Below are 111808 nucleotides of genomic sequence, written 5' to 3'. Positions count from 1 at the left end.
GCTCCAGCGGGAACGTCTCGCTGACGTGGACGGAGACGGCGCCCTGTTCGGCGAGCGCGGCGAGCCGGGTCAGGTCCTCGGCGTCGGGGCGTACGAAGTGGTAGCGGCCGCCGTAGCCGCTCACGTCCGGGTCGGCGACCGACGCCAGGCGGCCCTCGGGCGCCAGCAGGTTGGCGGAGACCTTCAGGGTGTCGCCGCCGATGGTGTCGAAGGCCGCGTCGACGCCCTCGGGGGCGAGTCCGCGCACCCGCTCGGCCAGGCCCTCGCCGTAGGTGACGGGCTCGCCGCCGAGGCCGCGGACGAAGTCGTGGTTGCGCTCGCTCGCCGTGCCGATCACCCGGGCGCCCAGGTGGGCGGCGATCTGGACGGCGAGGGAGCCGACGCCGCCGGCGGCCGCGTGCACCAGGACCGTCTCGCCGCGCCCGACCTGGAGCACCTTGACGATGACCTGGTAGGCGGTGAGCCCGGCCAGCGGCAGCCCGGCGGCCTCCTCGAAGCCCAGGTTGCGCGGCTTGCGGGCGAGGGTGCGCACCGGGGCGGCGACGTACTCGGCGAAGGTGCCCCGGGAGAGGACGTCCTCGCGGACGTAGCCGATGACCTCGTCGCCGGCGGAGAACTCCGTCACGGCCGCTCCCGGCCGTACCACCACCCCGCTGACGTCCCAGCCCGGGATCACCGGGAAGACGGGGTCCAGGACGCCGTCCAGGTGGCCCTCGCGGCACTTCCAGTCGACGGGGTTGACGGCGGCCGCCCGCACCTCGAGCAGCACCGCGTCGGGACCGACCTTGGGGTCGCGGACCTCACCGTACTCCAGTACCTCGGGTCCGCCGTACCGGCTGTAACTGATGCCCTTCATGCCACCGACCCTCCGGGGTGGTCGGGCGCCACGCAAGCGGGATGTCCCGATATGCGGTGTTCGCGTGGCAACCTGTGCGTCGTCAGCGGCGTGCGCGTCCCCCGCGACGCCGGCGCCGCCCTCACCCGTACCCCCGAAGGTGACCACCATGACCGCGCTGCACCAGGAACACGACGCGCACGGCACCCACAGCCACGGCCCCGGCTGCGGGCACACCGCCGTGCCGCACGGCGACCACCTCGACTACGCGCACGACGGCCATCTGCACCGCGAGCACGGCGGCCACTGGGACGAGTGCGAGCCGGCCGGGCACCTCGCGCACGACGGCCACGACCACCGGCACGGCGAGGGCTGCGGGCACCCGCGTGTGGTCCACGGCGACCACGTGGACTACCTGCACGACGGACACCGGCACGCCGAGCACGAGGGCCACTGGGACGACCACTGAGCCATCCCGGCGCACCCGACGGCTCCCCGGGAGGTCTTCCGGGGAGCCGTCGGCCTAGGGTGGCTCCGATCACGTTTGCGTCAGCCACTGGACGGCATACCGACCGGTCGGCATCATGAGTCGCATCCTTTCCACCGTACGGAGGAGCGACGCATGAGCCCCGACCACCCGCCCGGACTCGATCTCGACCGGCTGCGCGGCCTGCTCGACCGGGAGCGGCCCGGTCTGGTGAGCGGCCCGCTGACGGGGCGGCTGATCGAGGGCGGACGGTCGAACCTCACCTACGCGGTCGGCGACGGCGCCTCGAAGTGGGTCGTGCGGCGCCCCCCGCTGGGCCACGTCCTGGCCACCGCGCACGACATGAAGCGCGAGCACCGCGTGATCAGCGCCCTGCACCCGACGGACGTCCCCGTGCCCCGCCCGGTGCTGCTGTGCGAGGACACGGAGGTGCTCGGGGCGCCCTTCTACGTGATGGAGTTCGTCGAGGGCACCCCGTACCGCACCGCGGACCAGCTGGCGCCGCTGGGGCCCGAGCGCACCCGGAACGTGGTGCTGGGCCTGGTGGACACGCTCGTGGGGCTGCACGCGGTGGACCCGGCCGCGGTGGGCCTGGCCGACTTCGGCCGGCCGGAGGGCTTCCTGGACCGCCAGCTGCGCCGCTGGGGCAAGCAGCTGGACGCCTCCCGCAACCGCGACCTGCCCGGCATCGACGAGCTGCACGCGACGCTCGGGCGGCGGCTGCCGCACTCCGGAACGCCCGCGGTGGTGCACGGCGACTACCGCCTCGACAACGTCCTGATCGGCCCGGCGGGCGACCCCGCCGGGACCGGCGGCACCGACGCGGGCGGTGACACGATCCGGGCGATCCTCGACTGGGAGATGTCCACGCTCGGCGACCCGCTGACCGACCTCGGTCTGCTGGTGATGTACAGCCGGCCGCTGGGCATGCCCGGCTCGCCCGTCTCCACCACCGCCGAGGCGCCCGGGCACCCCTCGCCGCAGGAGCTGGTCGAGCGGTACGCGGCGCGCTCGGGGCGGGACGTGTCGGCGGTGTCCTGGTACACGGCGTTCGCCTGGTTCAAGCTCGCCGTGATCCTGGAGGGCATCCACTACCGCTACACGCTCGGCCAGACGGTCGGGCGGGGCTTCGACCGCATCGGCGACCTCGTCCCGGTCTTCATCGACCACGGACTGACCACTCTTCAGGAAGGCTGAGCCACCATGGACTTCGCGTTCGACGCGCGCACCGAGGAGCTGCGCGGCAAGCTGCTCGCCTTCATGGACGAGCACGTCTACCCGGCCGAGGCGGTCGCCGAGGAGCAGCGGGCCGCGCTGGCCTCGCCGTGGGACACCCCGGCGGTGGTGGAGGAGCTGAAGGCCGAGGCGCGCCGGCAGGGCCTGTGGAACCTGTTCCTGCCGGACGCCGCGTACGGGGCCGGGCTGACGAACCTCCAGTACGCCCCGCTCGCCGAGATCACCGGCCGCTCCCCGCAGCTGGCGCCCACCGCGCTGAACTGCGCCGCGCCGGACACCGGCAACATGGAGGTGCTGGCGCAGTTCGGCAGCGAGGAGCAGCGCAAGCAGTGGCTGGAGCCGCTGCTGGCCGGGGAGATCCGCTCGGCGTTCGCGATGACCGAGCCGGAGGTGGCCTCCTCGGACGCCACCAACATCACCACCCTGATCGAGCGCGACGGCGACGAGTACGTCGTCACGGGCCGCAAGTGGTACATCTCCGGGGCGATGAACCCGGACTGCTCGATCTTCATCGTGATGGGCAAGACCGACCCCGACGGGCCGGACATCCGCCGCCAGCAGTCGATGGTGCTGGTCCCCCGGGACACGCCCGGCGTCCGGGTGGAGCGCGCGATGCGGGTCTTCGGCTACGAGGACCACTACCACGGCGGTCACGCCGAGGTGGTCTTCGACCACGCGCGCGTGCCGGTGTCGAACCTGATCGGGGAGGAGGGCGGCGGCTTCGCCATCGCCCAGGCCCGTCTCGGTCCGGGCCGCATCCACCACTGCATGCGGCTGATCGGCATGGCCGAGCGGGCGATCGAGCTGATGTGCCGGCGGGCCGTGTCCCGCACCGCCTTCGGCAAGGCGCTCGCCCAGCAGGGCGTGGTGCACAACTGGATCGCGGACGCCCGGGTGACGGTGGAGCAGCTGCGGCTGCTGGTGCTGAAGACGGCCTGGCTGATGGACACCGTGGGCAACCGGGGCGCCCACACCGAGATCCAGTCCATCAAGATCGCCACGCCCCGGGCGGTCGTCGGCATCCTGGACCGGGCCATCCAGCTGCACGGGGCGGGCGGCGTCAGCCAGGACTTCCCGCTGGCCGAGCTGTACGCGGGCGCCCGCACGCTGATGCTGGCCGACGGTCCGGACGAGGTGCACCAGCGGTCGCTGGCCCGGCGGGAGCTGAAGAAGTACCGGTGAGCACGCGCGCGAGGGGGCGGGCGCCGCGGCGCCCGCCCCCTCGCGCGTGTCCGGCGTGCGTCAGGGCCGCAGTGCCCGCAGCAGCAGGTCGGCGAGGTGGGCGGCGAGTTCCTGGGGCGCCAGGGGGCCGTCCGGGCGGTACCAGGTGGACAGGTGGTGGACGGAGCCGAAGTGGTAGTCCACCACCAGGTCGGCGGGGGTCGCCGTGGAGAAGACGCCCTCGCGCTGGCCCTCCTCGACGAGCGCGCGGAAGCGCTCGTGGTAGCGGCGGCGCTCGGCGCGCACCTGCTTGTTCTTCTCCGGGCTCAGGTGGTGCATGGAGCGGAAGAAGATCGACGCGTCGTCGAGGTTGTCGATGGTCGTGACGACGACGTCGGCCGCCGCCGCGCGCAGCCGCTTCTCGACCGGTTCGTCGGCGTCGGCGAAGGCGTCGAGGCGCTCCTGCTGGACCCGCAGCACGCGCGCGTAGATCTCGTGCAGCAGGTCGTCCTTGGAGCCGAAGTAGTGGTAGAGGGCTCCCTTGGTGACCCCGGCCGCCTCGACGATCTCCTGCACGGAGGTGCGGTCGTAGCCCTGCTCGGCGAAGAGCCTGGTGGCGGCGGCCAGCAGCCGCTGCGGGACGGGCACAGCGTCCCCGTCGGTCGTCCTGGGCACTGCCGCCACCTGCCTTTCCGTAAAGCTTCACTGACCGTCGCGCACGCGGGAACGCAGCTCCCGACGGAGGATCTTGCCACTGGCCGTCTTGGGCAGGTCGGGCAGGATCTCCACCTGGCGCGGATACTTGTAGGCGGCCAGTCTCTCCTTGCAGTAGGCGGCGAGCGTACCGGGGTCCGCGTCGGCGCCGGGACGCAGGCTGATGTAGGCCTTCACGCTCTCCCCGCGGTACCCGTCGGGAATGCCGACGACGGCCGCCTCGCGCACCGCCGGGTGGGTGTACAGGACGTCCTCGACCTCGCGCGGCCAGACCTTGAAGCCGGAGGCGTTGATCATGTCCTTCTTGCGGTCGACGACGTAGAGCCAGCCCTGCTCGTCCATGAAGCCGATGTCACCGGTGCGCAGTTCGCCGCCGGGGAAGGCCTCGGCGGTGGCGTCGGGGCGGCGCCAGTAGCCGGGGACGACCTGGGGGCCGCTGACGACGATCTCGCCCTGGGTGCCGAAGGGGACCTCCGCGCCCTGCTCGTCCAGGATGCGGACGACCGTCTCGGCGCCGGGCACGCCCACGGCGAGGGTCCCGGAGACCGGGTCTACGGGTGCCTCCAGACCCGGCGGGACGGAGGCGCAGGGGGCGGTGCACTCGGTCAGGCCGTAGCCGTTGCGGATGTAGGGCCCGAAGCGCTCGCGGAACCGCTCCACCAGGGCCGGGGGCAGCGGCGCCCCGCCCGAGGAGAGGTGCGCGAAGGAGGAGAAGTGGTCGCGGCCGGCGTCCGGGTGGGCGGCCAGCGCCATGAACGCCGTGGACGGGCCCACCGTGTAGTGCGGGCGGTGCTCGGCGAACGCCTCCAGCACCACCCCCGGCTCGAAGCGGTACGTCAGCACCAGCGTGCCCGCGCTGTCGAGGCAGGCGGCGAGCTGGCAGACCATCCCGGTGATGTGGAACAGCGGGGCCAGCGCGTGGTAGACGGGCGGGTCGGGCAGGTTCAGCCCGGTCCGCTGCCGCTCGGCGTTGTGCATGATGTTGCCGTGCGTGTTGGTGGCGCCCTTGGGGGTGCCGCTGGTGCCCGAGGTGTAGCTGATCAGGGCGATGTCGGCGGGGCCGGGGTCGCGGCCCCGGGGCGCCGCGCCGCCCTCGCGGGCCACGCTCACCAGGTCCTCGGCGTCGGGTGCCTGCGGGAGCCGCCGGAAGGCGAGCACGCGCGGATCGTCGCGGGTCTGGAAGTGCAGCTCGCACGCCGTGAGCACGGTCCGCACCGGCGAGCCGGCGGCGGTCTCCCGCAGATACGCCTCCCAGGCCCGGTCGGAGCAGATCAGCGCGGCGGCCTCGGCGTCCTTCAGGACGTGAGCGACCTCGGCCGACTTGTACATGGGGTTGACGGGCACCACGGTGGCGCCCGCCTTCCAGGCGCCGAGGACGGCGATCACGAAGTGCGGGGAGTTCTGCAGCAGGACGGCGACCCGGTCGCCGCGGGCCAGTCCGCGGGCGGCGAGGCGGGCGGCGACGGAGTCGCTCAGCCCGTCGGTCTCGCGGTAGCTCAGCCGGCCGTCGAAGTAGGCCAGGAAGGTGCGCTCGGGGGTCTCGGCGGCGGCGCGGCGCAGGGCGTGCACCAGGGAGCCGACCGGGTGCACGGGGGCGCGCTGGGCCTCGTTCAGCAGGGCGAGCCAGGGGCGGGCGGCGTAGTGGGACTCGGTCATCAGGCCTCTTCCCACTTCTGCTGGATGTGGTTCATGGTACCCAGCCAGCGCTCGGGGTCGGCGGCCCGGGCGGCGTAGTACCCGGCGACCTCGGGGTGCGGCAGGATCAAGAAGCGGTCCTCCTCGATGCCCGTGAACAGGGCGTCCGCCACGTCCTCGGGGTCGATGGCGGTCGGCCGGAGCACCAGGTCGCCCGCGCTGCCGGTGCCGGCCAGCATGTCGGTGCGCACGCCCTGGGGGCAGATCGCGTGGACCTTCAGGCCGCGGTGGCGGTAGGTCAGCGACAGCCACTCGGCGAAGGCGTAGGCGCCGTGCTTGGTGACGCTGTAGGGGGCGGCGCCGATCATGGTGAGCAGGCCGGCGGCGGAGACCGTGGAGACGAAACGGCCGTGGCCGCGCTCCAGCCAGCCCGGCAGCAGCTGCTCGGCGGCGCGGACGTGGGCCATGACGTTGACGTCCCAGGCGCGCGCCCAGACCGCCTCGCCGGCCGCCTCGGAGCCGCCGGAGGCGACGCCGGCGTTGGCGCACCAGACGTCGACCGTGCCGCCGAGCGCCTCGCGGGCCTCGGCGACGACGGCGGAGGCGTCGCCGGGGACGGCGAGGCCGCCGATCTCCGCGGCGACGGCCTTGGCCTTGCCCTCGTCCAGGTCGTTCACGACGACCCGGGCTCCTTCGGCGGCGAACCGGCGGGCCAGCGCGGCCCCGATCCCACCGCCCGCTCCGGTGACGACCACTCCGGCATCCTGCACGGCTTCCACCATCGGTCTCCTTCGACACGGCCGGGTACGGCTCGGCACCGGGTCGCCCCCGGCGCCACCCGGGCCCAGACTAACCAGTCGGTATGTGTAAGGGGAAGGGCCGTTGCCGCACACCTATGAGGCACGGGCCGCACCGGCGGGCGACCGCACCGCACGGACGCGGCCGCCTCCGCACCGCCCGCACGCCCCGACTCACGGAAGGTCCCGCCCCATGCCCCTGTCCAGACGAGCAGTGCTCGCGTCGGCACCCGCCGCGATGCCCCTCACGTCCACCGCGGCCGCTCCCGCGCCCCGGGGACACCTCCGCACGGGCTTCGAACGCCTGGCCGCCGGCGGCTACGCCCAGCTCGACGGGCAGCGCGTCGGCGTCGTCACCAACCCCACCGGGATCACCCGGGACGCGCGGCACCTCGTCGACGTCATGCACGCCGACCCGCGGGTGCGGCTGACCGCCGTCTTCGGGCCCGAGCACGGCTTCCGGGGCACTGCCCAGGCCGGCGGCTCCGAGGGCCGCCACGACGACCCGGCGACCGGGCTGCCGGTCTACGACACCTACCTCAAGAGCGGCGCGCCCCTCGCGGACGTCTTCACCGCCTCCGGCGTGGACACGGTCGTGTTCGACATCCAGGACGTCGGTGCGCGCTTCTACACCTACATCTGGACCCTGTACGACTGCATGGAGGCGGCCCGGCTCGCGGGCAAGCGGTTCGTCGTCCTGGACCGGCCCAACCCGGTGACCGGGCGGGCGGCCCAGGGGCCGGTGCTGCACCGGGAGTTCGCCACCTTCGTGGGGCGCGAGCCGATCGCCCAGGCGCACGGGATGACGGTGGCGGAGCTGGCGCGGTTGTTCAACGGCGAGTTCCTGGCCGCCCCGGTGGAGCTGGAGACGGTCACCATGACGGGCTGGCGGCGCTCGTGGTTCTACGACGCCTGCGGGCTGCCGTGGGTGCCGCCCAGCCCCAACATGCCGACCCCGGACACCGCCCTGGTGTACCCGGGGACCTGTCTGTTCGAGGGCACCAACCTGTCGGAGGGGCGCGGCACCACCCGGCCCTTCGAACTGCTCGGCGCGGACGGCGTCGACGGGCGCTGGGCGCGCGCCGCGAACGCCCTGGAGCTGCCCGGCGTCCGGTTCCGGGAGGCGTACTTCGCGCCGACGTTCTCCAAGTTCCAGGGCACGACGATCGGCGGTGTGCAGCTCCATGTGCACGACCGGGCGGCCTTCGACCCGGTACGGACCGGCATCGCGCTGCTGGTGACGGCCAAGCGGGTGTGGAGCGGCTTCGCCTGGCGCCCGGACCACTGGATCGACAAGCTCACCGGGTCCGCCGCGGTGCGCACCGCGATCGACGCCGGGGCGGACCCGGACGAGGTGGTGGCCGCCTGGCAGGAGGAACTGGCCGCGTTCCGTGCCGTACGGAAGAAGTATCTGCTCTACAGGTGAGCCGCGCGGTATGGCCAACCTTGCCCCACAGCGGGACGATGCGCCCACATCGCACCGGTTCGGGGGACGAGGGAGCCTGTCATGGCGGACTCTGGAATGAGCGTGACTCCCTACTGGGAGCTGACCTTCGACGCGGACGGCGACGTGGCCGGGCCCGAACGGGACCGGCTGCTGGCGCAGGTCACGCACCGCGGCGTGCGTGACCTGGTCGTCTTCGCGCACGGCTGGAACAACGACCGCACGGGCGCGACCGCGCTGTACCGCCGCTTCTTCGCCCCCTTCCCCGCGCTCGCCCCCCGGGCGCGGATCGGGTACGTGGGGGTGATCTGGCCGTCGATGCGGTTCTGCGACGAGCCGATCCCCGACTTCCCGAGGTCGGCGGTGGCCGCGGAGGCCGAGGCGGTGCCGCGGCCGGCGCTGGACAAGGACACCCGGCGCGCCCTGCTGGAGGTTTTCCCCGGCCGGGCCACCGTGCTCGACCGGCTCGCCCGGCTGCTGGAGGCACAGCCGGGCGGGGCGGCCGGGCTCACGGAGTTCGCGGGTCTGGTGCGGGTGCTGGTGGAGGTGGCACCGGACAGCCCGCAGGCCCGCTGCGCGGCGGACACCGAGGGGGACGGCGGACCGGCCCGGGAACCGGCGCTGCTCACCGGGGACCCGGTGGAGGTGTGCGACACCTTCGCGCGGGCCCTGGCGGAGCTGCGCTGCCCGGGCGGGGCCGCCGGCTTCACACTGCCGAACCCGTGGGAGGGCGCCAAGGAGCTGCTGCGGCAGGCCGCCTACCACGCCATGAAGCGGCGGGCGGGCGTGGTCGGCGAGCGCGGGCTCGGGCCGGTGCTGGGACAGCTGGCCGGGGCGGCGCCGGGGGTGCGGGTGCATCTGGTGGGGCACAGCTTCGGCGGCCGGCTGGTGTCGTTCGCGCTGCGCGGGCTGCCCGCGGGGGTGCGCACGGTCGGCTCGGTGACGCTGCTCCAGGGCGCCTTCTCGCACTACGCGTTCGCGGCCGGGCTGCCGCACGACGCACGGGCCGCGGGGGCGCTGCGGGGGCGGCAGGGGCGGGTGGCCGGCCCGCTGGTGTGCTGCCACTCGCACTTCGACTCGGCGCTCGGCACGCTGTACCCGCTGGCCTCGCGGCTGGCCGGCGACGACCGGTCCGTCGCGGACCTCGGCATCGGGCGGGCGCTGGGCGCCGAGTGGGGAGCGCTGGGCTACGACGGGGTGTGCGCGGTGCCGGGCACCCCCCGCCTCGACCTGGCGGCGGCCCTGCGCGGGCCGCTGCCCGCGTCGGGCTGCGTCAACGTCGACGTGTCCGCCGTGGTCAGACGCGGAGGGCCGCCCGGCGGTGCGCACAGCGACATCGTGCACCCCGAGCTGGCGCGGCTGGTGCTGGCGGCGGGCCGTGTCGCCTGACCCGCCGCCGGCCGTGCGTCAGCGGTGTGCGGTGAACTCCACGACCTGCTGGTAGGTCGGGCGGTTCTGCCAGCTGATGGCGCCGTGCTTGATGCCGCCCAGGGTGCGCTGGACGATCGAGTCGGCGCACCACTGGTCACCGGCCGCGCAACTGTCGTCGCCCGGGTAGACCTGGGCGGCGGTGGCCCCGGCCGCCTGCTTCAGGCTCGCGGTGAGCACGTCCCGGCAGGCGGCGAGGCTGCCGCCGCCGCAGTAGGTGCGGTCCAGGCCGCCGCGGACCGGCTCACCGAGGACCGCCCGGATGTCCTTGTCGACATAGCTCCACCAGCCGTACTGGAAGGAGCTGCCGGCGTGGGAGCCGGTCGGGCCGTGACCGGCGGACGGGGCCTCGTCGACGGGCAGGTTGCCAGTGAAGGCGGTGTACAGGTCGCTGCCCAGGCCGGGTTCGAACTCGGCCTTCACCAGCAGCGGCCACCAGGCGTCCAGGATGCGGATCGCGTCGGCGTCGGCGTACTTCTTCGACCCGGCCGAGGTCTCGGTCCGCCGGGCACCGGCCGTCACCCAGGCCTGGAGCTTGCTCACGGCCGCGGCGGTCGTGGCGTCGGTGACCGGGGCGGAGGTCACCACCTTCAGCAGCCTCGGCAGCACGTCCTCGGCCCGCAGGTCGGCCAGGGCCGCGTCGGCCATCGCCTTGACCAGCGCCGTCCGGGTCACCCCGCCGGCGGCGACCAGCTTCTTCACCCGGTCGTCCAGCAGGTTGCCGCGGTGCACCGAGCCGTCGCCCCAGGAGGCGGCGCCGTAGTCCTGGGCCTGCTTGTTGTTCCAGGAGATGTAGTAGTCCTGGTCGACGGAGTTGGGGTGGGCGGAGGCCGGGGTGTAGTCGGCCCGGTTGACCGCCGGGTCCCAGTTGCGCCACTCGTACGCCGGCCGGCCCCACACGGGGAAGTCGGCGTCGACACCGGGGGCGCGCACGGGGTTGTCGCCGCTGTTGTAGTACGCGGTGTGCCGGGAGTCGGCGTAGAACCAGTTGAAGGTGTAGTTGATGTGCTGCGCCGCGCTCTGGAAGGTCTCGGGACCGGTGACGTAATCGGGGTCGTTGAGCATCTGGAAGCCGATGATCGAGTCGGCCTCGTGCAGATAGGACGAGCGCAGGGTGGCGTAGGCGACCTTCTTGCCGCCGACGGTGGCCCGGTACGCCACCGGCCCGTACTCGGTGCGCCACACCCGCATGGTGTACGAGCCGGCCGCGGTGCCGTCGGCGGTCGTCGGGGTCCAGGCGTTCTTCTGCTCGACCTTCTCCATGGCCGTGCAGGTGCCGTGGTACAGGTAGTGGTAGTCGTCCTGGCACAGTTCGACGGCGTAGCTGTCGATGATGTCCTGCCCGGACGTCGTCGCGCTCCAGGAGTAGTCCCGGCCGCGGCCGAGTTCGACGTACATGCTCAGGCCCGCGAAGGAGGCGCCGCGGGCGCTGAGGCCGGGGCCCTGGATCTCCTGGAGCATGAGCAGCTGCGGGGCGAAGTAGCCGGTCTGCGGCCCGAAGACGGCTATCGGGTGGCCGCCGGCGGTGTACTTGCCGCTGACCACGAGGGCGTTGGACATGCCGCGCCGGGCGGAGCCGAGGGCCGTCGTGGCGGCGGCGGCCGAGGCGCGGGTCGCCGCGGCGGCGGAGGCGCTGCCGGTGCGGTCGTAGACCAGGGGTTCGCGGGTCACCGAGCCGGCGTCGGGCAGCGCCCGGCCCTGTGCGGCGGCCGGTTCGCCGGCATAGGGGAAGCTCTCGCCGTCGTGCAGGGTGAGGACGGCCTCGGGGTCGTTGCGTTCGCGGAACGCCTCCCACACCTTGGTGCCCTGCTCCACGCCGAACTTGGACTGGGCGGCCACCAGGGACAGCGCGTTGCTGACCTCGCCGCCGCCGCCGGCGCCGAACAGCGAGCCGACCACCGAGGCGAGCGCCACCAGGTCGGTGACCTTGAAGTGGTCGATGGTGCCGGCGTTGGTGATGGCGTCCTTGTGCCCGGTCAGGACGTACTCGCCGGGGAAGTAGCGGCCGCCGTCCGAGGCGTCGATGTAGGCGTTGATGCCCTCGAGGTAGGCGTTGACGTCGGCGAGGGCCTGCCGGCCGCGGTCGCCGCTGCCGGCGACGGCGGAGTCGATCTGTGCCTGGAGGTCGGCCTCGGTGTAGGGCGCGTTGCGGTAGAACTCCTGCTCCAGGCCCTGGTTGGCGGGCGCGCCGCCCGCGAACGAGGTGAGCTTGCCGCGGCCGACGTGGCGGAAGACGTCCATCAGCCACAGCCGGTCCTCGGCGGCGGCGTATCCGGCGCCGAACTCGGTGCCGTACCGGGTGGTGCCTGTGATGTGCGGCACACCGGTCTTCTTGTCGCGGACGATGGTGACGTCGCCGCGGCCGGCCGGCTTCTCGGTGGACGCTACCTGGTCGGCGGGGACCCCGAACGACGCGTCGTCGAAGAAGGTGTTGATCTTGTCCTCGGTCAGCGCGGAATAGCCCTTGGCGAGGCCGGCATAGGGGCCGAGCTGGTCCTCGGCGTGCGCCGGCTGGGTGCCGAAGGCCTGGTTGAGCAGGATCTGGGCGAGGGTGGCGTTGCCGTTCTCGCCGGGCGGCAGGATGTCCGAACACCGGCCGCCGCAGTAGTCGTCGGAGGCCGCCGCGGTCGTGGCGGTGGTCGCGGCGGCGGCCGTCTGGGCCAGCGGGGACACAAGTGACGCGATCAGGACGCATACGGACGCCGTCTTCAGGAACCCGGAGAACCTGCGGGGAGTTCTCCGTCTGACGGACAACGCGCGGTGTGGGGTGCGCCGTGGCATGGCAGCTCCTCGCGAAGGGGGTGAGCGGACGTTACCGCCGGTATCCCCGGGAGTGAAGATGAACATGCGTCAGTTTTCGCGGCCGCTGCCGCAATCACCGCGGACGGCACCGCGGACGGCACCGCCGCGAGCAGTGCCGAAGGAGCGCGGCGGCCTGCCAGGGGGCGGGTCAACCCGGGACGCCTTATGGGAGGGCATCGGAAATCGGATGGAGCCGATCGGGGCGGGCGTACGTCTGACCGGCATGTCGCGCGACATCCCTACGACGACGCCGAAGTGACCGAAGTTCAGATGCGGATGTGACGGAGGTGCAGGGCGATGGCCGGATTCCGGAGTCTGGCGAGACAGGTGCGTGATCCGCGCTGTGATCTGGCGCTGCGGCGCTACTCGCTGCGCAAGTGCCTGGAGCGGTTCGCTCCCTACGGGCACCGGGCGACCTGGGACCATCTGTGCTCCCGGGCCGGGTTCGGACCCGAGGACCGCTCCCCCGAACCGGCGCGGCTCGTGGCCGCGCTGGAGGAGCTGGAGGAGGCGCGGGCGGTCTGGCTGGCCTACGAGGTGGAGTTCGCCGAGCGCCGCCGGAAGGAGAAGCACGACGGGCTGCGCCGTCCGGGCAGCGTGGACGACTGGCACCGGCTGACCTGGGGCGGCTTCGGGGTCGCCTGGTGCGACGACCCGCGGGTCCACCCCGGCGGGCGGCTGGCCGAGGTGCTGCGGCGGCTGATCGCGGCCCTGGAGCGCGAACCGGGCGCGTCCTGCCCGGTGTGCGACGGGGAGCGCCTCGTCTGGAAGTACGGCCTGGACCACGAACCCTCGTCCGGTCCCGTCTGCGCGGACTGCGGGATCCTCGTACCCCGGCCCGTGCTGACGCCGGAGGCGCTGGCCGGCGCCCGGCGCGGGCGGCTGCTGATGTCGGCCTGAGCACCGGGGGGTGCGCCGGGGATGCCGCACCCCCTGCCGCGGGCGGGCCGCACGCGCCGGCGCTGTCCGGGCCGGGTGGCACCATCGGGGCATGGTGCAGGTGTGTCTGAACGGGCGCCGCGAGAGCGGTGACGGCGTGTGCGTGCCGCTGTCGCCGGAGGCGATGGCGCGCTCCGCGGCCGGTGCGGTGGCGGCGGGCGCCACGGAGATCCATGTCCATCCCAAGTCGCCGTGCGGGCAGGACAGTCTGGCCCCGCGGGCGGTCGCGGCGGCGCTCGGGGCGATCCGGGCGGCGGTGTCGGTGCCGGTCGGGGTGACGACCGGCGCGTGGACGGAGCCCGGCTGGGCGCAGCGCGCGGCGCGGGTGCGCGCGTGGCCGGTGCTGCCCGACGTCGCCTCGGTCAACTGGCACGAGCCGGGCGCCGAGGCGGTCGCCGCCGAACTGCTCGCCCGGGGCGTGGCGGTGGAGGCGGGCATCTGGTCCGGCACGGACGCGGCCGACCGGTTCGCGGCCTCCCCGCTCGGGCCTCGGGTGCTGCGGGTGCTGGCGGAGGTGACCGACCCCGGCCCGGCGACCGCCGAGGCGTCGGCCACGGCCCTGCTGGCCGCGCTGGGCGCGGCACACGGCCGTCCCGTGCTGCTGCACGGCGAGGAGGGCGGCACGTGGCCGGTGCTGCGGCTGGCCGGACGGCTGGGCCTGGCCACCCGCATCGGCCTGGAGGACACCCTGGTCCTGCCCGACGGCAGCCCGGCGGCGTCCAACGCCGGGCTGGTCGCCGAGGGGTTGCGGCAGTACCGGCTCGCCCGGCGCTCCGGGCGGGACGGTAGCAGCCGGTAATCCGGTCGCTCCAGGGATTTCGCGCCGCCGACAGTGGGGGTGACGAGACACCCCTGAGGACCCGAGGAGTCCCGCGATGTCGACGCTGCGCGTCACCGCCGAAGTACTCACCGTCCACCCGCATCCCGACGCCGACGCGCTCGAACTGGCCCAGGTGGGCCTGTACCGGGCCGTCGTCGCCAAGGGCGCCTACCGCACCGGCGAGGCCGCCGTGTACATCCCGGAGCAGTCCGTGCTCCCGGCCGCCCTGGTCGAGGAGCTGGGGCTGACCGGGCGGCTGGCGGGCCCCGGCGCCGACCGGGTGAAGGCGGTGCGGCTGCGCGGGCAGCTGTCCCAGGGCATCGTGTGCCGGCCCCGGGCGCTGGCCGGCGTGGACCTGGCCCGGGCCGCCGCCGAGGGCACCGACTTCGCCGGGCGGCTCGGCATCACCAAGTGGGTGCCGCCGGTGCCGCCGACCATGAGCGGTGACGTCGAGGCGGCGCCCGCGCTGCTGCCCTGGACCGACATCGAGAACATCCGGCGCTACCCCGGCATCTTCGCCTCGGGCGAGCCGGTGGTCCTCACCGAGAAGCTGCACGGCTCGGCGTGCCTGCTGGCCTACGCCGCCGACGAGGAGCGCGCGTACGTCTCCTCCAAGGGGTTCGGGGCGAAGTCGCTGGCCCTGAAGGAGAGTCCGCGCAACCTGTACTGGCGGGCGGTGCGCGGGCACGGGGTGGCCGAGGCCGCCGCGCGCCTCGCCGAGCGACTCGGGGCCCGGCGGGTCGGTGTCTTCGGGGAGGTGTACGGGGCGGGCGTGCAGGACCTGACGTACGGGGCCGACGGGCGGCGGGACACCCTCGGTTACGCGGTGTTCGACGTCTCCGCGGAGATCGGCGGGACGGTGCGCTGGCTGGACCCGGCGCCGCTGCTGGAGGGTGAACTGCCGCTGGTGCCGCGCCTGTACACCGGTCCGTACGACACCGAGCGGGTGCTGGGGTTCGCCACCGGCCGGGAGACGGTGTCGGGGCGGGAGCTGCACCTGCGGGAGGGGGTGGTGATCCGCTCCGCCGTGGAGCGCCACTCCCCGGTGACCGGCGGGCGGGCCATCGCCAAGGCGGTCAGCCCGGCCTATCTGACCCGCAAGGGCGGCACCGAGTACGAGTGAGCGGCCCCGGTGCCCGCGGTCGTGTCCGGCCGCGGGCACCGGCCTCCCGGGTCAGTCCTGTTCCGCCAGGAGCCGGGAGCCGGAGCGGCGCTCGCCGAAGGCGTCGTCGGGGTTGGACAGCACGCAGGTGGCCAGGGACAGGCAGCCGCAGCCGATGCAGTCGGTGAGGTGGTCGCGCAGCCGGTTCAGCTGCTTGATGCGCTCGTCCAGTTCCGCGCGCCAGGCCTGCGACAGCCGCGCCCAGTCCGCGCGGGTGGGGGTGCGCTCCTCGGGCAGTTCGGCCAGCGCCTCGCGGATCGTGGCCAGCGGGATGCCGACCCGCTGGGCGGCGCGGACGAAGGCGACGCGGCGCAGCGTGTCGCGGCTGTAGCGGCGCTGGTTGCCGGCCGTGCGGCGGCTGCTGATGAGGCCCTTGGCCTCGTAGAAGTGCAGGGCCGAGACCGCGGCTCCGCTGCGCGCGGACAGCTGGCCGACGGTCAGCTCGTGGATCTTCTCAGGAATCTGCGGCACTCCGCAGACCCTACCCAGCCGTATCGGCCGTGGTCCGTTGACATCGGTTCCGCACCCGACCATGCTAAGCAGTTGCTTAGAGACGCGAGCGAGAGGCCGGGAACATGGCAGAACCGAGGACCTTCACCTCCCCCGACGAGCTGCGGGGGGCCGTGGGCGAGCAGCTGGGGTACACCGACTGGCTGGAGGTCGACCAGAAGCGGATCGACCTGTTCGCGGAGGCCACCGGCGACCACCAGTGGATCCACGTCGACCCGGAGAAGGCGGCCGCGGGCCCGTTCGGCACGACCATCGCGCACGGCTACCTGACCCTGTCGCTGCTGCCGCTGTTCGGCCCGCAGCTGATCCGGGTCGAGGGCGTGCGGATGGGCGTCAACTACGGCACCGAGAAGGTCCGCTTCCCCGCCCCCGTCCCGGTCGGCTCCCGGCTGCGCGCCACCGCGCGCATCACCGGGGTCCAGGACGTCACCGGCGGTGTGCAGGTGAGCGTCGCCTTCACGGTGGAGCGGGAGGGCGGCGACAAGCCGGTCTGCGTCGCGGAGTCGGTGTCCCGCTACTACCTCTGACCGTCCCCGGCCGGCCGCCCGGCCCCCACCATCCGCAGCACGAGGTCGGCGTAGAGGGCGCCGACCTCGTCGGGGGTGCGGGGCCCGTCGACGTTGAACCAGCGGGCCACGTCGATGCACAGCGACAGCACGGCGAGGGTGGTGCCGTGGACGTCCGGGACGTCGAACTCCCCGGCCGCCACGCCCTCCTCGATGATCGTGCGCACCTCGGCGTCCACCTGCCGGCGCAGGCCGAGGATCTCGGCGCGGGCGTCGGGGCCGAGGGCGTCGAGTTCGTACTGCACGACCCGGGCGGTGGTGCGCCGGCCGGCGTGCCAGCGGACGAAGGAGCCGACCGCGTCGGCGAGCCGCTCGGCCGCACTGCCCTCGCGCCGGGCCGCCGTGCGCAGGATGTCCAGCGCCCGGTCGTGCCCGATCCGGCTGATCCGGTGGAGCAGCTCTTCCTTGGTCTTGTAGTGGATGTAGAGCGCGGCCGGGCTCATGCCGGCGCGGCCCGCGATGTCCCGGGTCGTCGTGGCGTGGTAGCCGCGCTCGGCGAAGGCCTCCACGGCGGCGACCAGCAGTCGCCGGGCCGCGTCAGGGGTCACCTCGTCCCACGGCTCGGCCTCGCCGCCGGCCGTCTCCTGCGCCGTACTCATCGCTCACTCGCCCCTCTCGGTGACAGGAGACACCACCATACCGCCGAAGCTGAGCGGCCGCTTAGTGCGCCCGCGCGGCGGATCGCGGCCGGTCAGCGCGGCCGGAGCCGGCCGGGCCCGGTTCAGCGCTCCTGGAAGGGGTCGTGCTCGGCGAGCAGTTTCTCCAGCCGGGCCTGGTCGACCCGGCTGACGATCTGCCCGGCCTCCTGGCGGTCGCGGATCACCTTGGCGAGGGTGAAGGCGGAGGTGACGAGGTAGAGGACGGCGATGCCGAGGAAGCCGCGCACCCAGGCGTCGGCGTGCAGCCGGACGATGCCGGCCGCGGTGGCCGCCAGGGCGACGGCGAAGGAGGCCACGGCCTGGCCGTAGAAGGCGGCGGTGCTCTGCTGCTTGACGGGTGTGTCACTCATGGGAGGAGCATCGCCGCACCGGGCCGGCGGCGGCATCCGCCGTCGTACTCAGAGAGGTACTCAGAACGCCGAGACGCCGGTCAGGGCCCGCCCGATGAGCAGCTTCTGGATCTGGCTGGTGCCCTCGTAGAGGGTCATCACGCGGGCGTCGCGCAGCAGTTTGCCGACCGGGTACTCGTCGATGTAGCCGTATCCGCCGAACACCTGGAGGGCGTTGTTGGCGGCGCGGACGGCCGCCTCGGAGGCGTAGAGCTTGGCCTTGGAGGACTCCACGGCGAACGGCCGGCCGCGGTCGATCAGGTCGGCCACCCGCCAGGTCAGCAGCCGGGCCGCGTCCACGTCCACCGCGATGTCGCTGATCAGCTCCTGCACCAGCTGGTGCCGGGCGATGGGCTTGCCGAACTGCTCGCGCTCCCCGGCGTACCCGACGGCGGCGTCCAGCGCGGCCTGGGCGATGCCGACGCAGCCCGCGGCCACCGACATCCGGCCCTTGGCCAGCGCCGACATGGCGACCGAGAAGCCCTTGCCCTCCTCGCCCAGCATCGCCGAGGCGGGGACGCGGACGCCCTCCAGCACCAGTTCGGCGGTGGCCTGGCCGCGCAGGCCGAGCTTGCCGTGGACGGCGCGGCGGCTCAGGCCGGGGGTGTCGGTGGGCACCAGGAAGGCGGAGACGCCCTTGTGTCCGGGGGCGTCGGTGGAGCGCGCGAAGAGCAGGACGACGTCGGCCCAGGTGCCGTTGGTGATGAACATCTTGGTGCCGTCGATGACGTAGTCGCCGCCGTCGCGCACGGCCCGCGTGGTGAGGTTGCCCGCGTCGGAGCCGGTGCCGGGCTCGGTGAGGCCGAAGCAGCCGACGTACGCGCCGGAGGTCAGCCCCGGCAGCCACCGGCGCTTCTGCTCCTCGCTCCCCCAGGCGGCGACGGTCTTGGCGACGAGCCCGAGCGAGACGGAGACGATGCCGCGCACGGACGAGTCGCCGCGCCCCAGCTCCTCCGTGACCAGGCAGTAGGCGAGGTGGTCGCCGCCGGACCCGCCGTACTCCTCGTCGACGGTGAGACCGAGGAAGCCCACCTCGCCGAGCTTCTTCACGATCGCGCGGTCGACCTCCTCGGCCCGGTCCCAGGCGATGACGTGCGGGGCGATCTCGCGCTCCACGAAGTCCCGCGCGAGCTGCCGGACGGCCGACTGCTCCTCGCTGAGTCCCAGGTTCACCACGAGATCACCCCATACCGAACGGATACGCCGATGGATCATGCGGCCGCTTGAAAGCCGTACATTTAAATTAGCACTGCTAGTTTCTGGCCGCAGCCCTACTATGTGCGCCATGGCCCGACCGCGCAAGCCCCTCCTCAGCACCGACCGGATCGTCGCGACGGCACGGGAACTCGTGGACGCGGAGGGCCTCGCGGCCGTCTCCACCCGGCGCCTCGCCGCCGAGCTGGGGGTGAGCGGGCCCTCGCTGTACAACCACTTCCGCACCAAGGACGAGATCCTGGAGGCGGTCGCGGACTCGGTGAGCGCGCTGGTCGACCTGTCGATGTTCGAGGACGGGCGGGACTGGCGGACCGCGCTGCACGACTGGGCGGTCTCCTACCGGGCCGCGCTGCGCGACCACCCGAACATCGTCCCCGTCCTCGCCCGCGGCCCCGGCCGCCGCCCGGCGGCCCTGCGCCTCGCGGACGCGGTCTACGGCGCGATGGTCGCGGCCGGCTGGCCGCCCGCGCAGGCCACGTCCGTCGGCGCGCTGATGCGGTACTTCATCATGGGCTCCGCGCTCGGCTCCTTCGCCGGCGGCTTCGTGGACGACCAGAGCGCCTACGACCCGGCCGACTACCCGCATCTCGGCCAGGCCCACCTGCTCGCCGAGCAGCAGGAGAAGATCGACGAGCGGGCCTTCGAGGCGGGGCTGTCGGCCCTGCTGGACGGGCTGGCGCAGCAGTACGACGAGGTGCGGCGGACCGGGTGAGGACATGTCGGCGCCCGCCGAAGAGTCGGTGGCGCATCCTGGGCACATGAGCACCAAGGACTCCCGGGCGGCGGGCCTGGCCGCGCTGGCCTCGCTGGTCGCCGACGAGACGCGCGCCGCGTGCCTGCTGGCGCTGCTGGACGGGCGGGCCTGGACCGCCGGGGAGCTGGCCCGGCACGCCGGGGTGGCCCCGTCCACCGTGAGCGAGCACCTGGGCAGGCTGGTCGCCGGCGGGCTGCTCGACGAGGAGCGGCAGGGCCGGCACCGCTACGTCCGGCTGGCCGGCCCCCGGGTCGCGCAGCTCGTCGAGGACCTCACCGCGCAGGTGGCCCCGGACCCGGCGGGCGGGCGCCCGCGGACCTTGCGGGAGTCCGGCGCCGGGGCGGCGATGGCCCGCGGCCGCACCTGCTACGACCACCTGGCGGGGCGGCTCGGGACCGCGGTCACGGACGCGCTGACCGGGCGGGGCCTGCTGCGCCAGGACACCGGGTTCGCGCTCACCGACGCGGGGCTCGCCTGGTTCGGCTCGGCGGGCATCGCGCTGGAGCGCGGCGGCCGCCGCCCGCTCGCCCGGGCCTGCCTCGACTGGACCGAGCGGCGCCCGCACCTCGCGGGCACGGCGGGCGCGGCGCTGTGCCGGCACGCGCTGGACGCGGGCTGGTGCGTGCGCATCGGCTCCGCCCGCGCGGTGCGGGTGACGGAAGCCGGCCGGCGGGCGCTGGCGGACCTGCTCGGCGTCGACGCCGCCGCGCTGCACTGACCCCCTCCCGCCGCGCCCCGCACCGGGGCCGGCGGCACCGGACGTAACGAATCCGGCCGGCCACGCGGCCGGTCACCGAGAGCGAGGAGCCTGATGATGACCGGCCGGACCGTCCTCCCGCACCGCGAGCGGTTGCCGGCCGCCTGCGCGGCCGGGGTCACCGTGGTGCTGTGGGCCTCCGCCTTCGTGTCGATCCGCAGCGCGGGTGCCGTGTACTCGCCGGGGGCGCTGGCCCTCGGGCGGCTGCTCGCCGGAGCCGTCACGCTGGCCGTCATCTGGGCCGTACGGCGCGAGGGGTGGCCGCCGCGGGCTGCCTGGCGCGGGATCGCGCTGTCCGGGCTGCTGTGGTTCGGGTTCTACATGGTGGCCCTCAACTGGGGCGAGCAGCAGGTGGACGCGGGCACGGCGGCGCTGGTGGTGAACACCGGCCCGCTGCTGATCGCGCTGCTCGGGGCCCGGCTGCTCGGCGATCCGATGCCGCCCCGGCTGCTGGCGGGGATGGCGGTGTCGTTCGCGGGCGCGGTGACGGTGGGGCTGTCGATGTCGGGCGGGGGCGGCTCGTCGGTGCTGGGCGTGGCGCTGTGCCTGCTCGCGGCGGTCGGATACGCCTGCGGCGTGGTCGCGCAGAAGCCGGCGCTCGGCCGGGCGAGCGCGTTGCAGGCGACCACGTTCGGCTGCCTGACCGGTGCCGTGGCCTGTCTGCCGTTCGCCGGGCAGCTGGTGCGGGAGGCGGCGCACGCGCCGGCGCCGGCCACCCTGAACATGGTGTACCTCGGCGTCTTCCCGACCGCGCTGGCGTTCACGACGTGGGCGTACGCGCTGGCGCGCACCACCGCCAGCCGGATGGGCGCGACCACCTACGCGGTGCCCGCGCTGGTGGTGCTGATGTCCTGGCTGCTGCTGGGCGAGGTGCCGGGCCCGCTGACGCTGGCGGGCGGGGCGCTGTGCCTGGCGGGCGTGGCGGTGTCCCGCTCGCGGGCCCGGGCCGCCGCGCCCGGCGCCCCGGGCCGAAGGCCGCGCTCCGAGCGCGTTCCCTGAGCGCGTTCCCTGAAGGCCCCCGCGGGGTTCCCGCGGGGGCGTCCGGGACCCGGCGCGCGTTCGCCGGGTCAGAACACCACGAGCGCCCGGCCGCCCCGGCCCGCGAGCATGTTCTCGAACGCCGCCGGGATGCCCTCCAGCGGGATCCGCTCCGTCACCAGCATCGAGAGGTCCAGCCGGCCCTCCCGTACGTGCTCGGCGAGCACCGGCAGGTCCCGGGCCGGATCGCAGTTGCCGTAGACGCAGCCCGCGAGGGTGCGGCCCCAGTGGAAGATCTCCAGGGCGTTGAAGGTGACCTGCTGGTCCTTGCCGCCGATGCCGACGACGGTGGTGCGGCCGCCGCGGCGGGTGGACTCCCAGGCGGCCCGGATGGTGACCGCGCGGCCCACGCACTCCACGGAGACGTCCACGCCCTGTTTCCCGGTGAGGGCGCGGACGGCGCGCGGGGTGGTGTCGGAGGCGAGGAGGTAGTCGGTGGCGCCGGCCGCGCGGGCCAGCTCCTCCTTCTCGGGGGAGACGTCGACCGCGATGATCCGGGACGCGCCCGCGATCCGGGCCGCCTGCAGCGTGGCCAGGCCCACTCCCCCGACGCCGAACACCGCGACCGTCTCGCCGGGGCGGACGCGTGCGGCGTGGTGGACGGCGCCGTAGCCGGTCAGCACGGCGCAGCCGAGCAGGGCCGCGTCGGTGAGCGGGATGCCCTTCGGTAGGGGCAGCACGCAGGCCGCGGGGACCACGGTCTCCTCGGCGAACGCGGCCACGTTCAGCCCCGGATGCAGCTCCGTGCCGTCGGCGGCGCGGGCGTGCACCCGGGCGGCGCCGCTGAGCGCGTCGGCGCACAGCCAGACCTCGCCGAGCGAGCAGGCGTGGCAGCTGCCGCAGGCGGGAGCCCAGTTGAGGACCACCTCGGCGCCGGGCGCCAGGTGGGTGACGCCCGCTCCGGCGGCGACGACCGTGCCGGCGCCCTCGTGGCCGAGGACGGCCGGGACGGGCAGGCGCATGGTGCCGTCGCACAGGGACAGGTCGGAGTGGCAGACCCCGGCGGCGGCGAGGCGGACCCGGACCTGCCCGGGGCCCGGGTCGGGCAGCTCGATGCCGGTGATCTCCAGGGGGGCGCCGATGGCGGGCAGGACGGCGGCTCGTACGGCCATGACGGGAGGATCTCCTCTAGAACTGGAGGGACTTGGTCTGGAGGTACTCGGCGAGTCCGGGGGCGCCGAGTTCGCGGCCGACGCCGGACTGCTTGTAGCCGCCGAAGGGGGCCCGGGGGTTGAAGCGGCCGCCGTTGATGTCGACCTGCCCGGTGTCCATGCGCCGGGCGAAGGCCACCGCCTCGGCCTCGTCGGCCGCCCAGACCGCGCCGGCCAGGCCGTAGACGGTGCCGTTGGCGATGCGCAGGGCGTCCTCCTCGTCCACGTAGCGCAGGACGCTGAGGACCGGGCCGAAGATCTCCTCCTGGGCGATGGTCATCTCCGGGGTGACGTCCGCGAACACGGTGGGGCTGACGTAGTAGCCCTTCTCGCGCGGGGAGCCGGTTCCGCCGGCGACCAGGCGGGCGCCCTCGGCGACGCCCTTGTCGATGTAGCCGCGCACCCGGTCCCGCTGCGCGGCGTTGACGAGCGGGCCGATGCGGTCGGCGTACTTGGCGGCGGCGGCCGCGGCCAGCTCCACGGCCTCCTCGTAGCGGTCGGTGTGCACCAGCATCCGGGTCCAGGCGCTGCACGTCTGGCCGGAGTTGGACATCACGTTGGCGACGCCGACGTTGACCGCCCTGGCGAGGTCGGCGCCGGGCAGGATCACGTTGGCGGACTTGCCGCCGAGTTCCAGGGCGACCCGCTTCACGGCCGCCCCGGCCACCGCGCCGATCCGCCGGCCGACCGCGGTGGAGCCGGTGAAGGAGACCAGGTCGACGCCCGGGTGCTCGGCGAGCGCCTGGCCGGCGACCGGGCCGAGCCCGGTGACCAGGTTGAACACCCCGGCCGGGAAGCCGGCCTCGTGCACGGCCTCGGCGAACAGCTGCGCGGTGAGCGGGGTGTCCTCGGCGGGCTTGAGGACCAGGGTGCAGCCCGCGGCCAGCGCGGGGGCGGCCTTGGCGACGATCTGGTGCAGCGGGTAGTTCCACGGGGTGATCGCGCCGACCACGCCCACCGGCTCGTGCAGGACGGTGGAGTTGCCGACCTTCTCCTCGAAGGCGTACGTGGCCGCCAGCTCGGCGTAGGAGCCCGCGACCGCGATCGGCACGCCCGCGTGGACGGCCTGCGCGAGGGCGGGCGGGGAGCCCAGCTCGGCCGTGACCGTCTCGGCGATCTCGTCCTTGCGGGCCACCAGGACGTCCCGCAGCGCGGCGAGCCGGGCGGCCCGCTCGGCCGGGGGCGTGGCGGCCCAGTCCGGGAGGGCGGCGCGGGCGGCGCGCACGGCGCTGTCGACGTCGAGGGCGCCGCCCGCCGGGACCCGGGCGATCACCTGCTCGTCGGCCGGGTTCACGACCTCGATCACGTCCCGGCCCGCGGCGGGGCGCCAGGCGCCGTCTATGTACAGGCCGTCATGTGCCTTCATGGTGGTTCCTCCCGGCGGGGCTGCGTCGTCCGGCTCCCAAACTAGCGGCTCACAAACTAGCGGCGCTAGTTTTTCGGCGCACGATGTCCGGCACCCCACACCGGGCGGCTCACTCCTCCAGGTCGGGCAGGCGCGACGGGGAGGGGCAGATCCGCTCGCCGTTCTGGTCGAAGACGAAGAGGTGCGCGAGGTCGACCAGGAGCGGGACCTGCATGCCGTGCCGCAGCTGGATGTCGGGCGTGGTGCGCACCACCAGGTCGCCGGGGAGCCGGCCCTCCGGCGGCACCGGGTCGGGATCCAGGGGCCAGCCCTGCTCCCGCTCCTCCTCCAGGACCACGACCGGCCCGGCCCGCAGCGACCCGGCCCGCTCCCGCAGCCGGTCCAGCACGTTGGGCCCCTCCCGGCGCCGGCGCCGCGCCGCCCGGGACGCCGGCCGGGGCGCCTCCAGCTCCGGTACGACGGCGGGGCTGGAGCCGGTGTTGAAGTGGACGAGCACCTCGTGCCCCTGGAACTCGACGTGCTCCACCAGCCCGGTCAGCGGCACCTCGCCGGGCCGCGCGGCGCTGTGCTTGGCGATGCGCACCGCCTCCGAGCGCAGCCCGACGATCACCTCGCGGCCCTGCTGCACCCTGAGCAGCTGGTGGTCCAGGGACAGCGGCTCGGGCAGCCGCAGGTACTGCTTGCCCAGGCTGATGGTCATGGCCCCGTCCAGCGGGGCGCGGACCAGGCCGCGCAGCAGGTTGATGCGCGGGATGCCGATGAAGGCGGCGACGAAGACGTTGCGCGGCAGCGCGTACACCTCGCGCGGGCTGCCGACCTGCTGGAGCACCCCGCCGCGCAGCACGGCCACCCGGTCGCCGAGCGACATCGCCTCGCTCTGGTCGTGGGTGACGTACACCGTGGTCACGCCCAGCTTCTGGGTCAGCTGGGAGATCTCGGCGCGCAGGTGGTTGCGGAGCTTGGCGTCGAGGTTGGACAGCGGCTCGTCCATCAGGAAGGCGGAGGGGTGGCGGGCGATGGCCCGGCCCATGGCGACGCGCTGGCGCTCGCCGCCGGAGAGCTGGCTGGGGAAGCGGTCCAGGAGGTCCTCGATGCCCAGCATGCGGGCGGTGGCGTCCACGCGCGGGCGCGGGTCGGCGTTGGGGTCCTCGATGCGCAGCGGGAAGCCGATGTTGCCGCGGCTGGTCATGCTCGGGTACAGGGCGAAGTTCTGGAACACCATCGCGATGTCCCGTTCGGACGGTGTCAGGTCGTTGGCGTGGGTGCCGTCGAGGAGCAACTGGCCCTCGTCGATCTCCTCCAGGCCGGCGATCATCCTGAGGACGGTGGACTTGCCGCAGCCGGAGGGTCCGAGCAGGACCAGGAACTCGCCGGGCGAGATGTCCAGCGAGAGCCGGTCCACCACGCGGACGCCGCGCGTGTAGGACTTGCTCACGTCGTGCAGAGAGATGGCGCGTGTCATGACTGCTGCCCCCGGGGGCTGTCGGAGCGCCGGTGCTCCGTGGCCGGAAGGCCTCGTGCGGGTCGTACGGGCCTGTGGGTCACGGAAGTTAACGGAATGTGGCCACCGGGGGGAAGACATGGCACGGTACCGGACGCTTTGGCGCAGGCAGCGGCGAAAACGGATGAGGTGCTTCAGCTGAGTACGGGCCTCCTGGCCGGGCGGCGCGGGAACGGCCCGCACCGCCCGGTCACCGGGTCGCGGTCAGGTGGGCGAAGACCACCACGTTGCTGGTGTAGCCCGTGCGGCGGCTGAAGAGACCGCCGCAGGTGATCACCCGCAGCTCCGGGCGACCGGCCCGGCCGTAGACCTCCTTGTCCGGGAAGCCGGCCTTGTCGTACACCTTCACCCGGTCCACGGTGTAGACGGCCGTGCGGCCGTCCGCCCGGCCGGCCTCGATGCGCCTGCCGGGCTTGACCTGGGCGAGGCCGGCGAAGACGGCGGGGCCGGAGCGGGTGTCGCGGTGGCCCACGGCGATCGCGGTCCCGGCCTCGCCCGGGGTGGCGCCGCCCTCGTACCAGCCCACCAGCTTCGGCTTGTCGACCGGCGGCGTCTCCAACTGCCGGTCCCCGTCGAGCGCGAGGCCGGTGACCGGCGCGTCGACACCCAGGGACGGGATGCGCAGCGTCGTCGGGCGGGACCGGGGCAGCGGGCGGGGTGGGGGCCCGGACGGGACGGGGCCGGACTCCTCGCCGCTCGTGCCACGCCCGTCGGCGTGGGCGGCGCCCGGGCCGCCGGCCGCCACCGGGTCGGGCCCCGGCTCGTCGTCCGACCCGCAGCGCACCACCGTCACCAGCAGGAGCGCCAGCACGGCCGTCCTGGCGAGGCGGTAGCCGCGCGTGCGGTACCAGGGTCTGCGTCTGCACACGGGGGCTGCCGCGTAGGCCCCGTCGTCCGCGCGGCGAGCGGCGGGACCTTCGCGCCCGGCCCTACCGGACACCATGGGGGCGGCGGCGGATCAGCCGGACGTAGACGGCGCCGCTGACCGCGACCAGGCCCACGGCCGCCGCGGCGGCCACCGGCGAGTAGGCGGCGGCGGTGTCGACGAGACCGCCGCCGCCCGCGTGCACGCCGCCCTTGGGGCCGCCCTGCTCGTTCTGGCCCCAGGAGCCGTCGTTGTTCTGCTGGTGGTCCTGCTGGTGGTCCTCGATCTGCCCACCGGGACCCGGGGCCCCCTCCTGCTGGTGGCCGTCGTGGTCGTCACGGCAGTTGACGCGGAAGATCTTCTCCTTCGGCACGCCCGCCACGATCCAGGTGAGCTTGTACTGGCCGTCCGCGAGCCCCAGCGGGTCGGTGTGCCCGGCGCCCCCGGCGAGCGGCAGGGTGCCGGTGACGGTGGCGGCGGTGGGCAGCGGGGGCTGCGCCTGGATCGTGTAGGCGATCGCGGGCAGGATGTCGAAGTTCACGGCGTCGAGATAGAACCTGCAGACCACCGGGTCGTCCTTCGACACGCCGAAGGGTACGCCCACCCGGTGGATCCTGATGTCGCCGTTCTCCCCCTGGGCCATCGCGACGGGTGCGGCCACCCATGACGCGCCCGCGGCGGCGAGGGCGGTGAGGATGACCGTGGCTCCCGCGCGGGAGCCGTGCGTACGTGGAACTGTCAGGGTCGGCATGCGGGATCCTCCCGAATCAGACGATTTTCATACAAATCGCTCTTTCGCCTGAACTCTCGGTCATGGACCCCGTCGCCGGCGGCACCGGCGCCCGGCGCGCCGTCAGATATCGCTCGTCCGGCGCAATCCCCGCGGCCGATCGGGCGGCCGGTCGGGCGGGCGGCCGGTCGGACAGGCGGCCGGTCGGTCAGACGGTGCCGAACAGGACGCCCGCGCCGAGCACCACCAGCGAGGTGAGGGCGGCCCACTTCACGACGAACCTGGTGTGGTCGCCGAACTCCACCCCGGCCATGCCGACCAGCACGTACACGGCCGGGACGAGCGGGCTGGACATGTGCAGCGGCTGGCCGGCGATCGAGGCGCGGGCGATCTCCAGCGAGGTGACGCCGTGGGCGTGGCCGGCCTCGGCGAGCACCGGCAGGATGCCGAAGTAGAAGCCGTCGTTGGACATGAAGTACGTGAGCGGGATGCTCAGGACGCCGGTGACCAGGGCCATGTGCGGGCCCATGGCGTCGGGGACGTTGCCGACCAGCCAGGCGGCCATCCGGTCGACCATGCCGGTGCCCTGGAGGACGCCGGTGAAGACGGCGGCGGCGAAGACCATGCCGGAGACGTTGAGGACGTTCTCGGCCTGGGCCCCCAGGCGGGCCTTCTGGTCGGGCATGTGCGGGAAGTTCACGGTGAGCGCCAGGGCGGCGCCGAGCAGGAAGAGGACCGGGATCGGCAGCCACTCCATGATCATGGCGGTGAGCAGGACGACCGTGAGCAGCGCGTTGAACCAGTACAGCCTCGGGCGCAGGGTGGGGCGGTCCGGGTCGAGGCCCTGGACGCCGTCGGCCGCGGCGGGGCGCGGGAGCGGGGCGGCTTCGCCGTCGCCGGCACCCCTGCCGGTGGCGGTGCCCCTGCCGGTGCCGGCTCCCGCGCCGGCGCCGGCCCCGACGAGCACCGTCCCGCTCTCCACGACGCTCTCTCCCGCCGGAGCCCGGTCCAGGCTCAGCACGCCCAGCCGCGCACGCTCGCGGCGCCCGAGGACACAGGCGAGGACGAGGACGGCCAGCAGGCCCACCGCGAGCGCCGGGATCATCGGGACGAAGACGTCGCTCGCGTCGACCTTCAGCGCGGTGGCGGCTCGGGCGGTGGGGCCGCCCCAGGGCAGCGTGTTCATCACGCCGTTGGCCAGGGCGGCCACGCCGGTCAGCACGACCCGGCTCATCCCCAGCCGCTTGTACAGCGGGTACATCGCCGAGACGGTGATCATGAAGGTGGTGGAACCGTCGCCGTCCAGCGAGACGACGGCCGCGAGGACGGCCGTGCCGACCACGATCCGCAGCGGGTCGGCCCGGCAGAACCGGAGGATGCCCCGCACGACCGGGTCGAACAGGCCGACGTCGATCATCACGCCGAAGTACACGATCGCGAACATCAGCATCGCCGCGGTGGGCGCGAGCGCGGTGACGCCGTCGAGGACGTAGTCACCGAGGTGGGCGCCCTTGCCGACGGCGACGCAGAACAGCGCCGGGACGAGCACGAGCGCCGCGATCGGCGACATCTTCTTCAGCATGATCAGGGCCAGGAAGGTCGCGATCATGGCGAAGCCGAGGATGGTCAGCATGGAGGGACACCTAACGTTCGCCCGTGAACATCCCGCCGGGCGGGCGGGCGGTGCGACGACGTTAGGTCGGTGCGATCGGCGTCAGCAAGACGTCGGCGTGCGAGCAATACGAGCAGAAGTCCAGGTCAGGGCGTTGGGGTGAGCGCCGTCAGCTCGACGGGCACGCCGTTGAGGACCGCGTTGCCGGACAGCGGGTCGAGCAGGCTGCCGTCCAGGAGCTGGTTGACGTTGACGCCGGGATCGATCGCGGCGTGGCCGAGGCGGGTGCCGGGGCGGTCGTGGCCCCAGCCGTGCGGGAGGCTCACCACGCCCGGGCGGACGGCGTCGGTCACCTCGGCCGGCGCGGTGACCTCTCCCCCGGCGCCCCGGACGCGTACGGCCGCCCCGTCCCGCACGCCCAGGCGCTCGGCGTCGGCGGGGTGGATCTGCAGGGTGCAGCGGTTGGTGCCGCCGGTGAGGGCGGGCACGTTGTGCATCCAGCTGTTGTTGGAGCGCAGGTGGCGGCGGCCCACCAGGACCAGCCCGGCGGGGCGCTCGTCCAGGGCCCGCCGCAGCCGGGGCAGGTCGGCGGCGATGGGCCCGGGCAGCAGCTCCACCTTGCCGCTGCGGGTCTTCAGCGGCTGCGGCAGCCGGGGGCGCAGCGGGCCGAGGTCGATGCCGTGCGGGTGCTCCAGCAGGCGGGCCAGGGTCAGCCCGTCGGGGCGGGCGCCGAAGCCGTCGCCGTAGGGACCGAGGCGGAGCATCATGTCCAGGCGCCGCTCGGGGCCGTCCTCGCCGGTCAGCTGGGCGGCCAGCGCCCCGGGGTCGCGGCCGTGCACCGGGGAGTGCGGGTCCTGGACGGCCTTGCCGAGAGTCTGCTCGACGACGAACGTGTCGACGGACGCCGGGTCGGCGCCGTGCATGCCGGTGGCCGCCAGGATGAGCCGGGCGAGGATCTCCGACTCCGCCATCCTGCCGGGTTCCAGGGGGACGGCGGGGCGGGTGTAGCGGACCTGGTGGCGCACGGCGAGGGTGTTGAAGGCGAAGTCGTGGTGGGGGCTGCGGGAGGGCGGGGGCGGGGGCAGGACGACGTGGGCGTGGCGGGAGGTCTCGTTGAGGTAGGGGTCGACGCTGACCATGAAGTCCAGCGACGCCAGTGCCTTGTCGAGCCGGTCGCCGTCCGGGGCGGACAGCACGGGGTTGGCGGCGACGGCGATGAGGGCGCGGACCGGCTCGCCCTCCTCGGTGGCGGTGTCGATCTCCTCGGCGAGCGCGGCGAGCGGCAGTTCGCCCTTGGCCTCCGGGTGCCGGCCGACGCGTGAGTGCCAGCGGCCGAGGGCGAAGCCGTGTCCGGGTCCGGCGGGGCGGGGGGTCCGGTCGGTGGCGGCCTGCGGGAAGAGGGCGCCGCCGGGATGGTCGAGGTTGCCGGTGAGGATGTTGAGGACGTCGACGAGCCAGCTGGCGAGCGTGCCGTGCGGGACGGTGCAGCTGCCGATGCGGGCGTAGACGGCAGCGCTGGGGGCGGCGGCGAGTTCGCGGGCGAGGGCGCGGGTGGTGTCCGCCTCGACGTCGCAGGCCGGTGCCACCGCCTCCGGCGTGAAGCCCCGTACGGCCTCGCGCAGTTCGGCCAGGCCCTGGACGTGCGGCGCGAGGTCCCCGAGCGCCACGAGGTCCTCCTCGAACAGGACGTGGGCCAGCGCGGCGAGCAGCAGGGCGTCGGTGCCGGGCCGTATCGCGAGGTGCCGGTCGGCGAGTTTGGCGGTGCGGGTGCGGCGCGGGTCGACGACGGTCAGGGTGCCGCCGCGGGCCTTGAGCGCCTTGAGCCGGCCGGGGAAGTCGGGGGCGGTGCACAGACTGCCGTTGGACTCCAGCGGGTTGGCCCCGATGAGGAGCAGGTGGCCGGTGCGGTCCAGGTCCGGCACCGGGATGGCGTTGGCGTCACCGAACAGCAGGCCGCTGGAGACGTGCTTGGGCATCTGGTCGAGGGTGGAGGCGGTGAACAGGCTGCGGGTGCGCAGGGCGGCGAGCAGGACGGGCGGGTAGAGGGCGCCGGCCATGGTGTGCACGTTGGGGTTGCCGAGCACCACGCCGACGGCGTCGGGGCCGTACCGCTCGACGACCGGGCGCAGGCCCGCGGCCACCGCGTCGAAGGCCTCCTCCCAGGTGGCCTCGCGCAGTTCGCCGTCCCTGCGCACGAGAGGGCCGGCGAGCCGGTCGGGGTCGCTGTCGACGGCGCCGAAGGAGGCGCCCTTGGGGCAGATGAAGCCCTTGCTGAAGACGTCGTCGCGGTCACCGCGGGCAGCCGTGACCCGCGTGCCCTCCACGGTGAGCGTCAGCCCGCAGGTGGCCTCGCAGAGGGGGCAGATGCGCAGGGCGGTGCGGGGCACGGGTCCTCCTGGGGGCAGTGGCGCCGGTCGCGGTGAGCATACCGACCGGTATGCACGACGGGGAGCCCCCGGACCCGGATGGCCGGAAATCCGCGGGGTCCGGCCGCCGGCCGGACCGCGGCCGGCTCAGTCCAGGACGCGGCCGAGGTAGGCCCGCAGCAGCGCGCGGATCTCGGCGATGACCGCCTCGTCGCCCTCGGGGTCGATCCGGAAGGCGAGCTGCACGAGGGTGTCCGCGGTCTCGACGGCGATCAGGAAGGCGCGGCGCAGGTCGTCGTCCGGGGTGCGGCCGAGGTAGCCGGAGAGCAGCTCGGTGAGGCGGTCGGCGACGCGGTGGTTGGGCTCGGCGTGGCGGGCGCCGACGGGGATCTGGTTGCCGAAGTCGACCAGGGAGAAGCCGGGCGCGGTGCGCTTCATGGCCAGGTACTCGTCGAGCACGGCGTCCATCGCCGCCCGCCAGTCGCCGGGGCCCGCCTCCCGCAGCCGCCGGGTGACGCGTTCGGCGTAGCGCTCCAGGTTGCGCTGGGCGAGGGCGTCGGCCATCGCGCGTTTGTTGCCGAAGAAACGGTAGACCGAGCCGATGGGCACGCCGGCCTTCAGGGCGACGGCGCGGGTGCTCAGGGCGTCGTAGCCGACCTCGTCGAGGAGGTCGGCGCAGGCGTCGAGGATCCGGGTCAGCCGCTCGGCGCTGCGGCGCTGCACGGGAGCGCGGCGGAGCGATGTCGCGTGGGGCACGGGCTTCATGATGCCTCTCCACCGGGGTCGGGTGAACCTCACCCCCTGGGTACGCGGCCGGCCGGCCCGTGCGCTCAGCGCCGGAGGCGGGTCCGGGGCCCGGTACCCCTTGCACCGGCGGCAGGTGAATCCTACGGTGATGCAGAGGAATCAGGTGCGCGAGGGAGAGCGAACATGAGCGGTGGCAACGGGGACGCGCGGAAGACCGCCGAAGGGCTGTCCTATCTGTCCGGGTTCGGCAATGAACACGTATCGGAGGCGGTGCCCGGCGCCCTGCCCGAGGGCCGCAACTCCCCGCAGCGCGCGCCGCTCGGGTTGTACGCGGAGCAGCTGAGCGGGACGGCGTTCACCGAGCCCCGGGCGCACAACCGGCGCTCCTGGCTCTACCGCATCCGCCCCTCGGCCGCGCACCCGGCGTTCACCCGGACCGGCAACGGCGCGATCCGTACCGCGCCCTTCACCGAGACCGTGCCCGACCCCAACCGGCTGCGCTGGAACCCCCTGCCCGAGCCGCCCGCCGGGACGGACTTCGTCGCGGGCCTGTGGACCCTGGGCGGCAACGGCGACGCCACCCAGCGCGCCGGCATGGCCGTGCACCTCTACCACGCCACCGCCTCCATGGACCGGGTCTTCTCCGACGCCGACGGGGAGCTGCTGATCGTGCCGGAGCGCGGCGGGCTGCTGCTGCGCACGGAGTTCGGGCTGCTGCACGCGGAGCCCGGGCACGTCGCGCTGATCCCCCGCGGGGTCCGCTTCCGGGTGGAGCTGCTGGACGGCGCCGCCCGCGGCTATGTGTGCGAGAACTACGGGACGCCCTTCCAGCTGCCCGACCTCGGCCCGATCGGCGCCAACGGCCTGGCCAACCCAAGGGACTTCCGGGCGCCGGTCGCCGCGTACGAGGACGTTCAGGGGCCGGTGGAGGTGGTCAACAAGTTCTGCGGCAACCTCTGGACGGCCACCTACGGCCACTCCCCCCTCGACGTCGTCGCCTGGCACGGCAACCACGTGCCCTACGTCTACGACCTGCGCCGGTTCAACGTGATCGGCAGCATCTCCTACGACCACCCCGACCCCTCCATCTTCACCGTGCTGACCTCGCCGTCGGACACGCCGGGCCTGGCCGGGGTGGACTTCGTGGTGTTCGCGCCGCGCTGGCTGGTGGGCGAGGACACCTTCCGGCCGCCGTACTTCCACCGCAACGTGATGAGCGAGTACATGGGGCTCGTCGAGGGCGCCTACGACGCCAAGGCGGCAGGGTTCGTGCCCGGCGGCGGCTCGCTGCACAACATGATGTCGGCGCACGGCCCGGACCGGGAGACGTTCGACCGGGCCGGCGCGGCCGAGCTGAAGCCGCAGAAGATCGACGACGGGCTGGCGTTCATGTTCGAGACCCGCTGGCCGCTGACGCTCACCGCGCACGCGGCCGGCGCCGAGCACCTCCAGCAGGGCTACGACGACGTGTGGCAGGGCCTGGAACGCCACTTCCGGCCGTTGCGCTGAGCCGCCGCGAAAGGTACGGATAGGCCCGTGACCTCCTTCGCTCCGGATTCCCTCGTCCTCAACCGCAAGCTGCCGCTGTGGTACCAGGTGTCGCAGTCGCTGCGCGCCTCCATACTCGGCCGCTCGCCCCGGGACCCGCTGCGCCTGCCCACCGAGGAGCAGCTGGCGGAGCACTACGGCGTGAGCGTGCTGACGATGCGTCAGGCGCTGAAGGAGCTGGAGGACGAGGGGCTGATCAGCAGGCACCGGCGGCGCGGCACGTTCATCGAGCCGGACGTCCGGCGCGGCGCCCCGGTCCGGCTGCTCGGCTCGGTGGACGCGATCGTGGCCCAGCAGTCGGGGATGACGACCGAGCTGCTGGACCACGGCCGGGGGCCGGTCCCGGCCCCGCTCGCCGAGCACTTCCCGGACCTCGCGGAGGTGGCGACGTACCACCGGCTGCGCAGCGACGAGGCGACCGGCGAGCCGACCAACCACGCCGTCAACCACGTCCGGCCCGAACTCGCCGCGCGCATCGACCTGGACGACCTGGTGCGCTGGCCGATGACCAAGGTGCTGCGGGACGTGGTCGGGGCGGACATCAGCCGGATCACGGACACCGTGGAGGCCCGGCTGGCCGACCCGGCCACCGCCCGCCTGCTGCGCGTGCCGCTGCTCAGCCCGATCCTGCACTACACGGGCGTCACCTACGACGCCGCCGGCCGGGTGCTGGACGTGGCCGTCATCCACTACCGGGGCGACCGCTTCTCGTTCACGGTCACCCTGGACGCCACCTGATCCCGGCCTCGTCCAGGTCGTACGATGCCCACCGTGACGCACGACGACGCTCCGCTGCTCGCGGACCTCATGCCGTGGTCCGTCGCACCGCTGCGGCCCGGCCGCGCCTGGCCGACGGCACCCGACCCGGCCGCCCTGAAGGCCCGCTGGGACGCGCTGCTGAGGGCGGCGGGCCCCGAGCGCGCGGCCCTGTTCGAGCCGACCCGCTCGCGCACCCTCCACTCGGCGGTGGGGCAGCTGCCCGGCCGCTCCGGCGGCACCGAGCGGCTGGCCCGCGCCACCGGCCCCTGCCCGGAGCCGGTGCGGGTGCTGGCGGCGCCCTTCGACGAGCAGTGGCTCATCCCCGACCACCGGCTGCTCGACGTGGCCCGGCCCGAGTTGTGGCGGGTGGCGGACGCCCGGCAGGTGTTCGCCGTGGAGACGGCCGGGGACAGCCCGGACCTGCTCTCCCCGCTGCTGGCGACCTCGCTGATGCCGCTGCTGCGCCCCGGCCGCGTCCGCCCGCTGTACCGCCGTCCCGGCGGGGCGGAACCCAACCTGGCGCCGGGTCTGACGGACCTGCTGGGCGAGCGTCTGGGCCTGTCCGTGGCGCCCCTGGACCTGCTCGCCTGGTTCCTCGCCACGACCCGCGCCGACCTCACCGTGCCGCTCACCGCGGACGCCGGGCTCTGGTCCCGGGGGGTGGAGCTGGGCCGTCGGACGCTGTGGCTGATGCGCCGGGACGGCGACCGTCCCCGCCTGCCCGGCGGGCGCCGCCCCTACGTCCGCGCGCCGCTGCCCGCCCGCCCGCAGACCCTGCGCTACGACCCCGAGGAGGAGGCGCTGTACCTCGACGAGGGCCGCGTCTCCCCCGTGCCGCCGGGGGCCTGGGAGTTCCAGGTGGCCGGGGTCCGGGTGCTGGAGCAGTGGTTCGCCGCGCGCACCGCGCCCGCCGGTCCGGGCACCCTCGCCGCGATCCGCCCGGCCGGCTGGCCCCAGTCCTGGACGTCGGAACTCCTCGAACTCGTCACCGTGCTGGCCCTGCTGTCCGAACTGCGCCGCGAGCAGCAGGAGTTGGCGGTGACCGCGCCCGTCACGGCCACCGAGCTGCGGCGGGCGGGCGTCCTGCCGGTGCCGGACGCCGCCCGCCGTCCCGCCTCGGTGCTGGACCACCACGAGGAGGGCCCGGAGGGGCAGTTCGCGCTGCTGTGAGGCCCGCGCGGCGGCCCGGCTGCTGACAGGGCCGCCGCTCAGGGGCATGATCCACCCCATGGACCGACTCCCCCTGCCCCTGGAGGGCATCACCGTCGTCGCCGTCGAACAGGCCGTGGCCGCGCCCTTCGCGACCCGGCAGCTCGCCGATCTGGGCGCCCGGGTCATCAAGGTGGAGCGGATCGACGGCGGCGACTTCGCGCGCGGCTACGACACCGCGGCCGCCGGGCTGGCCTCGCACTTCGTGTGGTGCAACCGCGGCAAGGAGTCGCTCGCCCTGGACCTGAAGGACCCGCGCGCACTGGACGTCGTACGGCGGCTGGTGGCGGACGCGGACGTGTTCGTGCAGAACCTCGCCCACGGGGCCGCGGCCCGGCTCGGGCTCGACGCGGCCACGCTGTGCGCCGGGAACCCGCGGCTGATCGCCGTGGACATCTCGGGGTACGGGTCGTGGGGGCCGTACGCCGGCAAGCGGGCCTACGACATGCTCGTGCAGTGCGAGGCCGGGCTGGTGTCGGTGACCGGGACGCCCGGGCAGCCGGTGAAGGCGGGCATTCCGGCGGCCGACATCGCGGCGGCCATGTACGCCTTCTCCGGCGTGCTGGCCGCGCTGGTGCGGCGCGGCACGACCGGGCGCGGCGGGCCGGTGGAGGTGTCGATGCTGGAGGCGCTCGCCGAGTGGATGGGCCACCCCCTGCACCACACGATGCACGGCGGCACGGCCCCGGCGCGCACCGGGCTCGCGCACGCCGTCATCGCCCCGTACGACGCCTATCCGACGGCGGACGGCGGGCGGGTGCTGCTGTCGGTGCAGAACGACCGGGAGTGGCGGCGGCTGGCCGAACAGGTCATCGGGGAGCCGGGGCTGGGCACCGACCCGGCCTTCGCGACCAACGCGGCGCGGGTGGCCGGCCGGGAGCGCACCGACGAGCTGGTCGCCGGGGCGCTGGCCGTCCTGGACACCGACGAGGCGCTGGCGCGGCTGGAGGGGGCGGGGATCGCCTGCGCCCGCCTGCGGGACCTGCACGAGCTGGCGGAGCATCCGCAGCTGGCGGCCCGGGAGCGGTGGCGTGCGGTGGGCTCGCCGGTGGGACCGCTGCGGGCGCTGCTGCCGCCCATCACGCTGCCGGGCGGGGACGAGCCGCGGATGGGGGACGTGCCCGCACTGGGGCAGCACACCGAGGCGCTGCTGCGCGCCGTGGGAATGACGGACGGCGAGATCGCAGCGCTGCGCCGGGACGGTGTGGCGGCCTGAGCGCGGGCCTGGCGGACGAGGCTCCTAGGACGTCGGTGTGCTCAGCGGTCGCCGAACAGGGAACGGCGCAGCCGGCGCAGCGGGGCGAACAGGGAGACCCGGCTGACCCGCGTGCCCCGGTCGCTGCGCTCGTGCGCGCGGTCACGTGCCGTCAGCTCGCGCATCAGCGAGGTCGCTTCGATCGTCTCCCGCTGCGGTATGGCGGGACCCGCCAGCACCGCGAGATGGCGGTCGAGACGCGAACTCGTCGCGCCGCTCCCGCAGGTGATCGCAGGGACCCTCGCCCTGCTGCGCACTGTTATCTGCTCCATGTCACTCCCCACCCGTACGAGTCCACCCGGCCCGGGCAGGGTAACCCTATCGCCCCGGTGGAGCATGCGTGTATCGCGGTCACGTGATTCACCTTCCCCGTAAGGGTGTTGACGACCCCTCGGCGATCACTCTCCGAATCCGACCGATTTCAGGGCGAGTTGGACAATGGGCTGGCTGGTGGGCTGCGCTGAGCCGCCGCCCGGCTCCACGGTCACGGCCAGTGACGTCGAGGACGGATCGAGGCCGGCCGCCACCAGGGGCGTGTCGGCCGCCAGGAGGCCCAGGGAGCGCGGTCGCGCACGGGGGCGCATGAGCCACAGCTGGTGCACGCGGCCGCCGGACGGGGTGCCGTACCCGCTGAGCGTGACGACGGCCTCCCGGGCGGAGGCGGAAGCGATCACTCCGATACTGCGGCCCCGCGCGTCCCGTCCGGCGGCGGCGCGGGCGTCGGGAGCGGCCAGAACGTGGGCGATCTCACGTGCCTGGCTCCGCTCGGCCTCGAGCCGGTCCCGGTCGGTGTGCGCCTGCACCGCGAAGAGCGAGGCGACGACCAGCGCCGCGGCGGCGGTGGCCGTGGCGAAGGGCGCGAACAGCGGCCGCGGCCGGCGCTGGCGGCCGCGCGCGGGCGGGGCCTGCGCCCCCCAGACGTGCGGCGGCAGCCGGGGGGCGCGCACACGGGCCGCCGCGCGCTCCCGCGGCGCCGGACGCTCCTGCGGTGTCGTGCGGACGGCGGCCAGCACCCGGTCGCGCAGCGCGGCCGGCGGCGGGGCGGCCGCGGACCAGGCCAGCCGCACCGCGTCCTCGGACAGGCCGCGCACCTCGGCGGCGCACCGGTCGCAGGAGCGCAGATGTTTCTCGAAGCGGCGCCGCTCGCCCGGTTCGAGGGCGTCCAGCGCGTAGGGCGCGGCCAGCGAGTGCGGGTCCTCGCGGCGCAGCAGACGACCGAGGACACTCATGCCGCACCTCCCAGGCACTCGCGCAGCCGGGTGAGCCCGTCACGCATCCGCGTCTTGACCGTGCCCAGCGGCAGCGAGAGCCGCTCGGCCACCTCACGGTAGGTGTAGCCGTCGTAGTAGGCGAGGGTGACGGACTGGCGTTGCAGCGCGGTCAGCCGGTCCAGGCAGCGGCGCACCCACTCGCGCTCCAGACCGGCCTCGACCTCCTCGGCGACGTGGTCGAAGGCGGGCTCCCCGGCGCGCAGGGCCTCGCGCTGCTCCCGCTCGCCGGCCGCGCGGGCGCTGCGCACCCGGTCGACGGCGCGGCGGTGGGCGAGGGTGAGGACCCAGGACAGGGCGCTGCCCCGGCGCGGGTCGAACCGGGCGGCGCAGCGCCACAGTTCGAGCAGCACCTCCTGGGCCACCTCCTCGGACTGCGCGGGATCGCGCACCACCCGGCGGACGAGGCCGTACAGCGGCCGGCAGACCAGTGCGTACAACTCCTCGAACGCCCGCTGGTCGCCGTCCGCCACGAGCAGCAGCAACTCGTCCGCGTCCACCCGAGCCCCCCTTCCGTGACCGCAGCCGGACCTGCCCCGCACCCCATGCATCCGCACGAACGCACACCTCCGGCAGGTGATACGGATCAGCGGGCCGAAAAAGCGGGTCCGGACGCGGCGAAGAAAAATCGCTCGGGCGGCCAATCCGCTCCGCCGCCGCCTCCGAATGTCCCGGCGTCAGGCAAGTTGGCACTGAGGACGGACGGCATGACACCTCTACTCTCCAGGAGCGGTGCGGGACGCACGGGTCTGCTCACGCTCATCTGCGGGGCACTGGCCGCCGGCGGGCTCGCGGCCGCCGGCGTCGCGACGCTGCAGCCGGGGGCGGCCTCCGCCTCCTCCCACCGGGAGGCCCCGCTGATCTCGGGCACCCCGCAGTACGACAACACGGACCTGTACGCGTTCGTCAGCCCGGACAAGCCCGACACCACGACGATCGTGGCGAACTGGATCCCCTTCGAGGAACCGGCCGGCGGGCCGAACTTCTACACCTTCGCGGACGACGCCCAGTACGACATCCACGTCGACAGCAACGGCGACGCGCAGGGCGAGCTGCTGTTCCGGTACACCTTCCGGACGCACACGAAGAACGGCGACACGTTCCTCTACAACACCGGCCCGGTCACCAGCCTCGACGACCCGGACCTCAACATCACGCAGACCTACGACATCGACCTGATCCGGCAGCACGGCGGGCACACGGTGTCGACGACGAAGGTCGCCGACGACGTGCCGGTGGCGCCGTCGGACGTCGGCAGGGCGTCGATGCCCGACTACGCCAAGTTGCGGGCGCAGGCGGTGTACAAGACGGCGGGCGGGGCGGCCACCTTCGCCGGCCAGGCCGACGACCCGTTCTTCGCGGACCTGCGGGTCTTCGACCTGCTCTACGGCGGCGACCTCAGCGAGGTCGGCCGGGACACGCTCAAGGGCTACAACGTCAACACCATCGCCCTCCAGGTGCCCAACGAGCTGATCCGCCAGTCGTCCCACCAGCCGGTCGTCGGCATCTGGTCCACCACCCAGCGCCGCACCGCGCAGGGCTCCTACGCGCAGGTCTCGCGGCTGGGCAACCCGCTGGTCAACGAGGTCGTCAACCCGCAGAAGGACAAGGACCGCTTCAACGCCTCCCAGCCCGGCTACGACGGGCAGTTCCTGAAGAACGTCACCAACCCCGAGCTGCCCCGGCTGATCGAGGGCATCTACAAGATCAAGGCGCCCGCGGAGCCGCGCAACGACCTGGTCGACGTCTTCCTCAAGGGGGTCAAGGGGCTCAACCAGCCGCCGTACGTGAAGGCGGCGGAGGAGCTGCGGCTCAACACCTCCGTCCCGCCGAGCGCGCACCCCAAGCGGCTCGGCGTGCTGGACGGCGACAACGCCGGCTTCCCCAACGGCCGCCGGCTCACCGACGACGTGATCGACGAGGCGCTCCAGGTGGTCGAGGGCGAACTGGTCGGCGCGAAGAACGACCTGGGCGACGCGGTGGACGCCAACGACAAGAAGTTCGAGAAGTACTTCCCGTACGTCGCCGAGCCGACCGCCGGCTCGCGCGGGGCGCGCGCCAAGGGCACGACCGGAGGTGCCGACGTGCGCAGCCAGCTCGGTGACGCCCTGCGGCCCGCGGAAGCGTCCGCGGCGGGCTCCGGCGACACGGTCATGATCGCCGCGTCGGCGGCCTCCGGCGCGGCGGCCGTCCTGCTGATCGGCACCGCCCTCGCCTGGTGGCGGCGGCGGGTGCGGCGCGCCTACTGAGGCGCGCGACCGAGACCGGCGCGGCCCGCGCCCCCACGGCGGGCCGCGCCGCCCCACCCCTACAGGCGATCGAGGAGAGGCATGTCCGCGCGCGAGGACGACGACGAGCCCACCGGGCAGACCACGGTGAGTACCGCCACGGACGCGGGAGACGGTCCGCCCGCCCCGCCGTCCCCGGCCACCGGGCCCGGTGAGCGTCTCGCGGCGCTGCGCCGGGTGGCGGCCGCGGGGCGGCGCGGGCGGGCCGCGGGGCTCGCCGGCTGCGCGGTCCTGCTGGCCGTCGCGCTGACCGGCGCGGCGATCGCGGCCGGCGCCGCACGGGACGGCGCGGCCGGCGGCACGGCGACCGGTGGCACGGCGGCCGTGTCGAGCGCCGTGGCCCCCGGGCTGCTCGCCGACGGGGACCTGGACGCGGGCATCACCGCCCTGCAACGGCACCTGCGCACCCAGCCCAAGGACCACGGCGGCTGGGCCACCCTCGGCCTGGCCTACGTCGAGCAGGCCCGCACCCAGGGCGACCCCTCCCGCTACCCGCAGGCCGAGCGGGCCCTGCACCGCTCGCTGCGCCTGGCCCCCGGCGACGACCAGGCCCTCGCCGGACTCGCCGCCCTGGCCGCCGCCCGGCACGACTTCCACGGAGCGCTCCGCCACGCCGACCGGGCGCTGCGGCAGAACCCGTACAGCGAACGCGCCCTGTGCTCGCGCATCGACGCCCTGGTCGAACTCGGCCGGTACGACGCGGCCTCGCGGGCCGCCGTGACCGCCGACAGCCGCAGGCCGGGCGTGCCGGTCTTCACGCGGTACGCCTACGTGCACGAGCTGCGCGGTGACGTGGCGACGGCGCGGCGCGTGCTGGCGCGGGCCCTGGACGCGGCGTCCTCGCCGGGTGACGTGGCGTACGTCGCCGGCCAGCTGGGCCAGCTCGCCTTCGCCGAGGGCGACTTCGAGGGCGCCCTGCGCCACTACGCCCGCGCCCTGGCCGCCGACGACACCTACCTCCCCGCCTTGGAGGGCCGGGCGCGCGCCCAGGCCGCCACCGGTGAGCGGGAGGCGGCGATCACCGGCATGGAGGCCGTCGTCTCCCGCGCGCCGCTGCCCGGCCCGCTGGTGGCCCTGGGCGAGCTGTACGAGGCCCGCGGCGGCGCGGGCGACCGGGCCCGGGCCCGCGAGCAGTACGCCCTGGTCGACGCCTGGAGCGCGCTGGCCCGCGCCAACGGCGTGGACGTCGACCTCGACACCGCGCTCGCCGCCGCCGACCACGGCGACCGGGCCGCCGCCCTGCGGGCCGCCCGCGCCGAGTGGGCCCGCCGCCACACCGTGCACACGGCGGACGCCCTCGCCTGGGCCCTGCACGTCACCGGCCACGACGCCGAGGCCCTGCCGTACGCCCGCCGGGCCACCGCCACCGGCTACCGCAACGCCTCCTTCCTCTACCACCGCGGCGTCGTGCAGCTCGCCACCGGTCACGCCACCGACGGCCGCGCCTCCCTGCGGGCGGCCCTGCGGCTCAACCCCGGCTTCTCCCCGACGGGCGCGGCCGCGGCCCGCAGGGCGCTGGCGGGCACCGCCGGTACGGCGGCGGGAGCCGCGCGATGACGGCCCGGCGCCGGCCGCTCGCCTCGGCCGCCGCGGTCCTCACCGCCGCCTGCGCGCTGGTGCTCCTGCCGGCCGGCTCCGCCGGCGCCCATCCGCTGGGCAACTTCACCGTCAACCGCTACGACGGCCTGGTCGCCGCCCCCGGGCAGCTCCGCGTCGACCACGTCGAGGACCTGGCCGAGATCCCGGCGACCCAGGCAGGCCCCGACGTCGAGCGGCTGGGGCTGGCCGGGTGGGCGGCGCGGCGGTGCGCCGGGGCCGCCGCGGGCAGCGGCCTCACCGTGGACGGCCGGGCCGCCGCGCTGGCCGTCGAAGCCGCGCGGGCCCACCGGCGCCCGGGGCAGGCCGGGCTGGACACCCTGCGCGTCGAGTGCCGCCTCACCGCCGCGCTGCCCGCGCACGGCACCGTCGCCGTCCGTTTCCGCGGCGCGGGCACCACCGGCGGGCCGGGCTGGCGGGAGATCACCGCGCGCGGCGACCGGACGACGCTCACCTCGTCGGACGTGCCGGCCACGTCCGTCTCGCACGAACTGACCACCTATCCGGCCCGGTTGCTTTCCTCCCCGGCCCACACCGGCACCGCCTCGCTGCGGGTGCGCCCGGGCGGCCCGGCGCTCGACGCGCAGCGGCGCGACGCCCCCGGCGCCGCCGTACTGCCGCGCGGCGCCGACCGGTTCACCCGCGCCCTGGACGACCTCGTCGCCCGCCGCGACCTCACTCCCGGCTTCGCCGCGCTCGCCGTGCTGATCGCGGCCGTGCTCGGGGCGCTGCACGCGTTGGCGCCGGGCCACGGCAAAACTCTGATGGCGACGGCTGCGGCGGCCCGCGGCGGCCGGGCCCGGCCGCGCGACGTGCTGCCGCTGGCCGCCTCGGTCACCGTCACCCACACCCTCGGCGTCGTCGCCCTGGGCCTGCTGGTCACGGCCGGGTCCGCGGCGACGCCGTCGGTGATCGCCTGGCTGGGCCTGGCCGGCGGGGCCCTGGTGACCGCGGCGGGCGCACGCCTCGTCCGCCGGGCCTGGCCCGACCGCCCCGCAACCGCACCCGGGCACGGGCACGAACACGCGCGGGACGACGGCCGGGACGACGGCCATGACCACGCCCACGCACACCCGCACGCCCACGAACACCCGCATGCCCACGACGGCCACCACGGTCACGGTCACGGTCACGGTCACGGTCACGGGCACGGTCACGGGCACGGGCACGGGCACGGGCACGGGCACGGTCACGGTCACGGGCACGGACACGGTCACGAAGGTGCGGCGGACCACGCCCTGACGCACACGCACGGCGGCTTCACCCACACGCACCCCACCGCGCCCACCCTGCGCGGCACGATCCTGCTCGGGTTCGCGGGCGGGCTGGTGCCGAGCCCGTCCGCCGTGGTCGTGCTGGTCGGCGCGGCGGCGCTGGGGCAGGCCTGGTTCGGGCTGCTGCTCGTCGTCGCGTACGGGGCCGGGCTGGCGCTGACGCTCACCGCGGCCGGGTTCGCCGTGGTGCGGCTGGGCGCGGGAGTGGCCCGGGCGCTGGAGCGCCGGCCCCGCTGGACCGTCCACCCGGTGGCCGCGCTCGTGCGCCGGTCCGTACCGCTGGTGTCGGCGCTGACCGTCGTGGTCCTGGGCGCCGGGATGCTGCTCAAGGGGGTGGCCACCGCGCTGGGCTGAGCCGGTGCGTCCCCGGAGCGCGCACACCGGGTGCCGCGCGCTCCGGGTTCACCCCCGCGGTTACGCCACGTTGGTGAAGACGGGCAGGTAACCGCCGGACTGGCCGGTCGCCGTCGGGTGGTACGACGTGCCGATGTCGAGCCAGTTGACGCTGTGCAGCCAGGAGTCGCCGGAGCAGATCTCGTGGCCGGCGAAGGTCGTGCGGATGTCGCCGAAGGTGAAGCCGTGGTCGAGGGCGCGCTTCTGGACGGTGAGGTTCAGCAGGTCGGCCGCGTCGTTGATGGCGGCGCGCTTGGTGTCGGACAGGCCGATGCAGGTCGCCCCGAGCTTGTAGAAGCGCGGGTAGCCGAGCACGACCACGTGGGCGGAGGGTGCCTTGGCGCTGATCGCGGAGTAGACGCTGTCGAGCTTGCCGGGCAGGGTCGTCTCGACGTACGTCCGGGCGGTGTTGATCCGGGCGATGCAGGTGCTGTCGGAGCTTGTCACACAGGTCGTCATGACGTCGGAGAAACCGGCGTCGTTGCCGCCGATGGTGATCGACACGAGGCCCGTGGCGGAGTTGAGCGAGCCCAGCTGGCCCGAGAGGACGTCGCCCGTCTTCGCGCCGGAGCAGGCGGCGAAGGAGAACGAGGACGGGGCGTGGGCGGCGTTCCACAGGTACGGATACGCCTTGGTGCTGCGGTCACAGCTGCCGCTGGAGCTGATGTAGCTGCCGGCTCCCACGCCGGAGGAGTAGGAGTCACCGAGCGCCACGTAGCCACCGGTCGCCGCGAGGGGGGACGCCTGCGCCGAGGCCGCGCCCGTGAGGGCGAGACCGGTGGCGAGGAGGAGCGAGGTCACGTATGCCGTAAACCGGGAACGTCTCATGGAACCTCCCTTTAGCAGGATCTCTGCCTCAACGTTGGTAGCAGCTACGCGTGTTGACAGGAAGTGTTCATGCCAAAAAAATTCGGTCTTGAACGAGACCGACCGCGCTCGTGCACCTCCCGTTCGACCAGGCGTTCGCCAACGCTCCGGCGCCTGACCCTTGACTTGCCGTCAAGTGGGCTGCGGGTGGCTGCCGTACCGCCCGGCGCCGCAATCGGCACGGAGCGGAAAAAGGGTGCGCGGGGCGCCTGTGTGCCGGATCATGGCGGCATGTCTGCCAACCCGCACGACGCACTGCCGATCCGGCTCAACGTCGATGACTCCGACTCGCCCTCCGACGTCGTCGACGCGCTGTTCCTCGGCCGCTTCGCGACGGGCGAGCAGCCGTACTCGCACGCGGCGAACATCGACCGCGTGCGCTCCGGCGCGACCCTGCTGCCGCACGGCGCCCGGGTGTTGCGCATCGCCCGCGACGACGACCGCAGCGCGACCCTCGCGGAGGGCGACGGCTGGACGCTGCTGGTCTCCCGGTGGAACCGGGGCGCGGACGTCACCGTCACCGCGACCACCGCCGAACTGGCCAAGAAGATCCTCGACCAGGCCACCGACGGCGCGGCGGACGAGCCGGAGCCGCAGCCCGAGAACGTCACCATGGGGTTCTGGTACGCCTCGCAGCGGCGGGGTCCGCACCGCACCACCCGGCAGATCTCCGCGGGCACCTGGGACGAGGTGCGGGCCAACTACACCGAACCGGTGGCCGAGGCGATGGACCGGCTGATGAAGACCGGGCCGCAGGACGTCACCGGCCGGCTGCTGCTCCTGCACGGCCCGCCCGGCACCGGCAAGACCTCCGCGCTGCGCACGCTGGCCCGTTCCTGGCGGGAGTGGTGCCAGGTGGACTGTGTGCTGGACCCGGAGCGGCTGTTCACGGACGTCGGCTACCTGATGGACATCGCGATCGGCGAGGAGGAGCCGGCGGGCAAGGGCCGCTGGCGGCTGCTGCTGCTGGAGGACTGCGACGAACTGATCCGGGGCGAGGCCAAGCACACCGCGGGCCAGGCGCTGTCACGGCTGCTGAACCTGACCGACGGTCTGCTCGGCCAGGGGCGCAACGTCCTGGTCGGGGTCACCACCAACGAGGACCTGGAGCGGCTGCACCCGGCCGTGGTCCGCCCCGGCCGCTGTCTGGCCCGTATCGAGGTGGGCCCGCTGACCCGCCGGGAGGCGGTGGCGTGGCTGGGCACCGAGGAGGGCGTGGGCCGCGAGGGGGCGACCCTGGCGGAGCTGTACGCGCTGCGCCGGGGGACGACGCCGACGTCGGTGCCGGGCGCCCGCGAGGGCGCCGACGCGGGGCTGTACCTGTAGCGCCCGGCCACCGCCGGGTCCCGGTGCTTTGATGGACGTATGACCGTCTTCGTCGGGACCTCGGGGTGGCAGTACAAGGACTGGCGGGACGTCGTGTACCCGGCCGGGACGCCGGTGCGGCTGTGGCTGGAGGAGTACACGCGGCTGTTCGCGACGGTGGAGATCAACAACGCCTTCTACCGGCTGCCGTCGCCGGAGACGTTCGCGGCCTGGCGCGAGCGTGTGCCGCCCGGTTTCGTGGTCGCGGTCAAGGCCAGCCGGTACCTCACCCACATCAAGCGCCTGAAGGACCCCGAGGAGCCGGTGCACCGCCTGATGTCGCACGCGGCGGGCCTCGGCGACCGCCTGGGCCCGGTCCTGCTGCAACTTCCGCCGACCCTGCGCGCCGACCCGGCCCTGCTGGACGCCTGCCTGGCCCGCTTCCCGGCCGGCACCCGGGTCGCGGTCGAGCCGCGCCACGAGTCGTGGTGGACGCCCGAGGTGCGCACGGTCCTGGAGTCCCGCGCGGCCGCCCTGTGCTGGGCCGACGTGCTGGCCCGCCCGGTGACGCCGCTGTGGCGCACGGCGGACTGGGGGTACGTCCGCTTCCACCAGGGCCGCGCCCGGCCGTGGCCGCGCTACGGCCGGCGGTCCCTGGAGACCTGGGTGGACCGCCTCGCGACCACCTGGTCCGACACCGAGGACGTCTACGCGTACTTCAACAACGATCCCGGCGGGGCGGCGGTGGCGGACGCGGTGGCCTTCGCCGCGGCCACCGCCCGAGCGGGCCGCACGGTGACCCGCACCCCGGCCCCGGCACCCCGCCCCTGACCCCGCTACGGCCGCTTCAGCCCTGTCCGTACCCGGCCCGCAGGGCGTCGCGTACGGCCGCCAGGGCCGCCCGCTGGTCCAGGCCGAGCCTGCGCACCCGCTCCGCGTAGGCCTGGGCGGCCGACGCGGCCTCGCGGGCCGCCGCCGAGTCCGCGGCGGCGACGAACGTCCCGTTGCGCCCCCGCGTCTCGATCACCCCGTCCGTCTCCAGCGCCCGGTAGGCCTTGGCCACCGTGTTCACCGCGAGGCCCAGCGACTCCGCGAGCCCCCGCACGGTCGGCAGCCGGTAGCCCACAGGCAGGGCTCCGGACCGCGCCTGCTCGGAAATCTGCGCCCGCACCTGCTCGGACGACGGGGCGCTGTCGTCGATGTGGATCTGCAACGTCACCCGGTGATTGTCCCGTACCCGCCGGAAAATGAGAGGCACCCCCGCTCCCGCCCCCGTACGGTGACACGACATGACAGTGATCGTCCGCGATCTGCGCCCCGATGTCCCGGCCGACGCCGAGGGGTTCGCCCGCGTCCGCACGCTCGCACTGCCCTACATCCTGTTCACCCCGGAGTCGGTCCGGCACGTCGCCCGCCACACCCCTCCCGGCGCCCGTTACCGGCCGCTCGTGGCGGAGGAGGACGGCGAGATCATCGGCACGGCCCAGGTGCACCTGGCGCACGACAGCCCGGAGCCCGGCCAGGGCTGTCTCAACGTGTACGTGCGCCCGGACCGTACCGGCCGCGGGGCCGGCCGGCTGCTCGTGCGGGCCGCCGAGGACCACCTCGCCGCGCAGGGCGCGACCAGGTTGTTCGCCTGGGCCCTGGACGAGCCGGGCAACCGCGCCTTCGCCGAGCGCCGCGGCTACCGGACCGGCCGCTCCGCCCACTTCCTGCGCCTCGACCTCGCGAGCGGCCGCCTTCCGGCGCTCCCGGACACCCCGCCGGGCGTCGGACTGCGCACCGCGGCGGACTTCGCGGCCGATCCCCGGCCGCTGTTCGAGCTGGACGCGGAGACGACGTCGGACGAACCCGGCGACGTGGCGGCCGAGTTCACGGACTACACGGCCTGGCTGGCGGAGACCTGGGAGCATCCCCTGCTCGACCGCGACCTGACGGTCGCCGTGTGCGTCGACGGGCGCCCGGTCGCCTTCACCGTCGCCCGCACCGACGGCGGCACCCGCTACGCCACCGCGATGACCGGCACCGCCCGCGCGTACCGCGGCCGCGGACTGGCCGGGCTCGCCAAGCTGCACTCCCTGCACCGGGCCCGCGCCGCGGGCCTCACCGAGGCGTTCACGGGCAACGACACCGGCAACGCCCCCATGATCGCGATCAACGAACGCCTCGGTTACCAGATCTGCGCCACGGAGGTGCGCCATGTCCGCGAACTCGGCTGAGACGACGGCCCGGGTGGAGGTCGTCCTCGTGAAGGCGGGCCGGACGAAGATCCGTTACGCGGCGGACCTCCTCCAGGACGACGGCCGGCGGATCGTCGTCCGGGCGCCCTGGGCGGGCGAGGGGGTCCGGGACTTCGGCTTCGTCCGCTTCGAACCCGGTGACGTCTTCACCGAGTACTACTGGCGGGACCGCTGGTACGCGGTCAAGGAGGTCCGGGCCGGGGACGGCACCCTCAAGGGCTGGTACACCGACATCACCCGCCCGGCCGTCCGCTCCGGCGCGCGGCTGGTCGTGGAGGATCTCGACCTGGACCTGTGGCGCTCCGCCGACGGCACCGACGTACGGCGGCTGGACGAGGACGAGTTCGCGTCCAGCGGGCTGGCCGAGGCCGATCCGCAGGCCGCGGCGGCCGCCGTGGCCGCCCTGGACACGCTGGAGGCCCTCGCCCGCGACGGCGGCTTCGACGCGCTGCTCACCTGAGAGCGGCGGCCGGCCCAGGGCGGGCATACGGCGCCGTGCGGCTCACCCGCGGGCGGTGAGCCGGCGGCGCCCGGCTCACACCGCGGCCAGCACCGCGTACCGCTCGTCGGACACGGGACCGCCCCACAGCAGCGGGTCGCCGGACAGCCGCTCCACCCGCACCTCGCGGGTGAGCGGGGCGAGGAGGGCGGTGAGCCGGCCGGCGGGTATGCCGACCGGGTGGACCGCTCCCCACACCCCCTCGACGAGCACGAACCGCCCCCCGGGCCGCAGCAGCCCGCGCCAGTGCCGCAGGACGCGGGCCGGGTCGGGCAGCGTCCACAGCACGTGCCGGGCCAGCACGGTGTCGAAGCGCCGCTCCTCCACCGGCGGTGCGCACGCGTCACCGGTCAGGAACGCCGCGTCCCGGCCGGCGAGCTTGGCGCGGGCCCGCCCGACCATGGCCGCGGACAGGTCCACGCCCGTCACGCGGTGGCCCCGCTCGGCGGCGAGGAGCGACAGGCTGCCGGTGCCGCAGCCGAGGTCGAGGACGTCGCCGGGGGGCTCGGGCAGCCAGCCGCGCAGTCTGGCCGCCCAGGCCGCCCGCACCCCGGGGTCGCGCAGCCCGTGGTCGGGTTCCTCGTCGAAGACGGCGGCCTCGGCGTCCCAGTCGACGGCCGCCGCGCCACTGTCCGCAGCCGCCCGGTCACTCTCGTACGTCATGTCCTCAGGGTGCCAGCCGCCACTGACAGTCCCGGGGTGACCGCCGCCACTGACACATCCGGTACCGATGAGGAACTCTCGCCCCACGGGTCTACCTCCGTGACATCGCGGAACCCGGTAGGCACTGAAGGAGGCAGCCATGCGCCGCACGACCGTGCAGAAGCCCCTGAAGAGGTCCGACAGCCGCCGGGTCCGCGAGGAGGCGGAGGAACCGCGTCCGGCCGGCCGCCCCGAGGTGCGCAAGGACATCGCCCGCACCTGGTGGCCCGAGGGCTGAGCGCAGCCTCAGCGCAGCCTCAGCGCAGCCTTAACGCCGCCATAAGGATGCGCTCCGCCCGCGTCCGGCGGGTGACCGGACGGTTTCCCCGGGCTAGTTTCTGATCGCCCCCACGGAATCCACCCCGCACGAGGACCTGTCCGGCGGCTCAGGCCGGACAGGCCCGGGTGGCGCGGCCGTCAGCTGAAGACGGACGCGCAGGTGGTGGCGGTGGCGTGGGCCGGGTCGAGCGCGTTGGCCACCTCGTGGAAGGCGATGCGGTCGACGAGGCCGATCGCCACGTGCTCGGAGAGGTCGAGCGGGCACAGGTCCTGGAGCAGGACGTTGGTGACGTCGGGGCCGCTGAGGTACTGGCTGCGCCAGGGCGTCACCACCTCGTCGTCACGGGTGGCGATGACCGTGTAGCGCACCCCGGGGACGGTGTCGCCGCCCGCGTTGAGCTTGGTCAGGAAGGGGGAGCCGACGATCTGGTCGGCGAGCCCGGGGGTGGCGGCCGTGATCAGGTCCTGCGCGCCGGGGAAGTAGGGCAGCAGGTGGGTCAGCCCGCTGAGGCTGGTGCCGTGGTTGTCGGGGGCGATGCCGACGAGGGCGTGGACCTTGGCGGCGCCGCCGAGGAACTTCAGGTAGTAGCGGGGCATCATGCCGCCCTGCGAGTGGCCGACCAGGTCGGCCCGGTCGGCGCCGGTCGCGGCGAGCACCCGGTCGACGTGGGCGGCGAGCTGGCCGGCCGAGGCGTCGATGGGACCGAGGCCGAAGAAGACCGGGACGTGCGGCAGTTGGCCGTAGTCGAGGGAGAAGACGCAGTAGCCGCGGCTCGTGAGGTACGGGGCGAGGGAGAGCCAGTTGTCGACGGAGTTGCCCAGGGTGCCGTGGACGAGGACGACGGGGCGCGGGTGGGCGGCGGACGGCTTGCAGGTGAAGTCGTTCCAGCCGCTGCTGACGGTGGGGGTGGCGGCGTGCGCGGTGGTGGCGGGGACGGCGGCGACGGCGGCGGTCAGCAGCAGCGCGGCGAACGGTCTGAGCACTCGCTTCCAGGGCAGCATCGTGTGATCTCCTCGCGGCTCAAAGGGAGGTGCGACGGCCTTGCCCTGTGATCCGGATCACGGGATGCTGTTCATTCGTCAAGTTACGGGCGAGTAGTGCAACTGTGAAGTTACGCGTCGGTAAAAACTTCCGCCGCCGGCCGGCGCCCCGGCCGGCGCCCGCGCCCCGTCACCAGGCAGGCCGGATCGGGCCACCGCGGGCGATGCCGCCCAGGGTGTGCCGCAGCGCCCGCACCTCCGCCTCGCCCAGCACCTGGGCCCACTCCGCCACCGCGTCGGCGGCCGCCGCCTCCGCGGCGCGGGTGCAGGCCCACCCCCGCTCGGTCAGCACGATCAGCCGGGCCCGCGCGTCCTCGGGGTGCGGCCGGCGTTCGGCGTACCCCTTGCGCACGATCTCGTCGACGAGCTGACTGGCCGCCTGCTTGGTCACCCCGAGGTGTGCGGCGAGGTCGGTGACCGTGGCCCCGTCCGGGGCGAGCCGCGCGAAGGCGAAACCGTGGGCGGGCCGCAGCCCCTCGAAGCCCCGGGCGACGACCCCGTCGTGGATGCGCTGGGTCAGGTCGCCGGCGACGGCGAGGAGGGCGGCGGACAGGGCCATGGCGTCGGATTGCTGCACAGGGGCATTGAAGCACCCTTGACGACATGGTCAAGCTGCTTGACTATAGAGGCACTTAATCAAGCAACTTGACCAGTTGAGGGAGTCCGCCATGCCCGTCGTCCGCTCCGGCGAAGCCGTGACCCACGAGATCCACGGCGCCCGGTTCGTCTCGTACGCCACCCCCCTGACCGGCAGCAGGGAGCTGTGCGCCTGGCGCGGCGAGATCCCGCCCGGCACCCGGGCCCCCGCCCACACCGTCAGCCGGGAGGAGATCTTCCATCTGCTCGTCGGAGAGCTGGTGATCACCCTCGACGGGCATCCGGAGCACGTCCGGGCCGGCGACACCGTGATCGTCCCCGCCGGCGGCACCCTCGCCCTGGAGAACCGGACCTCCCACACCGCGCTCTCCTGGGTCACCACCTCCGTCGGCCTGGAGGCGGAGCTGGCCGACGGCACCCGGATCACGCCGCCGTGGGCCAACTGAGCCTGGCCGCCGGTGCGGTGCGCGCCAGCGTCCCCGGCAGCACCGCCCGGGGCCCGAACTTCGCCCGGGCCCGGTCCGCGACCTCCTCGACGCGGCGCACCTTCTCGTCCACGGGGTCGAAGGTGAGCTGGTGGGAGGCCTGGTCGGCACCGGCCAGGCCCTCGGCGCGCAGGGCGAGGGCGCGCACCCGGGCCCGTTGCAGGCCCAGGGAGTCGTACAGGGCGTAGGCGGTCCGGGTCAGCGCCGGGGAGTGGGCGGTCGGCTCCGCGAGGGTGCGGCCGCGGGTGGTCGAGGAGCGGTCGGCGTAGCGCACGGTGAGGGTCAGGGTGCGGCAGACCTTCTCCAGGGCGCGCAGCCGGGCGCCGATCTCCTCGGCGGCCGACAGCAGTTCCCGCCGGTGCCGGCCGGCGTCCACCTCGTCCAGGCCGAAGCGGCGTTCGGCGACCAGGGTGCCGGTGTCCGGCACGACCCGGCCGCGGTCGACGCCGCCGGCCTTCTCGCGCAGCTCGCGGCCCGCCCGGGCGCCGATCAGGCGCTGGAGCGTGGACAGCGGGGCGGCGGCGACCCGGCCGAGGGTGTCGAGGCCGTACGCGCCCAGGGTGCGGGCGGTCACCGCGCCGACGCCGGGCAGCGCGGCCACGGGCCGGCCGGCGAGGAAGTCCGCGGCGGCGCCGGGCGCGTCGGGCACCGCGCAGGTCACCCCGGGCCGGGCGGCGCGCAGCGCCACGCGGGCGAGCATCGGGCCGGGACCGGCGCCGATCAGGCAGTCGACGCCGTGCAGGGCGAGCGCGCGGACCCGGATCACCGAGGCCAGTTCCACGGCGTCGCGCCCGAAGTAGCGCTCGGCGCCCCGCAGATCGGCCAGGGCGCCGTCGGGGGGCAGCGCCTGGACGACGGGGGTGAAGTCGGCCAGCAGCCCGAGCAGCCCCGGCAGGGCCGTCTCGTCGGCCGGCGGCAGCTGGAAACGTACGCAGAGGATGGTCATCCCGCACTCCCCGGACTCTGGTGCCACAACTTCTTTCCTCCCGCGGGCCCGTCGCCCGCGGGGCGCAGATCGGCCCAGGGGTGCATCTCGTACCCCGTGGGCATGCGGATCCGCCGGTCCGCCATCGGGTCGCGGGCCGCGGAGCCGGCCGGGGCGGGCAGCCCCTCGGAGCCGGCCAGCCGGGCCCGGGCGGGGCCGTCGCCGTCCGGGCCGTCCCCGTCCGGGCCGTCCGCCGCGGCGGCGCCACCGGTGCCGGCCGGCGCCGCCAGCCGGGCCGCCACCTCGGCCAGGCCGCCCTCGGCGCGCAGTCCGGCGAGTTCGGCGAGGTTCCAGGCGGCGGAGCCCACCACGCTGAAGCCGCGTGACCCGCGCCGCTGCACCACTCCGCGCACCAGCAGCAGCCAGGAGTGGAAGACGGTGTGCGCGCAGGTGTCGTGGGAGTCCTCGAAGAAGGCGAGGTCGACCAGACCCGTGCCGTCGTCCAGGGTGCTGAAGATGACCCGTTTGCCGGACCGGATCGGCGGGGTCTGGGTGGCCGCCTTGGCGCCGGCGACCAGGACCGTCTCACCGTTGCGGGCCTCGCGCAGCCGGCGCGCCGGCACCACGCCCAGCTCGTCGAGGAACGCGCGGTGGTCGTCCATCAGGTTGCGGGAGGCGTCCATGGACAGCACGCCCAGCTCGGCGCTGAGCCGCTCGGCGGAGGACAGGTCCGGCAGCCCGGCCGGGGCCGTCCGCCGGCCGCCCGCCAGCGGCAGCTGGCCGCCGCCCGGGCCGCGGGAGCCGCGGTGCAGCTCGGTCAGGTGCAGTTGGAGGTCGCGCCGGTTGGCGCCGAAGGCGTCCAGGGCGCCGACCTGGGCGAGCCGCTGGGCGAGCGGGCGGCTGGGCCGGGCCCGCTCCCAGAAGTCGAGCAGCGAGGCGTAGGGCCGGCCGTCGGCGATGCGCCGCGCCTCGGCCTCGGTGATGCCGTGCACGTCGCACAGGGCGAGCCGGAGCCCCCAGGTCCCCCCGGAATCCTTCGCGCCGGACACCGGATCCCTTGCGTCGGACACCAGTTCGATCTGGTGGGTGACTCCCGACGCGTTCACGTCCAGCGGCAGGATCGGCACCCCGCGCCGCCGCGCGTCCGCCAGCAGCAGCCGCTTCGGGTACATCCCGGGGTCGTGGGTGAGCAGCCCGGCGTAGAAGGCGGCCGGGTGATGGGTTTTCAGCCACGCCGACTGGTAGGTCGGTACGGCGAAGGCGACCGCGTGCGCCTTGCAGAAACCGTAGGAGCCGAAGGCCTCGACGATCTCCCAGGTGCGCCGGACGGTCTCCGCGTCGTAGCCGTTGGCCGCCGCCTGCCGGCCGAACCACACCTTGATCCGCCCCTGGGACTCCGGGTCGGACAGCCCGCGCCGCACCCGGTCCGCCTCGCCGCGCCCGCAGCCGGTCAGGACGGCGATGATGTCGATGACCTGCTCGTGGAAGACGACCACGCCGTAGGTCTCCTTCAGCGCCCCCTCCAGGGCGGGGTGCGGATAGCGCGCCGGCGTCCGCCCGTGCCGTGCCTCGATGAACGGCCGCACCATGTCGGCGGCGACCGGGCCGGGCCGGAACAGCGAGATGTCGACCACCAGGTCGTGGAAGGTGGCCGGCTGGAGCCGCCCGACGAGGTCCCGCTGGCCGGGCGACTCGATCTGGAAGCAGCCCAGCGTCTCGGCGGAGCGGATCAGCCGGTACGTCTCCGGGTCGCCCGGCGCGATCGCGTCCAGGTCGAGCCGCTCCCCGGTCGCCCGGGTCACCTCGGCGACCGCGTGCGCCATCGCCGACTGCATCCGCACCCCCAGTACGTCCAGCTTGAGCAGCCCGAGGTCCTCCACGTCGTCCTTGTCGAACTGGGACATCGGCAGGCCCTCGCCGCTGGTCGGCACCACCGGCGTACGGGAGAGGAGGGAGGCGTCGGAGAGCAGCACGCCGCACGGGTGCATGGCGACTCCGCGCGGCAGGGCGTCGAGGGCCTCGACCAGCTCCCAGAACCTGCCGTACCTCCCCCCGCCCGGCTCCCCCTCCCGCCGCAGCTCCGCCGCCAGCCGGCGCAGCTCGGGCAGCTCGTCCAGGGCGGCGCGGGCGTCGCGGGCGCGGATGTGCGGGAAGGACTTGGCGATGCGGTCGATGTCGGCCGGGTCCATGGACAGGGCCGCGCCCACGTCCCGGACGGCGTGGCGGACGCGGTAGGTCTCCGGCATGGCGACGGTCGCGACCCGCTCGGTGCCGAACCGGCCGATGATCGCGCGGTAGACCTCCAGGCGGCGCGCGGACTCCACGTCGATGTCGATGTCGGGCAGCACCACCCGTTCCCGGGACAGGAACCGCTCCATCAGCAGCCCCTGCTCGACCGGGTCGGCGTGCGCGATGCCGAGGAGGTGGTTGACGAGGGAGCCCGCGCCGGAGCCGCGCGCGGCCACCCGGATGCCCATGTCCCGCACGTCGTCGACGACCTGGGCGACGGTGAGGAAGTAGGAGGCGAAGCCGTGGTGGGCGATGATGTCCAGTTCCTGGTGCATCCGCTCCCAGTAGTCGCGCCGGCCCGCGTAGCCGCGCAGCACCATGCCCGCCGCCGCCCGCGAGGCCAGCGCCCGCTGGGCGGTGCGGCGGCCGGCGCCGACGAGGTGCGGCTCGGGGAAGTGGACGGCGCCCATGCCGAGGTCGTCCTCGGGGTCGACCAGGCACTCGGCGGCCGTCGCCCGGGTCTGCTCCAGCAGCCGGTGGGCGGTGTCGCGCCGGTAGCCCGCGGCCTCCACCACCCGTTCGGCGACGCCCAGCATGGCCGCCGGGTCCTTCAGCCAGGCCTCGCCGGAGTCCAGCTCCCCGGCCGGGTCGATCGGCACCAGGCGGCGGGCGGCGTCCAGCACGTCGGCGACCGGTCCCTGGCCGGGGTCGGCGTAGCGGACGGCGTTGCTGAGCACCGGGCGGACCCGCTGCTCGGCGGCGAAGCCGACGGTGCGGGCCGCCAGGCGCAGCGAGCCGGGGCCCGTGCCCTCCCGGCCGTGCCAGACGGCCTCCAGGCGCACCGCGTCGCCGTAGGCCTCCCGCCAGGGCGCGAGGAGTCTCGCGGCGCGGTCGGGACGGCCCGCGGCGAGGGCGCGGCCCACGTCGGAGCCGGGGCCGAGCAGTACGGTCAGGCCGTCGGCGTGGTTGGCGGACCAGGGCAGCAGGGGCGGTCCTTCGGCGGTGTGCGCGGCGCCGACCAGCCGGCACAGGTCCGCCCAGCCCCGGGCGCCGTCCCGGGCGAGGAAGGTCACCCGGGGTGCCGACTCGTCGAGGAAGGCACCGCCGCGCACGGGGGTGCGGCGCCGCTCGCGCCGCACCGGGTGCTCGCCCCGCGCGGGCTCGGGCGGCCGTACGGCCAGCTCCGCGCCGAACAGCGGGCGCACGCCGGCCGCGGCACAGGCCTTGGCGAAGCGGACCGAGCCGGCGAGGGTGTCGCGGTCGGTGAGGGCGAGGGCGTCCATGCCCCGTTCCGCGGCGCGCTCGGCCAGCCGCTCCGGGTGCGAGGCTCCGTAGCGCAGGGAGAACCCGGAGACGGTGCGCAGATGCGCGAAGCCCGGCACACGCACCTCCCGCACTCGTGAGCCTCCAGCGGCTCTCGAACATCAGTTCCCTACTCGCTCACCCACCATACCTCCATTCTCGAACACGCGTGCGACAAGCTCCCGGGCGCCCCCCAGGCGCCTTCCCGGCACCTCCCGGACCTCTTCCCACCTGCGTGAACACCGTGAACACGGGACATGACGGAGCCCCCGCACGCGGATCGCGTGCGGGGGCTCCGGCGGAGCGGGCCCGTCAGGGCAGGGTCACTCCGTAGTAGCTCAGCGCCTCGGTGACCGGCTGGAAGAAGGTCGTGCCGCCGGAGGAGCAGTTGCCGCTGCCGCCGGAGGTCAGCCCGTAGGCCACCGACCCGCCGTAGAGCGGGCCGCCGCTGTCGCCGCCCTCCGCGCAGACCGTGGTCTGGATCAGGCCGGAGACGACGTCACCGCCGCCGTAGTTGACGGTGGCGTTCAGCGCCGTGACCCGGCCGCTGTGCGTGCCGGTGGTGGAGCCGCGGCGGTAGACGGTCGTACCGACCGACGGGGTGGCCGCGCTGCTGATGGTCTGGCTGCCCACCGCGCTCGGGTGCGCGATGGAGCTGTTGGTGTAGCGCACCAGGGCGAAGTCGTTGCCCGGGAAGCTGTAACCGACGTTGGTGCCCAGCACCGTGGTGTGGCTGGAGTTGCTGTACCAGGTGGAGGCGACCTCGCCGCAGTGGCCGGCGGTGAGGAAGTAGTAGGTGCTCCCGCTGTGCACGTTGAAGCCGAGGGAGCAGCGGTAGGAGCCGCCGTAGATGGCGTCGCCGCCGGTGATCAGCTTCTGGAACCGGCCGGGCGTGTGCTTGATGGTGAGCGCACCCGAGTTGGTGCCCGCCTGCTGCTTGATCCTGGCGATCTCGGACGCCGACACCGTGCTGTCCACGGTGACGACCACGCGGTTGGTCCTGCTGTCGACCGCCCAGGCGGTGCCGGGGATGTCGGCACTGCGGACGGAGTCGCTGGCCGTGGTCAGCTGGGTGGCGCTGAACGTCTGGGCGTCACTGGCGTTCGCGGTGGGGGCGGCGAACGCGGCCGCGGCCATGAGTCCGGTGGCCACGGCGATCAGCCGGGTCCGTCTCGCGAGACCGTTGCGTGGGGTGGTGCGCTTGATCCTCACGTGTCGTTCCCTCCCAGGGGAAGTCGGGGGCCCGCGTGGGGTCGGGGCCCGTGAGGCGCAGCCGGGGGCTGGTTCGTTGCCCGAACCTGCATGCCCCTGACAAGCGCTGAGGGGGAGTATTCGGCCGAACGGCCGGTCGGCGCAAGGGCGCCTTTCGGCCGTCAACCGTTGAACCACCCTTGCCCGCTGCGGCCCCCTCCCCAGCTCCCCGGGCGCTTGCTGGCCCCGATCAGCGCAGTGATCGGCACAGTGATCGGGGCAGTGCTCAGGTGGTCAGCGCAGTGCCCGCTCCCCCGCTTCGACCGCGATGTCCAGCGTGTTCCCGGGCGGCGGGAAGGGGCAGATGAAGTGGTCGGAGAACGCGCAGGGCGGCAGCACGGCGCGGTTGAGGTCCACGGTCGTACGGCCGTCGGCGTCCGGGGCGTCCGGGTTGAGGAACCGGAAGCGGTAGCTCGTGTCACCGCTGGTGGCGTCGGCGAACACCGCCCAGAGCCGGCCGTCGCCCAGTCGCGCGACCTGGAGCGTCAGCCGCCGCCCGGCCACCGTGAAGGCGAGTTCCCCGGCGAGGCCGAGCCCGCGCTCGCGGCCGTCCGCGTTGCCGACCCGCACCGTGCGCGGGCCGTCGTACGGGGTGAACCGTCCCGGCACCGACCAGCGCGGGTCGTAGGGAGTGGCGTCGATGCCCCGGAAGCGGCGGCGGGCCCTGGCGTCCGGGTCGTAGTCCCGCACCCCCCAGACGCCCTCGCGGACCAGCACGACCAGCCGGCGCTCGCCGAGCGCGACCCGGGCCTCGGCCTCGGGCCCCTGGTCGGCGCCGAGACGCACCTCGCCGGAGAGGGGCCGCCCGTCCACGGTCAGGCCGTCGTCCGGGCCGGCGGTGAGCACGACCGCGTCACCGTCGAGGGACCAGGTCCCGGGGATGTCCGGAAGTCGCCCCTCCGGATAGTCCTCGATCCAGTGGGTGCCGGTCAGCGCGAGCGGCCCGTAGGGCGCCGAGACCGACTCCTCCCGGTGCTGGTGCCACTGCTTCCACGCGCCGGACGGGTCCGTCGTCATGATGTCGTTCCTCTCGGGTGCCGGTTCGGGGGGTCGCGAAGGGAGCGCGGCGCGGGGTGCCGGTATTCCGGCCAGGCCCAGGTGCTCGCGCAGGGTGCTGCCGGGGTAGAAGGTGCGGAACAGGCCGCGGTGCTGGAGCAGCGCCACCGTGCCGTTGACCAGCCGCTCCAGATCGCGCGGCGGCTCGACCGGGACCAGGTGGAAGCCGTCGGCGGCGCCCTCCGCGTGCCAGGCGGCGATCAGCTCCGCGAGGTCGACGGGGCCGCCCCGGTACAGCGGGCCCCGCGCGGTCCGCCGGGGGCCGCCCCCGCCGTGTCCGCGCTCCGCCGCGTACTCGCCGTCACCGAGGTCGACGGCCAGGCTCACCAGCACCAGCGGACTGCCCGTGGCGCGCCCGGAGCGGGCCGCGCGGGCGCGCAGTTCGTCCCGTACGGCGGCGGCCTCGTCGGGGTGCGCGGCGCGGACCAGGGCGACCTCGGCGTACCGGGCCGCGGTCGGCCGGTCGGCCGGCTCGGTGGCGTCGACGACCCGCGCCAGCCGGCCCCGCGCGGGCGAGGCCAGGAGCGAGGCGTCCCCGGTGAACAGGCCGGCCCGGCCGGGACCGGCCCGCTCGACGGCGGCGACGGCGGCCGGCAGCCGGGCGGACGCGGCACCGGAGGCCGGACCGGGCCCGGGTCCGGTGAAGGCGGCCGGGGTGGACGCGGGCCCGGGGCCGGTGGTCGTCAGGGCCGCGGTCGCGGCACCGGTGGTCAGGGCCCGCACGGGCCCGGCGGCGGCCGCCGGCAGGTGGCCGGGGCCGGGGCCGGGTGCGGTCTCCGGTGGGCGGGCGGGGGCGTCGCCGGTCGCCGGGAGGGCGGGGACCAGGCCGATCCGCCGAGTGGCGGCGGCCACCTCGGACAGCGCGGCGGCCGCGTCGGCCCCGGGACGCGCGCGGGCGTCGCCGATCGTGACGAAGTCCAGTCCGCCGCTCTCGGCGAGCCGGGCCAGCTCGACCAGGGACCCGGCGCCCTGTGCCGCCCGCCGGTCGACGGCGGCGGCCAGGTGCAGCAGCCCCCGGCCGTGGGGTGCGCTCATCAGCGGAAACCTTTCGTGGGAGGTACGGACCCGGGGCCTTTCGGCCGGCGCGTGAGCGGGCCCGCTCACGCGCCCGCACCGGCACCCCGTTCCCGCAGGAAGGTCAGCACTGCCCGGGCGGTGGCGTCGTTCTGCCGGAACGCGGGCCCCCCGGTGCGCGGCCGGGTGAAGGCCCCGGGGGTACGGCCGTCGGTGTACGGGCCGATCGCGAAGCGCCGCGGATGCGGGCGCCCGTCCCGGTCCAGGACCCGCCCGTCACCGGGGTCGACCCGCAGCAGCCCGTCGGGCGTCTCGGCGGCGCCCTCGGCGTGCAGGGCGCGCAGCAGCCCGTCGCGGGCCCGGCCGACGGTGGGTTCGGGCAGCCGCGCCTCGACCAGCGCCCGGGCCGCGACCGAGAAGCCGGGCACGGTCGGGCTGGTCGCCCGGAACTCCCCGTCCGCCGCGGTGACGGTCATGTCCGCGCCGACGAACCTCAGCACACCCGCCCGGGACAGCGCGAGCATCTGCCGCAGCCGGGGTCCCGGCGGCCCGGACGCCAGGTAGCTGAAGAAGCCGTGCCACCACGGGCCGATGTCGCCGAGCCGCACCAGCTGCCCGTAGACCGACAGCAGCCCGAGGAACACCCCGAGGTCGGCGCTGTGCCGCGGATCGTGGCGGCGGCGCAGATCGGCGTCGACGTAGGCGCGCAGCCCGTCCTGGAACTCCTCGTGCGAGGCGTACCGCACCCCGTCCAGGGGGCGGTCGAGCGCCGCGAGGTCCAGCCGGTCCGCCGGGTCGGGTACGGCGGCGGCGACGAGGGCCCCGGTCTCGGCGGGGCCGTCGGCGGCGGCGTACTTCTCCTCGAAGTCGGCCCAGGCGACCGCGGTCCGCTCCGGGTGGGCGCTGAACAGCCGCTGGTAGTGGGCGAATCCCAGCTCCTTCACCACCAGCGGCCAGACGTCGCGCCGGAAGTCGAACCCGTCCGGCCGGGCCAGCAGCTCCGCGGTCTCGGCGGGGCCGAAGAAACGGGGCAGTCCGGGCCGCGGGCCGGTCCAGTCGTAGCCGATCTTCGAGTGGTACGGCACTCCGCGCCGCGAGCCCACGTACAGCACCGGCTCCCGGCCCGAGGGGACGTAGGTGTCGCCGTCGTGGCGTCCGCCCCGTCCCTCGGTGAGCAGCACCATCAGGTCGACGAAGGCCAGCCCGAAGCCCCGGACCAGGACGGGCTCGCCGGCCCGCAGCGCGGACAGGTCGCTGTCGGCGGTGAAGTCGGGCGGCAGGTGGACCAGCCCGTGGGTGCGGGCGTAGGCGGCCAGTTCGGCCTGCGCGGGGTCGAGTTCGGCGTCGAGGTGGCCGAGGGCGAGCACGACGAGGTCGGCGGTCAGCGGGTCCGCGGCGCCCTCCAGCCAGACCTGCTGGCGTCCGTCGCGCGGACCGCTCACCCGCAGCGCCCGCCGGGGGTGGTGGTGGACGGTGACGTCCGGCGGCAGGGCTTCGACGGCCCGGTCGTACACCCAGCGCAGATAGCGGCCCTGGAGCTGCCGGTCGGCGAAGGTGCGGCCGTCCACGCCCGCCCATTCGTGCAGGGTGGGACCCTCGCGCACCGGGCCCGCCATGGTCACCGACTCGTCGGTGAACATGGTGACGTCCTCGGCGTGGGAGTTCATCCACAGCAGCGGCGACTGCCGCTCGCGCCAGATGCGTCCGGCGCCCGGCGGGTGGGGGTCGACCAGGTGGATGTCGAGTCCCTGGCCGCCGTACAGCTCGGCCGCGTTGGCGCCGAGGCGCTCCAGCAGACCGGTACCGCGCGGTCCGGCGCCCACGATCACCAGCTGGAATCTGGTCGCGCTCATCGCGCCCGCCCCGTTCCGCGCGCGTAGTGCTTCTCGACGTAGTGCTGGGCGACGCCGAGCACCGTGGTGACGACGGTGTACCAGAGGGTGGCCACCATCAGCAGCGGGATCACCTGGTAGGTGCGGTGGTAGATCAACTGGGCGGAGAACAGCAGGTCGTTGACGGCGATGACGCTGACGATCGAGGTCCCCTTGAGGGTGCCGATCAGCATGTTCCCGGCGGGCGGCACGATGGTGCGCATCGCCTGCGGCAGCAGGACGAGCCGGCCGCGCTGCCAGCGGCTCAGCCCGAGCGCCTGGGCGGCCTCGGTCTGCCCCCGGTCGACGGAGAGGATGCCGCCCCGGACGACCTCGGCGGCGTACGCGGCCTCGTGGAGGGTGAGTCCGACGACCGCGACGGCGACGGGGCTGAGCAGGTCCACCGTCCGCACCCCGAAGACCTGCGGGTACAGGGCGCCGATGTTGAACCACAGCAGCAGCTGCACCAGGATCGGGATCGAGCGGAACAGCCAGACGTAGCCCCAGCTGACGGCGCGCAGCACGGGGTTGGCGGAGAGCCGGCAGGCGGCGAGCACCGTGCCCAGCGCGAAGCCCAGGACCATGACGACCGCGGTGAGCCACAGCGTGAGCCACAGTCCGCGCAGGACGGAGTCCGAGGTGAAGTAGTCGGCGACGACGCCCCATTGGAACGCCTTGTTGCGCACCACGGAGGTGACGGCGAGAGCGAGCAGGACGAGGACGACGACGGCCGCGGCCCACTGGCCGTACCGGCGCTGCGGAACGATGCGCGGGGTGGCCGCGCGCTCCGGGACGCCCGGTGCGGAAGAGGCCTGGGTGAGGGTGTCGGAGGACATGGAAGGCTCCGTGGTGGGGTCCCCCGGCCGGGCGGAGCCGGACCGTGGGGACGGTCGAACACGGGTGGGTGCCTTCACACGGGCGCGCCGTGCGGCGCGGTACGGCCGAGCCCCTCAGCAGGGCCGTCCACCGACTCTACGGCGCCATTTCCCCGTGCTGTCAAGGCTGTCCAGGATGTGAGCCGCACATCTCACGTCGGTTGACGCGGACTCGTATGCCTGTTCCACTTGGCCCATGCATCCACAGCAGTGCCTGGTCACGCGCTCCCACATCGACTTCGGTCGCGTGTGGTCGTCCTCCTGTTGAGCTGACCCACTGCGCGCCCCGGTCCCGCACCGGGCGGAGCGCCTCCGCGCCCTTTCCGTTCCCCCGCCGGGTTCCCGCCCGATCGCCGTCCGGTCCTCGCCGGTCGTCGTGACGGTCGTCCCGCGGCCGGTGTTCGATCGGCGCCCCACCCGCACCTGACCGGCGTCCGGTCCGCACCTGACGGCCCGTCGGTCCGCTCCCGCACCCCGCTCCTCCCGCCTTCCCGGTCCCCCTCTGCCCCACCGGCCGGCCAGGCGGTTCCAGGCGTCTCCCGGTTCTCCGGTGCTCCTCCGCCTTCACACGCGCACCCCTCCCCTCCCTCCCCTCGCGTTCCCCCACCCCGTCCGCCTCAGGAGACCGCACAGATGCGCACGCCCCCGCGTACCCGCGACCGACTCTTCGCGCCCTTCGTCCTGATCACCTCGGCGACCCTGCTCCTCACGGCGTGCGGCACGGGCCCGGACGACTCCGTCCGCGCCGCGGGTGCCGGCGGCGCCACGGCCGGCGCGGTCCCCACCACGGACGTCGTCTCCGCGATCCACAAGGACAGCGCGGCCGCCGCGCTGCTGCCCCGGGGCGTGACCCGCCTCACCGTCGCCATCAGCGTCGGCGGCACCCCGCCCGGCACCACCTACCTCGACGACGGCAAGACCCTCACCGGCCAGGACGTGGACTTCGCGCACGCCGTCGCCAAGGTCCTCGGCATCACCCTCAAGACCGAGCAGGCCGGCTTCGAGGCGATCCTGCCCGCCCTCGACAGCGGCAAGTACGACTTCGGCGCGAGCAACTTCGGCGTCACCGACGAGCGCCGCAGGACCATCGACTTCGTCACCTACATCAACGACGGCCAGGGCTTCGCCGGCCGCGAGGACACCAAGCTGTCCAAGGTGACCGACCTGCGCCGGCTGTGCGGCCTGAACATCGCCACCGGCGCCGGGACCACCTTCGAGGCCACCCTGGAGGAGAACGCGCACCTGTGCGCTCAGGCGGGCAAGAAGCCCTACCGGGTGCAGACCTACGCCGAGCAGAGCGCCATCTGGTCCTCGGTCCAGCAGGGCCGCAGCGACGTCGTGATGTCCACCATCAACGGCCTGCGCTACGCGGTCGCCCACCAGCCGGGCCTGAAGTTCCTCGGCGAGTACCACCGCCTGGACGTCGGCTTCGCCTTCAAGAAGGGCACCGGGCTGGCTCCCGCCTTCCGGGCCGCGGTGAACAAGCTGATCGCGGACGGCACCTACCGCAGGATCCTCACGAAGTGGGGCACCACCGGCTCGGCCATCGACGAGTCCCGGATCTCCCCGCCGGAACGCAAGGACTAGCGCCCCCGCCGCTCCGCCTCCACCCTCCCGCCCCGGCTCGCCGTCGCATCCCGCGCCCACCGCGCGGGATGCGGCGGCGGTCGCGCGTCCGGGCCGTCCGCCGGACCGGCCGCCGGACCGGCCGCCAGGACATCCCCCAGGTCATCAACCGGGCGCGCGGGCGGGGTTGAGCCGCGCTGTCGTATCGGCCGACTGTCGGCTCGTAGCAGCCCGGGCGTTCACCCGTACGCACCGTGCATCACCCGTACGCCGCCGACAATCATATTTCACTCACAGTCAGCAGCCGTATGAGTTGCGACCCTTGGGGCACAAGGACTCTCGACGGATCTGCTGTGCACCAGTACCGTCACAAACCCCCCGCACGGCGTCTATCCACTTGGCACGCCGTCCGCATCATGGATGACCATAGGGATGCGGAAAGCATGAAGGACCGCTGTGAGAGGAGGCGTCCATGGGATCGGTACGCAAGGCGAGTGCGTGGCTCGGCCTCGTCGACGACAACGATGACGAGCGCTACTACGACGACGAGTACACCGAGGGCACCGAGTCCGGGGACGCCTGGGTCACGGACCCGCGGGTGAAGGTGGCCACGGAACCGGCCGACGAGAAGGACCGCCGGATCGGCACGGTCACCCCGGACAGCTTCCGGGACGCCCGCGCCATCGGCGAGCTGTTCCGGGACGGCGTGCCGGTGATCATGAACCTCACGGCGATGGAGCCCGCCGACGCCAAGCGCGTCGTGGACTTCGCCGCGGGGCTCATCTTCGGCCTGCGCGGCTCGATCGACCGGGTGTCCAACCGTGTGTTCCTGCTCACCCCCGCCGACACGGAGATCATCAGCGGCGAGGCGTCCGGGCACCGCACGGACGGCTTCTTCAACCAGAGCTGAGGCAGGGCCGCTCACCGGCCCTGCCCGCTCGCCGGGTCCACCCGTTCGCCGGGTCTACCGGAAGGCGTCGAGCCCGGTGAGCGCCTTGCCCAGCACGAGCTGGTGCATCTCGACGGTGCCCTCGTAGGTGAGCACCGACTCCAGGTTCGTCGCGTGCCGCATCACCGGGTACTCCAGGGAGATCCCGTTGGCACCGAGGACCGTCCGCGCCGTGCGGCAGATCTCGATGGCCTCCCGCACGTTGTTGAGCTTGCCGAAGCTGACCTGCTCGGGACGCAGGCGGCCGGCGTCCATCCGCCGCCCCAGATGATGGGCGAGCAGGATCCCCTTGTGCAGTTCCACCGCCATGTCGGCGAGTTTGGCCTGGGTGAGCTGGAAGCCGCCGATGGGCCGCCCGAACTGCTCCCGCGTCCTCGCGTACTCCACGGCGGCCTCGAACGACGAGCGGGCCGCGCCCATGGCACCCCACACGATCCCGTACCGGGCGTGCGAGAGACAGCTGAGCGGCCCCCGCAGGCCGGTGACCTCCGGCAGCACCGCGTCGGCCGGCAGCCGGACGTCGTCGAGGACGAGTTCGCTGGTCACGGAGGCGCGCAGCGACCACTTGTGCCTGATCTCGGGCGCCGAGAACCCCGGGCTGCCGGCGGGCACGACGAAGCCCCGGATGCCGTCGCCGGTCTGCGCCCACACGACGGCGACCCCGGCGACGGAGCCGTTGGTGATCCACATCTTGCGGCCGTTCAGCACCCAGTCGGAGCCGTCGCGCCGGGCGTGGGTCCGCATCGAGGCCGGGTCGGAGCCGTGGTCGGGCTCGGTCAGCCCGAAGCACCCGATCACCTCGCCGGCCGCCATCCCGGGCAGCCACTGCCGGCGCTGCTCCTCGCTGCCGAAGCGGTGAATGGCGTACATGGCGAGGGAGCCCTGCACCGAGACCAGGGAGCGGATGCCGGAGTCGGCGGCCTCCAGCTCCAGGCAGGCCAGGCCGTACTGCACGGCGCTCGCCCCGGCGCACCCGTAGCCGGTGAGCGGCATGCCGAGCGCGCCGAGGGAGCCGAGTTCCCTCGCCAGCTCCCTGATCACGGGCAGCTCGCCCTTCTCGTACCACTCGGCGACGTACGGCAGCACCCGGTCGGCGGCCCAGGCGCGCACGGTGTCCCGGACGGCCAGGTCCTCCGGCTCGAGCAGGTCGTCGATGCCGAGCGGGTCGGCGGGGTCGAACGGGGGAAGCTTCGGTGACGCGGACTTCGGCACAGACACCCTCCGGCAACTGAAAACTAGCACTGCTAATCGCGACGCTACGGCCGACCGCGGCGCACGTCCAGCCCGTCAGGCATCCGGGTCGGGTCCGGTCCGGCGTCCGGGTCAGGACCGGTCAGGCGTCCGGGTCAGGCGTCCGGTCAGGCGGTGACGTGGGACCGCTGCGGTTCCCGGGGGGCCGGGACCTCCGCCGCCGCGGCCTCGCACTGCATCACCCGCGGCAGCCGCAGCGCCAGCACCGCGCCGAGCAGCAGCAGCCCGGCGCTGACCAGCAGGGTGACGTGCAGCCCGTGCACGAACGCGGCCCGCGCGGCGTCGCGCAGCGCGCTTCCGGCGCCGCCGCCGAGCCGGCCGGCGACCTCGTAGGCCTCCCCCAGCGAATGCCCGGCCGCCGCCGAGGCCGGCGCCGGCACGCCCGGCACCCCGGCCAGCCGGGGCGCGTACGCCGCGTTCATCACGCTGCCGAGCAGCGCGATCCCGATGCCGGCGCCCAGCTGGTAGGAGGTCTCGCCGATCGCGGCGGCCCCGCCGGCCTGCTCGGCCGGCGCCTCGCTCAGCATCGACTCGTAGGCGCCGAACAGCGTGGTCTCCAGGCCGAAGCCGAGCAGCAGGAAGCCCACGAGCAGCAGGGCGGCGTCGTCCGTGCCGCCCATCGCCGTCAGCGTCAGCACCGCGGCGGCCGTCAGGCAGAACCCGGCGCACACCATCCGGCGCGGCCCGAAGCGGCGCAGCAGGCGGGCGCCCGCCAGCCCCGCCGCCATGGCCGCGACCGTCAGCGGCAGCAGCCGCAGGCCGGTCTGGAGCGGCGAGAGTCCCAGCACCAGCTGGAGGTACTGCGCCGCGATCAGCTCGAGACCGACCAGCGCGAGCATCGCCAGCACGATGCAGCCCACCGCCGTGCTGAACGCCGGCCGGGCGAACATCCGCAGGTCGACCAGTGGGTACCGGCGCCGCCGCTGGCGCCGTACGAAGAGCAGCAGCAGCGCCGCGCCGGCCAGCAGCGGGACCACGGTGAGCGGGCTGCCCGGCGGTTCGCCGCCGCCGAGCCGCTTCACACCGAGGACGGCACCGAACAGACCGGCCGCCGCCATCAGGGCGCCGGCCACGTCCCACGGGCCGTCCCGGTCCCCGTGGGACTCGGGCAGCAGGAACCGGCCCACCGGCAGGCTGACCAGCATCAGCGGGATGTTGACCAGGAAGACCGAGCCCCACCAGAAGTGCTCCAGCAGGAACCCGCCGAGCAGCGGGCCGACCGCGGCGCCGACGGCGGCCACCGCGCTCCAGATGCCGATCGCCAACGCCCGTTCGCGCCGGTCGGGGAAGACCTGCCGGAGGATCGACAGGGTGGCCGGCATGATCATCGCGCCGCCGGCGCCGAGCAGCGCGCGGGCGAGGATCAGCGTCCCGGTGCTCGGCGCGAAGGCGGCGACGGCGGAGGCGACGCCGAAGAGGGCGTAGCCGAGCAGCAGGACCCGGCGGCGGCCCACCCGGTCGCCGAGGGTGCCGAAGAGAATCAGCAGCGAGGCGCAGACCAGCGGGTAGACGTCCACGATCCACAGCAGGCCCATCGCGTCGGGCCTGAGGTCCTCGGTGACGGCCGGCACCGCGACGTGCAGCACGGTGGCGTCGAGGGCGACCAGCAGCAGGCTGACGCAGAGGACGACGAGGACGACCCAGCGGTCGGCACCGGCCCCGGGCTCCCGACGGCGCGGCCCCGCGGCGGCCGTGGTCGTCCTGGACATGTGTGTACCTCCCGGTTGGACCCTCGCGGGCGGCAGCCCGGCGCGGCGGGGACTCCCCGGCCGTACGGCCGGGGAGGAGCGGTGTCCCCGGCACGCGCCTGCCACGCGAGTGACTCGTCAGCGTACGCGAGTTCGCTCCGCGTCCACGTGGCGGACCTCTCACCCGCCTCGTCCGGCCCGTGTGGTGTGCGCCACGCGTTCCGCTCCCGGCCGCGCCCCGGCGTGCCGGGCGGTTTCGGGCCCGGTCGATAATCGGCCCGTGACCGATCTTCAGACGCGCCCGGCCCCGCCGCACGCCCCCCTGGTGCGGCGGGCAGTCCCGGCCGTCCTGGGCTACGCGGCCGTCCGCGCCCTGGGCCTGGCGGTGCTGGCCGGGTGGAGCGCGGCGCGCGGCGCGAGCGCGCACACGCTGCTGACGGCGCGCTGGGACTCGCTCTGGTACGCGCGGGTGGCCGGCGCCGGGTACGGCTACGAGGTGCGGCTGCCCGACGGTGACGTCCACTCCGACCTGGCCTTCTTCCCGCTGCTGCCCTGGCTTGAGCGGCTGCTGCACGCGCTGACGCCGCTGTCGTACGCGGACGCCGGTCTGGTGGTCAGCCTGCTCGCCTCGCTCGCCGCGGCCTGCGGGATCTTCGCGGTGGCCGAGCTGGTGCACGGGCGCCGGGCGGGGGTGTGCGCGGTGCTGCTGTGGGCGGCGCTGCCGGTCGGGATCGTGCAGTCGATGGCGTACAGCGAGTCGCTGTTCACGGCCCTGGCCGCCTGGTCGCTGTACGCCGTGCTGCGCGGCCGCTGGGTGACGGCGGGCGCGCTGGCGGCGCTGGCCGGTCTGACCCGGCCGGTCGGGCTCGCGGTGGTCGCCGCGGTGTGGACGGCGGCCTGTGCCTCGTTCGTGCGGGATCGGAGCACGGCCCGCGCGGACGGCGCGTACGGCGGCGGACGCGCCCCCGGCCCGGCGGGCGCCGCCCCGGACCGGCGCGTTCGCGCATCGCCAGGCGCACTCGACGCCGCGCACGCCCTGCCGCTCACCACCGGCGCCCCCGGGGTCCGCCGCGCCCTGGGCATGCTCCTCGCCCCCCTCGGCGCCGCCGCCTACGTCCTGTGGGTCGGCCACCGGACCGGCGGCGGGCCGCTCGGGTACCTCGACGTGCAGGCGGGATGGCGCAACGGCTTCGACGGCGGCCACGCCTTCGCCCTCTTCGTGGCCCACCTGTTCGGCTCGCTTCCGTCGGCGTTCGCCGGGGCGGGCCTGGTCGCCGGGATCGGTCTGCTGATCGCGCTGTACCTGACCGGCGTACGGCAGCGCCAGCCGCTCGCGCTGCTGGTGTACACGGGTGTCGTGCTCGCCCTGGCGCTGTGCGCGTCGAGCTACTTCGGCTCCAAGCCCCGCCTGCTGATGCCCGCCTTCCCGGTCCTGCTGCCGCTCGCCGTGGCCCTGGCCCGGCTGCGTACCTCCCGCTGCGCGGCCCTCGTCGCCGGCCTGGCCGTGGCGTCGGCGCTCTACGGCGCCTTCTGGCTGAACGGCTCGGGTCCCCCCTGACCCGCTCCCCCGCCCCGCCCCCGGCGGCCGGTGAGCGCGCGGGTAATTCCGCCCGAGGATTCGGTGAACGAATTCATAAGCGAGATAAAACCGGCACCGGCATGATCAAAGGAATTGCAGGACGGGCCGGCCCCCGATTGCCGAATCCTCGGAATTCAGGGCACGCCTGAGAGGTTTCCCACATCACATCGTCATCACAACCCCACTGTTTCGCCCGGGAACAGAGCGCACCGGCTGTACCGTCGATTGGGTGCGTACCGAACGAAACCTCACCCGTCGTCTGGACCGGGTGTTCGCCAGACTGGACCGTGAGCCGGAACGACCGGCCCACATCGATATGCCCAGGATGAGCCGCCACAGGGTCGTGCTGTTCTCCGCGACCCTGGCTTTCTATCTGGCGATCGTGTGGGCCGTGGTCACCACGTCCTGGCTGGTCCGGCTCGACTGGCAGGTCATGTTCTTCCGGCCGTACCAGCAGTGGCCGCAGATCCAGGCCTTCCTCGACTACTACGTGGTGCTCGGCCAGCGCGGCCCCACCGCCGTGATGGTCTCGGCGTGGCTCGGCTGGCGCTCCTGGCGGCAGCACACCGTGCGCCCGCTGCTCACCCTGGCCGCGTCCCTGCTGCTGCTGAACATCACCGTCGGCGCCGCCAAGCTCGGCATGGGACGGCTCGGACCGCACTACGCGACCGTGATCGGGTCCAACGAGATGGGTCTGGGCGGGGACATATTTCCCAGCGGCCACACCGCCAACGCGGTCGTGACCTGGGGAATCCTCGCATATCTGGCCTCCACCCCGCGAGCCCGGCGCTGGCTTTCGGCGCTGTCGGCCGTCACCTCGCTCGGCGTCGGCCTCACCACCGTCTACCTCGGTACGCACTGGCTGAGCGACGTGCTGCTGGGCTGGGCCGCGGGCCTGCTGATCATGCTCGCGCTGCCCTGGTGCGAGCCGCTGATCGCCCGGGCCGAGACCGGCCTGTTCGACCTTCGCGACCGCTGGCGCGCGCGCCGGCGCCGCCCGGCCCCCACGTCCGCCGTGCCGGTCACCCCGGTGGTGCTCAAGCCCCGCCCGGCCCGCACCGACCCGAACCCGGCCCGCGAGCCGGTCGCCTCGGTGCCCCCGGCGCGCACCCCCCGGTCCCCGGCCCACCTGGCCCCGGGACCGCACACCACCCGCTCGGAGCGCACCCCGCTCACCCCGGTGGGCAGCCGCCGCCCGCCGCACGCCGACCGCCTCCCGCGCAATTCGGCTCCCGCCGCCCGGCCGCTGGGCTGAGCGGCCACCGCGCGGCGCGGGAACGGTACGCACACACCACTCCCGCGCCGCGCGGACCGGCGCTCAGCCCTTCCAGGCGCGGGCCACCCGGCCGTCGCGGACCTCGAAGTTCAGCCGCCCCGCGCGGTACTCCATGGTGATGATCGCGCCCGGCGGCAGCGACCGTACGGTCGCCCACCCCCGCTCCCGGGCGAGCCGCTCGGCGCCGGCCGCGTCGAGGCCGACGTACCCGTCGGGGCTGTCCTGGGGCTCCGCGTGCGGAGTGGGTATCGGTGCCATGCGGCCACGCTAGGCCGCATCCGCCGGGGACGGAAGCCGGGCACGCGACCGAAGGCTCCCAGCTCTCCCGCGTCACACTTCTGTCACAGGATCACGCCCCGCCTTCCGGCGAACTCCGTCACCCGGACGAGCGGTTCCGTACGCCTTCCCGGCCTATTCGAACGCAATTCCCGCGTGTCACCGCGACACTTCCCGAAAGCGGCCGGATTGTGTCGGCAGACGCGTTCCCGAGGGGGTCAGCGGACGCGATTCGCGGCCGAATCCCGATGCTGTCCCAGCGGCTGACAGAGCATGAGAATTTCACCGCTTCGGCACAGAACCCCCGTATGCCCCCTGTCACCGCGCGTACACCCGCGCGCATCATGGCGGCGGTCCGCGGGTACGCGTGCCGCGGACCGCCGCGGGCCCGGGCGCGAGAGGTGGAGGGCGAGCGATGGGAACCGAGACCGCACGCGCGGCGGTGCCGGCGGCGGGCCGCCGCCGGCGCGGACGCGTGGTCGTCGACTGGCTCTCCACCACCGACCACAAGACGATCGGCCACCTGTACCTGATCACCGCGTTCGGGTTCTTCCTGGCCGGCGGAGTGATGGCGCTGCTGATGCGCGCCGAACTCGCCCGGCCGGGCCTGCAGATCGTCTCCAACGAGCAGTTCGACCAGCTGTTCACCCTGCACGGCACGATCATGCTGCTGCTGTTCGCGACGCCGAGCTTCGCGGGCTTCGCCAACGAGCTGATGCCGTTGCAGATCGGTGCCCCGGACGTCGCCTTCCCGCGCCTGAACATGCTGTCGTACTGGCTGTTCCTGTTCGGCGGCCTGATCGTGCTCGGCTCGCTGCTGGCGCCGGAGGGGCCGGCCGCGTTCGGCTGGTTCGCCTACGCGCCGCTCAACAGCACCGCCTACTCCCCCGGCCTCGGCCCGGACCTGTGGATCATGGGGCTGGCGCTGGCCGGCTTCGGCACGATCCTGGGCGCGGTCAACTTCATCACCACCATCATCGGGATGCGCGCGCCCGGGATGACGATGTTCCGGATGCCGATCTTCACGTGGAACACGCTGTTCACGTCGATCCTGATCCTGCTGGCGTTCCCCGTGCTGGCCGCCGCGCTGCTGGTGCTGGAGGCCGACCGGCGCTTCGGCGCGCGGGTCTTCGACGCGGCCAACGGCGGGCCGCTGCTGTGGCAGCACCTGTTCTGGTTCTTCGGGCACCCCGAGGTCTACATCATCGCGCTGCCGTTCTTCGGGATCGTCACGGAGATCATCCCGGTCTTCAGCCGCAAGCCGATCTTCGGCTACCTGACCCTGGTCGGCGCCACGATGGCGATCACCGGGCTGTCGGTGGTGGTGTGGGCGCACCACATGTTCGCCACCGGCGCGGTGCTGCTGCCGTACTTCTCCCTGATGTCGTTCCTGATCGCGGTGCCGACCGGGGTGAAGTTCTTCAACTGGACCGGGACGATGCTGAAGGGTTCGCTGTCCTTCGAGACGCCGATGCTGTGGTCGGCCGGGTTCCTGGTGACCTTCCTCTTCGGCGGGCTGACCGGGGTGATCCTGGCGTCGCCGCCGCTGGACTTCCACGTCACGGACTCGTACTTCGTGGTCGCGCACTTCCACTACGTCGTCTTCGGCACCGTGGTCTTCGCGGTGTTCGGCGGCTTCTCCTTCTGGTGGCCCAAGTTCACCGGGAAGATGCTCGACGAACGGCTCGGCAAGATCCACTTCTGGACGCTGTTCACCGGCTTCCACACCACCTTCCTGGTGCAGCACTGGCTGGGCGCGGAGGGGATGCCCCGCCGGTACGCCGACTACCTCGCCGCCGACGGCTTCACCGCGCTCAACACCGTCTCCACGATCGGCGCCTTCCTGCTCGGCCTGTCGACACTGCCGTTCCTGTACAACGTCTGGAAGACCGCGCGGTACGGGGTGAAGGTGGAGACGGACGACCCCTGGGGCTGGGGCCGCTCGCTGGAGTGGGCGACCTCCTGCCCGCCGCCCCGGCACAACTTCGTCACCCTGCCCCGGATCCGCTCGGAGGCGCCGGCGTTCGACCTGCACCACCCGGAGTACGCGCAGGACATTCCGCAGCCCGAGCCGGCGCGGCACCAGGCCGGCCCCGCAGACTCCTGACCGACTCTTTTCAGCCACCCGTTTCATTCGCCGATTTCCTGATTTGTCGACCCCTCTGTCAAGGGCTGCGTGAGCCCCTTCACCGGTCGAAGTGTCGTGCCGCCGACCGGAGTTGACGCCGCGCGCCGGATCGCGGATCGGTTGCGGCACCGTGCGGCGGAAGGTTCGATTCGGTTCCCCGTGATGCGTTACTCCCGCCACGGATCGCCCGTTGTCTCCTTCATGAGTCCCCAACCCCCGGGACTCATGGACCGGGAGCCACCCGGCCGACCCAGCACCGCGATCCCGAGGGAGCCACCCGTGCCGCGCATGCTCGACGTCAGCGACGCCGTACGCGCCGAGATCGGCGACGAAGAAGCCGACCGGCTGCTCGCCGGAGAGAACGCCCCGGGCAGTTACGACTGCACCTCCTGCCGCACCCCGGGCGACTCCGAGCAGGAGCGCACCAGCACCGTCCTGTTCATCGGGGACGAGACCGCCGTCCTCGCCTTCGCCCACGCCGGCTGCCTGCCCTCGCAGGTCGTCCAGGTCACCGAGGAGCAGCTCCAGGGCGCGGTGCGCTCGATCAACGGCGATGCCCACGCCTCCGGCGGGCGGCCCGACCAGGCCGCGCCCGAGCAGGCCGTCCTCGGGGTGACCAGCGGGCTCGTGCTGCTCGCCGGGGAGCTGCACCCGGCGCTCGTCGTGGAGCCGACCGCGCCGATCGTGCGTCCCGGTTCCACCGGCGTCGGTGACGACTTCCTCCCGCTGCTGGTCGAGCAGGGCTTCCTGCCGCTGACCCAGCTGTCCGCGGTGCCGCCGGTGCTGCACGGCTGGTCGGTGCTGCTGGCGGCGGGCCAGCTGCACGCGGTGCTGCAGCCGAGCGGCAACGGCGGGCAGCCGGTCGCCTGGTGGCAGGCGCACCAGCCGCTCCAGGTCACCGACGGCTGGCGGGCCGCCGCCAACAAGCACCAGCAGGTGCTGATGTTCGCGGCGCCGGTGGGGTCCATCGGCCGGCAGCCCCGGGAGGACCTGCTGCGGGACGCGCTGGACAAGGCGGCGGTCAACGGCAAGCTGGTCGCCGCGGCGCTGCCGCTCGCCGGCACCTGAGGGGGCGGTGGGCGGGGCGGGCGCCCGGCGGGCCGTCGCACGCCCCGGCGGCCGGCCGGACCCGCATCCCTTTACGGACCCGGTCGTTTGGACATACGTGCACGCATACGATCTTCCTCCCCGCCGGCCGTCCTTCTCCACCATCCCGTCCGCCCGGTCCGGGCACGACACGCCGGGCGGCCCGTCGGCCACGCCGATCTACGACGCGCTGTACGCGGAGTGGGTGAGGTCCTTCCGTACGCTGCCGGGCGACCGCAGCGGGGAGGAGGAGCTGGGGTTCACCGCCTTCGGCACCGCCCCGTACAGCACCGGCACGCACGGCGGGGGCTACGGCGGCAGCGGATCGCACGGCACGTCGTCGTACGGCACCTCGTACAGCGCCTACAGCGCCGGCGCGCACACCGCCCGGCACGGTACCGGGCAGCAGCAGTCGCAGTGGCAGCGGGTCGGCACGCTCGGGCGGCAGCAGGACACCGGCATGCGCCACGTCCCGGCCGCCCTGCCACCGGCCCCTCGCCGGGGTCAGTGACGAACACGCCGAAGGGCGGCCCGGGTTGGCGGGCCGCCCTTCGGCGTGTGGGCCGGCGGGTACCGGCGTGGTGACTACTTCCGCTTGGCGCCGCGCTTCTCGCGCACCCGCACCGAGATGTGGATCGGCGTCCCCTCGAAGCCGAACTCCTCGCGCAGCCGGCGCTCGATGAAGCGCCGGTAGCCCGCCTCGATGAAGCCGGAGGCGAAGAGCACGAACCGCGGGGGCTTGGTGCCGGCCTGCGTGCCGAACAGGATGCGCGGCTGCTTGCCGCCCCGCACGGGGTGCGGGTGGGCCGCGACCAGCTCACCGAGGAACGCGTTGAGCCGGCCGGTCGGCACCCGGGTCTCCCAGCCCGCCAGCGCCGTCTCGATCGCCGGGACCAGCTTCTCCATGTGCCGGCCGGTGCGCGCCGAGACGTTGACCCGGGGCGCCCAGGCAACCTGGCCCAGCTCGGTCTCGATCTCCCGCTCCAGGTAGTAGCGGCGCTCCTCGTCGAGGGTGTCCCACTTGTTGATGGCGAGGACGATCGCACGGCCCGCCTCGACGGCCATCGTGACGATGCGCTGGTCCTGGACGGAGATGTTCTCGGACCCGTCGATCAGGATGACGGCGACCTCGGCCTTCTCCACCGCGGCGGCGGTGCGCAGGGAGGCGTAGTAGTCGGCGCCCTGCTGGAGGTGGACCCGCTTGCGGATGCCGGCGGTGTCGACGAACTTCCAGGTGATGCCGCCCAGCTCGATCAGCTCGTCGACCGGGTCACGGGTGGTGCCCGCCAGCTCGTTGACGACGACGCGCTCCTCACCGGCCACCTTGTTCAGCAGCGAGGACTTGCCGACGTTCGGGCGGCCGATCAGCGCGATGCGCCGCGGGCCGCCGACAGCGGTGCCGAAGGTCTGCGCGGGCGCCTCGGGCAGCGCCTCCAGCACGGCGTCCAGCATGTCGCCGGTGCCGCGGCCGTGCAGCGCGGAGACGGGGTGCGGCTCGCCGAGGCCGAGGCTCCACAGGTACGAGGCGTCGGCCTCGCCGCTCGGGCCGTCGACCTTGTTGGCGCACAGCACGACGGGCTTGCCGGCCTTGCGCAGCAGCCGTACGACGGCCTCGTCGGTGTCGGTGGCGCCGACCTTGGCGTCGACCACGAAGACGACCGCGTCGGCCGCCTCGATGGCGTACTCGGCCTGGGCGGCCACGGAGGCGTCGATGCCGAGGACGTCCTGCTCCCAGCCGCCGGTGTCGACGACCTTGAAGCGGCGGCCCGCCCACTCGGCCTCGTAGGTGACGCGGTCGCGGGTGACGCCGGGCTTGTCCTCGACGACCGCCTCACGACGGCCGATGATCCGGTTCACCAGGGTCGACTTGCCGACATTGGGGCGGCCGACGACGGCGAGCACGGGCAGCGGGCCGTGGCCCGCCGCCTCGATGGCGCCCTCGACGTCCTCGGCGTCGAAGCCCTCTACCGCGGCCAGCTCCATGAACTCCGCGTACTCGGCGTCGCCGAGCGCCCCGTGCTCGTACTCGTGCTCGGCCGAGCCGCCGGGCTGGATGTCGTCGGTCATGAAGTGCGTACCTCGTCGTTCATCGTGGTGATCGGTGGACGGGCCCAGGCGGGCTGATCCACTACTCAAGTGTCGCCTAGCGCCCGGTCAGGCGCCTGGCGTTTTCCAGGTGGCTGATGAGCTGCTTGCGGATGCGCTCGGTCGCCTCGTCCAGCGCCCGGCGCGTACGCCGCCCGCTGCCGTCGCCCGCGTCGAAGGGGTCGCCGAAGACGACGTCGACGCGGGAGCGCAGCGGGGGCAGCCCCTTTATCAACCGGCCGGGCCGCTCGGAGCTTCCCAGGACGGCGACGGGCACCACCGGCGCCCCGCTGCGGACGGCGAAGTAGGCGAGGCCGGCGCGCAGGGAGGCGAAGTCGCCCTCGCCGCGGGTGCCCTCGGGGAAGATGCCCAGCACGCCCCCGGCCTCCAGCACGCCCAGGGCCCGGCCGATCGCGGTGCGGTCGGCGGAGGCGCGGTCCACCTTCAGCTGGCCGATGCCGGTCAGGAAGGGGCCGAGCGGGCCGGTGAACGCCTCCTTCTTGATCAGGAAGTGCGTCGGCCGGGGCGCCACGCCCATGACCATCGGGCCGTCGATGTTGTGGGCGTGGTTGACGGCGAAGATCACCGGGCCGGTGGCCGGCACCTTCCAGGCGCCGAGCACCCGCGGCCGCCACAGCCCGTACATCAGGCCGACGCCGATGCGCCGCCCCACCTCGGCGCCCTGTGCGGAGGGAAGCCCCGCCTCCCCGGAGGGACGTCTCACTTCCCCGCCCGCTTCTCCTCGACGAGCGTGACGACGCACTCGATGACCTGCGCGAGGGTCAGCTCGGTGGTGTCGACCTCGACCGCGTCGTCCGCCTTGGCGAGCGGCGAGGTCGCGCGGCTGGAGTCGGCCGCGTCCCGCTTGATCAGTGCCTCGCGGGTGGCGGCGACGTCGGCGCCGTTCAGCTCGCCGCTGCGGCGGGCGGCGCGGGCCTCGGCGGAGGCGGTCAGGAAGATCTTCAGGTCGGCGTCCGGCAGCACGGTCGTGCCGATGTCCCGGCCCTCGACGACGATGCCCCGCGCGGCCGAGGCGGCCAGCGAACGCTGAAGCTCGGTGATGCGGGTGCGCACCTCGGGCACCGCGCTGACCGCGCTGACCCGGGAGGTGACCTCCTGGGTGCGGATGGGGCCGGCCACGTCGGTGCCGTCGACCGTGATGGCCGGGGCCGCCGGGTCGGTGCCCGAGACGATCTCCGGCTTGCCGGCCACGGCCGCGATCGCCGTCGGGTCGTCCAGGTCTATGCCGTTGTTCACCATCCACCAGGTGATCGCCCGGTACTGGGCGCCGGTGTCCAGGTAGCTGAGACCGAGCTGCGCGGCCACGGCCTTCGAGGTGCTCGACTTGCCGGTGCCCGAGGGGCCGTCGATGGCGACAATCACGGGCTTGGCGACGCCGTTTTCCACGGGGGGACACCTTCCTGGTGCGGTGTGGTGGGGTGCGGGGGAGCGAGAGCGCCCCGCACAAGGTTACTGGCTCCCCGGCGGCCCGGTGACGGGCGGCCGCCCGGGGCGGCCGCCGCCGCGTCACTGGCGGATGGCCCAGCCCCGCTCGCGCAGCGCCTCCGTGAGGCCCGGTGCCGCCTTGGGCTCCACCATCAGCTGCACCAGACCGGCCTGCTGCCCGGTCGCGTGCTCGATCCGCACGTCCTCGACGTTGACCCCGGCCCGCCCGGCGTCGGCGAAGATCCGGGCCAGCTGGCCGGGCTGGTCGTCGATGAGCACGGCCACCGTCTCGTAGATCCGCGGCGCGGACCCGTGCTTGCCCGGTACCCGGACCTGCCCGGCGTTGCCGCGGCGCAGCATGCTCTCGATGCCCGCGCTGCCCTCGCGCCGCTTCTCCTCGTCGGAGGACTGCAGCGCCCGCAGGGCCCGCACGGTCTCGTCGAGGTCGGCGGAGACGTCCGCGAGGAGGTCGGCGACCGGGCCGGGGTTGGCGGAGAGGATGTCGATCCACATCCGGGGGTCGGAGGCGGCGATCCGGGTCACGTCCCGGATGCCCTGCCCGCACAGCCGTACGGCCGCCTCCTCGGCGTGCTCCAGGCGGGCGGCGACCATGCTGGAGACCAGGTGCGGCATGTGGGACACGAGGGCGACGGCGCGGTCGTGGGCGTCGGCGTCCATGACGACCGGCACGGCCCGGCAGTGCGAGACCAGTTCCAGGGCGAGGTTGAGCACCTCGGTGTCGGTGTCCCGGGTGGGGGTGAGCACCCAGGGGCGGCCCTCGAACAGGTCGGCGGTGGCGGCCAGCGGGCCGGACTTCTCCCGGCCGGACATGGGGTGCGTGCCGATGTACGACGACAGGTCGAGGCCGCGTGCCTGGAGTTCGCGGCGCGGTCCGCCCTTGACGCTGGCCACGTCGAGGTAGCCGCGCGCCGCGCCGCGGGCCATGGCGTCGGCGAGCACGCCCGCCACATGGGCGGGCGGGGCGGCGACCAGGGCCAGGTCGACCGGGCCCGCCGGGGCCTCGTCGGTGCCGGCGCCCAGCGCGGCGGCCGTGCGGGCCTGCTCGGGGTCGTGGTCGGTGAGGTGCACGACGACGCCGCGCCGGGTCAGCGCGAGGGCGGCGGAGGTGCCGATCAGACCGGTGCCGATGACGAGCGCGGTCCTCACTGGGCGATGTCCTTGCGCAGGGCGGCCGCGGCACCGAGGTAGACGTGGGCGATCTCGGCGCGCGGCCGGTCGGACTCGATGTGCGCGAGGACGCGTACGACCCGGGGCATGGCGCCTTGGATGTCCAGCTCCTGGGCGCAGATCAGCGGGACGTCGACGATGCCGAGCTTGCGGGCGGCGGCCGCCGGGAAGTCGCTGTGCAGGTCGGGGGTGGCGGTGAACCAGATGCTGATCAGGTCGTCGGCGGTCAGCTCGTTCCGCTCCAGGACGGCCGTGAGCAGGGCGCCCACCTGCTCGTCCATGTGCCCGGCCTCGTCCCGCTCCAGCTGGACGGCTCCCCGGACCGCTCGTACCGCCACGGCGCTGCTCCTTGCGTATCGGCTCATCGGCTTTGGTCCGTCCAGCCTAGTCAGCCCCTGACGGGCGGGCGCGCCACGCCCGCCCGCTGAGACGCGGCGGCCGCCGGGTGCCAGGATGAGGGCAGTTCCGTTTCGCTCCTGTTTTGGATGTTTCGCAGCTTTCCTCTGCTTTCTCCCTGCTTTCTCTGCTTCTCTCTTGGTTCGGAGTGACGACATGACCGACCGCACCACTCGGCGCACGGTGCTCGCGACGGGCGCGGCCGCACTCGCCGTGGGATGCGCGGGATGCGGCAGCGGCACCGCGTCCAGCGGCGACAGCTCCGCCCTCGCCGTTCCGCCCGGCGACGCGTCGGACAGCGCCTCGCGCAGCCCGTCGGACAGCGCGTCGGCCTCGGCGGGCGCCGGCGGGCAGGCACTGGCGGACACCGGTGACATCCCCGAGGGGGGCGGCAAGGTCTTCCGGGAGCAGAGGATCGTCGTCACCCAGCCGCAGAAGGGCCGGTTCGAGGCCTTCTCCGCGGTCTGCACCCATCAGGGCTGCACGGTCGGCGAGGTCGCGGACGGCACCATCGACTGCCCCTGCCACGGCAGCAGGTTCCACATCGCCGACGGCTCGGTGGCCCACGGCCCGGCGACCGAGCCCCTGCCCCGGCGGCGGATCACGGTCGAGGGACATTCGGTCCGCCTGGGCTGACCGGCCCGCGTACGCTCCCGGCATGCAGCCCGAGGACCTGATACGCGACCACACGATCTACTCCTGCGTCATGGGCTCCAGGGCGTTCGGGCTCGCCACGGCGGACAGCGACACCGACCTGCGGGGCGTGTTCCAGGCCCCCACCGCCCTGTTCTGGGGTTTCGCCAAGCCCCCGGCGCACGTGGAGGGCCCGGCCCCGGAGCAGTTCGGCTGGGAGCTGGAGCGGTTCTGCGAGCTGGCGCTGCGCGGCAACCCCAACATCCTGGAGTGCCTGCACTCGCCCCTGGTCGAGTACGCCGACGACACCGGCCGCGAACTGCTGTCCCTGCGCGGCGCCTTCCTGTCCCGGCACATGTACGACACCTTCACCGGCTACGCCCTCGGCCAGTACCGGAAGCTCGGCGCCGACGTCCGGGTGCACGGCGCCCCGCGCTGGAAACACGCGATGCACCTGCTGCGCCTGCTGGTGAGCGCCCGGGACCTGCTGCGCACCGGCGAGCTGCGGATCGACGTCGGCGACCGCCGGGAGGAGCTGCTGGCGGTGAAGCGGGGCGAGGTGAGCTGGGCGGAGGTGGAGGCCCGCACGGCCCGGCTGGCGGACGAGACCGACGAGGCGCTGCGCGGCACCGCGCTGCCGCCGGAGCCGGACCGGGCGCGCGTGGCGGACTTCCTGTACCGCGCCCGGCGCGCCTCGGCCGCCGCCGCGCCCCGGTCCCGCCCCGAGACGCAAGAGGCCTAGGAGGTCCCGGCGGCCCGGCGCCGCCAGGAGCCCGGGAGCCCGGGAGCCCCTGCGGGCCGGCCTGCACGTCGCCCTCAGGCGTCCTGGGGTCCCGCCAGCCGGAGCCGCACCACGACGTCGTGCAGGGCGTCGTACGCGGTGGGCGCGTCGGGCAGCCGCGACGCCGCCTGGGCCTCGTCGAGCAGGGTGTGCAGCCGCTCCACGTCGGCCGCCACCCGCGCGAGGTCGACGTCGGCCGCCCCGTGCTCCTTCTCCGCCTTCGCCGCGATCAGCCCGGGCAGGTAGGCGGGCGCGTCCACCAGGTTCAGCAGGGTGGGCAGATGGGCCTGCACCTCGCCGCTGCGCATCAGGTGGATGCCGGTCAGCAGCACCCGGAACGTGTAGAGCAGCGGCTTGAGTTCGCCGGTCCTGTCGAACAGCCGCCACTGGGTCACCGCGAACCCCCGGTAGTGGTGCGCGTGGTGGGCGGTCAGCACGCCCGGTACCAGGGCGGCCAGTTCGCGGTGGGCGTCGGTGGTGTGCGCCACCAGGGGGGACAGCAGCTGCTCCAGCACATAGCCGTTGCGGCGCAGCATCAGCCGGGCGAACTTGCGCAGGTCGTGCGTGACGAGGTCCAGCTCCACCCCCATCCGCACCCAGGTCCGCGACCGGGTCTCCTCCGGTTCGCGCAGCCCGACCAGGTCGGCGGCGGGCAGCAGGTGGACGCCGCGCAGGTCCAGGTCGGAGTCCTGGGAGGGGAAGCCGTAGAGGTGCGCGCCGGAGACCGTCGCGAACAGCAGCGGGTGGGGCTGCTCGGCGACGACGGGGGCCAGGTGCATGCCGAGATCATCGATCATCGGCTAATCGTCCCAGAGTGCGCCCAGTGCGAGCAGCTCGTCGCGGTACTCGATCCGGTCGGCCCACTCGGCGGGCCAGGCGTCCGGGCCGAGCCAGGCGCCCGCGAAGGCGCCGGTGAGGCAGGCGATGGAGTCGGAGTCGCCGGAGGTGCAGGCGGCCCGGCGCAGCGCGGTGACGGGCTCCTCGGGGAAGAGCAGGAAGCAGAGCAGGCCGGTCGCCAGGGCCTCCTCGGCGATCCAGCCCTCACCGGTGGCCAGGCAGGGGTCGTCCTCCCGGGAGTGCGTGCGCACCGCGTCCTCGAGGCGGTCGAGGACCTCCAGGCACTCGTCCCAGCCGCGGGCGATGCAGTGCTCGGGGCCGGGGTCCTGGGTGCGGGTCCACAGGTCGCCGAGCCAGCCGTGGTGGTAGCGGGTGCGGTTGTCGTGGGCGTAGGAGCGCAGCAGGCCGGGCAGGGCGGCGGGCGCGGCGCCCTGGGCGAGCAGGTGCACGGCCTGGGCGGTGAGGTCGGAGGCGGCCAGGGCGGTGGGATGGCCGTGGGTCAGCGCGGCCTGCAACTGGGCGGCGCCGGCGCGCTGTTCCCCGCTCAGGCCCGGGACCAGGCCGACGGGGGCGACGCGCATGTTGGCGCCGCAGCCCTTGGAGCCGGTCTGGCTGGCGTCCTGCCAGGGGCGTCCTTCCGCCTTCAGCAGGTAGCAGGCCTTCAGGCAGGTGGTGCCCGGGGCCCGGTCGTTCTGCGGGGACTGGTACCAGTCCACGAACTCCTCGCGCAGCGGCCGCTCCAGCCGCCGGGGCCCGAGCACACCGCGGTCCCCGGCGGTCCGCAGCGCCCGGCCGACGGCCAGGGTCATCTGGGTGTCGTCGGAGACGAGGGCGCGCCCGGGCAGCTCCATCTCCCGCCAGGGCCCGAACGTGGCGAGGATCGAGGGTACGTCCTTGAACTCGGTCGGGAAGCCGAGGGCGTCCCCGAGGGCGAGGCCGGTCAGGGCTCCGGTGGCGGCGCGTCGGCGCGTGCCGGTGGTGGTCATGCGGGGCTTTCCTCCCGGTCGGGCCGCAGCAGTGGCGGATGCAGGTCGGTGGCGGTGCCCGCGCGGTAGAGGGCGGCGGGTTTGCCCCGGCCGCCGGTCAGCCGGGCGGCGCCGGGCACGGGTTCGACGAAGCCGGGGGTGGCGAGCACCTTGCGGCGGAAGTTGGGCCGGTCCAGGGCGGTGCCCCAGACGGCCTCGTAGACCTGCCGCAGCTCGCCGAGGGTGAACTCGGGCGGGCAGAAGGCGGTCGCCACGCAGCTGTGCTCCAGCCGGCCGCCGATCCGGTCGCGGGCGTCGGCGAGGATCCGGTCGTGGTCGAACGCGAGCGGCCCGGCAGCGCCGTACGGCAGCCAGCGGGCGGCGGCCGCGTCACCGCCGGGGTGCGGCTCGGGGGCGGCGGGCAGGAGCGCGGTGAACGCCACCGACACCACCCGCATCCGGGGGTCGCGGCCGGGTTCGCTGTAGGTGCGCAGCTGCTCCAGGTGCAGCCCGGCCACGTCGGCGAGGCCGGTCTCCTCGGCGAGTTCGCGCCGGGCCGCCGTCTCCGCCGACTCGTCGGGCAGCAGGAAGCCGCCGGGCAGCGCCGGCCGGCCGGCGTACGGCTCCTGCCCGCGCTCGACCAGCAGCACGTGCAGGGTACCCGCGCGGACGGTGAGGACGGCGAGGTCGACGGTGACGGCGAAGGGCTCGTAGGCGTACTTGTCGTAGTCCCGCACGCACGCACACCCCCTTTTATAGTCACAGCGACTATAAAAGGGGGTGTGCGGGTTCACAAGCCCCTGTCCGGCTCACCCGGACACGCGGGCTCCTACAGGTCGACCTCGTTCATCAGCATGCCGACCTCGGTGTTGGACAGCCGCCGCAGCCAGCCCGACTTCTGGTCGCCCAGGGTGATCGGGCCGAAGGCGGTGCGCACCAGCTTGTCGACCGGGAAGCCGGCCTCGGCGAGCATGCGCCGCACGATGTGCTTGCGGCCCTCGTGCAGGGTGACCTCGACCAGGTAGTTCTTGCCGGTCTGCTCGACGACCCGGAAGTGGTCGGCGCGGGCGTAGCCGTCCTCGAGCTGGATGCCGTCCTTGAGCCGCTTGCCCAGGTCGCGCGGGATGGGGCCGACGATGTGCGCGAGGTAGGTCTTCTTCACGCCGTACTTGGGGTGGGTCAGCCGGTGGGCCAGCTCGCCGTGGTTGGTCAGCAGGATGACGCCCTCGGTCTCGGTGTCGAGCCGGCCGACGTGGAAGAGGCGGGTCTCCCGGTTGGTGACGTAGTCCCCCAGGCACTGCCGGCCCTCCGGGTCCTCCATCGTGGAGACGACACCGGCGGGCTTGTTCAGCGAGAAGAACTGGTACGACTGCGTGGCCACGGTCAGCCCGTCGACCTTGACCTCGTCCGTCTCCGGGTCGACCCGCTTGCCCTGCTCCAGCACGATCTCGCCGTTGACCTCGACCCGGGCCTGCTCGATCAGCTCCTCGCAGGCACGCCGGGAGCCGAAGCCCGCGCGCGCCAGGACCTTCTGGAGCCGCTCGCCCTCCTGCTCGGCGCCCGGGAAGGTCTTGGGCAGCTTCACGTCCTTCTTGTCCGCGTACCGGTCGCGGTTGCGCTCCTCCACCCGCGTCTCGAACTCGCGGGAGCGTGCGGGGGCAGTGCGTCCGCGGCCGCCCGCGCCCTGGGGCTGCCGGGGGCCGCCCTTGGCACCGCCGCGCGCGGCGCCGCCGCGTCCCGCCTTCGGGCCGTCCTTCGTGGCGCCGGGGCCCACGTCGTAGCGGCGCTCCTCCGGGCGCGGCTTCTTGGGGCGGCCGCCCTGCTTGTCGTCGCGGTTGTCACCGGCACCGCGGTGGCTGCCGCGACCACCGCCGCTCCCGCCGCGGCCGCCGCTGTTGCCACCACGGCTCCCGCCGTTGTTTCCGCTGCTGTTCCTGCCGCTGCTGCTTCGCATCAAAGTTCCGTCTTGTCGTCTGCGTCCTCGGAATCCGGGGCGTCCGGATCGAACGACGGGACTCCTTCCAGCGTCTCGGCCTCGATCGCCTCCGCCTCCGGGAGGAAGGGCGCCAGCTCCGGCAGCTCGTCCAGGCCGCGCAGGCCCATCCGCTCCAGGAAGTAGTTCGTCGTCCTGTACAGGATCGCACCTGTTTCGGGTTCCGCGCCCGCCTCCTCGACCAGACCCCGTTGCAGGAGGGTGCGCATCACGCCGTCGCAGTTGACTCCGCGCACGGCCGAGACGCGGCTGCGGCTGACCGGCTGGCGGTACGCGACGACCGCCAGGGTCTCCAGTGCCGCCTGGGTGAGGCGGGCCTGCTGGCCGTCCAGGACGAAGGCCTCGACGGCGGCCGCGTACGCGGGGCGGGTGTAGAAGCGCCAGCCGCCGGCGATCAGCCGCAGCTCGAAGCCGCGGCCCTGGACGGTGTACTCGTCGGCCAGGGCGCGCAGCGCGTCCGCGATCTGCCGCCGCGGCCGCTGGAGGATCCTGGCCAGGTGTTCCTCGGTCGCGGGCTCGTCCACGACCATGAGGACCGCCTCCAGGGCGGGCCCGAGGTCGAGACCGGCCACGCCGCGCGGGTCCGCCCGTCCTTCCGCGGGCGTCCTCGCCGGTTGCTCGCTCATGGCTGCCTCTCCTCCTCGGACGCCTCGGGTGCCTCGGGTGCCTCGGGCGGCCGGTCGAACTCGTCCCCGACGGCCGGCATCCCCGCCCGGTCGCCGCCGGTCCAGCGCACGATCAGCTCGCCGAGGGCGGTCTCCTGGTCCAGGGCGACGGCCTTCTCGCGGTACAGCTCCAGCAGCGCCAGGAACCGCGCGACGACCGTGAGGGTGTCGTCGGTGTCGGCCACGAGCGTGCGGAAGTCCGCCTCGCCGAGTTCGCGCAGCAGGGCCACCACGATCCCCGCCTGCTCCTGCACGCTGACCAGCGGGGCGTGGATGTGGTCGACGTACACCTGGGGCCGGGGCCGCGGCTGCATGGCCTTGACGGCGAGCCTGGCGAAACCCTCGGGGCCGATGCTGATGACGACCTCGGGCAGCAGCTCGGCGTGGTGCGGTTCCAGGCCGACGGTCCGGGGCCACCGGCGGCCCTCCCGCTCCAGGCGGTACTGGAGGATGTCGGCGATCTGCTTGTACGCGCGGTACTGCAGCAGCCTGGCGAACAGCAGGTCGCGGGCCTCCAGCAGGGCCAGGTCGGCCTCGTCCTCCACCTCTGCGGCGGGCAGCAGCCGGGCTGCCTTCAGGTCCAGCAGGGTGGCGGCGACGACCAGGAACTCGGTCGTCTGGTCCAGGTCCCAGTCCGGGCCCATCGCCCGGATGTGGGCCATGAACTCGTCGGTGACCTTGGACAGGGCGACCTCGGTGACGTCCAGCCGGTGCTTGGAGATCAGCTGGAGGAGCAGGTCGAAGGGCCCCTCGAAGTTGGCGAGGCGGACGGTGAACACACCGTCGCCGGCCCCGGCCTCCCCCGCGGCGGCCCCGGCCCGGGACGCGCGCATGCCTGCCGGCTCGGCGAACTCCGGGCCGGCAGGCTCGGGCTCGGGAACCTCAGGTCCGGCCGTGGCGGGCTGGGGAAGCCCGGGCTCGGCGGGCGGCGGGGAGGCCTCGGGTTCGGCGGCGGGCTCCGGCGGGGAGGCCGGAGAGACGTCCGCGGGTACCGCCTCGGGTGCCTCCGGCGGCACCGGCCGCGCGGGTGCCGTCCCGGGGCCGCGCCCCAGGGCGCGCCGGCGTCCGGCTGCGGGCCCGGCGGCCGGGGCGGGAACGTCGTTCGAGGTCATGGCCCCCGCAGGCTACCTCTAGCGTCCGCGCAGCCGCCGTACCAGGATGCTCGCGTCCCCGCGGGACTCCAGGTCGGCCAGGACCACGGCGACCGCCTCGCGGACGATGCGGCCGCGGTCGACGGCCAGGCCGTGCTCGCCGCGCAGCACGAGGCGGGCGTGCTCGAGGTCCATCAGCTCCTCGGCGGAGACGTAGACCGTGATCTTCTCGTCGTGCCGCTCCCGCCCGCTGGGCCGCCGGGCGGCCGCGCGGCCCCGCTTGCGGGACTGCGCGGCGGACGAGGCGGCGGCACCCTCCTGCGGTGCCGCGCCCCGGGCGGAGCGCTCCGCGGCGCCGGAGCGGCTGCGGGACTCTCCGGACTCGCCGGGCTCCACCTCGGCCGTCGCGCCGTGCTCCGCGCCCTCGCCGTTCGGCGCGGGCACCGACTGCGGTCCGTCGTCCGCCGTGGCGGCCACCGCGTCGCTCTCGCCCGCGGGGGCCGGCACCCGGGCGTCGCCGCCCGCCTGGCGGCGGGGGGTCGACGACGTCAGCGCCGTGCCCCCGGTCGTACGGAACAGTTCGTCGGCCCCGGGCAGACTCACTCGGCGTGACACCGGGCGAGCACCTCCCTGGCGAGCTGGCGGTAGGCGGCGGCGCCGACGGAGTTGGAGGCGTACGTGGTGATCGGCTCACCGGCGACCGTGGTCTCCGGGAAGCGGACCGTGCGCCCGATGACCGTGTGGTAGACGTGGTCGTCGAACGCCTCGACGACCCGCGCGAGCACCTCGCGGCTGTGCACGGTGCGCGAGTCGTACATCGTGGCCAGGATGCCGTCCAGCTCCAGTTCGGGGTTGAGCCGCTCCTGGACCTTCTCGATGGTCTCGGTCAGCAGGGCCACACCGCGCAGCGCGAAGAACTCGCACTCCAGCGGCACGATCACCTTGTGCGCGGCCGTCAGCGCGTTGACCGTGAGCAGGCCGAGCGAGGGCTGGCAGTCGATCACGATGTAGTCGTAGTCGGGCAGCAGCGGCTTCAGCGCGCGCTGGAGCGTCGACTCGCGCGCGACCTCGGAGACCAGCTGCACCTCGGCGGCCGACAGGTCGATGTTGGAGGGCAGCAGGTCCATGTTGGGGACCGCCGTCTTCAGCAGGACCTCGTCCGCCGACATGCCCCGCTCCATGAGCAGGTTGTAGACGGTGAGGTCCAGCTCCATGGGGTTGACGCCGAGACCGACCGACAGCGCGCCCTGCGGGTCGAAGTCCACGAGCAGCACGCGCCGGCCGTACTCCGCGAGCGCGGCACCCAGGTTGATGGTCGACGTCGTCTTGCCGACGCCGCCCTTCTGGTTGCACATCGCGATGATCTTCGCGGGGCCGTGGTCGGTCAGCGGGCCCGGGATCGGGAAGTACGGCAGCGGGCGTCCGGTCGGGCCGACGCGCTCGCGGCGCTGTCTGGCCGCGTCGGGCGCGAGCGTGGCCGCGTACTCGGGATCCGGCTCGTACTCGGCGTCGGGGTCGTAGAAGTGCCCCTCGGGCAGGTCGTCGTAGTCGGCGATGTGGTTGTGGGGGGCGCCACTTCCGTCGCCGGCCATGGCGTTCACGTGATGGCCATCCATGCTCTGGTGTCCTGGCTGAGTCATCCCCGGGGTCCGGTGACTCTGGTGGGCTGCGAAGGTGCGCACCGCGACGGAGCCGACAGCCTCGAACCCTTCGGGGCCCTGACCCCGTACAGGCGTTCCTGGTTGACCACCCCCGGGAGAAAATGTCGACTCATTCACAAGTCGTCTTACCTCCTTGGGGACCAGGAAACTTCTAGACAGGTCGGCGTGGCACCATGCCGACGGTTGGCGACTCTATGGCGTGTCGGCGGTCCGCAGCAACACAATCCGCCGGACCCGGCCGGATGTGTCGGCAATGAAACATCCCGCTGTCAAGGGCGTACGGCCGTCGCACGGCAGGTTTCACCGGTGTGCGAATCGGTCGAAGGGTTACGTTCGAGGCGAGTTGACCGAGAGCCGCAAAGTGACCATACACACATCCGGCCGGACCTTGTCGGGCAAGGTCCGGCCGGGCGCGCGGGGTTGACGACCTGTGTTGACGAATCGCCTTTTGCCCGACGGCGACTTGGCCGCGCGGCGGATCGGCGTGGCTGCCGGAGGCGCCCGTCGGGAGGGTCAGCCGAGGAGGGCTTCCAGCTCCAGGTGCTCCAGGCCGTGCGCCTGAGCGACCTCGCGGTAGACGACCTTGCCGTCATGGGTGTTGAGGCCCTTGGCGAGCGCGGCGTCGCGGCGCAGCGCCTCGACCCAGCCGTTGTTGGCCAGCGACACGATGTAGGGCAGCGTGGCGTTGGTGAGGGCGTTGGTGGAGGTGTTGGGCACCGCGCCGGGCATGTTGGCCACGCAGTAGAAGACCGAGTTGTGGACCTGGAAGGTCGGCTCGGCGTGCGTGGTGGGGCGGGAGTCCTCGAAGCAGCCGCCCTGGTCGATCGCGATGTCGACAAGCACACTTCCCGGCTTCATGCGCGACACCAGCTCGTTGGTGACGAGCTTGGGGGCCTTGGCGCCGGGGATGAGGACCGCGCCGATGACGAGGTCTGCGTCGAGGACGGCCTTCTCCAGCTCGAAGGAGTTGGACATGATCGCCTTGACCTTCGTGCCGAAGATCCGGTCGGCCTCGCGCAGCTTGTTGATGTCGCGGTCGAGCAGGGTCACGTCGAAGCCCATGCCGACGGCGATCTGGGTGGCGTTCCAGCCGGAGACGCCGCCGCCGATGACCACGGCCTTGGCCGGGGTCACGCCCGGGACGCCGCCGGGCAGCACGCCGCGGCCGCCGGCCGCGCGCATCAGGTGATAGGCGCCGACCTGCGGGGCCAGCCGGCCCGCGACCTCGGACATCGGGGCGAGCAGCGGCAGCGCGCGGCCCGGCAGCTCGACGGTCTCGTAGGCGATGGCCGTGGTGCCGGACTCCAGCAGGGCGTCCGTGCACTCCTTGGAGGCGGCCAGGTGCAGGTAGGTGAAGAGGGTCTGGTCCTTGCGGAGGCGGTGGTACTCCTCGGCGATGGGCTCCTTGACCTTCAGCAGCAGGTCGGCGGCGGCCCAGACCTCGTCGGCCGTCTCCAGGATCTGCGCACCGGCGGAGACGTACTCCGCGTCCGTGATCGAGGAACCGAGGCCGGCGCCCCGCTCGATGACGACCTGGTGGCCGTTGCGCACCAGCTCGTGCACACCGGCGGGGGTGATGGCCACCCGGAACTCGTTGTTCTTGACCTCGCGGGGGATGCCGACCTTCACGTCGATCACGGTCCTTGGCTCAGGGGGTATGGGGGGGTGCGTCGCATGACATACCCAGGCATGCAGGGCACACCGGGAGACACCGCAGGAGAACGTGCGGCAGAGCCAGTCTAATGAAGGCGTTCCGACTGTCTAGCCTTTCATTGCATCAATCTTCTCCAGAAGCACTGCGGATTTCGCAGGCGTTAGCTCCGTGTTCCAGGCTTGCTTCTCCGTCCGGGGCCTCTTCGTCCAGCATGCGCTCCGCCGTTCCGCGGTGCAGTCGGGCGGCCGCCGGGTCCCCCAGCCGCTCCAGCGTGTCGGCCAGCCGCAGGTGCAGCGCGGCCTGCAACCGCACGTCCTCCGCACGCCGCGCCCACTCCACCGCCTCGTGGCAGGTGCGCAGCGATTCCTCCGGCCGCCCCGCGTACTCCTGGACCCGGGCCAGTTCGCTCAACGCCCGTGCGTGGGCGCCGACATCGCCGTCCCTGCGGTGCCCGGCGACGGCGGCCCGCCAGTTGCGCAGCGCCTCGCCGTACCGCCCGGCGTAGGTGTGCGCGGTGCCGATGCGGCCGTACACCCGGGCGGCGTCCGCGCGCTCGCCCCGGGCCAGCCGCTGGGCGAGGGCGCGGCCGAACCAGTCGGCGGCCCGGTCGTAGTCCCCCAGCGCCAGGTAGGTACCGCCTACGGATTCCATCGCGCGGCCGGTCGCGTACGGGTCGTCGGCCTCGCGTCCGGCGTCCAGCGCGGCCCGGTAGCGGACCAGCGCGTCCCCGGTGCGGCCGGTCTGCGCGTCCAGGTCGCCCAGGTTCAGCAGGGCGGCGGCCCGCTCCCGGTGCAGCCCGCGGCGCCCGGCGACACCGAGCACCAGACCGTGGATGTCGTACAGGTCCGGGGCGGCGGCCTGGGTGCCGAAGTGCGCCGCCATCGCCTTGACCAGCTGCGACATCAGCCGTCTGGCGAGGGTGTCCAGCTCCCCGTCGGCGACGGCGATGCGGGCGGCGGACAGCAGCGCGGGCCGTCTGCCGCGCAGCCAGTCCTCGGCCGCCCGGGGCGTGGGGAAGCGCAGCTCGCGCGGCATGGCCTGGAGCCTGTCGCGGGCCTGCGCGCTGTCCGTCTCGGTGATGGCCCGGCAGGACTGCAGCAGCCGCACGATCCGCTCCAGCATCCGGGCCCGGGCCAGTTGCAGCTCCCCCGGCCGGTCCTGGCTCTCGGCGAGCGAGCGCAGCAGGCCGTGCAGGCAGCCGGGGACCTGGTACTGGGGCAGCGGGGTGTCCAGCGGGTGCAGCAGGCCCAGGCGCACGAAGTCGTCCAGGGTGGCGCGGGCGCCGCCGAGGGAGCAGCCGGCGAGGGCGGAGGCGGTGTGCGGGTCGACGAGGCCGGCCGGGGCCAGCGAGAGCAGCCGCAGGGTGCGGGCGGCCGGGCCGGGCAGCTCGTCGTAGACGAGGCGGAGGGCGCGGGCCAGCGGGGTGGCGTCGTCGGTGTCGGCGTGCAGGCGCTTGGCCAGGTCGGAGACGGCCGACTTGGGGTGGGCGGCGAGCCAGCCGCCGGCCAGGGTGAGCGTGGCGGGATGGCCCTGGCAGATCTCGGCCAGGCTCTCGGCGGCCCGGGGGTCGACGGTGATGCGCACCGAGCCCGTGTAGCGGGTGAGCAGTTCCACCGCCGACTTGGTGTCGAGGCCGCCCAGCGTGCAGGGGCGGACGTCGGCGATGCCGGTGAGCGGGCCGCCGGAGACGACGACGGCCAGGCAGTCCGGGCTGTCCGGCAGCAGGGCGTCGACCTGCTCGGCGCCGGCCGCGTCGTCCAGCAGGAGCAGCACCCGCCGGCCGGCCAGCGCCGTGCGCAGCGCCGCGGTCAGGTCGTCCTCGGCGGCGCCGGCCGGGGCGGGCAGCTCCAGGGCGCCCAGCAGCTCGCGCGCGGTGTGCGCCACCGGCACCGGTGTGCCGTCGGGCTCGCTCAGCCGGGCGCGCAGCAGTCCGTCGGGGTAGCGGCCGGCGACCTGGCGGACGAGTTCCCGGGCGAGGGCGGTGCGGCCGGAGCCGGGGCGGCCCGCGATCAGCAGCACGCGCGCGCGGGGGGCCTTGCGGCCGGAGAGGGTGTCCAGGCCGGCGCGCTGGATGTCGGCGCGCAGCTCCTTCAGCTCCCGTGTGCGGCCCAGGAACCGGTCGTCCATGGCCGGGTACGCCGACTGCCGTACGCCGTCTGTGTCCACCGCCTGGTCCGTCACGGGCCACACTCCCGTCCCACCGCACGCGCGAGCCCGCCGGATCTTCCGGTCGGGGCGTTTTCAGAGCCTAGTTCACGCTCTGCTACGTCCCGGTGGAGCACGGCGGGCGCATCCCCCGATCGGATCAGGCGATGGTCACACTGCTGGGTCGAACGGGCCGGGCCGCATGCCCCGGCGGACCGGGGCACAGGCCTCGAAGAGGCGGCACTCGGCCCTCGAAGGGAGGGACTCAGGCCTCGAAGGGGCGGGCCGGCCAGGGCGCGTGGGCCGGGCGCAGCGCGTCGAGGCCGTCCCCGGCGCGGGCGGCGACCAGTGACAGGACGCCGACGACCAGGCAGTTGTTGTGCACGTCGCCGGCGAGCACCCGGCGGACCAGCTCGTCGGCCGGCACGCGCGCGTGCTCCATGTCGGCCTCTTCGTCCTCGACCTCGAAGCGCTCGCCCTCGGCCTCGGACAGCTCGCGGGCGAGGAAGATCCGCACCGCCTCGTCGCAGCCGCCGGGGGTGGTGTAGACGTCGGTCAGCACCCGCCAGTCCTCGGCCTTGACGTGCGCCTCCTCGTACAGCTCGCGCTGCGCGGCGTGCAGCGGGTTCTCGCCGGGCACGTCCAGCAGGCCGGCCGGGATCTCCCACAGCCGGTGCCGCACCGGGTGGCGGTACTGCTTGATCAGCAGCACCCGGTCCTCGGCGTCGAGTGCGAGCACGGCGACCGAGCCGGGGTGCACCTGGTAGTCGCGGTGGACGACGGCGCCCCCCGGCATGACCACGTCGTCGGTGCGCACGGCGGTCTTGTTCCCGGTGAAGGGGGTCCGGCTGGCCCGCACCTCCCACGCCTCGGGGGTGTCCCTGATCGTCATGCCTGTCCTCCCACGCGCCCGTACGCCTGCCGAACCCCCCGGTCGCCGCCGGGGGAACCGGGGCACCCGCCCTCGCGGCGGGCACCCCGGCCACCGTACAACCGGTGTCTCACGGGGCGGGCTGCCCGGCGGCGTCCGCCTGCGGCTCGTCCGCCCGCTGGGCCAGCTTGCGCTCCACGGACGCCTTGACCAGGCCCGCGAACAGCGGGTGGGGCCGGGTCGGCCGCGAGCGCAGCTCGGGGTGCGCCTGCGTGGCGACCAGGTAGGGGTGGACCTCGCGGGGGTACTCCACGTACTCCACGAGCTTGCCGTCCGGCGAGGTGCCCGAGAAGACGATGCCGGCCGTCTTCTCCAGCTCGGCGCGGTAGGCGTTGTTCACCTCGTAGCGGTGGCGGTGCCGCTCCTCGATGTACTCCTTGCCGTCGTACACCTCGCGCACGATCGAGCCCTCGGCCAGCTTCGCCGGGTACATGCCCAGCCGCATGGTGCCGCCCATGTCGCCCTCACCGGCGACGATGTCCAGCTGCTCGGCCATGGTGGAGATCACCGGGTGCGCGGTGGCCGGGTCGAACTCGGTGGAGTTGGCGTCCGCGATGCCGGCCAGGCCGCGCGCGGCCTCGATCACGATGCACTGAAGGCCCAGACAGAGGCCGAGCAGCGGGACGCGGTTCTCCCGGGCGTAGCGGATGGCGCCGACCTTGCCGAGCACGCCGCGGTCGCCGAAGCCGCCCGGGATGCAGATGCCGTCGACGTCCTCCAGCTGCGCCCTGGCGCCGGCCGGGGTCTTGCAGTCGTCGGAGGTGACCCACTTGATCTTCACGCGGGCCCGGTTGGCGAACCCGCCGGCGCGCAGGGCCTCGGTGACCGACAGGTAGGCGTCGGGCAGGTCGATGTACTTGCCGACCAGGGCCAGGGTGATCTCGTGGTCGGGGTTGTGGACGCGGTCCAGCAGGTCGTCCCAGGTCGTCCAGTCCACGTCGCGGAACGGCAGGTCCAGCTTGCGCACGACGTAGGCGTCCAGGCCCTCGCCGTGCACGGTCTTGGGGATGTCGTAGATCGAGCGGGCGTCGGGGCAGGCCACGACCGCGGCCTCGTCGACGTCGCACATCAGCGAGATCTTGCGCTTGATGGCGGTGGGCACCTCGCGGTCGCAGCGCAGCACGATCGCGTCGGGCTGGATGCCGATGTTGCGCAGCGCGGCCACCGAGTGCTGGGTCGGCTTGGTCTTCAGCTCGCCCGAGGGACCGATGTACGGCAGCAGGGAGATGTGCACCACGAAGACGTTGTCCCGGCCGACCTCGTGGCGGACCTGGCGGACGGTCTCCAGGAACGGCAGCGACTCGATGTCGCCGACCGTGCCGCCGACCTCGGTGATCACCACGTCCACCTCGTCGGTGGCCATGCGCCGGATGCGGTGCTTGATCTCGTTGGTGATGTGCGGGATGACCTGCACGGTGTCACCCAGGTACTCGCCGCGCCGCTCCTTGGCGATCACGGTCGAGTAGACCTGTCCTGTAGTGACATTGGCGGAGCCATCCAGGTCTCGGTCTAGGAAGCGCTCGTAGTGTCCGATGTCCAGGTCGGTTTCGGCACCGTCGTTGGTGACGAACACCTCACCGTGCTGGAAGGGGTTCATCGTGCCCGGATCGACGTTGAGGTACGGATCGAGCTTCTGCATCACCACGCGCAGGCCCCGGGCTTTGAGCAGCATGCCCAGGCTGGAGGCGGTGAGGCCCTTGCCGAGAGAGGAGGCGACACCCCCGGTGACGAAGATGTGCTTGGTCGTCGTGGCTTTGCTGTTTCGGAAAGCAGCGGGCGGCATGGCCAAGAGGGGGCTCCCGTGGTCTCGGTCTGGGGTGCGGTGCGGCTGCCGGCCCGGATGTCGCCGGGGGTGCCGTCGCTGCGGTTCGGGGGTTTCTCGCCCACCGGTCCACGGGCTACCAGGGTATCAGCGCCGACGGGAGATGGCTTCCGGCCACGCTCCGCGCCCGCACCGACACGTACGCGCACCGGACACGCGGCCCTCACCCGGTGCTCACTCGTTCGGCCCACACGGGTTGCCCGGACCGGCACGCACATCATGTACGTGCGTCGTATCCTGCTCGGACACTCTGCTGCCGAGCCCGGCCGGACCTGACGGCACACCCCCGCCTGTGAACACCGGAACAACGAGAGCGCGGCAGTTCGTTGAGCAAGGACTGCCGTATTGCCTCAGGGCTCGGCGGGCTGCTTTGCTTCACCGCTCAACGACACACAACAACCACCCCTTGACCGCATCAGCGACTGCCCCCTGTTCGTGGGGGTGACGTGGCCGTTCGACTGGAGTTGCACGTGGCCGGGCGCATCGAAGACTACGCACTCATCGGAGACATGCAGACCGCCGCACTGGTCTGCCGGGACGGCACGGTGGACTGGCTGTGCCTGCCCCGCTTCGACTCGCATGCCATCTTCGCCGGTCTGCTGGGCACCGAGGAGCACGGCTTCTGGCGGCTCGGGCCGGCCCACGCGGCCGACTCGCCGCCCCCCACGGCGGCCCGGCGGACCTACCGGGGCGACTCGCTGGTCCTGGAATCGGAGTGGGACACCCCGCGGGGCACGGTCCGCGTGACCGATTTCATGCCCCCGCGTGACGGCGCCCCCCAGCTGATCCGGATCGTCGAGGGCGTCACCGGCCGGGTGCCGATGCGCTCGGCGCTGCGCATGCGCTTCTCCTACGGCCGCATCGTGCCCTGGGTGCACAAGCACGAGGGCCGGACCGTGGCGGTCGCCGGACCGGACTCCGTGTGGTTCGACACGGAGGTCGAGACCTACGGGAAGTCACTGACGACGTACGCCGACTTCACGGTCGCCCCCGGTGACCGGATCGCGTTCACGATCTCCTGGCAGCCCTCGCACAAGGAGCCGCCGCCGCTGCCGGAGCCCGAGCAGTCGCTGGAGGCGACGGAGGACTTCTGGCGCGAGTGGGTCGAGCACTGTACGTACCACGGTCCCTACCGCGAGGCGGTGATCCGCTCGCTGATCACCCTCAAGGCGCTGACGTACGCCCCGACCGGCGGCATCGTCGCCGCCCCCACCACCTCCCTGCCCGAGGACGTCGGCGGCGTCCGCAACTGGGACTACCGCTACACCTGGCTGCGCGACGCCGCGATCACCCTGTCGTCGCTGCTGCGCACCGGCTACCGCGAGGAGGCCCGCGCCTGGCGCGAGTGGCTGCTGCGGGCGGTCGCCGGCGACCCCGAGAACCTGCAGATCATGTACGGCATCGCGGGCGAGCGCGAGCTGGGCGAGGCCGAGCTGGACTGGCTGCCGGGCTACGAGTGCTCGGCCCCGGTGCGGGTCGGCAACGGCGCCGCGCACCAGCTCCAGCTCGACGTCTACGGCGAGGTCACCGAGGCCCTGCACCTGGCCCACATGACCGGTCTCGCCCGCAACGACTACGCCTCGCTCCTCCAGCTCAAGCTCATCCGCTACCTGGAGGACCACTGGGACGAGCCGGACGAGGGCATCTGGGAGGTGCGCGGACCGCGCCGCCACTTCGTGCACTCCAAGGTCATGGCGTGGGTCGCGGTGGACCGCACCATCAAGCTGATCGAGTCCGGTGACGCGGACGGCCCGCTGGAGCGCTGGCGCGAGCTGCGCGACGACATCCACCGGGACGTCTGCGAGAAGGGCTACGACAAGGAGCGCAACACCTTCACCCAGTCCTACGGCTCCAGGGAGCTGGACGCCTCGCTGCTGCTGATCCCGCAGATGGGCTTCCTGCCGCCCGACGACAAGCGGGTCATCGGCACCATCGAGGCCATCCAGCGGGAGCTGTCCACGACGGACGGCTTCATCCTGCGCTACCCCACCGAGGGGCAGAGCGAGGGCGTCGACGGCCTGCCCGGCGACGAGGGGGCGTTCCTGGCCTGCTCGTTCTGGATGGCCGACGACCTGGCGATGATCGGCCGGGTGGACGAGGCCCGCAAGCTGTTCGAGAAGCTCCTCGCCCTGCGCAACGACCTCGGTCTGCTCGCCGAGGAGTGGGACCCGCGGCTGAAGCGCCAGGTCGGCAACTTCCCGCAGGCCTTCAGCCACGTGCCGCTCATCGACACCGCACTGCGGCTGACGGCGTCGGGTGCCTACGGCGGCTGACGGCGGCACGGGGGCGGGGCGGCCGACGATCCGGCCGCCCCACCGCTTCGGTGCCCCTGTCCCGGGTGCCCCGTCCCGGGCGGCCGCCGGCCCGGAGATGTCGGCGCGGCCCGCGCACGGGTAGCGTCCGGCTATGGACAGCGGTACGGACAGCAGACTCGCCACCCAGGGCGCCGGGATCACGGTTCAGCGGGCACTGGAGCTGCCGGGGCTGCGCAGCGGCCTGCCCGAGGTGCTCGCGGGGGCGGACCGGCTGGGGCGCACCGTCCGCTGGGTGCACGCGGGCGAGGTGCCGAACATCGCCTCCCTGCTCAAGGGCGGCGAACTGCTGCTGACCACCGGCTACGGGTTCGGCACCCGGCCGGCCGAGCAGCGGGCGTTCGTGCGCACCCTCGCCGAGCGCGGCATCGCCGCCCTGGTGGTGGAGCTGGGCCCGCGCTTCGCCCGGCTGCCCGCGGCCCTGGTCGACACCGCCCGCACCGCCGGACTCCCCCTGGTCCAGCTGCACCGCGAGGTGCCGTTCGTCACGGTGACCGAGGAGATCCACACCGAGATCGTCAACGGCCACTACGCCCTGCTCCAGCGCGCCGAGGAGGTGCACCGCCGCTGCACCGAGGCGCTGCTGGGCGGCGGCGGGGTGCCCCAGGTGCTGGGCATCCTGGCCGGCTTCAGCGGCAACCCCGTCTTCCTGGAGACCACCGACGGGCAGCTGCTGTACGCGGCGGGCGCCGGACCCGAGGGCGCGGACCCGCTCCAGGTCTGGGAGGGGCTGCGCGGCCCGCACAAGGACGCCCCGCCACCGGCCGGCTCGGTCCTGGTGGACGTCCCCGGCGGCGGGCCGGGCACGGGCGCGGTACGGGCCCGGCTGGTGCTGCTGCCCGTCCGGGCGCCCCTCGCGCCGGTGCACCGCATCGCCGCCGAGCGGGCCGCCGGCATCCTGGCCGTGGTGCTGATGCAGGCCCGCCAGGAGGAGGAGCTGGCGGCACGCGGGCGCGGCGACTTCCTCACCGACCTCGCCGAGGGCCGCATCACCGCCGAGGACGCGCCCGCGCAGGCCCGCGTCCTGGGCTTCAAGCCCGGCGCCGGCCCGCTGCTGCCCGTGGTCATGCGGGTCGGCGACTCCCTGTCACCGGCCGGCGGGGGCTGGGCGGTCCTGGCCCGCGCGGTCGCCGAGGAGCTGACCGCGGTGGGGGTGCCGGTGCTGCTGGGGGTGCGGCCGGTGGAGGGCCGGGTGCCGCTGCTGCTCGGGCTGCGCTCGGAGCCGGAGCGCCCGGCGGTCGCCGACCGGGTCGCGGCGGCGCTGCGGGCGGGCGTGGAGCGGGCCGGGATGCAGCGGCCCGGCGCCCAGCCGCCGGTGGTGGTGGTCGGGGTGGCGGGCGGCTGGGCGGCCGCGTCGGCGGGGCTGCGGCACGCGGCGGAGACGGCGACGGCGGCGCAGGGCCTCACCGACCGCCCCTGGTACGACGCCCGCCGCCTCGACATCGACCTGCTGCTGTGGCGGCTGCGCGACCACCCGGACCTGGCGGCCTTCGTGGACCGCGCGATCGGGCCGCTGCGCGAGCACGACCTGCGCGCCAGGCCGCCGCTGCTGCCCACGCTGGAGACCTATCTGGCGCACGCGGGACGCAAGGCGGAGACCGCCCGCGAGCTGCACCTCAACCGCCAGACCCTGTACAACCGCCTGGCCCGCATCGGCGAGCTGCTCGGCACCGACCTCGACGACCCGCAGACGGTCCTGGCCCTGAGCCTGGCCCTGCGCGCCCGCCGGCACACGCCGTAGGGGACCGGTTCTAGAGCGGGCGGGGCTGGGTCAGTTCGTCGTAGACGCTGAGGACCTGGGCGACGGTCTCGTCCTCCGTGGGCCAGGTCGCCGCCTGCCGCGTCCCCCGGTCCCGCAGCAGCTCCCGGCGCCCGGGGTCGGCCAGCAGCCCGAGGACGGCGGCGGCCAGGGCCCGCGGGTCGCCGTAGGGGACGAGTTCGGCGGCGTCGCCGACCAGGTCGGGGATGCCGCCCACGGCGGTCGCGACCAGCGGCACGCCCGCGTGCAGGGCCTCCTGGGCGAGGACCGACCGGGACTCCCAACTGCTGGGCAGCACCGCCAGATCGGCGGCGGCGAGCAGTTCGGTGACGTCCTCGCGGCGCCCGATGAGCCGTACCGGCAGTTCCTCGTCCTCGATCCGCCGTTGCAGCACCGGGCGCAGCGGCCCCTCCCCCGCGACGACGAGCAGCGGAGCGGGGTGCAGGTCGCGCCAGGCGGCCGCCGCGTCCAGCAGGACGTCGTAGCCGCGGTGGCGGTCCAGGGAGCCGACGGCGATGAGCAACGGGCGTCCGGTGCAGCCGAGTTCGGCCCTGACCTTGGGCCGCAGCCGGTCGGGGTCGTCCGGCTCGGCGGGCCGGGGCGGCCGCCCGGGCAGTGTGACGGGGACCAGCCGCGCGTCCCGCGCGCCCGTCCGGCGCGCCCGGTCCACCAGGTCGGCGGTGGTGGCGAGGACCACCGTGGCCGTCCGCACCACCCGCCGCTCCAGCAGCCGCAGCAGATGCGCCCGGGCGCCCTCCGCACGGGCGCGGTCGTGCCAGGTGACGACGAGCGGGGTGGGGCGCCCGCCGAGCGCGAGCACGGCGCGGAAGGAGGCGTGCAGGCCGTGCGCGTGGACCAGGTCGGCGTCGGCGCAGGCCGCCCGGAGCGCGGCCACGGAGGCGGGGTCGCTGCTGCGCGGCACGGCGGCGTGCCGGGCCCCGGCGCCGGTGAAGTCGTAGACGCGCTCAGCCTCTGCGGGGGCGCACACCGTCACCCGCACGCCCCGCGCGACGAGCCCCGCGGCCAGCGACCGCACGTGCCCGCTGCTGCCGGCGTTGCCGCCGCCCAGCACCTGCACGGTGCGCAGCGGCGCCTGGCCGGCGTGCGGCGCGGTGCTGCTCGGCGGGCTGAGGTGGCTCACGTGGCCGGGGCTCCTGGTTCGACGTGGACGGCGGCGACGGCGGTCACGGGGAAACGTACCGGAGGTACCGGGCGGGGGGGGATGTCCGCGTGCGCCTCCCGCGGACCGCGGTCGCCGCCAAGGATGCCAGGAGCGACGGACGTTCCGGGAAACCCGGGGAGGCGCAAGCGCGGCGGGCGGGGGCAACGCGCCGGAGCGCGTTCACCCACAGGGGTGAACAAGGGCCTGGTCCGGCCGGGCGGGCGATGGCGGGAGCGGGCTGGTCAGGGAGTTGCGCGGGGTCGGCGGGCGGGTCCGCGCGCTCTCCGGTGGCCGTGACCGGCGGCGGCCGACGCCGCGGCGGCGTACGCCACCGGCCGCGCGCCCGCTGCCCCGGTGGCGCCCCGCGGCCGCGCCGAGCGCCGCCGCTCCCGGGCGCCTGCCGAGTCCCCCCGGGCGCACGCGCCGGTGCTACAGGTCCGCGCGGGCCGTGGCCAGCAGTTCCTCCGCGTGGGCCCGGGCCGTCTCGGAGTCCTCCTGCCCGGCCAGCATCCGGGACAGCTCGCGGATGCGCTCCTCGCCCTCGAGGACCTTCACACCGGAGCGGGTGACGGAGCCGTCGTTCGTCTTCTCGACCAGCAGCTGCCGGTCGGCGAACGCGGCGACCTGCGGGAGGTGGGTGACGACCACCACCTGGGCGGTCTTCGCCAGCCGCGCGAGCCGCCGTCCGATCTCGACCGCGGCCTTGCCGCCGACACCGGCGTCGACCTCGTCGAAGAGGTAGGTCGGTACGGGGTCGGTGCCCGCGAACACCACCTCCACGGCCAGCATCACGCGCGACAGCTCACCCCCGGACGCGCCCTTGGCGATCGGCCGCGCCGGGGCGCCCGGGTGCGGGGCGAGCAGCAGCTCGACCTCGTCCACGCCGGACGGCCCGTAGGCGACCGTACGCCCGTCGATCTCGACGCCCTCCGGGTCCTCGGTCTGCCGCAGCTCGAAGGACACGCGCGCGTGCGGCATGGCGAGCGAGGCCAGCTCGGCGGTCACCGCGGCCGCGAACCGTTCGGCGGCATCCGTCCGCGCCCGTGTCAACGCCTGCGCCAACCCGCCCAGTTCGGCGCGGAGCGCGTCCCGTTCGGCGGTCAGCTCGTCGACCCGCTCGTCGTCGCCGTCGAGTTCGGTCAGCCGCGCGGCGCTGTGCTCGGCCCAGGCGAGGACGGCGTCGACGTCGTCGCCGTACTTGCGGGTGAGGGCCGTCAGCGCCGCCCGGCGCTCCTCCACGGCGGCCAGCCGCAGCGGATCGGCGTCCAGGTCGTCGGCGTATCCGGCCAGTTCCCCGGCCACGTCGCCCAGCAGGATGGCGACCTCGCCGATCCGGTCGGCCAGCGCGGCCAGCGCCGGGTCGTGGGCCCGTACGGTCTCCAGGGCCCGGTGCGCGCCCGCGACGAGGGTGGAGGCGTCGATGCTCTCGGGGTCCTCGGGGTTGCCCGCGAGGGCGGCGTGCGCGGCGGTCGCGGCCGACGACAGCGCTTCCGCGTGCCCGAGCCGCTCGGCCTCCTCGGCCAGCTCCACGTCCTCCCCGGCGCGCGGCTCCACGGCCGCGATCTCGTCGAGCCCGTAGCGCAGCAGGTCGGCTTCCTGGGCCCGCTCACGCGCGCGCGTGGTGATCTCCGCCAGCTCGGCCGAGACCGCGCGCAGCCGCCGGTAGGCCCCGGCGTACTTGGCCAGCGGCCCGGCGACCGCCTCCCCGGCGTACCGGTCCAGCGCCTGGCGCTGCCGGGACAGCTTCAGCAAACCCTGCTGGTCGGTCTGGCCGTGCACGGCCACCAGGTCGTCGGCCAGCTCGGCGAGCAGCCCCACGGGCACGCTGCGCCCGCCCAGGTGGGCCCGTGAGCGGCCCTCGGCGGAGACGGTACGGCTGATCAGCAGCGCCCCGTCGTCCAGCTCGGCCCCGGCCTCCTCGGCGCGCACCACCGCGGCGGCCCCGGGAGGCACGGCGATCCGCCCCTCCACGACCGCCTTGCCGGCCCCGATCCGCACCAGCGCCGGGTCCGCGCGCCCGCCCAGCAGCAGCCCCAGACTGGTGACCACCATGGTCTTGCCCGCACCCGTCTCACCGGTGACGGCGGTGAACCCCGGCGACAACTCGACGACGGCATCGTCGATGACCCCGAGCGACCGTATCCGCATCTCCTCCAGCACGGAACAGACCATACGAGGTCCGGGGCGGGGAGTGCACACGGGCCGCCGGTGTCACCACTCCGGCGGGTGGTCCCGGCGGCGGCTCAGTTCGGTGCGCCGCGCCATCCGGAGACCGGCAGGGCGAACTTCGCGACCAGGCGGTCCGTGAAGGAGGCGTGGTGCAGCCGGGCCAGCCGCACGGGCACCGCGCCCCGCCGGACCTCCACCCGGGCCCCGGGCGGCAGCTCCACGGTCCGCCGCCCGTCGCACCACAGCACGCCCGGCGGGATGTGCGGCAGCACCTCCACGGCGAGCACCGACTCCGGCGACGTGACCAGCGGCTTCGCGAACAGGGCGTGCGCGGAGATCGGCACCATCAGCAGCGCCTCGACCTCGGGCCAGACCACCGGCCCGCCGGCCGAGAAGGCGTAGGCGGTCGATCCGGTGGGCGTCGACAGGACGATGCCGTCGCAGCCGAACCCGGTCACCGGCCGCCCGTCGATCTCGAGCACGACCTCCAGCAGCTTCTCCGCGCCGGCCTTCTGCACGGCCGCCTCGTTCAGCGCCCAGTCGGTGTGCACGATGTCACCGTTGCGGTGCACGACGACGTCGACCGTCATGCGCTCCTCGACGTCGTAGGCCCGGTTCACCACCCGGTCGACGACCTTGTCGAGGTCGTCGCGCTCGGCCTCGGCGAGGAAGCCGACCCGCCCGAGGTTGACACCGAGCATCGGCACACCGGAGGCGCGGGCGAACTCGGCGCCGCGCAGCAGCGTGCCGTCGCCGCCCAGCACGATGAGCAGCTCACAGCCGTCGAGGCACTGCGGGGTGGCCTCCTTGATGAGCTGGACGTCGGCGGGCAGCGGCAGGTCGCGGGCCTCCTCCTCCAGCACCCGGACCTTGATGCCCGACCGCTGCAGGCCCTTGACCACCAGCTCGGCGCTGCGGATCGCGGCCGGCCGGCCGGTGTGGGCGAGCAGGAAAACAGTACGCGCTCGGTTCTGTGTCAACGCGGCCCCTCCGCCACTGCACGGTCTACGTCGGCCGGGTCCAGCTCGGGTGCTCCGGCCCGCAGCCACAGAAAGTACTCGACATTGCCCGACGGTCCGGGCAGCGGGCTCGCGGTGACCCCGCGCACCCCGAGCCCCAGCTCCCAGGCCCGGCCGGCCACCGCCCGCACGGCCTCGGCCCGCAGCTGCGGACTGCGGACGACTCCCCCGCTGCCCAGCCGTTCCCGGCCCACCTCGAACTGCGGCTTGACCATCATCACCAGGTCGGCGTCCGGCCTCACGCACCGCTTCAGGGCCGGCAGCACCAGCCCCAGCGGGATGAAGGACAGATCGCCCACGACAAGGTCCACAGGCTCCCCATCGATCGCTTCCAGCGTCAACTCCCGTACGTTCGTACGGTCCTTGACGGTGACGCGTTCATCGCTGCGCAGGGACCAGGCGAGTTGGCCGTATCCGACGTCCACGGCGACGACGTGCGCGGCGCCCGCGCGCAGCAGGACGTCGGTGAAGCCGCCGGTGGACGCGCCGGCGTCGAGCGCCCGGCGGCCCTCGACGGCGAGTCCCTGCGGTACGAAGGCCGCCAGCGCGCCGGCCAGCTTGTGGCCGCCGCGCGAGACGTACTCGGGGTCGTTGTCGTCGGCCGCCACCACGATCGGCGCCGCCGTCTCCACCTGCGTGGCCGGCTTGGTCGCGACGGTCCTGCCGACGCTGACCCGGCCGGCGGCGATCAGCTGGCCGGCGTGCTCGCGCGAGCGCGCCAGCTTCCGGCGGACCAGCTCCGCGTCCAGACGACGGCGTGCGACTCCTGCCACGTTCGGTTCAGCTCCTGCTCGCATAGGGCGTCGGGGGCGCCGGAGGTCCCGGGCGGGCGTCCAGCGCGGTGAGCGCGTCGCGCAGCCCCCTGTGCACATCCTCGTACACCTCGAGGTGTCCGTCGGTGGCGAGGTGGTCGGCATCGGCCAGCCGGGCCAGCCCCGCGTCGACCTCGGCGTGGCCGGTGGGGTCGCGGGGGACGTCCAGCGGGGCCGCAGCGGCGGGATCGTACGCCCCGGCGGCCTCCTCCGGTACGGCCTCCGGTACGGCCCCGAGCGCGGGCGCCGGACCGGGCACGGGCTCGGGCGGCGGCTCGGGCTGGGACACGGACTCGGACTCGCTCATGCCCAGACGCTACCGCGAACCGCTGGGGTACCGTCGTGCGCGATGGCCACGATCGAGGAGTGCCGCCGGGCACTGGGGAAGCTCTCGGACAACATGCAGGGCGCCGAGGGCGACACCCGCGCGGCGGCGGCCCTGGACCGCTCGGTGAGCTGCCACATCACCGACCTCGACGTCACCTTCGAGGGACGGCTGACCGGCGGCCGCCTCCAGATCGACGACGTGCTGCCGGGAGCGCCCCGGGAGAGGGCCCAGATCAGGCTCGCCATGGCCGGCGACGACCTGCTCGCCCTGGTCGGCGGCGAGCTGAACTTCGCGACCGCCTGGGGCTCGGGGCGCGTGCGGCTGGAGGCGAGCCTGCTGGACCTGTTCCGGCTCAGGAAGCTGCTCTGAGCGCACGGCCCCGGCCCGCGGCCGCCCGTGGGTCACGGGGTCCGCGGGGCGGCGGCCGGGTTCCCGCTCCGTGCCCTGCGCGCCGCCGGCACCACGAGCGGGGTTCCGGTCTCCGGGTCGTCGATGACCTGGCAGCGCAGCCCGAAGACCTCCTCCACCAGCGCGGCCGTCACGATCTCGCCGGGCGCCCCCTCGGCGATCACCCGGCCCTCGCGCAGCGCGACGAGGTGGGTGGCGTACCGGGCGGCGTGGTTGAGGTCGTGCAGCACCGCGACCAGCGTGCGGCCCTCGGTCTCGTGCAGCTCGGCGCACAGGTCGAGGACGTCGATCTGGTGCTGGATGTCCAGGAACGTGGTCGGCTCGTCCAGCAGCAGCAGCGGGGTCTGCTGGGCCAGCGCCATGGCGATCCACACGCGCTGGCGCTGCCCGCCGGACAGCTCGTCCACGTACCGCTCGCCGAGTTCGGCGACGCCCGTGCGCGCCATGGACTCCCGCACCACCCGCTCGTCCTCGGCCGACCACTGGCGCAGCAGGCCCTGGTGCGGGTAGCGGCCGCGGCCGACGAGGTCGGCGACGGTGATCCCGTCGGGCGCGATCGAGGACTGCGGCAGCAGGCCCAGCGTCCGGGCGACCTTCTTCGCCGGCATCGACTGGATGACCTGCCCGTCGAGCAGCACCCGGCCCTCGCTCGGCCGGAGCATCCGCGACAGCGCCCGCAGCAGCGTCGACTTGCCGCACGCGTTGGGGCCGACGATCACCGTGAAGGAGTTGTCGGGGATGCGCACCGACAGCTGCTCGGCGATGACGCGCCGGTCGTAGGCGAGGGTCACGTTCTCGGCGGACAGCCGGTTCCCCGTGCTCGCGGTGCTCAGAGTGCTCACAGTGCTCCCAGTCTCCTGAGGGTGTGCGTCGGTGCCGGTGGCGGTCATACGCGGCCCGCCCTGCGCTCGGTGACCAGCAGCCACAGCAGATAGCCGCCGCCCAGGACGCCGGTGACCACGCCCACGGGCAGCTGGTCGGCGCCGAAGGCCCGCTGGGAGGCCCAGTCGGCGGCGACCAGCAGGGTGGCGCCCATGCACAGGGAGGGCACCAGATTGGGTCCCGGGGAGCGGGTCAGCCGCCGGGCGAGCTGCGGCGCGGTCAGCGCGACGAAACTGACGGGTCCCGCCGCGGCGGTGGCGGCCGCGGTCAGCAGCACCGCGCACACCGTCAGCAGCAGCCGCACCCGCTCCACGCGCACCCCGAGGGCGTTGGCCACGTCGTCGCCCATCTCGGCCGTCCGCAGGGCGCGGGCGTTGGCGAGGACCAGCGGGACCAGCACCGCGCACAGCGCGAGCAGCGGCCACACCTGCTCCCAGTCCCGGCCGCCCAGGGAGCCGGTCATCCACACCACCGCACGCGCCGCGTCGACGATGTCGGCCTGGGTGAGCAGATAGCCGTTGACGGCCGTGACGACGGCGGAGACCCCGATGCCGACCAGCACCAGCCGGTACCCGTGCACGCCCTGCCGCCAGGCGAGCAGATAGATGGCGGCGCCGGTCAGCAGACCGCCGGCCAGTGCGCCGAGGGTGACCTGCGTGGCGCTGCCGGACATCAGGACGATGACCACCAGCGCGCCCGCCGTGGAGCCCTGCGACAGGCCCAGCACGTCCGGGCTGCCCAGCGGGTTGCGGGAGACGGACTGGAACAGCGCGCCGCCGAGGCCCAGGGAGGCGCCGACCAGCAGGCCGACCAGGACCCGCGGCAGCCGCAGTTCGCGGACGATGAACTCCTGGTAGGGGCTGCCGTCCCCGGCGAGCGTCCGCAGCACGTCGGCCGGCGGGATCCTGGCGTCCCCGGTGCCGATCAGGGCGACGCTCGCGGCCAGCGCGGCGGCCAGCAGCAGCGCCACGACGGTCACCGCGCGGACGTCCAGGCGCAGCGAGAGCCCACCGGGGGTGCGCAGGGCACGGCTGGTGGATCGGTATCGGGTCTTCACAGCTGGGCCGTCCTGCGCCGTCGTACGAGAAGGATGAAGACCGGCCCGCCGATGAGCGCGGTGACGACGCCGACCTGGAGTTCCGAGGGACGCACGACGACCCGGCCGACGACGTCGGCGCCGAGCAGCAGCACCGGCGACAGGACGGTCGCGTACGGCAGGATCCAGCGCAGGTCGGGGCCGGTGAACGAGCGCACCGCGTGCGGCACCATCAGGCCGACGAACATGACCGGGCCGCAGGCGGCGGTGGCCGCGCCGCACAGCACGGTCGCGGCGAGCATGGCCAGGGCCCGGGTGCGGCCCAGGTGGGCGCCGAGGGCGCGGGCGGTGTCGTCGCCCATCGCCACCGCGTTCAGCGGCCGGGCCAGCGCCAGGGCCAGGAGTGTGCCGGCGCCCAGGAACGGCAGCACCTGCGTGATGGTCGAGCCGGACGCCGAGGCCAGGGAGCCGACGGTCCAGAAGCGCATCCGGCCCAGCGCCGCGTCATCCATGATCATCACGGCCTGGAGGTAGCCGTACAGCGCCGCGCTGATCGCGGTGCCGGCCAGCGCGAGCCGGACCGGTGTGGCCTCCCGGCTGCCGCCGAGGAACCAGACCAGCGCGCCGACCGCCGCCGCGCCGCCGAAGGCGAACCACACGTAGCCGCTGAGGCTGGTGACGCCGAGGAAGGTGATGGCCGTGACGACGGCGGCCGAGGCGCCCGCGTTGATACCGAGCAGGCCCGGGTCGGCCAGCGGATTGCGGGTGAGCGCCTGCAGCACCGCTCCCGACAGGCCCAGCGCGGCGCCCACCAGCAGTCCGAGGACGGTGCGCGACAGCCGCTCGTCGACCACCACGTCGCCGTAGGTGCCGGAGTCGTGGAACAGGCCGTGCCAGACCTGGCCGGGCGACAGCCCTTTCGCGCCGATCGCGATGCTCGCCAGTGCGACGAGCACCAGGACCGCGAGGGACGCGAGGAGCCCAACTGCCCGCGCCACCCGGCGGGTCGGGGGCGCGGCGGCGGTCCCGGCGCGCTGTTCGGGAAGACTGTCGACCAACACGCAGGTTAGGTTAGCCTACCCTCGATTGCGGCCCCGATCCGTGAGCCGTCCGGCACGGGTTCACAGGCCGAGCCGGGCCAGCGCCTTGCCCCCGTCCAGCTCGCAGGACCCGTCACCGGCCGCCGTCCAGGCCGCCGCGCACAGCGCCCGCAGCCCGTCCAGCGCCTCCCCGTCACCGCTCAGCTCCAGCTCGGAGGCCCCGGCCGTCGCCGTCCATCCCCCGCAGCGGAACCCGTCGCCGTCCCGGCCGACCTCCGGCTGCCCGGTGAGCAGCCCGCGCAGGTCGGCGTCCACGTAGGTGGGCCGGTGCCGGGGCGGCGCGGCGAGCAGCTGCGGGCCGTCGGTGACACCGGTGAGCACCAGCAGCGAGTCGACGCCGCCGTTGAACGCGCCCTCGATGTCGGTGTCCAGCCGGTCCCCGACCACCAGCGGCCGCCGCGCCCCGGTCCGCAGGATCGTCTCCCGGTGCATCGGCGGCAGCGGCTTGCCCGCCACCTGAGGGTCGGCCCCGGTGGCGATGCGGACCACCTCGACCGCCGCGCCGTTGCCCGGCGCGATCCCGCGCCCGCTCGGGATCGTCAGGTCCGTGTTGGACGCGAACCACGGCAGTCCGCGCGCCACCGCGTACGACGCCTCGGCGAACCTCCCCCACGGCAGATCCGGCCCGCCGTAGCCCTGCACGACCGCCGCCGGTTCGTCGTCCGCCGACTCCACCGGCTCCAGACCGCGCTCGCGCAGCGCGACCCGCAGCCCCTCACCGCCGATCACCAGCACCCGCGCCCCCTGCGGCAGCTGATCGCTGATCAGCCGGGCGACCGCCTGCGCCGAGGTGATGACGTCCGCCGCCCGGGCCGGTATCCCCAGCTCCGTCAGATGCCCCGCCACCGCGTCCGGCGTGCGCAGCGCGTTGTTGGTGACGTAGGCCAGACGCATGCCCTGGTCGCGCGCCGCCGCCAGCGAGTCCACCGCGTGCGCGATCGCCTCACCCCCCGCGTACACCACCCCGTCGAGATCGAGCAGCGCCGTGTCGTACGCCTCGTTCAGGGGCTGTCCGCTGCCTTCCGGACCCGTCCTGACGGCCTGGCTCATTCCGCATCGCTCCTCGTTCACTCGCGTTTCCCCGATCATCCCTCACGCCGCCGGTCCACGTACGATGCCGGGATGAACACTGCAGGTCACTCGGAAGCAATGGCGCGCCGGGGCCTGGAACTCACTCCGTTCCGCGGCCTCCGTTACGACCCCGAACGGGTCGGCAGCCTGGCCGCCGTCACCTCCCCGCCCTACGACGTCGTGGTCCGCCCCGACGGCCTGCACCACCTCCAGTCGGCCGACCCGTACAACATCGTCCGGCTGATCCTGCCGCAGGCCGGCACCCCCAGCGCCCGCACCGGACAGGCGGCCGACACGCTGCGCCGCTGGCAGGCCGAGGGAGTGCTCACCACCGACGCCGAGCCCGGGCTGTACGTGTACGAGCAGAGCGACGGCGACGGGATGCTCCAGCGCGGCGTGATCGGCGCGCTGCGCGTCTCGGAGCCCGCCGAGGGCGTGGTGCTGCCGCACGAGGACGTCATGCCGCCCGTGGTCGCGGACCGGGCGGCCCTGATGCGGGCCACCCGGGCGAACCTGGAACCACTGCTGCTGACCTACCGCGGCGACGGCAGCGCGGCCGCGGTCGTCGAACGCACGGCCGCGCGCGAGCCGCTGCTGTCGACCACCACCGAGGACGGCTTCCACCACCGCCTGTGGTCGGTCACCGACCCGGCCGAGGTCGCCGGCATCCAGTCCGACCTGGCGGGCAAACAGGCCCTCATCGCCGACGGCCACCACCGCTGGGCCACCTATCTGCGGCTCCGCGCGGAGCACCCCTCCCCCAGCCCCTGGGACTACGGCCTGGTCCTCCTGGTCGACACGGCCCGCTACCCGTTGCGCGTGCGCGCCATCCACCGCCTGCTGCACGGCCTGCCGGTCGCGGACGCCGTCGCGGCCCTCGACGGCCTCTTCCGCGTCCGGCGCCTCGACGTGCCGCTCCCGGAGGCCCTGAAGGCACTCGAGCAGGCCACCGGCGCGGGCAACGCCTTCCTGCTCGCCGGCGACGGCGCCTTCCACCTGGTCGACCGCCCGGACCCCGGCCTGCTGGCCCGTACGGTCCCGGCCGACCGCCCGCCCGCCTGGCGCTCGCTGGACGCGACGGTCCTGCACGCCACGCTGCTGGAGCACGTGTGGCGCGTCCCGGAGGACTCCCCCGCCCACATCGCCTACATACACGACACCCCGGCCACCGTCGCCAAGGCGGAGCGCGACGCGGGGACCGCGGTGCTGCTGCACCCGGTGCGCGAGGAGGTCGTCCGCGACCTGGCCCGCCAGGGCGTGACGATGCCCCGCAAGTCCACGTCGTTCGGCCCCAAACCGGCCTCGGGCCTGGTCCTGCGGACCCTCGACGCCTGACACGCCGGCACGGCCGGCACTCCCTGCACGACGAAGGGCGGGCGCCGACCGGCGCCCGCCCTCGCTGTCTCAGTACCGCGTCACTCCTTGTCGCCGCCCTCGACGGGAGCGTCCCCGGCAGGGGCGTCCTCGTCGGTGACGTCGTCGCCGACGTCGTCGGCGGCGGCCTCCGGCGACTCGGCGTCCTCGACCGGGACGTCACCCGGCACGTCGTCCGCCACGGCGTCCTCCCGGGCCTCTTCCACGGCCTCGACGACGGCCTCGTCCGGGCTCTCCACCAGCGCGTCGAGGAACTCCACGCCGTCCAGCTCGGCCAGCCGGTCGGACGCGTCGGTGCTGCCGTCCCGGTCGCCCTCCACCGCCTTGGCGAACCACTCCCGGGCCTCGTCGGCCCGGCCGTTGGCCAGCAGCGCGTCGGCGTAGGCGTACCGCAGGCGCGCGGTCCAGGGCTGTACGGAGCTGGACGCCAGCTCGGGGCTCTGGAGCGTCACGATCGCCGCGTCCAGCTGCCCCATGTCACGCCGGGCGCCGGCCGCGACGAGCCGCATCTCGACCTGCCCGGCCTTGTCCAGCTTGTGCACCTCGGGGGCACCGGCCATGTCCAGCGCCTTCTCCGGCCGGCCCAGGCCGCGCTCGCAGTCGGCCATGACGGGCCACAGGTCCACGTTGCCGGTCATCCGCCGCGCGGCCCGGAACTCGGCGAGCGCCTCGCTGAACTTCTGGTTGGCGTACGCCGCGAAGCCGGCCGCCTCCCGCACCGCGGCGACCCTGGACGCCAGGCGCAGGGCCACCTTCGCGTAGCCGTACGCGCCCTCGGGGTCCTCGTCGATGAGCCGCGCGACCATCACCAGGTTCTTGGCGACGTCCTCGGCGAGCGTCTTCGGCAGGCTCTGCAGCTCCTGGCGCACGTCCTTGTCGATCTCGTCGCCGGTGACGTCCTCCGGGATCGGCAGCCGCCTGATCGGCTCGCGGTCACGGTCCCGCTCGTCACGGAAGCGGCCACCACCGGACCGGTCGTCGCGCCGGTCGTCCCGTCCCCGGAAGCCGCCACGGTCGTCACGGCGGTCGTCACGCCCCCGGAAGCCACCGGTCGGCCGCCCACCGCGATCGTCCCGGCGAGGGCCGCGGTCACGGTCGTCGCGCCCACGGAAGCCACCGCGGTCACCGCCGTCGCTCCGCTCACTGCGGAAGCCACCGCGGTCCCCGCTGTCGCTCCGCTCGCCGCGGAAGCCACCCCGGTTGTCGTCCCGGCCACGGAAACCGCCGCGGTCGTCGCGACGGTCGTCACGGCGGTCGTCACGGCGGTCGTCGCGCCGGAACCCGCCCCGGTTGTCGTCACGGCCCTGGTACCCACCGGTCGGCCGGCCACCACGGTCGTCACGCCGATCGCTGCCACGGTCGTCACGCCGATCGCTGCCACGGTCGTCACGCCGGGCGTCCCGCGCCTGGAACGCGCCGCGGTCGTCGCGACGGTCGTCCCGGCGGAAGCCGCCGGCCGGCCGCCCGCCACGATCGTCACGGCGGTCGTCACGGCGGTCGTCCCGCCCCTGGTAGCCGCCGCGGTCGCCGCGGTCGTCCCGGCGGAAGCCACCGCGGTCGTCGCGACGGTCGTCGCGGCCCTGGTAGCCACCGGCAGCGCGCGGGCCGCCACGGTCGTCACGGCCCTGGTACCCACCGCCACTGCGGGGGCCACCGCGGTCATCACGGCCCTGGTACCCACCGCCACTGCGGGGGCCACCGCGGTCGTCGCGGCGGCCGTAAGCGGGACGGTCGGCGTCACGGCGGCCGTAGCCGCCGCGCTGGTCGCCGTCGCGCCGCTGCGGGCCGCCGCGGTCGTCCTCACGGCGGGGTCCGCGGCGGTCGTCGTCGCGGCGCTCGCCACGGGCGTCGCGGTCGTCACGGCGGAACGGGGGCCGGTCGCCGTCACGGCGGGGACCGCGGTCGCGGTCGTCGCCACCACGGAAGCCGGGACGGTCACCGCGGTCGTTCCCGCGGCGCGGGCCGGCCCGGTAGCCACCACGGTCACCGCGGTCACCACTGTCCCGTCGCCGCTGGTCGCGCTCCGGTCGGTCCTCGGGAGAGTTGGTGGACATCGGTGACTCCTGTCTTCGGTACCGCAAGCATTGTAAAAACAAAAGGACCCCTGGTCCCAGCTGAACGCTGGGACCAGGGGTCCTTCCAAAGATTGTTCGGCGGTGTCCTACTCTCCCACAGGGTCCCCCCTGCAGTACCATCGGCGCTGTGAGGCTTAGCTTCCGGGTTCGAAATGTAACCGGGCGTTTCCCTCACGCTATGACCACCGAAACCCTAATGGTTTCGAGCGAACAAGCACACTCTTCACTTGTGTGTTCAGCTCTCAGCCGGCAACCGTTCGTTGCCTCAGAACTTACACAGTGGACGCGAGCATCAATGGTCAAGCCCTCGGCCTATTAGTACCAGTCAACTCCACCCGTTACCAGGCTTCCATATCTGGCCTATCAACCCAGTCGTCTACTGGGAGCCTTACCCT

General features: G+C 74.2%; 99 protein-coding genes, 2 rRNA genes and 1 pseudogene (1 of these 102 cut by a window edge). 38 read left to right on the top strand and 64 right to left on the bottom strand.

The annotated features are described in order from the left end of the window. Positions 1-856, bottom strand: partial view of an NADP-dependent oxidoreductase gene (locus ACZ6CZ_RS23220; RefSeq protein WP_469024280.1) — the 5' portion only. Its footprint begins 71 nt before the window's first position; the window shows 856 of its 927 coding nt (coding positions 1-856); the start codon lies at positions 854-856; its stop codon lies beyond the left edge, outside the window. 148 nt (positions 857-1004) lie between these two features. Between ACZ6CZ_RS23220 and ACZ6CZ_RS23215 the strand changes: the two genes are divergently transcribed. The 3 genes from ACZ6CZ_RS23215 to ACZ6CZ_RS23205 all read left to right on the top strand — a co-directional run bounded on the left by ACZ6CZ_RS23215 (position 1005) and on the right by ACZ6CZ_RS23205 (position 3740). After that, complete coding sequence (locus ACZ6CZ_RS23215; RefSeq protein WP_469024278.1) at positions 1005-1304, top strand: hypothetical protein; 300 nt, start codon at positions 1005-1007, stop codon at positions 1302-1304. Between the two features lie 153 nt (positions 1305-1457). Then, positions 1458-2519: a phosphotransferase family protein gene (locus tag ACZ6CZ_RS23210; protein WP_469024276.1), complete on the top strand. Its 1062-nt coding sequence runs from the start codon at positions 1458-1460 to the stop codon at positions 2517-2519. A 6-nt stretch (positions 2520-2525) separates the two neighbouring features. Beyond that, the gene (locus tag ACZ6CZ_RS23205; protein ID WP_469024273.1) at positions 2526-3740 is read left to right on the top strand and encodes an acyl-CoA dehydrogenase family protein; all 1215 of its coding nucleotides are present in this window, start codon (positions 2526-2528) and stop codon (positions 3738-3740) included. Between the two features lie 60 nt (positions 3741-3800). Here ACZ6CZ_RS23205 and ACZ6CZ_RS23200 read toward each other — a convergent pair whose 3' ends face one another. From ACZ6CZ_RS23200 to ACZ6CZ_RS23190, 3 genes are read right to left on the bottom strand one after another with little or no spacing between them, the layout of a single operon-like run. Beyond that, positions 3801-4394, bottom strand: a complete 594-nt coding sequence (locus tag ACZ6CZ_RS23200; RefSeq protein WP_469024271.1) for a TetR/AcrR family transcriptional regulator — start codon at positions 4392-4394, stop codon at positions 3801-3803. A gap of 27 nt (positions 4395-4421) precedes the next feature. Further along, positions 4422-6089, bottom strand: a complete 1668-nt coding sequence (locus ACZ6CZ_RS23195) for a class I adenylate-forming enzyme family protein (protein WP_469024268.1) — start codon at positions 6087-6089, stop codon at positions 4422-4424. Beyond that, on the bottom strand, positions 6089-6850 hold the full coding sequence (locus tag ACZ6CZ_RS23190) for an SDR family oxidoreductase (protein ID WP_469024265.1): 762 nt from the start codon (positions 6848-6850) through the stop codon (positions 6089-6091). The genes ACZ6CZ_RS23195 and ACZ6CZ_RS23190 overlap by 1 nt, the downstream gene beginning before the upstream one ends. Before the next feature lie 208 nt (positions 6851-7058). Here ACZ6CZ_RS23190 and ACZ6CZ_RS23185 point away from each other — a divergent pair, with 208 nt between their 5' ends. Together ACZ6CZ_RS23185 and ACZ6CZ_RS23180 are read left to right on the top strand one after the other, a co-directional pair. Continuing rightward, positions 7059-8291 (top strand): exo-beta-N-acetylmuramidase NamZ family protein, encoded by a 1233-nt coding sequence (locus tag ACZ6CZ_RS23185; RefSeq protein WP_469024262.1) that lies wholly within the window; start codon positions 7059-7061, stop codon positions 8289-8291. 81 nt (positions 8292-8372) lie between these two features. Beyond that, entirely contained in the window at positions 8373-9698 is a 1326-nt protein-coding gene (locus ACZ6CZ_RS23180; protein ID WP_469024260.1) for a serine-threonine protein kinase, read from the top strand. Positions 9699-9716: 18 nt separating this feature from the next. Here ACZ6CZ_RS23180 and ACZ6CZ_RS23175 read toward each other — a convergent pair whose 3' ends face one another. Beyond that, positions 9717-12518 carry a penicillin acylase family protein gene (locus ACZ6CZ_RS23175; protein WP_469024259.1) on the bottom strand — a complete coding sequence of 934 codons (2802 nt, stop codon included), beginning with the start codon at positions 12516-12518 and terminating at the stop codon, positions 9717-9719. 318 nt (positions 12519-12836) lie between these two features. On the opposite strand from ACZ6CZ_RS23175, the gene ACZ6CZ_RS23170 reads away from it, so the two are divergent. From ACZ6CZ_RS23170 to ACZ6CZ_RS23160, 3 genes are all read left to right on the top strand, one after another. Then, complete coding sequence (locus tag ACZ6CZ_RS23170; protein WP_469024257.1) at positions 12837-13439, top strand: hypothetical protein; 603 nt, start codon at positions 12837-12839, stop codon at positions 13437-13439. Between the two features lie 91 nt (positions 13440-13530). Further along, positions 13531-14277, top strand: a complete 747-nt coding sequence (locus tag ACZ6CZ_RS23165) for a 3-keto-5-aminohexanoate cleavage protein (protein WP_469024254.1) — start codon at positions 13531-13533, stop codon at positions 14275-14277. A gap of 76 nt (positions 14278-14353) precedes the next feature. Beyond that, positions 14354-15421 carry an RNA ligase (ATP) gene (locus ACZ6CZ_RS23160; RefSeq protein WP_469024251.1) on the top strand — a complete coding sequence of 356 codons (1068 nt, stop codon included), beginning with the start codon at positions 14354-14356 and terminating at the stop codon, positions 15419-15421. A gap of 51 nt (positions 15422-15472) precedes the next feature. Here the strand turns inward: ACZ6CZ_RS23160 and soxR are convergent, their stop codons facing one another. Then, the gene (gene soxR / locus ACZ6CZ_RS23155) at positions 15473-15931 is read right to left on the bottom strand and encodes a redox-sensitive transcriptional activator SoxR (RefSeq protein ID WP_469024248.1); all 459 of its coding nucleotides are present in this window, start codon (positions 15929-15931) and stop codon (positions 15473-15475) included. Between the two features lie 104 nt (positions 15932-16035). On the opposite strand from soxR, the gene ACZ6CZ_RS23150 reads away from it, so the two are divergent. Further along, positions 16036-16497, top strand: a complete 462-nt coding sequence (locus ACZ6CZ_RS23150) for a MaoC family dehydratase (RefSeq protein ID WP_469024245.1) — start codon at positions 16036-16038, stop codon at positions 16495-16497. Here the strand turns inward: ACZ6CZ_RS23150 and ACZ6CZ_RS23145 are convergent. The 3 genes from ACZ6CZ_RS23145 to ACZ6CZ_RS23135 all read right to left on the bottom strand — a co-directional run bounded on the left by ACZ6CZ_RS23145 (position 16488) and on the right by ACZ6CZ_RS23135 (position 18757). Beyond that, positions 16488-17135: a TetR/AcrR family transcriptional regulator gene (locus ACZ6CZ_RS23145; protein ID WP_469024242.1), complete on the bottom strand. Its 648-nt coding sequence runs from the start codon at positions 17133-17135 to the stop codon at positions 16488-16490. The genes ACZ6CZ_RS23150 and ACZ6CZ_RS23145 overlap by 10 nt on opposite strands. Before the next feature lie 122 nt (positions 17136-17257). Further along, positions 17258-17545 carry a YiaA/YiaB family inner membrane protein gene (locus tag ACZ6CZ_RS23140; protein ID WP_469024239.1) on the bottom strand — a complete coding sequence of 96 codons (288 nt, stop codon included), beginning with the start codon at positions 17543-17545 and terminating at the stop codon, positions 17258-17260. A gap of 60 nt (positions 17546-17605) precedes the next feature. After that, positions 17606-18757 carry an acyl-CoA dehydrogenase family protein gene (locus tag ACZ6CZ_RS23135; RefSeq protein ID WP_469024657.1) on the bottom strand — a complete coding sequence of 384 codons (1152 nt, stop codon included), beginning with the start codon at positions 18755-18757 and terminating at the stop codon, positions 17606-17608. A gap of 112 nt (positions 18758-18869) precedes the next feature. Here ACZ6CZ_RS23135 and ACZ6CZ_RS23130 point away from each other — a divergent pair, with 112 nt between their 5' ends. The 3 genes from ACZ6CZ_RS23130 to ACZ6CZ_RS23120 all read left to right on the top strand — a co-directional run bounded on the left by ACZ6CZ_RS23130 (position 18870) and on the right by ACZ6CZ_RS23120 (position 21309). Next, positions 18870-19511, top strand: coding sequence for a TetR/AcrR family transcriptional regulator (locus tag ACZ6CZ_RS23130; RefSeq protein WP_469024237.1), 642 nt, complete (start codon positions 18870-18872; stop codon positions 19509-19511). Positions 19512-19557: 46 nt separating this feature from the next. Next, the gene (locus tag ACZ6CZ_RS23125) at positions 19558-20271 is read left to right on the top strand and encodes an ArsR/SmtB family transcription factor (protein ID WP_469024234.1); all 714 of its coding nucleotides are present in this window, start codon (positions 19558-19560) and stop codon (positions 20269-20271) included. Between the two features lie 93 nt (positions 20272-20364). Continuing rightward, entirely contained in the window at positions 20365-21309 is a 945-nt protein-coding gene (locus ACZ6CZ_RS23120; protein WP_469024231.1) for a DMT family transporter, read from the top strand. A gap of 68 nt (positions 21310-21377) precedes the next feature. Here the strand turns inward: ACZ6CZ_RS23120 and ACZ6CZ_RS23115 are convergent, their stop codons facing one another. From ACZ6CZ_RS23115 to ACZ6CZ_RS23080, 8 genes are all read right to left on the bottom strand, one after another. After that, positions 21378-22460, bottom strand: a complete 1083-nt coding sequence (locus ACZ6CZ_RS23115; protein ID WP_469024229.1) for a Zn-dependent alcohol dehydrogenase — start codon at positions 22458-22460, stop codon at positions 21378-21380. Positions 22461-22476: 16 nt separating this feature from the next. Then, positions 22477-23865, bottom strand: a complete 1389-nt coding sequence (locus ACZ6CZ_RS23110) for an aldehyde dehydrogenase family protein (protein ID WP_469024226.1) — start codon at positions 23863-23865, stop codon at positions 22477-22479. Between the two features lie 109 nt (positions 23866-23974). Continuing rightward, complete coding sequence (locus ACZ6CZ_RS23105) at positions 23975-25327, bottom strand: ABC transporter ATP-binding protein (RefSeq protein WP_469024224.1); 1353 nt, start codon at positions 25325-25327, stop codon at positions 23975-23977. Positions 25328-25556: 229 nt separating this feature from the next. Next, entirely contained in the window at positions 25557-26234 is a 678-nt protein-coding gene (locus ACZ6CZ_RS23100; protein ID WP_469024221.1) for a class F sortase, read from the bottom strand. A 61-nt stretch (positions 26235-26295) separates the two neighbouring features. Continuing rightward, a complete protein-coding gene (locus ACZ6CZ_RS23095; RefSeq protein ID WP_469024219.1) occupies positions 26296-26982 on the bottom strand; it encodes a hypothetical protein in 687 nt (228 codons plus the stop codon). 187 nt (positions 26983-27169) lie between these two features. Further along, entirely contained in the window at positions 27170-28594 is a 1425-nt protein-coding gene (locus ACZ6CZ_RS23090) for a CitMHS family transporter (protein ID WP_469024217.1), read from the bottom strand. Between the two features lie 125 nt (positions 28595-28719). Continuing rightward, positions 28720-30960, bottom strand: coding sequence for a molybdopterin oxidoreductase family protein (locus ACZ6CZ_RS23085; RefSeq protein WP_469024214.1), 2241 nt, complete (start codon positions 30958-30960; stop codon positions 28720-28722). A gap of 126 nt (positions 30961-31086) precedes the next feature. After that, on the bottom strand, positions 31087-31704 hold the full coding sequence (locus ACZ6CZ_RS23080; protein ID WP_469024211.1) for a TetR/AcrR family transcriptional regulator: 618 nt from the start codon (positions 31702-31704) through the stop codon (positions 31087-31089). A gap of 165 nt (positions 31705-31869) precedes the next feature. On the opposite strand from ACZ6CZ_RS23080, the gene hmgA reads away from it, so the two are divergent. The 4 genes from hmgA to ACZ6CZ_RS23060 are packed head-to-tail and all read left to right on the top strand — an operon-like array spanning position 31870 to position 36418. Continuing rightward, complete coding sequence (gene hmgA / locus ACZ6CZ_RS23075) at positions 31870-33195, top strand: homogentisate 1,2-dioxygenase (protein ID WP_469024208.1); 1326 nt, start codon at positions 31870-31872, stop codon at positions 33193-33195. A 27-nt stretch (positions 33196-33222) separates the two neighbouring features. Next, positions 33223-33972 carry a GntR family transcriptional regulator gene (locus ACZ6CZ_RS23070; protein WP_469024206.1) on the top strand — a complete coding sequence of 250 codons (750 nt, stop codon included), beginning with the start codon at positions 33223-33225 and terminating at the stop codon, positions 33970-33972. A 24-nt stretch (positions 33973-33996) separates the two neighbouring features. Further along, positions 33997-35163 carry a type ISP restriction/modification enzyme gene (locus tag ACZ6CZ_RS23065; protein WP_469024203.1) on the top strand — a complete coding sequence of 389 codons (1167 nt, stop codon included), beginning with the start codon at positions 33997-33999 and terminating at the stop codon, positions 35161-35163. Positions 35164-35221: 58 nt separating this feature from the next. Then, positions 35222-36418 (top strand): CaiB/BaiF CoA transferase family protein, encoded by a 1197-nt coding sequence (locus tag ACZ6CZ_RS23060; protein WP_469024200.1) that lies wholly within the window; start codon positions 35222-35224, stop codon positions 36416-36418. Positions 36419-36459: 41 nt separating this feature from the next. Here ACZ6CZ_RS23060 and ACZ6CZ_RS23055 read toward each other — a convergent pair whose 3' ends face one another. The 3 genes from ACZ6CZ_RS23055 to ACZ6CZ_RS23045 form a co-directional block, all read right to left on the bottom strand. Continuing rightward, on the bottom strand, positions 36460-36729 hold the full coding sequence (locus tag ACZ6CZ_RS23055) for a hypothetical protein (protein WP_469024198.1): 270 nt from the start codon (positions 36727-36729) through the stop codon (positions 36460-36462). A 126-nt stretch (positions 36730-36855) separates the two neighbouring features. Next, positions 36856-37686, bottom strand: a complete 831-nt coding sequence (locus ACZ6CZ_RS23050; RefSeq protein ID WP_469024196.1) for an anti-sigma factor — start codon at positions 37684-37686, stop codon at positions 36856-36858. Beyond that, a complete protein-coding gene (locus ACZ6CZ_RS23045) occupies positions 37683-38225 on the bottom strand; it encodes a sigma-70 family RNA polymerase sigma factor (protein ID WP_469024193.1) in 543 nt (180 codons plus the stop codon). The genes ACZ6CZ_RS23050 and ACZ6CZ_RS23045 overlap by 4 nt, the downstream gene beginning before the upstream one ends. Positions 38226-38432: 207 nt before the next feature. On the opposite strand from ACZ6CZ_RS23045, the gene ACZ6CZ_RS23040 reads away from it, so the two are divergent. The 3 genes from ACZ6CZ_RS23040 (at position 38433) to ACZ6CZ_RS23030 (ending at position 43237) form a co-directional block, all read left to right on the top strand. Next, positions 38433-39974 (top strand): DUF4331 domain-containing protein, encoded by a 1542-nt coding sequence (locus tag ACZ6CZ_RS23040; RefSeq protein WP_469024191.1) that lies wholly within the window; start codon positions 38433-38435, stop codon positions 39972-39974. 81 nt (positions 39975-40055) lie between these two features. Then, the gene (locus tag ACZ6CZ_RS23035) at positions 40056-41570 is read left to right on the top strand and encodes a tetratricopeptide repeat protein (RefSeq protein ID WP_469024188.1); all 1515 of its coding nucleotides are present in this window, start codon (positions 40056-40058) and stop codon (positions 41568-41570) included. Then, the gene (locus tag ACZ6CZ_RS23030) at positions 41567-43237 is read left to right on the top strand and encodes a nickel transporter (protein ID WP_469024186.1); all 1671 of its coding nucleotides are present in this window, start codon (positions 41567-41569) and stop codon (positions 43235-43237) included. The genes ACZ6CZ_RS23035 and ACZ6CZ_RS23030 overlap by 4 nt, the downstream gene beginning before the upstream one ends. A gap of 60 nt (positions 43238-43297) precedes the next feature. On the opposite strand, the gene ACZ6CZ_RS23025 is transcribed toward ACZ6CZ_RS23030, so the two are convergent. Continuing rightward, on the bottom strand, positions 43298-44104 hold the full coding sequence (locus ACZ6CZ_RS23025) for an SGNH/GDSL hydrolase family protein (protein WP_469024183.1): 807 nt from the start codon (positions 44102-44104) through the stop codon (positions 43298-43300). A 270-nt stretch (positions 44105-44374) separates the two neighbouring features. On the opposite strand from ACZ6CZ_RS23025, the gene ACZ6CZ_RS23020 reads away from it, so the two are divergent. Then, positions 44375-45469, top strand: coding sequence for a DUF5925 domain-containing protein (locus ACZ6CZ_RS23020; protein ID WP_469024181.1), 1095 nt, complete (start codon positions 44375-44377; stop codon positions 45467-45469). Between the two features lie 39 nt (positions 45470-45508). Beyond that, positions 45509-46279: a DUF72 domain-containing protein gene (locus ACZ6CZ_RS23015; protein ID WP_469024178.1), complete on the top strand. Its 771-nt coding sequence runs from the start codon at positions 45509-45511 to the stop codon at positions 46277-46279. A 16-nt stretch (positions 46280-46295) separates the two neighbouring features. Here ACZ6CZ_RS23015 and ACZ6CZ_RS23010 read toward each other — a convergent pair whose 3' ends face one another. Next, positions 46296-46667: a GntR family transcriptional regulator gene (locus tag ACZ6CZ_RS23010; protein ID WP_469024176.1), complete on the bottom strand. Its 372-nt coding sequence runs from the start codon at positions 46665-46667 to the stop codon at positions 46296-46298. A gap of 70 nt (positions 46668-46737) precedes the next feature. Here ACZ6CZ_RS23010 and ACZ6CZ_RS23005 point away from each other — a divergent pair, with 70 nt between their 5' ends. Beyond that, a complete protein-coding gene (locus tag ACZ6CZ_RS23005) occupies positions 46738-47667 on the top strand; it encodes a GNAT family N-acetyltransferase (RefSeq protein WP_469024173.1) in 930 nt (309 codons plus the stop codon). After that, on the top strand, positions 47648-48148 hold the full coding sequence (locus ACZ6CZ_RS23000) for a ribonuclease FAU-1 family protein (protein ID WP_469024171.1): 501 nt from the start codon (positions 47648-47650) through the stop codon (positions 48146-48148). The genes ACZ6CZ_RS23005 and ACZ6CZ_RS23000 overlap by 20 nt, the downstream gene beginning before the upstream one ends. A 75-nt stretch (positions 48149-48223) precedes the next feature. On the opposite strand, the gene ACZ6CZ_RS22995 is transcribed toward ACZ6CZ_RS23000, so the two are convergent. Further along, positions 48224-48850 carry a class I SAM-dependent methyltransferase gene (locus ACZ6CZ_RS22995; protein WP_469024169.1) on the bottom strand — a complete coding sequence of 209 codons (627 nt, stop codon included), beginning with the start codon at positions 48848-48850 and terminating at the stop codon, positions 48224-48226. A 139-nt stretch (positions 48851-48989) separates the two neighbouring features. Here ACZ6CZ_RS22995 and ACZ6CZ_RS22990 point away from each other — a divergent pair, with 139 nt between their 5' ends. After that, on the top strand, positions 48990-49127 hold the full coding sequence (locus ACZ6CZ_RS22990) for a hypothetical protein (RefSeq protein WP_469024166.1): 138 nt from the start codon (positions 48990-48992) through the stop codon (positions 49125-49127). A gap of 179 nt (positions 49128-49306) precedes the next feature. Here ACZ6CZ_RS22990 and ACZ6CZ_RS22985 read toward each other — a convergent pair whose 3' ends face one another. After that, positions 49307-50170 carry an esterase/lipase family protein gene (locus ACZ6CZ_RS22985; protein WP_469024164.1) on the bottom strand — a complete coding sequence of 288 codons (864 nt, stop codon included), beginning with the start codon at positions 50168-50170 and terminating at the stop codon, positions 49307-49309. Between the two features lie 169 nt (positions 50171-50339). Beyond that, positions 50340-50786 (bottom strand): MarR family winged helix-turn-helix transcriptional regulator, encoded by a 447-nt coding sequence (locus ACZ6CZ_RS22980; protein ID WP_469024161.1) that lies wholly within the window; start codon positions 50784-50786, stop codon positions 50340-50342. A gap of 91 nt (positions 50787-50877) precedes the next feature. Here ACZ6CZ_RS22980 and ACZ6CZ_RS22975 point away from each other — a divergent pair, with 91 nt between their 5' ends. Beyond that, entirely contained in the window at positions 50878-51252 is a 375-nt protein-coding gene (locus ACZ6CZ_RS22975) for a cupin domain-containing protein (RefSeq protein WP_469024159.1), read from the top strand. Here the strand turns inward: ACZ6CZ_RS22975 and ACZ6CZ_RS22970 are convergent. From ACZ6CZ_RS22970 to ACZ6CZ_RS22940, 7 genes and pseudogenes are all read right to left on the bottom strand, one after another. Continuing rightward, positions 51230-52237 (bottom strand): DNA polymerase Y family protein, encoded by a 1008-nt coding sequence (locus ACZ6CZ_RS22970; protein ID WP_469024156.1) that lies wholly within the window; start codon positions 52235-52237, stop codon positions 51230-51232. The two genes, ACZ6CZ_RS22975 and ACZ6CZ_RS22970, sit on opposite strands and share 23 nt — an antisense overlap. Further along, positions 52234-55827, bottom strand: a complete 3594-nt coding sequence (locus ACZ6CZ_RS22965) for a DNA polymerase III subunit alpha (RefSeq protein WP_469024654.1) — start codon at positions 55825-55827, stop codon at positions 52234-52236. Before ACZ6CZ_RS22965 ends, ACZ6CZ_RS22970 begins: the two co-directional genes overlap by 4 nt. A 232-nt stretch (positions 55828-56059) precedes the next feature. After that, entirely contained in the window at positions 56060-56959 is a 900-nt protein-coding gene (locus ACZ6CZ_RS22960) for a S1 family peptidase (protein WP_469024154.1), read from the bottom strand. Between the two features lie 273 nt (positions 56960-57232). Continuing rightward, positions 57233-58015 (bottom strand): DUF1684 domain-containing protein, encoded by a 783-nt coding sequence (locus tag ACZ6CZ_RS22955; RefSeq protein ID WP_469024651.1) that lies wholly within the window; start codon positions 58013-58015, stop codon positions 57233-57235. A gap of 57 nt (positions 58016-58072) precedes the next feature. Further along, positions 58073-59089, bottom strand: a pseudogene (locus tag ACZ6CZ_RS22950) (LLM class flavin-dependent oxidoreductase); the annotation flags it as partial. A gap of 65 nt (positions 59090-59154) precedes the next feature. Continuing rightward, positions 59155-60921 (bottom strand): FAD/NAD(P)-binding protein, encoded by a 1767-nt coding sequence (locus tag ACZ6CZ_RS22945; RefSeq protein ID WP_469024151.1) that lies wholly within the window; start codon positions 60919-60921, stop codon positions 59155-59157. Continuing rightward, positions 60918-61775: an amino acid ABC transporter permease gene (locus ACZ6CZ_RS22940; RefSeq protein ID WP_469024149.1), complete on the bottom strand. Its 858-nt coding sequence runs from the start codon at positions 61773-61775 to the stop codon at positions 60918-60920. Before ACZ6CZ_RS22940 ends, ACZ6CZ_RS22945 begins: the two co-directional genes overlap by 4 nt. Before the next feature lie 672 nt (positions 61776-62447). Between ACZ6CZ_RS22940 and ACZ6CZ_RS22935 the strand changes: the two genes are divergently transcribed. Together ACZ6CZ_RS22935 and ACZ6CZ_RS22930 are read left to right on the top strand one after the other, a co-directional pair. Further along, complete coding sequence (locus tag ACZ6CZ_RS22935; RefSeq protein ID WP_469024147.1) at positions 62448-63401, top strand: ABC transporter substrate-binding protein; 954 nt, start codon at positions 62448-62450, stop codon at positions 63399-63401. Between the two features lie 451 nt (positions 63402-63852). Beyond that, complete coding sequence (locus tag ACZ6CZ_RS22930; protein ID WP_469024144.1) at positions 63853-64290, top strand: cell division protein SepF; 438 nt, start codon at positions 63853-63855, stop codon at positions 64288-64290. A gap of 54 nt (positions 64291-64344) precedes the next feature. Here ACZ6CZ_RS22930 and ACZ6CZ_RS22925 read toward each other — a convergent pair whose 3' ends face one another. Both ACZ6CZ_RS22925 and ACZ6CZ_RS22920 read right to left on the bottom strand, forming a co-directional pair. After that, a complete protein-coding gene (locus tag ACZ6CZ_RS22925; protein ID WP_469024142.1) occupies positions 64345-65541 on the bottom strand; it encodes an acyl-CoA dehydrogenase family protein in 1197 nt (398 codons plus the stop codon). Between the two features lie 146 nt (positions 65542-65687). Continuing rightward, positions 65688-67289, bottom strand: coding sequence for an MFS transporter (locus ACZ6CZ_RS22920; protein WP_469024139.1), 1602 nt, complete (start codon positions 67287-67289; stop codon positions 65688-65690). 259 nt (positions 67290-67548) lie between these two features. On the opposite strand from ACZ6CZ_RS22920, the gene ACZ6CZ_RS22915 reads away from it, so the two are divergent. Then, a complete protein-coding gene (locus ACZ6CZ_RS22915) occupies positions 67549-68826 on the top strand; it encodes a mannosyltransferase family protein (RefSeq protein WP_469024136.1) in 1278 nt (425 codons plus the stop codon). A 250-nt stretch (positions 68827-69076) separates the two neighbouring features. Beyond that, a complete protein-coding gene (locus ACZ6CZ_RS22910) occupies positions 69077-70102 on the top strand; it encodes a phosphatase PAP2 family protein (protein WP_469024134.1) in 1026 nt (341 codons plus the stop codon). Between the two features lie 63 nt (positions 70103-70165). On the opposite strand, the gene ACZ6CZ_RS22905 is transcribed toward ACZ6CZ_RS22910, so the two are convergent. Continuing rightward, positions 70166-70381, bottom strand: coding sequence for an I78 family peptidase inhibitor (locus tag ACZ6CZ_RS22905; protein WP_469024131.1), 216 nt, complete (start codon positions 70379-70381; stop codon positions 70166-70168). Between the two features lie 433 nt (positions 70382-70814). Between ACZ6CZ_RS22905 and ctaD the strand changes: the two genes are divergently transcribed. The 3 genes from ctaD to ACZ6CZ_RS22890 all read left to right on the top strand — a co-directional run bounded on the left by ctaD (position 70815) and on the right by ACZ6CZ_RS22890 (position 74124). Beyond that, positions 70815-72506: an aa3-type cytochrome oxidase subunit I gene (ctaD, locus tag ACZ6CZ_RS22900; RefSeq protein WP_469024128.1), complete on the top strand. Its 1692-nt coding sequence runs from the start codon at positions 70815-70817 to the stop codon at positions 72504-72506. 300 nt (positions 72507-72806) lie between these two features. Next, on the top strand, positions 72807-73595 hold the full coding sequence (locus ACZ6CZ_RS22895) for a hypothetical protein (protein WP_469024125.1): 789 nt from the start codon (positions 72807-72809) through the stop codon (positions 73593-73595). Positions 73596-73692: 97 nt separating this feature from the next. Beyond that, positions 73693-74124 carry a hypothetical protein gene (locus tag ACZ6CZ_RS22890; RefSeq protein WP_469024122.1) on the top strand — a complete coding sequence of 144 codons (432 nt, stop codon included), beginning with the start codon at positions 73693-73695 and terminating at the stop codon, positions 74122-74124. Positions 74125-74198: 74 nt separating this feature from the next. On the opposite strand, the gene der is transcribed toward ACZ6CZ_RS22890, so the two are convergent. From der to aroH, 5 genes are all read right to left on the bottom strand, one after another. Then, positions 74199-75680 (bottom strand): ribosome biogenesis GTPase Der, encoded by a 1482-nt coding sequence (der, locus tag ACZ6CZ_RS22885; protein WP_469024119.1) that lies wholly within the window; start codon positions 75678-75680, stop codon positions 74199-74201. A 76-nt stretch (positions 75681-75756) separates the two neighbouring features. Beyond that, the gene (locus ACZ6CZ_RS22880; RefSeq protein WP_469024116.1) at positions 75757-76461 is read right to left on the bottom strand and encodes a lysophospholipid acyltransferase family protein; all 705 of its coding nucleotides are present in this window, start codon (positions 76459-76461) and stop codon (positions 75757-75759) included. Further along, positions 76419-77105, bottom strand: a complete 687-nt coding sequence (cmk, locus tag ACZ6CZ_RS22875) for a (d)CMP kinase (RefSeq protein WP_469024113.1) — start codon at positions 77103-77105, stop codon at positions 76419-76421. The genes ACZ6CZ_RS22880 and cmk overlap by 43 nt, the downstream gene beginning before the upstream one ends. 120 nt (positions 77106-77225) lie before the next feature. Then, positions 77226-78311: a prephenate dehydrogenase gene (locus ACZ6CZ_RS22870; protein WP_469024110.1), complete on the bottom strand. Its 1086-nt coding sequence runs from the start codon at positions 78309-78311 to the stop codon at positions 77226-77228. Further along, entirely contained in the window at positions 78308-78670 is a 363-nt protein-coding gene (gene aroH / locus ACZ6CZ_RS22865) for a chorismate mutase (RefSeq protein WP_469024107.1), read from the bottom strand. Before aroH ends, ACZ6CZ_RS22870 begins: the two co-directional genes overlap by 4 nt. Positions 78671-78884: 214 nt before the next feature. On the opposite strand from aroH, the gene ACZ6CZ_RS22860 reads away from it, so the two are divergent. Both ACZ6CZ_RS22860 and ACZ6CZ_RS22855 read left to right on the top strand, forming a co-directional pair. Beyond that, entirely contained in the window at positions 78885-79364 is a 480-nt protein-coding gene (locus ACZ6CZ_RS22860; RefSeq protein WP_469024104.1) for a Rieske (2Fe-2S) protein, read from the top strand. Positions 79365-79386: 22 nt separating this feature from the next. Next, the gene (locus ACZ6CZ_RS22855) at positions 79387-80103 is read left to right on the top strand and encodes a nucleotidyltransferase domain-containing protein (protein ID WP_469024101.1); all 717 of its coding nucleotides are present in this window, start codon (positions 79387-79389) and stop codon (positions 80101-80103) included. A 74-nt stretch (positions 80104-80177) separates the two neighbouring features. On the opposite strand, the gene ACZ6CZ_RS22850 is transcribed toward ACZ6CZ_RS22855, so the two are convergent. The 12 genes from ACZ6CZ_RS22850 to ACZ6CZ_RS22795 all read right to left on the bottom strand — a co-directional run bounded on the left by ACZ6CZ_RS22850 (position 80178) and on the right by ACZ6CZ_RS22795 (position 93867). Continuing rightward, positions 80178-80939, bottom strand: a complete 762-nt coding sequence (locus tag ACZ6CZ_RS22850) for a nucleotidyltransferase domain-containing protein (RefSeq protein WP_469024099.1) — start codon at positions 80937-80939, stop codon at positions 80178-80180. A 3-nt stretch (positions 80940-80942) separates the two neighbouring features. After that, positions 80943-81965: an ADP-ribosylglycohydrolase family protein gene (locus tag ACZ6CZ_RS22845; RefSeq protein WP_469024096.1), complete on the bottom strand. Its 1023-nt coding sequence runs from the start codon at positions 81963-81965 to the stop codon at positions 80943-80945. After that, positions 81962-82681 carry an NUDIX hydrolase gene (locus tag ACZ6CZ_RS22840; protein ID WP_469024094.1) on the bottom strand — a complete coding sequence of 240 codons (720 nt, stop codon included), beginning with the start codon at positions 82679-82681 and terminating at the stop codon, positions 81962-81964. The genes ACZ6CZ_RS22845 and ACZ6CZ_RS22840 overlap by 4 nt, the downstream gene beginning before the upstream one ends. 92 nt (positions 82682-82773) lie before the next feature. Continuing rightward, entirely contained in the window at positions 82774-83898 is a 1125-nt protein-coding gene (locus ACZ6CZ_RS22835; protein WP_469024091.1) for a pseudouridine synthase, read from the bottom strand. Continuing rightward, positions 83898-84563 carry an SMC-Scp complex subunit ScpB gene (scpB, locus tag ACZ6CZ_RS22830; RefSeq protein ID WP_469024089.1) on the bottom strand — a complete coding sequence of 222 codons (666 nt, stop codon included), beginning with the start codon at positions 84561-84563 and terminating at the stop codon, positions 83898-83900. Before scpB ends, ACZ6CZ_RS22835 begins: the two co-directional genes overlap by 1 nt. Beyond that, on the bottom strand, positions 84560-85714 hold the full coding sequence (locus ACZ6CZ_RS22825; protein ID WP_469024087.1) for a segregation and condensation protein A: 1155 nt from the start codon (positions 85712-85714) through the stop codon (positions 84560-84562). Before ACZ6CZ_RS22825 ends, scpB begins: the two co-directional genes overlap by 4 nt. 18 nt (positions 85715-85732) lie before the next feature. Beyond that, entirely contained in the window at positions 85733-86308 is a 576-nt protein-coding gene (locus tag ACZ6CZ_RS22820; protein WP_469024084.1) for a hypothetical protein, read from the bottom strand. Continuing rightward, positions 86293-87471, bottom strand: coding sequence for a ParA family protein (locus ACZ6CZ_RS22815; RefSeq protein ID WP_469024081.1), 1179 nt, complete (start codon positions 87469-87471; stop codon positions 86293-86295). The genes ACZ6CZ_RS22820 and ACZ6CZ_RS22815 overlap by 16 nt, the downstream gene beginning before the upstream one ends. A 396-nt stretch (positions 87472-87867) precedes the next feature. Beyond that, positions 87868-88992 (bottom strand): alanine dehydrogenase, encoded by a 1125-nt coding sequence (gene ald / locus ACZ6CZ_RS22810; protein ID WP_469024078.1) that lies wholly within the window; start codon positions 88990-88992, stop codon positions 87868-87870. A gap of 139 nt (positions 88993-89131) precedes the next feature. After that, positions 89132-91189, bottom strand: a complete 2058-nt coding sequence (locus tag ACZ6CZ_RS22805; RefSeq protein ID WP_469024075.1) for a tetratricopeptide repeat protein — start codon at positions 91187-91189, stop codon at positions 89132-89134. A 229-nt stretch (positions 91190-91418) separates the two neighbouring features. Beyond that, the gene (locus tag ACZ6CZ_RS22800; protein WP_469024073.1) at positions 91419-92045 is read right to left on the bottom strand and encodes an NUDIX domain-containing protein; all 627 of its coding nucleotides are present in this window, start codon (positions 92043-92045) and stop codon (positions 91419-91421) included. A 109-nt stretch (positions 92046-92154) separates the two neighbouring features. After that, positions 92155-93867 carry a CTP synthase gene (locus ACZ6CZ_RS22795; RefSeq protein WP_469024071.1) on the bottom strand — a complete coding sequence of 571 codons (1713 nt, stop codon included), beginning with the start codon at positions 93865-93867 and terminating at the stop codon, positions 92155-92157. 509 nt (positions 93868-94376) lie between these two features. On the opposite strand from ACZ6CZ_RS22795, the gene ACZ6CZ_RS22790 reads away from it, so the two are divergent. Together ACZ6CZ_RS22790 and ACZ6CZ_RS22785 are read left to right on the top strand one after the other, a co-directional pair. Next, positions 94377-96179, top strand: coding sequence for a glycoside hydrolase family 15 protein (locus ACZ6CZ_RS22790; protein WP_469024648.1), 1803 nt, complete (start codon positions 94377-94379; stop codon positions 96177-96179). Between the two features lie 133 nt (positions 96180-96312). Further along, positions 96313-97959 carry a PucR family transcriptional regulator gene (locus ACZ6CZ_RS22785; RefSeq protein WP_469024068.1) on the top strand — a complete coding sequence of 549 codons (1647 nt, stop codon included), beginning with the start codon at positions 96313-96315 and terminating at the stop codon, positions 97957-97959. 10 nt (positions 97960-97969) lie between these two features. Here ACZ6CZ_RS22785 and ACZ6CZ_RS22780 read toward each other — a convergent pair whose 3' ends face one another. The 5 genes from ACZ6CZ_RS22780 to ACZ6CZ_RS22760 all read right to left on the bottom strand — a co-directional run bounded on the left by ACZ6CZ_RS22780 (position 97970) and on the right by ACZ6CZ_RS22760 (position 103446). Next, positions 97970-99118, bottom strand: a complete 1149-nt coding sequence (locus tag ACZ6CZ_RS22780) for a glycosyltransferase family 4 protein (RefSeq protein ID WP_469024065.1) — start codon at positions 99116-99118, stop codon at positions 97970-97972. A 450-nt stretch (positions 99119-99568) separates the two neighbouring features. Beyond that, positions 99569-101311: a DNA repair protein RecN gene (recN, locus tag ACZ6CZ_RS22775; protein ID WP_469024062.1), complete on the bottom strand. Its 1743-nt coding sequence runs from the start codon at positions 101309-101311 to the stop codon at positions 99569-99571. A 71-nt stretch (positions 101312-101382) separates the two neighbouring features. Continuing rightward, positions 101383-102288 carry an NAD kinase gene (locus tag ACZ6CZ_RS22770; RefSeq protein ID WP_469024059.1) on the bottom strand — a complete coding sequence of 302 codons (906 nt, stop codon included), beginning with the start codon at positions 102286-102288 and terminating at the stop codon, positions 101383-101385. Then, positions 102285-103100 (bottom strand): TlyA family RNA methyltransferase, encoded by an 816-nt coding sequence (locus ACZ6CZ_RS22765; RefSeq protein ID WP_469024056.1) that lies wholly within the window; start codon positions 103098-103100, stop codon positions 102285-102287. Before ACZ6CZ_RS22765 ends, ACZ6CZ_RS22770 begins: the two co-directional genes overlap by 4 nt. A gap of 7 nt (positions 103101-103107) precedes the next feature. Beyond that, positions 103108-103446 carry a hypothetical protein gene (locus tag ACZ6CZ_RS22760; protein WP_469024054.1) on the bottom strand — a complete coding sequence of 113 codons (339 nt, stop codon included), beginning with the start codon at positions 103444-103446 and terminating at the stop codon, positions 103108-103110. Positions 103447-103488: 42 nt separating this feature from the next. Between ACZ6CZ_RS22760 and ACZ6CZ_RS22755 the strand changes: the two genes are divergently transcribed. Continuing rightward, positions 103489-103836: a sterol-binding protein gene (locus tag ACZ6CZ_RS22755; protein ID WP_469024051.1), complete on the top strand. Its 348-nt coding sequence runs from the start codon at positions 103489-103491 to the stop codon at positions 103834-103836. Positions 103837-103868: 32 nt separating this feature from the next. Here the strand turns inward: ACZ6CZ_RS22755 and ACZ6CZ_RS22750 are convergent, their stop codons facing one another. The 4 genes from ACZ6CZ_RS22750 to ACZ6CZ_RS22735 are packed head-to-tail and all read right to left on the bottom strand — an operon-like array spanning position 103869 to position 107943. Beyond that, positions 103869-104765 (bottom strand): ABC transporter ATP-binding protein, encoded by an 897-nt coding sequence (locus ACZ6CZ_RS22750; protein ID WP_469024049.1) that lies wholly within the window; start codon positions 104763-104765, stop codon positions 103869-103871. After that, positions 104762-105814, bottom strand: coding sequence for a FecCD family ABC transporter permease (locus tag ACZ6CZ_RS22745; RefSeq protein WP_469024046.1), 1053 nt, complete (start codon positions 105812-105814; stop codon positions 104762-104764). Before ACZ6CZ_RS22745 ends, ACZ6CZ_RS22750 begins: the two co-directional genes overlap by 4 nt. Continuing rightward, complete coding sequence (locus ACZ6CZ_RS22740) at positions 105811-106854, bottom strand: FecCD family ABC transporter permease (RefSeq protein WP_469024044.1); 1044 nt, start codon at positions 106852-106854, stop codon at positions 105811-105813. Before ACZ6CZ_RS22740 ends, ACZ6CZ_RS22745 begins: the two co-directional genes overlap by 4 nt. A gap of 60 nt (positions 106855-106914) precedes the next feature. Beyond that, positions 106915-107943, bottom strand: coding sequence for an HAD-IIA family hydrolase (locus ACZ6CZ_RS22735; protein ID WP_469024041.1), 1029 nt, complete (start codon positions 107941-107943; stop codon positions 106915-106917). Between the two features lie 72 nt (positions 107944-108015). On the opposite strand from ACZ6CZ_RS22735, the gene ACZ6CZ_RS22730 reads away from it, so the two are divergent. Next, positions 108016-109299, top strand: a complete 1284-nt coding sequence (locus tag ACZ6CZ_RS22730; RefSeq protein ID WP_469024037.1) for a DUF1015 domain-containing protein — start codon at positions 108016-108018, stop codon at positions 109297-109299. An 80-nt stretch (positions 109300-109379) separates the two neighbouring features. On the opposite strand, the gene ACZ6CZ_RS22725 is transcribed toward ACZ6CZ_RS22730, so the two are convergent. From ACZ6CZ_RS22725 to ACZ6CZ_RS22715, 3 genes are all read right to left on the bottom strand, one after another. Then, entirely contained in the window at positions 109380-110207 is an 828-nt protein-coding gene (locus ACZ6CZ_RS22725) for a tetratricopeptide repeat protein (RefSeq protein WP_469024646.1), read from the bottom strand. Positions 110208-111486: 1279 nt separating this feature from the next. Further along, positions 111487-111603: ribosomal RNA gene (gene rrf, locus ACZ6CZ_RS22720) — 5S ribosomal RNA — on the bottom strand. Positions 111604-111708: 105 nt separating this feature from the next. Beyond that, positions 111709-111808, bottom strand: a 23S ribosomal RNA gene (locus ACZ6CZ_RS22715); the annotation flags it as partial.

This window comes from Streptomyces sp. NPDC041135 (genome assembly GCF_055592085.1).
Note: the sequence above shows the minus strand (reverse complement) of the source record. Positions and strands in the feature narration are given on the sequence as shown.

What these genes read in the sequence shown, in the direction of transcription:
- ACZ6CZ_RS23215 (WP_469024278.1), top strand. Translation starts at nt 1,005, where the DNA reads ATGACCGCGCTGCACCAGGAACACGACGCGCACGGCACCCACAGCCAC.
- ACZ6CZ_RS23210 (WP_469024276.1), top strand. Translation starts at nt 1,458, where the DNA reads ATGAGCCCCGACCACCCGCCCGGACTCGATCTCGACCGGCTGCGCGGC.
- ACZ6CZ_RS23205 (WP_469024273.1), top strand. Translation starts at nt 2,526, where the DNA reads ATGGACTTCGCGTTCGACGCGCGCACCGAGGAGCTGCGCGGCAAGCTG.
- ACZ6CZ_RS23195 (WP_469024268.1), bottom strand. Translation starts at nt 6,089, where the DNA reads ATGACCGAGTCCCACTACGCCGCCCGCCCCTGGCTCGCCCTGCTGAAC.
- ACZ6CZ_RS23190 (WP_469024265.1), bottom strand. Translation starts at nt 6,850, where the DNA reads ATGGTGGAAGCCGTGCAGGATGCCGGAGTGGTCGTCACCGGAGCGGGC.
- ACZ6CZ_RS23185 (WP_469024262.1), top strand. Translation starts at nt 7,059, where the DNA reads ATGCCCCTGTCCAGACGAGCAGTGCTCGCGTCGGCACCCGCCGCGATG.
- ACZ6CZ_RS23180 (WP_469024260.1), top strand. Translation starts at nt 8,373, where the DNA reads ATGGCGGACTCTGGAATGAGCGTGACTCCCTACTGGGAGCTGACCTTC.
- ACZ6CZ_RS23175 (WP_469024259.1), bottom strand. Translation starts at nt 12,518, where the DNA reads ATGCCACGGCGCACCCCACACCGCGCGTTGTCCGTCAGACGGAGAACT.
- ACZ6CZ_RS23170 (WP_469024257.1), top strand. Translation starts at nt 12,837, where the DNA reads ATGGCCGGATTCCGGAGTCTGGCGAGACAGGTGCGTGATCCGCGCTGT.
- ACZ6CZ_RS23165 (WP_469024254.1), top strand. Translation starts at nt 13,531, where the DNA reads ATGGTGCAGGTGTGTCTGAACGGGCGCCGCGAGAGCGGTGACGGCGTG.
- ACZ6CZ_RS23160 (WP_469024251.1), top strand. Translation starts at nt 14,354, where the DNA reads ATGTCGACGCTGCGCGTCACCGCCGAAGTACTCACCGTCCACCCGCAT.
- ACZ6CZ_RS23150 (WP_469024245.1), top strand. Translation starts at nt 16,036, where the DNA reads ATGGCAGAACCGAGGACCTTCACCTCCCCCGACGAGCTGCGGGGGGCC.
- ACZ6CZ_RS23145 (WP_469024242.1), bottom strand. Translation starts at nt 17,135, where the DNA reads ATGAGTACGGCGCAGGAGACGGCCGGCGGCGAGGCCGAGCCGTGGGAC.
- ACZ6CZ_RS23140 (WP_469024239.1), bottom strand. Translation starts at nt 17,545, where the DNA reads ATGAGTGACACACCCGTCAAGCAGCAGAGCACCGCCGCCTTCTACGGC.
- ACZ6CZ_RS23130 (WP_469024237.1), top strand. Translation starts at nt 18,870, where the DNA reads ATGGCCCGACCGCGCAAGCCCCTCCTCAGCACCGACCGGATCGTCGCG.
- ACZ6CZ_RS23125 (WP_469024234.1), top strand. Translation starts at nt 19,558, where the DNA reads ATGAGCACCAAGGACTCCCGGGCGGCGGGCCTGGCCGCGCTGGCCTCG.
- ACZ6CZ_RS23120 (WP_469024231.1), top strand. Translation starts at nt 20,365, where the DNA reads ATGATGACCGGCCGGACCGTCCTCCCGCACCGCGAGCGGTTGCCGGCC.
- ACZ6CZ_RS23115 (WP_469024229.1), bottom strand. Translation starts at nt 22,460, where the DNA reads ATGGCCGTACGAGCCGCCGTCCTGCCCGCCATCGGCGCCCCCCTGGAG.
- ACZ6CZ_RS23110 (WP_469024226.1), bottom strand. Translation starts at nt 23,865, where the DNA reads ATGAAGGCACATGACGGCCTGTACATAGACGGCGCCTGGCGCCCCGCC.
- ACZ6CZ_RS23105 (WP_469024224.1), bottom strand. Translation starts at nt 25,327, where the DNA reads ATGACACGCGCCATCTCTCTGCACGACGTGAGCAAGTCCTACACGCGC.
- ACZ6CZ_RS23095 (WP_469024219.1), bottom strand. Translation starts at nt 26,982, where the DNA reads ATGCCGACCCTGACAGTTCCACGTACGCACGGCTCCCGCGCGGGAGCC.
- ACZ6CZ_RS23090 (WP_469024217.1), bottom strand. Translation starts at nt 28,594, where the DNA reads ATGCTGACCATCCTCGGCTTCGCCATGATCGCGACCTTCCTGGCCCTG.
- ACZ6CZ_RS23080 (WP_469024211.1), bottom strand. Translation starts at nt 31,704, where the DNA reads ATGAAGCCCGTGCCCCACGCGACATCGCTCCGCCGCGCTCCCGTGCAG.
- hmgA (WP_469024208.1), top strand. Translation starts at nt 31,870, where the DNA reads ATGAGCGGTGGCAACGGGGACGCGCGGAAGACCGCCGAAGGGCTGTCC.
- ACZ6CZ_RS23065 (WP_469024203.1), top strand. Translation starts at nt 33,997, where the DNA reads ATGCCCACCGTGACGCACGACGACGCTCCGCTGCTCGCGGACCTCATG.
- ACZ6CZ_RS23060 (WP_469024200.1), top strand. Translation starts at nt 35,222, where the DNA reads ATGGACCGACTCCCCCTGCCCCTGGAGGGCATCACCGTCGTCGCCGTC.
- ACZ6CZ_RS23055 (WP_469024198.1), bottom strand. Translation starts at nt 36,729, where the DNA reads ATGGAGCAGATAACAGTGCGCAGCAGGGCGAGGGTCCCTGCGATCACC.
- ACZ6CZ_RS23050 (WP_469024196.1), bottom strand. Translation starts at nt 37,686, where the DNA reads ATGAGTGTCCTCGGTCGTCTGCTGCGCCGCGAGGACCCGCACTCGCTG.
- ACZ6CZ_RS23040 (WP_469024191.1), top strand. Translation starts at nt 38,433, where the DNA reads ATGACACCTCTACTCTCCAGGAGCGGTGCGGGACGCACGGGTCTGCTC.
- ACZ6CZ_RS23035 (WP_469024188.1), top strand. Translation starts at nt 40,056, where the DNA reads ATGTCCGCGCGCGAGGACGACGACGAGCCCACCGGGCAGACCACGGTG.
- ACZ6CZ_RS23030 (WP_469024186.1), top strand. Translation starts at nt 41,567, where the DNA reads ATGACGGCCCGGCGCCGGCCGCTCGCCTCGGCCGCCGCGGTCCTCACC.
- ACZ6CZ_RS23025 (WP_469024183.1), bottom strand. Translation starts at nt 44,104, where the DNA reads ATGAGACGTTCCCGGTTTACGGCATACGTGACCTCGCTCCTCCTCGCC.
- ACZ6CZ_RS23020 (WP_469024181.1), top strand. Translation starts at nt 44,375, where the DNA reads ATGTCTGCCAACCCGCACGACGCACTGCCGATCCGGCTCAACGTCGAT.
- ACZ6CZ_RS23015 (WP_469024178.1), top strand. Translation starts at nt 45,509, where the DNA reads ATGACCGTCTTCGTCGGGACCTCGGGGTGGCAGTACAAGGACTGGCGG.
- ACZ6CZ_RS23005 (WP_469024173.1), top strand. Translation starts at nt 46,738, where the DNA reads ATGACAGTGATCGTCCGCGATCTGCGCCCCGATGTCCCGGCCGACGCC.
- ACZ6CZ_RS23000 (WP_469024171.1), top strand. Translation starts at nt 47,648, where the DNA reads ATGTCCGCGAACTCGGCTGAGACGACGGCCCGGGTGGAGGTCGTCCTC.
- ACZ6CZ_RS22995 (WP_469024169.1), bottom strand. Translation starts at nt 48,850, where the DNA reads ATGACGTACGAGAGTGACCGGGCGGCTGCGGACAGTGGCGCGGCGGCC.
- ACZ6CZ_RS22990 (WP_469024166.1), top strand. Translation starts at nt 48,990, where the DNA reads ATGCGCCGCACGACCGTGCAGAAGCCCCTGAAGAGGTCCGACAGCCGC.
- ACZ6CZ_RS22985 (WP_469024164.1), bottom strand. Translation starts at nt 50,170, where the DNA reads ATGCTGCCCTGGAAGCGAGTGCTCAGACCGTTCGCCGCGCTGCTGCTG.
- ACZ6CZ_RS22975 (WP_469024159.1), top strand. Translation starts at nt 50,878, where the DNA reads ATGCCCGTCGTCCGCTCCGGCGAAGCCGTGACCCACGAGATCCACGGC.
- ACZ6CZ_RS22970 (WP_469024156.1), bottom strand. Translation starts at nt 52,237, where the DNA reads ATGACCATCCTCTGCGTACGTTTCCAGCTGCCGCCGGCCGACGAGACG.
- ACZ6CZ_RS22955 (WP_469024651.1), bottom strand. Translation starts at nt 58,015, where the DNA reads ATGACGACGGACCCGTCCGGCGCGTGGAAGCAGTGGCACCAGCACCGG.
- ACZ6CZ_RS22945 (WP_469024151.1), bottom strand. Translation starts at nt 60,921, where the DNA reads ATGAGCGCGACCAGATTCCAGCTGGTGATCGTGGGCGCCGGACCGCGC.
- ACZ6CZ_RS22940 (WP_469024149.1), bottom strand. Translation starts at nt 61,775, where the DNA reads ATGTCCTCCGACACCCTCACCCAGGCCTCTTCCGCACCGGGCGTCCCG.
- ACZ6CZ_RS22935 (WP_469024147.1), top strand. Translation starts at nt 62,448, where the DNA reads ATGCGCACGCCCCCGCGTACCCGCGACCGACTCTTCGCGCCCTTCGTC.
- ACZ6CZ_RS22930 (WP_469024144.1), top strand. Translation starts at nt 63,853, where the DNA reads ATGGGATCGGTACGCAAGGCGAGTGCGTGGCTCGGCCTCGTCGACGAC.
- ACZ6CZ_RS22920 (WP_469024139.1), bottom strand. Translation starts at nt 67,289, where the DNA reads ATGTCCAGGACGACCACGGCCGCCGCGGGGCCGCGCCGTCGGGAGCCC.
- ACZ6CZ_RS22905 (WP_469024131.1), bottom strand. Translation starts at nt 70,381, where the DNA reads ATGGCACCGATACCCACTCCGCACGCGGAGCCCCAGGACAGCCCCGAC.
- ctaD (WP_469024128.1), top strand. Translation starts at nt 70,815, where the DNA reads ATGGGAACCGAGACCGCACGCGCGGCGGTGCCGGCGGCGGGCCGCCGC.
- der (WP_469024119.1), bottom strand. Translation starts at nt 75,680, where the DNA reads ATGACCGACGACATCCAGCCCGGCGGCTCGGCCGAGCACGAGTACGAG.
- ACZ6CZ_RS22860 (WP_469024104.1), top strand. Translation starts at nt 78,885, where the DNA reads ATGACCGACCGCACCACTCGGCGCACGGTGCTCGCGACGGGCGCGGCC.
- ACZ6CZ_RS22855 (WP_469024101.1), top strand. Translation starts at nt 79,387, where the DNA reads ATGCAGCCCGAGGACCTGATACGCGACCACACGATCTACTCCTGCGTC.
- ACZ6CZ_RS22850 (WP_469024099.1), bottom strand. Translation starts at nt 80,939, where the DNA reads ATGATCGATGATCTCGGCATGCACCTGGCCCCCGTCGTCGCCGAGCAG.
- ACZ6CZ_RS22845 (WP_469024096.1), bottom strand. Translation starts at nt 81,965, where the DNA reads ATGACCACCACCGGCACGCGCCGACGCGCCGCCACCGGAGCCCTGACC.
- ACZ6CZ_RS22835 (WP_469024091.1), bottom strand. Translation starts at nt 83,898, where the DNA reads ATGCGAAGCAGCAGCGGCAGGAACAGCAGCGGAAACAACGGCGGGAGC.
- scpB (WP_469024089.1), bottom strand. Translation starts at nt 84,563, where the DNA reads ATGAGCGAGCAACCGGCGAGGACGCCCGCGGAAGGACGGGCGGACCCG.
- ACZ6CZ_RS22825 (WP_469024087.1), bottom strand. Translation starts at nt 85,714, where the DNA reads ATGACCTCGAACGACGTTCCCGCCCCGGCCGCCGGGCCCGCAGCCGGA.
- ACZ6CZ_RS22800 (WP_469024073.1), bottom strand. Translation starts at nt 92,045, where the DNA reads ATGACGATCAGGGACACCCCCGAGGCGTGGGAGGTGCGGGCCAGCCGG.
- ACZ6CZ_RS22795 (WP_469024071.1), bottom strand. Translation starts at nt 93,867, where the DNA reads ATGCCGCCCGCTGCTTTCCGAAACAGCAAAGCCACGACGACCAAGCAC.
- ACZ6CZ_RS22785 (WP_469024068.1), top strand. Translation starts at nt 96,313, where the DNA reads ATGGACAGCGGTACGGACAGCAGACTCGCCACCCAGGGCGCCGGGATC.
- recN (WP_469024062.1), bottom strand. Translation starts at nt 101,311, where the DNA reads ATGGTCTGTTCCGTGCTGGAGGAGATGCGGATACGGTCGCTCGGGGTC.
- ACZ6CZ_RS22760 (WP_469024054.1), bottom strand. Translation starts at nt 103,446, where the DNA reads ATGAGCGAGTCCGAGTCCGTGTCCCAGCCCGAGCCGCCGCCCGAGCCC.
- ACZ6CZ_RS22755 (WP_469024051.1), top strand. Translation starts at nt 103,489, where the DNA reads ATGGCCACGATCGAGGAGTGCCGCCGGGCACTGGGGAAGCTCTCGGAC.
- ACZ6CZ_RS22750 (WP_469024049.1), bottom strand. Translation starts at nt 104,765, where the DNA reads ATGACCGCCACCGGCACCGACGCACACCCTCAGGAGACTGGGAGCACT.
- ACZ6CZ_RS22735 (WP_469024041.1), bottom strand. Translation starts at nt 107,943, where the DNA reads ATGAGCCAGGCCGTCAGGACGGGTCCGGAAGGCAGCGGACAGCCCCTG.
- ACZ6CZ_RS22730 (WP_469024037.1), top strand. Translation starts at nt 108,016, where the DNA reads ATGAACACTGCAGGTCACTCGGAAGCAATGGCGCGCCGGGGCCTGGAA.